Below are 115,343 nucleotides of genomic sequence, written 5' to 3' on the forward strand. Positions count from 1 at the left end.
TGGTAGACACAAGGGATTTAAAATCCCTCGGCGTTCGCGCTGTGCCGGTTCAAGTCCGGCCCGGGGCACCATCTATTAAAGTCTACGTCTTAACGGATGTAGCAAATGCGATACTAGCTCAGTTGGTAGAGCGCAACCTTGCCAAGGTTGAGGTCATCGGTTCGAACCCGATGTATCGCTCCAAATTAAAAAGCCCGAACAGAAATGTTCGGGCTTTTTGGTTTCTGCCGTTCAGCTTTTTCTGGTCTCACATTTTTCCTATTTGATTCCCCTAGTTAGACGGTGGGTAACATATTGAAATTCTCAAACCTTTAACTTCGTTTTAAAAGCAAGATTCCCTATGAACTCGTTCCTCGTACTAGGGAATGACGAAAGGGTGCTGAGATCTCAAAGCCACACTAGCAACGTTTGTATACCCGCGTCGTCATCCTCGGGCGTGAGGAACGAGCGAACCGGGGATCTACTTATCGTCTGCTGATTAACTTGTGTTTAACCTATTGCACCAGATAGTTTCTGAATAAAGCAATACAGCGACATGTTGTAAGGACTCCCTATGAACTCATTCTTCACGCTACGGAATGACGGAATGACGGAAAGGCGCCACAGCCTCAAAGCCATCACTAACACCGCCTGTATACCCACGTCGTCATCCTCAGGCATGAGGAACGAATGAACTGGGGATCTCCTTACCTAAAAAATAAGTTGACGATATTTTCGGCAATTTTTGAATCACTGCTGCTATTTACCAAGCTATTATTGAAAACTATTGATCGTTCATTTCACTTTATGTTACTTTCTCGCGCAATCTCGGAATGATCAATGTTCAAAAAGAGCATTGATTGCTTCTGGGGGATACGCGTAGTGACCATTCTTGCTGATTGGGACATTACGTAGGGTAGGTATCAGCTAGCCTTTAGCTGATAGACGGGATACTTATGGCGCAATTCGCCATGCTAATGGGAAACCCAACATTGAACACACTAATAACAACATTGCTAATCAGCTCTGCATTTCCAAAAGGGCCAGTTCTTCATAGCTGTCCGATACTGCAAAAATGTCCAATTCTTCAAAACAGTAGCATTACTGAACCTTGAGCTCGCGCTAACTATTTTTTGCTGTCCTAAGACGGCCTAATTTCGTATTCGTCATTTGACTTATGCGAGCGTACAGCTATATCTCATTTCTAGACAATACGCGTGTTTCACTATGAATTCTCTCTAAATCAATAGAGGGACGGTGTGCAATTGCGTCTGATGGAGGTGAGTATGAACACATTCAAGGGGATTTTTATGACTACCGCCTTTGAAGTCGATATTAATAATATCGCAAATTCATTTTCAACTATGGTTCCTATCGTTGAGGGAACTTACGACCTAACACCTGACGCTATTTTGCTTGAGCAAGAACAGCATGAGTCGGATGTACGCTCTTACCCAAGACGCCTGCCTATTGCTATTAAACGAGCATGCGGTGTTTTAGTTGAAGATACTCGTGGCCAACTCTTTCTCGATTGCTTAGCCGGTGCTGGTACACTTTCTTTGGGTTACAACCACCCTGAAATCAACCAAGCACTTAAAGATCAACTCGATTCTGGTTTGCCATACCAAACACTTGATATTACGACTCAAGCAAAAGAGACGTTTATCAAGCGAGTTAAAGCTTTTCTCCCTCAAGACTTTTCAACTAACTCTGTTCTTCAATTCTGTGGTCCATCTGGCGCTGATGCTGTGGAAGCGGCTATCAAGCTAGCCAAGCAAACAACAGGTCGTAACACCATGTTTGCTTTCCGTGGTGCTTACCATGGCATGACTAACGGCACCATGGGCATGATGGGTAACCTCGGAACTAAAGAGCGTCGTAGCGGCTTGATGTCTGACGTACATTTCATGCCTTTCCCATACAACCTTCGCTGCCCGTTTGGCATTGGTGGCGAAGCGGGTGCTAACGCGAGCATTCGTTATATCGAACGTATGTTGAATGACGACGAATCCGGCATCATGAAACCGGCTGCCATGATCGTTGAGCCTGTACAAGGTGAGGGTGGCGTGATTCCAGCTCCGGCATCTTGGCTGCAAGGTTTACGTCGCATCTGTGATGAGCACGGCATCCTACTGATCTTTGATGAAATTCAATGTGGTGTGGGTAAAACCGGCCATCGCTTTGCGTTTGAAGAATCTGGTGTTAATCCTGATATCTTGTGCCTGTCGAAGGCGATTGGTGGCGGACTGCCTATGTCGCTGCTTGTATTCGATAAGAGCATTGATACTTGGAAAGCGGGTGAGCACACCGGCACATTCCGTGGTAATCAGTTGGCAATGGTATCTGGCGCTAAGGCGTTGGAAATCATCGAACGTGATGGTTTGGTTGAGCACGCGAACATCGCAGGCCAATATTTACGTCATGGGCTTGAGAAGATTCAATCGCGTGTGAACTGTATTGCTGAAGTTCGTGGTAAAGGCCTGATGCTTGGCGCTGAGATCAAGCAACCGAATGGCGAGCTTAATAAATTTGGTGAGCCTCAATCAGACGGCGAACTGACTCTAGCGATTCAACGAGCGGCGTTAGAGCGTGGCTTGATGGTCGAAAAGGGTGGTCGTGATGGTTCGGTTATTCGTTTCCTTCCACCAATGATTATCTCTTTCGAACAAATCGACTTTGCATTGCTAGTGATGGAAGAAGCCATCATCGCAGCGGGTGGTGGTTTAAAACAAGACCAAACACAAAGCGAAGAATCAAATCAAGAATGGAACAAGCATTTCATCCAGACGGGTTTAGGCGGTAGCAACGAATTTGCTAACGTGATGAACCAAACTACTCAAGCGATGAAAGCGGTTTTTGAACAGGTTGAAGCCCCTTACTCAGGTTTAGACCCTAAAGTGCTAGAAGCAGCCATCAAAGCTGTTGACCTCGATAACAACCAACACGCGTTGGTTGATGTTGTGGATAGCACGGCTGACTTAGTTGCAGCGAACTCTATCTTTGTGCAACACCCAGACTGTATTGCACACCTTCACACGCCTCCTCTTATGGCTTCTGTTGCTGCGGAATCCATTATCGCGGCGTTGAATCAATCAATGGATTCATGGGACCAAGCATCTGCAGCGACTTATGTTGAACAACGAGTCGTGGATTGGATGTGTGAGAAATACCAACTTGGCGATCAAGCTGATGGTGTTTTTACAAGCGGCGGCACGCAAAGTAACCTAATGGGTTTATTGCTAGCGAGAGACTGGGTTGCCGATAAGCACGATGGCCACTCAATCCAAAAGTTAGGTTTGCCAGAGTACGCGAGCAAACTGCGTATCTTATGTTCAAAGAAATCTCACTTCACGGTTCAAAAATCCGCATCTTTAATGGGATTAGGCGAAGCGGCAGTGTGCTGTGTTGATACCAATGCAAACGGCACCATCAAAGCTGATTTGTTAGACGCAGAAGTGAAAGCACTTAAAGCTCAAGGGTTGATTCCTTTTGCTGTGGTTGGCACGGCGGGTACAACCGATCACGGTGCTATCGATGACCTGGAAGCGATTGCAGACATCGCAAGCCAACAAGATCTTTGGTTCCATGTCGACAGTGCTTACGGTGGCGCACTTATTTTAAGTAGCCATAAAGCTCGCCTGAAAGGCATCGAGAAAGCGGATTCAGTGAGCGTTGATTTCCACAAGTTGTTCTTCCAAACCATCAGCTGTGGCGCAGTGCTTCTCAAAGACAAAGCGAACTTTAAGTACCTACTGCATCATGCAGACTATTTGAATCGCGAGCACGATGAACTGCCGAATCTAGTCGATAAGTCTATTGCGACCACCAAGCGTTTCGATGCACTGAAAGTGTTCATGACGATGCAAAGCGTTGGACCAAAGCAACTGGGTGATATGTACGACCATCTTCTAGAGCAGACGCTTGAAGTTGCTGATCTGATTCAGGAGCATGACGATTTCGAGTTGCTTGCTGAGCCGTCACTGTCGACTGTGCTGTTCCGTTCGGTTCCTAGTAATGGGCAATCAGCAAACAGCGCTATGGATTTGGACAAACTGAATCAAACGTTAAGACTGGAAGCGCTGACTCGTGGTGTTGCCGTGCTTGGCGAAACGGTCGTTGATGGTAAAAGTGCGCTGAAATTCACTATCTTGAATCCGTGCTTAACGACATCAGATTTCAAATCTCTAATTAACAAAATTCAAACTTTAGCTATTGAGCTAGCAGAACAACAAGGGTAATTAAAACTATGGCTATTCTACAAATTGGTGCAGGCGGCGTCGGTTGGGTTGTTGCACATAAAGCAGCACAAAATAACGAAGTACTGGGTGATATCACGATCGCTTCTCGCACAATCGCGAAGTGTGAAAAAATCATCGAATCTATCAAGGGCAAAAACAACCTTAAAGATTCAACTAAGAAACTAGAAGCACGTTCAGTAGACGCTGACGATGTTGATGCGCTTGTTGCTTTGATTAAAGAAGTTAAGCCGGATCTAGTGATCAATGCTGGTCCTCCTTGGGTAAACATGGCGATCATGGAAGCGTGTTACCAATCTAAAGTCTCTTACCTAGATACATCGGTAGCGGTTGACCTATGTTCTGAAGGTCAACAAGTACCACAAGCCTACGATTGGCAATGGGGTTACCGTGAGAAGTTCGCTGAAGCGGGCATCACAGGTATTCTTGGCGCTGGTTTTGATCCAGGTGTGGTATCAATCTTTGCGGCGTACGCGGTTAAGCACTTGTTCGATGAGATTGACTCAATTGACGTGATGGACGTGAATGCTGGCGATCACGGCAAGAAGTTTGCGACAAACTTTGACCCAGAAACCAACATGCTTGAGATCCAAGGCGATTCTTTCTACTGGGAAAATGAAGAGTGGAAACAAGTACCTTGTCACTCTCGTATGCTTGAGTTTGAATTCCCTAACTGTGGCTCTCATAAAGTGTACTCAATGGCACACGATGAAGTGCGTTCAATGAAAGAGTTCATCCCAGCTAAGCGTATCGAATTCTGGATGGGCTTCGGCGATGCATACCTGAACTACTTCAACTGCATGCGTGATATCGGCCTTCTTAGCCCAGATCCGCTAACACTGCACGATGGCACTGTGGTTCAGCCTCTACATGTTCTTAAAGCACTGCTACCAGATCCAACATCTTTGGCCCCGGGTTACACAGGTTTAACGTGTATCGGTACTTGGGTTCAAGGTAAGAAAGACGGTAAAGAGCGCAGCGTATTCATCTACAATAACGCAGACCACGAAGTGGCTTACGAAGACGTAGAGCACCAAGCGATCTCTTACACAACAGGTGTTCCAGCAATTACCGCTGCACTTCAGTTCTTCCGTGGCGAATGGGCTGATAAAGGCGTGTTCAACATGGAACAGTTAAACCCAGACCCGTTCCTAGCAACCATGCCTGAAATCGGTCTAGATTGGCACGTTCAAGAGCTAGAGCCTACAGCCGGTCTACCTCTAATCCATACTTTGAAGTAATTTCTGGCTCTTTGCCCTTGTCGCGTAGTCCATCGTGCTCATTTACGTTCGTAAACTCCGCGCGATGTCCTAGCGACAAGGTCAAAGCTCTGCGAATTCCATTCAAAGTCATATGATTGACGAGAACGTATAATTACAAGCCGATGCTGTTGCGTCGGCTTTGTTCGATTATCATGTGCCTTCGTGAACTCGAGGGCCGCAAGGTATTAACATGCAAAACAACGAACTAAAAACGCCTTATTTCATGATCAACGAAGAAAAGTTGATTGCGAATTTAGAGATAGCTAAGCAGCTGAAAGAGATTTCAGGTGTGAAGTTGGTATTGGCACTCAAGTGTTTCTCGACATGGGGTGTGTTTGACATCATCAAACCTTACCTCGATGGCACGACAAGCTCTGGTCCATACGAAGTGAAACTAGGCCATGAAACTTTCGGTGGTGAAACGCACGCTTACAGTGTGGGTTACAGCGAAGATGACGTGAGAGAAGTTGCCGATATCTGCGACAAGATGATCTTCAACTCACAAAGCCAGTTCGCAGCGTACCGTCATATCGTTGAAGGTAAGGCTTCGCTGGGTTTACGTTTAAATCCAGGAGTGAGCTACGCAGGGCAAGACTTGGCAAACCCTGCGCGTCAATTCTCGCGTTTGGGTGTGCAAGCTGATCACATCAAGCCGGAAATCTTCGATGAGATTAATGGTGTAATGTTCCACATGAACTGTGAGAACAAAGACGTTGATGCGTTTATCGGCCTACTTGATTCAATCTCAGAACAGTTTGGTGAGCATTTAGATAAATTGGACTGGGTGAGCATGGGCGGTGGTGTGTTCTTCACATGGCCGGGCTATGACATTGAAAAGCTTGGTCTTGCGCTAAAAGCCTTCTCTGAAAAGCACGGCGTGCAGATGTACCTTGAGCCGGGTGAAGCCATCATCACTAAAACAACTGACTTGGTTGTGACAGTGGTTGATATCGTAGAGAACGTGAAGAAAACCGCTATTGTGGATTCAGCTACCGAGGCACACCGCCTTGATACGCTTATCTATAATGAACCAGCATCGGTATTAGAAGCGTCTGAAAATGGTAGTCATGACTATGTGATTGGCTCATGTTCATGCTTGGCTGGCGACCAGTTCTGCGAAGCGAGTTTTGATGAGCCGCTGAAAATTGGTCAAAAGCTGCATCTGTTGGACAGTGCGGGTTACACCATGGTGAAACTGAACTGGTTCAACGGCCTTAAAATGCCTTCAATCTACTGTGAGCGCAGCAGTGGCGAAGTTCAGAAATTGAATGAATTCGGCTATGAAGACTTCAAGCGTTCTCTGTCACAGTGGTCAGTTAAGTAACTGAGTCATAAGCTTCAGAACAATAAAAGAGCAGCCGGTGAGCTGCTCATTTTGATTTTGGACTCTTACTTGATGAAAGAATGTTTTACTCGTTCAATTCTTTTACTAAGCGGATAAGGGTCATCCCACTTGAATTTGTGGTTACTTCTTGTGCTTCTGTGAAGTCAATTATCAATCCGTCGTGATTAGTATTGATACCATTATTGTCCGGAGTATTTGTCCAATAAGGTGCATTTATTGTTGTTGGGAAGTAACTCAGATTAATAGCTGGCTGAGTACAGCGGTAATCAACAATGGAACCAAGCTCTTTGATATTTGGTAGCCTAAAACTATTTTGAGATCCAATTGTTGTTAATGTTGTATCAGCCGCCGCGGCCAAAGCATCTTGAAAAGTGATGTAGTTCGTAGGGAACCCGCTACAAAGATTACTTTCTATATCATAGGCTTCCCCGAGACTGCATTTGGCCCATAACAGGTTGGTGTGTGTATCTAAAATCGTTCCATCTTGGCGGTCGATGAATTGACCATCAGTTTGGGAAGCGGGTTGATTGTCAACACAGGTTTGAGCGGAGCTTAAACTCGGAGCAAATAGGGTTGCTAAAACATAATATTTAAGTTTCATTATTCGATTACTCCACTTACTGCGATAACACCTTGATAAGTGCCTTTGTTACAAAGTTTCATTTGCCCGCTTGATGTATTCATACACCATGCACTGCTGCTGGCTCCAACAGAAGTGGACTGCGTAAAAATAGTATCAACAGAGCTTACGTTCTTGATGTATGGGAAGTAATCAACAGTCGTTGGGTCAATAGTGCCCACATTATAGTTAATAAATGAACGAGCTTCTGCAGGAGAAGGCAAACGCCAGTTATTGACGCCACATGCACCAAAGCTATTTAGGTTGGCTAAGTAACCTTCGGCATCACAACGTCTATTACCTGAAGAATTGGTCGAGTAAGCACACGCAGAAGAAATTGGTCCGTCAGCCAGAAGTTCATCATTTTTATGACCGGCAGAACCGCCATTCGTTGTGGAAACTGAATCATACCATGTGTATTGGTAGGCAGCGCTGCGCCAGTAGGCCGATTTTGTCGAATATGGGTACGGGTTTGCATCAGGGGCATTGGCGTAATCTTCTAACCATTGATCGATTGCGCTTTGATTTGGTAAGTCGATTGGTTGCTGTTTGGCTTCAATATACATACCTGTTCGTTCATCTCGAACGCAAGACCAATCCGTGGCGCTATTTGGAAGAATGTTGCCACTGTAATCTAATTTAGTGAATTTAAAGCCGTATTGACCGTCTGAGTGGTCTGTACCGTTAGTACTATCCAAACCATAACTGGCATCTTGCCCGGGGTAATTAGCTGGCGCTGATATTAAATCGTGGGTTGCACCATCAGAGTAGGTAGCAAAACCCGTATCGTTAATCTGTCTATCACCGGGTATATAAAATGACAGTGAGTTGTGATCGCTATCGATCGAGGTATTTCCGCTACTGGACATGGCGAATATAACCGATTCCCCGCCTTCACTTAGCCTATCTTGTTTGGCTGTTACTTTTATTGCGTGCGTTAAACTTTCGGCGGGAATCGTAATAGTCATGCTACTAAGATTACTGGTGTAATCATCATTTGAAGCTGTCCCACTTTTTTCTAGCGTAACGGTAATATCTTGGTAGGAATAGTGGCTTAACTCAATGTTACTGCTGTCACTATCCCCTTCTAAGACCACTTTGCTGGTGTCGCTATAGCGAATACTTGGTTCAGAATCACTATCGGATAACGTCACATTTGTTTGAGCATTGTCGATCTTATATAGATCGCTACCATCTGCGCTAATAGAGTAATGAAGTGTTTTACTTCCTTCATACAGATTATTGTGCACAAGGTTTAATGGCAGAGCTGCGTTTGTTGCTCCTGCCGCAATCTTGACGTTTTGGCTAGAGATAACATCGTAGTTCTTGAACGCACCACTGGAACGTGTCGTCACGTCACTGGTTGAGATCGTCAAGGTTAGATCTTGGCTTAAGGCTTCGGAAAGAGAAACGGTGATCGACTCTGTTTTTGACCCTGATTGTGGTTCAGACAATGAAACACTATTAGGGAGGCTAACAGTAACCGGGGAAGAGGATGAACCAGTACTGGTTCCTGTCGTTGTTGTTCCACTGTCATTATTTTCATGGCCGCTTTTACAGCCGCTAAATAGTGTTGTGAGAAGGATTACTGAGATGGCATTGAGTTGCCAACTCGACCTTTTTCTTTCCATGTATCAACCTAAGCTACTAAATTATATAAGATATCTATGGTAACAATAAATCCATATAAATGCTTGGTTTCATATGTATAGGTTATGTGTTTCTATCCTTTTTATTTGTATTTTTGTGATTTATGTAAGTGAAGTGTGTTTCTCATTAGTTAACCTCCCAACAACGAATCCATTGTCGGGAGGGTAGGTAACTTAGCTCTCAATCATCACTCTAGTATCTTCGCTGAGTGTTTCTAGTTCATTCACTACGTCATCAATCAAAACTTCGATTGGTAGCTTAACGGCAATCTTGGAAGTAAATAAGCTTGAGCTAACACCACCGCCGCCAGCGATGAAAACTCGGTGGCAATCCATATCAAGAATGCTGATCCCTTGTCTGTCCAATACATGTGTCACTTCGTTGACGATACCCGCTCTGTCGTTAGAGTCGAGTCTTAGGTGATGGATTGTGTCTTGAGCATTGTGCGTATGATCTGAATCGACAAACTGTACGATGAGATCTGGATTGGCGCTGAAAGCTTCTTTGACAATCGATTCGTTGATGGCTGGAAGTTGAACCTTAAGTACGCCTGCGACTTGGTCTTCAATAAAGTTCACTTTACTGATGAGCCATTTGCCGTCGTTTTCGTGAGTAACCGCAGCAAGTTGTTTGATTGTTGCTGGTGATGCTTTTCCGATAAAGTTTACGATAAATGTACTGTTCATATCAGCCCCCAAAGTTTCAATGATTCGTTGCTAATTAAATGTTTGATATCACGCGATAAAGTTCTTTAATTTCAGTGTAGAAGTTTACATCGAACAATGTTTGACCTATGTCAATTTTTGAAACTAAGCTGTGATGTAAAAAAAGAGAATGAAGAGTAGGGCACAAAAAAAGCGGCTAGAGAGCCGCTTTTTACAAGAGTTGTCGCTTTTATTAGGAATGCAGTAACTTGAAATTCATAGACTGAAAGACGATTTAGAACGTTACTTTAAAGTTCATACCAACAAATTGAGAATCGTATCGTGCGCCAGCATCGTAGGCGAATCGAGCGGCGTCTTGGTTATCCCACCAAGGGTTAGTATTCAGATTAACTTCTGCGTCACCACCCCATGCATCACTTACCCAGTAGTGGATATGGCCAACAGGGTTAAGGAAGAATAACGAAACATCACCCATGGTTTGAGAACCCATCACTTCGCCACCAGAAGCAACGATATCTTGCTCGGTTTCTAGCATTATTTCACCCACAACCGCACCGAAGAAAGGTGTGATGAAGAGATCTTGCCATGACGGTACTTCAGCAAACGCTTCTACGCCATATTCCCAGAAGAAGGTCGACATTGTCCAAGAGTATAAGAAAGACTCAAACTCGTCGTAACCAGCATGTCGAGCTGCGGTGTAGTAAACACCACCGAAATAAGGGTGCATCACGTAGTTTAGGAAGTGTTCGTCACGGTCCCATACTGGGCCTTCGGAAACGTTATCTTTCCATTTTTTACCCAGTGCGCTGATATCACGTTGGTCATCATCCCACTTAGTGATACTTTCAGGTAAAAGAGTCATTAGACCAACGGTTGCGACACTTAGGCCAAGAATTGTGTAGGTTTGACCCATTAAGTAATCCCAATCTTTGCCATCGCTGACAGTAAGGTAGATTGGTTGCTTATCGATCGTTAGATCGTACTGATCACTTGATTCGCTTAGTGCATAGTTCTTGCTAGGCTTGTAGGTGTACAAGCTTTCATTAACACAGTAATCTTGAGCACATTCATCCGAGTAAGAAAGGTTGATTGGCTGGTCGAAGTCGTATTGGCTTGCAACCGAGTTAACTGACATTAGCATTGAAAATGCAGCAGTAACCTTCGTTAGTAACGGTGATTTGGCCACAAGGGTCTCCATGAGAAGTTAAGAATTGATCAGAGTCACAATTATCTATTAAATGCCTGATTTAGGGAACTAATAATTTATTGCTTTTCCTAAGAAAACCTTAGATTTAACATTATTAATATTTGTGAAAAGATGAAATGTCTCAAACTCAACCATAGACCAGTTTGTAAATAATGCAGTGTCTTTTTATGACTACAAAGGATAGAAATATGACGAAAATCGCAATGTTAAGCACTGGTGAAGAAGTTCTTCATGGGGACATTGTAGACACAAACGCAGCTTGGATGTCTGCTGAGTTTTATCAGCACGGTTTTGCCCTAGCGAAACGTTCGACTGTGGGTGACCAAATGAATGCTCTAGTTGAAGAACTGCTGATGCTGAGTTTTAACTATGATGTGGTTATCGTTAATGGTGGATTAGGACCGACAACTGATGATATGAGTGCTGCAGCTGCTGCAACGGCTTCAGAGCAGAAACTCGTCATGTTCCCTGAATGGCTGACTCGTATGGAAGAGATGTTTTCTGGACGCGGTATGCCGATGCCGGATAGCAACCTTAAACAAGCATTGCTGCCAGCGAGTTCAGAGATTGTCGATAACCCTGTGGGGACGGCTTGCGGCTTCAAACTGAAAATCAATGATGCGACTTTCTATTTCACTCCGGGTGTACCGAGTGAATTCAAACGCATGGTGACGTTTGAGATTATTCCTGATTTGTCGCGTACTTACCCTCAAGTGGTTGCCTCTGAATGCAGTCGACTGTTTACGTTTGGTTTGTCTGAATCCGGTATCTCCGATGTTTTGGACCAATTAAAGCTGCCAGAAGGTTATGAGTTGGGTTATCGCTCTTATCTGCCGTTCATTGAGGTGAAACTGTTTGGTCCTAAGGCAGACTTAGAAACTCGCGTTAAGTTGCTGCAAATGGTTTACAAGTTGCTAGAAAGTAATGTCGTCAGTGTTGATGAGCCTATGATTGATCATATTGGACACATCATGGCTGAGAAAAAGAAGACGTTATCTGTCTCTGAAGTGTCGACCAAAGGCGCATTGTCAGCGTGGCTGCAATTGAATGAGCAGGTTGAAGATTGCTTCGGGCATTCGTGGGTGATGGCTGAGCCAAAAGAGAGTGAACTTGAGAAGAGCGATCCATTAGCGGCAACCTTTGCTCTGGCTGGAGCAACAAGAGAGAAGTGCGGTACTGAGCTAGCTTTGGTGACTGGCAAGTTAGAAGGCAACACATTCAGCGTTGCATTGTCGACCGAAGCGGGAGAGTGGGGCCAGGTGCTTGAATTTTATCGTCAATACTCACGCGAAGACCAACGTAACGTGATTAAGACCGTTGCTGCCGATATGCTGAGAAGGCATTTAGACAACAAACCGATGTTTGGTACTTACTCTTCGGTTAAGCGATTGAAAGACATGTTTATTCCAGCGGCTATTATTAAGTAAGTATTTAGGCGAGCTAACCAAGTCTGTACTAAAAACGCGAGAAAAAACGAAATAAAAAGGCCCAACATCTAAATAGGTGTTGGGCCTTTAGTTTATCTAGCCTTCTAGATAACCAAACAAGCAGCTATGTTTACACGTAACTCATGTCTGTAAGAACTTGATTACAAACCGCTTGTCATATGTAGACTATAGAACAAACCACGGCCGATTAACTCTGAAGCCAAGAACAGTACCAATGCTAAGCCTAGGTTTACTGGGTTCACTTTTGCTTTGTTCAGCATAGGTAGAATCCAAATCAACAAGCTTGCCATCAACAATGCAACTTGAAGAATCACATAGTTGCCTAAACCGTCAACCAACTCAGATGCTTTTGCCGCTGAAGTTTGGATGTCACCGATTAGGTTCAGTTTTCCTACGGTCACAAGCAAGCTGATAGCAACTGCGATAACAGCCAGCATGGTGATGTTACGGTCAACCGTAAAGCGGCTGTCTTTTGCGAATACAATCACAAACTGAGACAGCAGCAAGCCTCCCACAACCATCGTCATGATGAAGCTCAGTGGTGTGTAGATGTTGTCCCACGTCGGTACAGTGTTGATCATGTATACGTTGATCATTGCGTACATGAAGATAACACCCAACACCATCGCGCTAACCATCAGTGCTTTCTGGATAGCAACGCCACCTTTCTTAAGCACAGACAATAGCCATTGCAGGCCACCGACAGCGAAGAATGCCGCACCGAAGAACACTTCGTTAGACAACCAAGCAGAGCCTAGTTGGTTAAAGGCATTAAACGCGCGCAGTGGAGAACCAAGGTGCGTTGTCGAGAACATGAAGCCAAGACCCATTAGTGCCCACAGAATGAACATTGGAACCTTGTAGCTGTTCAGCTTCTCTTCGTCATGACCAAGTACCAGTGCACGTGCGCCAATCAGTAAGTAACCACCAACCGCAGTTTGCGCCAGCACAGTAAAGAAGATTAAAGACCACTCATGAAAAATCATCTTACACCTCCTTCGGGTTTGCTAGGTGACCACTGGTATCGCCAGTCGGCTTCGCGTTTTTGTTCAGCTTAATCACGATGTTCGGTAGCGTTTCTGTTGAAGATGGCAGTGGAGCCACATCCGCACCAGAGCCGTACTTCTCGCGAAGTGTATTGATTTCGCCAAACTCCAACGCGCGAAGTGGGCAAGACTCAACACAGATAGGCTGTTTGCCTTCAGAAACACGTTGGTAACAACCATCGCATTTAGTCATGTGACCTTTCTTAGCATTGTATTGTGGTGCGCCGTAAGGACAGGCATTGCTACAGTGCTGACAACCAATACATACGCTCTCATCAACCACAACCAAACCGTCTTCATCACGCTTGTGCATCGCGCCCGAAGGACACACTTTCACACACGCTGGGTTACTACAGTGGTTACAAGCGATAGATAGGTAGTAAGAAAAGACATCTTTCTGAACCCAGGTATCGCCATCTTGAGTGAAGCCACCACCTGCGTATTCGTATACGCGACGGTAGTTCGTTTTGATGTCTAGATCGTTATAATCTTTACAAGCAAGCTGACAGGTTTTACAACCCGTGCATTTACTTGAATCAATGTAAAAGCCGTATTGTTTCATTCCAACCTACCTTATGCTTTGTTTAGCGCTTTGATTTGAACTAGGTTTGTATGCTGAGGGTTACCCTTAGCAAGTGGGCTCGGGCGCTGAGTCGTCAGCACGTTGATAGAGCCTGCATGGTCGATCTTCTGACCATCTGGTGCGTACCATGCACCTTCGCCTAGTGCGACAACTCGAGGAAGAATCCTTGGTGTCACTTTCGCTGGAATATGAACTTCGCCACGGTCGTTGAAAATACTCACCATGTCGCCATTTTTAATACCGCGCTCTTGAGCATCAATCGGGTTGATCCACAATTCTTGCGGTGCTGCTGCTTTGATTTCAGCAACGTTGCCGTAAGTCGAGTGAGTACGAGCCTTGTAGTGGAAACCGGTTAGCTGAAGTGGGTATTTCTCTGCTAGTGGGTCGTTATGACCTTCGAAAGAGTCCGCGTAAATCGGAAGTGGGTGAATCACTTCGTCTTCTTTCAGCTTCCAAGTCTTCGCGATATCAGCCAGTTGCTCTGAGTAGATCTCGATCTTGCCACTTGGTGTGGTCAGTGGATTCGCTTCTGGATCTTTGCGGAAGTCTTCGTAAGCAATGTAGTGGTGGTCGTAGCTACGTTTGTAGATACCTAGATCTTTCATCTCTTCGAAGGTTGGCAGTGTTGGATCGTTCTTACGAGTTTCAGCGTAAAGATGCTCAATCCATTGCTCTTGAGTTCGGCCTTCTGTGAACTCTTTTTCGACGCTCATACGCTTAGCTAACTGAGAGCACATTTCATAGATAGATTTCGCTTCGAATTGAGGTTCGATTGCTTTCTGCGCGTAGATGAAGTAAGGCATATTCGCTGCTTTACCATCCATACACCAGTCGTCTTGCTCAGACGTTGTTAAGTCTGGCAGGATGATATCGGCGTATTTCGCTGAAGAAGTCATATGGTTATCAACCACAACAATCATTTCACACGCACTTTCATCTTGAAGAATCGCGTGAGTCTTGTTGATGTCTGAGTGTTGGTTGATGATGCAGTTACCTGCGTAGTTCCAGATCATCTTGATTGGGTTCTTAAGGCGCTCTGCACCGCGAACACCGTCAGTGATGTCGGTCATTTCATGGTGACGGTAAATTGCATCTGTCCACATGAACATTGAAATAGACGTTTCAACTGGGTTTGGCACAGTAGGGAAGCGAACAAACGGAATGTTGATGTCACTTTCACGAGCACCTGTTGAACCGCCAGACACACCCACAGAACCGGTGAGTAATGACAGCATTGCGATTGCACGACACGCTAGCTCACCGTTCGCAGTACGTTGCAGGCCCCAGCCTTGGTGGATTGCGCACGGTTTTGCTGTGCCCATCTCACGACCAAGCTTAACGATAGTATCAACGGGAATACCGGTGATCTTAGAAGCCCATTCTGGTGTCTTCTCTACGCCATCTTCACCTAAACCTAGGATGTAAGATTTGTAGTCGCTGTTTTTAGGCGCCGATGCCGGCAGTGTCTTCTCGTCGTAACCTACGCAGTATTTATCTAGGAACGGTTGGTCGACAAGGTCTTCAGTGATCATCACGTGCGCAAGACCAGCAACCAATGCAGCATCTGTAGAAGGACGGATTGGGATCCATTGATCTTCACGGCCACCGGCAGTATCGGTGTAGCGAGGGTCGATGATGATCGTTCTTGCGTTCGATTTGTTTTTGCTTTCTACGTAATGGTGAATCAGACCGCCGCCAGACATACGAGTCTCAGCAGGGTTGTTACCAAATTGGATGTTAAGCTTGGTGTTCTCTAGGTCAGAGAAAGAGTTGTTGTTTGCCCAACCACCGTAGGTGTAGCTCAAGCCTTTCGCGATTTGCGCCGTTGAGTAGTCACCGTAATGGTTTAGGTAACCACCACTTAAGTTCATTAGACGAGCAATCAGCGTTTGAGCTGGTGGCCAAGACTTAGTTACCGTACCGCCCAGCGTACCAGTACCGTAGTTTAGGTAGATGGTGTCGTTACCGTAGTCTTTGATAAGACGTTGCATGGTGCCAGCGACTTCATCGTAAGCCTCTTCCCAGCTAATACGCTTGAACTTACCTTCACCACGTTTACCCACGCGTTTCATTGGGTATTTCAGGCGATCTGGGTTGTAAACACGGCGACGCATAGAGCGACCACGTAGACAAGCACGAACTTGGTGATGACCGTATTCGTCAGTACCTGTGTTGTCTGTTTCTACGTATTTGATTTCACCGTTTTGTACATGCATCCGTAATGGGCAGCGAGAGCCACAGTTTACTGTACATGCACTCCATACGATTTTCTCATCCACATTCTCAGCAACCGCAGCCGCTACGGGTTTGGATTTGAAAGGTAACGCAATACCGCCTGCGAGTGCAGCTGCGCTGCCTACTGCAGAAGAAGCCTTCATGAAGCCTCTTCGAGTAAGATTCATTACCCCAGATTCTTTCTTATTCGTCATTCTAAGATGCCTATTGTTATTGATGACTAGCACTTTATAGGTAGTTTTGTTTTTGTCTTTTAATTTTTAAATATTGATTGATTGGCATCAAATAAGAGCGAAATTTAAATGTTATGAATCGAATGTATAAAATGGATCAAAGAATTAAATGTATTTATTAATATAATTATCTTTAAACCTATAACGGTATAAATAATAATGATTATCGATACGCATAAATTATTGGGTTCGCTATTTTATCAAGCGACAAGTAAAGAACAGTTGATCACCATTGTCGAAGCTTTGGTGGAGAGTGAAGTGCTCTCCGAAGAATGCTTGCTCGCATTGATAAGTGAAGACGAAGATGCACTCTCAGCGGAGTTTAGCCGCCTGTTTGAAGGCGTTGGCGACATGCCAGCTCCGCCTTGGGGATCTGTTTACCTAGATAAAGACCGCATTGTGTTCGGTGCTTCTACTGTAAAGTATCGACAGTTTTTAGAATTGAATCAGATTGAATTAGACACGGGCTTAAGAGAACCGGAAGATCAATTTGGTTTAATGTTATTCGCCCATGCGTATTTGTTAGAGAATAATAATATTGATTCAGCGCGTGAATTATTAGAGATCCATTTATTAACTTGGTCTCGTGTTTATTTGGAAAAATTAAATACAGCATCAGAACTATCTTTTTATAAGAAGTTATCAACTGATGTAATAGATTGGCTTAAATACCTAACATCTGAATATAAAATAAACGTTGCTGCCAAAAAGTTATATATCGACTAATGTCTGAACAAATAAATTCAAATAGACGCGGTTTCTTAACTCGACTTTCTAAACCGGTTAAAGCCGCCGCGAATTATGAAGAGAAGTCACAACGCTCGCATGCAAGGCCGCCAAGAGCGGTCGATGAGGTGCTGTTTGAGCGTCTTTGCGACGGTTGTGGGTTGTGTGAGCAAGCGTGTCCGAATAGCGTTATTGAGATGCTAGAGGGCAGTGCGCTGCTGAATTTGGATTACAACAGTTGTTCTATGTGTAACAAATGCACTGAAGTGTGTCCGACTGGCGCGCTTCATCCAACGGTCACACCTTATATCGACCTCAAGCCTAGCTTTGCTGATAGCTGTAATAACTACATGCAAATGGAATGTTCAGCATGCCAAGCTGCTTGTTCAGCAAGTGCGATTCAAATCGAAGCAGGGGAGTTGCCTACGGTGGACAAAGATAAGTGTAACGGCTGCGGAGAGTGCCGAAGCGCTTGTTACATTGGCTCAGTGACTTTGAACCTTATTCAGTAGTAAACGTCTGGTTTGGCTTTGTGGCAGCAAGTTAGCAGAAAGGCTTTGGTTGAGTGAGAGGCGAGTCGTCTCAGATACCTAAAGACATAAATAGAAAAGGGTCCGCATTCCTAGAGGAAGCGGACCCTTTTTAGTTCTTATTGAAGTTATTCGAGCAAAGCGACCTAAAGCCAGTTGGCTTATGCGCGTTTTTGCTTGCTTCTATGAATAACGTTACTCAGCGATAGCTCAGTTTTTGCTTTGCAGATGCATGGCAAAATTTCATTGGCTTGTGTGTAAGCCATAGCAAAACCAACGTACTCGACTTCACCAGAATCCAACGTACAGCGGCAAGCGCCACAGTGGCCATCTCGGCAGTTGTATTCCGGCTCTAACCCCGCTTGTTCCATTGTTTCCAACAGAGTATTTGAAGGGTTAGATTCAATAGAAGTCAGCTTGTTGATTTTGATTGTTGGCATTACAGCTCAAACCCTTCAAAGTCGTCAGCTTTTACTTCGTTGTCGATTTGGCCAACTAGGTAAGAACTGATTTCAGCTTCTTGTGGAGCAACTTGAACGTTATCTGAAGACAACCAAGCGTTGATCCATGGAATTGGGTTCGACGTTGCTTCTGGGTAAGCGGTACCTAGACCAACAGCCTGCATACGGATGTTAGTGATGTACTCAACGTATTGGCAAAGAATATCTTTGTTTAGACCAATCATAGAACCATCTTTGAATAGGTATTCTGCCCACTCTTTTTCTTGCTCAGCCGCTTCTTTGAATAGGTCGAAACACTCTTGCTTACACTCTTCAGCGATCTGCATGAATTCGAAGTCATCTTGGCCATTACGTAGCAAGTTGATCATGTGCTGTGTACCAGTAAGGTGAAGTGCTTCATCACGAGCGATTAGCTTGATGATCTTCGCGTTACCTTCCATTAGCTCACGCTCTGCGAATGCAAATGAACATGCAAAGCTTACGTAGAAACGAATCGCTTCCAGTGCATTTACAGACATTAGGCATACGTAAAGCTTCTTCTTCAGATCATGAAGTGAAATCTTAACGTCTTCGCCGTTGATGTTGTGGTTGCCTTCACCGTAGCGGTGGTAGTCAGCCGTCAGCTTGATCAAATCATCGTAGTAAAACGCGATGTCTTTCGCACGTTTCAGGATCTCTTCGTTCTCAACGATATCGTCGAATACTACGCCTGGATCATTCACGATGTTACGGATGATGTGCGTGTATGAACGAGAGTGAATCGTTTCAGAGAATGACCAAGTCTCAATCCAAGTTTCAACTTCTGGCAGTGATACCAAAGGAAGTAGGGCAACGTTAGGGCTGCGGCCTTGGATTGAATCTAGAAGTGTTTGGTACTTCAGGTTAGAGATGAAGATGTGCTTTTCATGCTCAGGAAGCTTGTTGTAGTCGATACGGTCGCTAGACACGTCTACTTCTTCTGGACGCCAGAAGAAAGAAAGCTGCTTTTCGATCAACTTTTCGAAGATTTCGAATTTCTGTTGGTCGTAACGTGCAACGTTTACCGACTGACCCAAGAACATTGGTTCTTTTAGTTGGTCATTTTTTTGTTGAGAAAAAGTACTGTAAGCCATAAATGCCTCAAATCCTTTAAAGACCCGCAATAAAACGGACCCTGTTAATGCTTTAAACCCAGAGAAGATAACTTCTCTGGGGTCTTAATGTTTATTGCGGTTTAGATCTTACAACCGCCGCCTTCACAATCTTCTTCCGGCACTTGAACTGCATCGCCTTGGTCGTCTTTAGCACCATCACGAGTGTTATGGTAGTAAAGCGTCTTAACACCGTACTTGTACGCTGTTAGCAAGTCTTTAAGCAGCTGCTTCATTGGTACCTTACCGCTGTCGTAAACACTTGGATCATAGTTAGTGTTTGCAGAGATAGCTTGGTCAACGAATTTTTGCATGATACCCACTAAGTGCAGGTAACCGTCGTTAGTACCAATGTTCCAAAGTAGCTCGTAGTTGTCTTTAAGATTTAAGAAATCAGGAACAACTTGCTTCAGGATGCCGTCTTTCGACGCTTTAACTGATACATAACCACGTGGTGGCTCGATACCGTTAGTCGCGTTCGAGATTTGAGACGAAGTCTCAGAAGGCATAAGCGCTGTTAGCGTAGAGTTACGCAGACCGTGCTCCATGATCTCTTCACGTAGCGTGTCCCAATCGTAGTGCAGCGGCTCTTCACATACTAAGTCGATATCTTTTTTGTAAGTATCGATTGGCAGTAGGCCTTTCGCGTAGTTAGTCTCGTGGAAAGATGGGCAACGGCCTTGCTCTTTCGCTAGTTCAACAGACGCTTTTAGCAAGTGGTATTGAATTGCTTCAAAAGTACGGTGAGTCAGGCCATTTGCACTGCCATCAGAGTACTTAACACCATTCTTCGCTAGGTAATATGCGTAGTTGATTACACCCACACCTAGAGTACGACGGTTCATTGTCGACTTACGTGCTGCTGGAAGCGGGTAATCTTGGTAATCCAGTAGTGCATCTAGAGCACGAACAACCAATTCAGAAAGTTCAGCCAGATCGTCTAGCTCGTTGATTGCGCCTAGGTTAAACGCCGAAAGCGTACATAGTGCAATTTCACCTTCGTCATCTTCTACGTTAGAAAGCGGCTTAGTTGGTAGCGCGATTTCTAAACATAGGTTCGATTGACGAACAGGTGCTACTTCAGAATCAAACGGGCTGTGTGTATTACAGTGGTCAACGTTCTGAATGTAGATACGACCAGTAGAAGCACGCTCTTGCATTAGCAGAGAGAAAAGCTCAACGGCTTTAACCGTTTCACGCTTCACTGAAGGATCGTTTTCGTACTTCACGTAAAGTGCTTCAAAACGCTCTTGGTTTTCGAAGAACGCGTCGTAAAGGCCAGGTACGTCAGAAGGTGAGAACAGGCTGATGTTGCCACCTTGAACAAGACGAGAGTACATAAGCTTGTTCAGCTGTACGCCGTAGTCCATGTGACGAACACGGTTCTCTTCAACGCCGCGGTTGTTTTTCAGTACTAATAGAGACTGAACTTCACCGTGCCATAGTGGGTAGAACACCGTTGCTGCGCCGCCACGAACACCACCTTGAGAACAACATTTAACAGCTGTTTGGAAGTATTTGTAGAAAGGGATACAGCCAGTGTGGAACGCTTCACCATTACGGATTTCAGAACCAAGCGCACGGATACGACCTGCGTTGATACCAATACCAGCACGTTGAGATACGTAACGAACAATAGAGCTTGCTGTTGCGTTGATTGAATCAAGGCTGTCACCACACTCAATCAGTACACATGAACTGAATTGACGAGTAGGCGTACGTACACCAGACATGATCGGTGTAGGTAGAGAAATCTTAAACGTAGACGAGGCGTCGTAAAAACGTTTGATGTAGTCAAGACGAGTTGATTTCGGGTATTTACCGAATAAACACGCAGCAACTAGGATGTAAAGGAACTGAGCACTCTCGTAGATTTCTTTTGTTACACGGTTCTGCACGAAGTATTTACCTTCAAGCTGCTTAACCGCCGCGTAAGAAAAGTTCAAGTCACGCTTGTGGTCGATGTACGCGTCAAGCTCTTCGAATTCAGCTTTCGTGTAGTCTTCCATTAAGTGGCTATCGTATTTACCCATATCAACCAGTTTTGCAACGTGGTCATAAAGTGCAGGCGGCTCGTATTCACCGTACGCTTTTTTACGTAGGTGGAACACTGACAGACGTGCTGCTAGATATTGGTAATCAGGAGTCTCTTCAGAGATTAAATCCGCTGCTGACTTGATGATTGTCTCATGAATGTCAGTCGTGGTAATGCCATCGTAAAACTGAATGTGAGCTTTCAATTCTACTTGTGATACAGAAACATTGTGCAAGCCTTCAGCTGCCCATGTGATCACTCGATGGATTTTCTCTAAATCGATCGTTTCTTTGCGCCCGTTACGCTTGGTAACAGTAAGTTGTTGGTTCATTCTGCTTAATTTCCCTAACAAAACTGAACAAGGCCGTGTTTTTGTGTATTTCTGTGTAATTTTTGTAAATTACGTTTCGGCTTTGTGATCTTGGTCTACCCATATATTGTAGTTCAAACACAACATATAGGGGTCATTTGTTTGTTGGGTTACAAGATAGTGCTACAACTGATATTTTTCAAGGTAAAGAAATGGGGTTGCTTGTGGATAAGTGGTGGATTGAAAAAAAACTGTAAGTGACCACTAACTGATGACGTTAGACGAGACTTGATTGTACAAAATTCGCCTTTTAAGGATGCTTTATTTTTGCACGCCCATAAAAAAAAATCCCTTGATCTTTGGGCAAAATAGGCAGTGGATTTTGGACGATTAAATTTGAATCGAGGTGGTCAAAATGGAAGCTAGCGCACGAAATTTAGACTGAAAAAAGTCGCAAACTTATGGTAATTGCAACTCTTTTCATTCGTCTTTTTTACAAAATATTTTACGGTAGGGCTACCGATATTTTTTAGCCCAAGTTTTGAGTGTGAACGATGTAGTTCACATCGACTTTTTGGCCTAAACGGTAGGTGTTCGTTAACGGGTTATAGTGCAGCCCTGTAATCCCTAGCTCTTGAAGCGGGGTGTTATCAACCATTTTGATAAGCTCAGCAGGGCGAATGAATTTTTCGTGGTCGTGAGTACCTTCTGGCACTATCTTAAGTAACTTCTCTGCACCAACAATCGCGAATAGGTAAGACTTAAAGTTACGGTTCAATGTTGAGAAGAACACATGGCCGCCCGGTTTCACTAATTTTGAACAAGCCGAGATAACTGATTGTGGGTCAGGAACGTGCTCTAGCATTTCCATGCACGTCACCACATCGTAAGTGTGTGGGTTTTGCTCTGCATGGTCTTCAATGGTGCTTTGGATGTAATCGAGCTTGGTGCCGGTTTCTAATGCGTGCAGACGAGCGACTTCTAGCGGTTCTTTACCCATATCTAGTCCGGTGACTACCGCACCCTCTACAGCCATGCTTTCAGCCAGAATACCGCCGCCGCAGCCAACATCGAGAACTTTCTTACCAAAAAGGCCTTCGGTTTTCTCTAGCACGTAATTTAAGCGCAACGGATTGATTTGATGTAGTGGCTTAAACTCGCCTTCTAGATCCCACCAGCGCGACGCCATGTCTTCGAATTTTTTGATTTCTGCTGGGTCTACGTTCTGTGATTTAGTCATAATCGGCATTTCCAAGTTAAATAATGCATCCATGAAATTGCAGGCATTATAACTTGCCTTTTCCTGCTGACCAGAAGATCTACAATTTTGCTAGTTTATTGGGTGTAAAGTGACCATGTTTCAGCAAGATATGACGCTGAGGTGCAATTTCTCATCAATAGATTGGCTACAAGGGTCACAAGATGGTAAAAGGAGAGGGAAAGTGATGCCTCCGTAGGTAAATTTGTGTTATATTTTTCGGTCTTATACGTATTCAAAAATACGATCTGACTATAGAGGGAAAATGGCTCTATGAGCGATCTAGCGAAAGAGATCACGCCCGTAAATATTGAAGATGAGCTTAGAGGTTCATACCTAGACTACGCGATGTCCGTCATCGTTGGTCGTGCCCTTCCAGATGTGCGTGATGGCCTAAAACCAGTACACCGCCGCGTTTTGTTCGCGATGAATGTACTAGGTAATGATTGGAACAAAGCATATAAAAAGTCTGCTCGTGTAGTAGGCGATGTAATCGGTAAATATCACCCACACGGTGATAGTGCGGTATACGAGTCAATTGTTCGTATGGCTCAGCCGTTTTCACTACGCTATATGTTAGTCGATGGCCAAGGTAACTTTGGTTCGGTTGACGGCGATTCAGCTGCGGCAATGCGTTATACCGAAGTTCGTATGTCAAAAATAGCTGGTGAGCTATTAACGGATCTTGATAAAGATACGGTTGACTTCGTTCCTAACTATGATGGAACCGAGCAAATACCAGCAGTTTTACCAACAAAAATACCAAACCTATTGGTTAACGGTGCTTCTGGTATCGCAGTAGGTATGGCTACCAACATCCCGCCACATAACCTTGGCGAAGTTGTTGATGGCTGTTTAGCATTTATCAATAATGAAGACATCACTATTGATGAGCTAATGGACTACATCCCGGGTCCAGACTTCCCGACAGCAGCATTAATCAGTGGCCGTAAGGGTATTGTTGATGCATATAAGACTGGTCGTGGCAAAGTTTACATGCGCTCGCGCGCGAACATTGAAATGGAAAAGAACGGTAAAGAAACAATTATCGTTACTGAAATTCCATATCAAGTGAACAAAGCTCGTCTGATCGAGAAGATTGCAGAACTTGTAAAAGACAAGAAAGTTGAAGGCATCAGTGCACTGCGTGACGAATCTGATAAAGATGGTATGCGTATTGTTATTGAATGTAAGCGTGATGCTGTCGGTGAAGTTGTACTAAACAACCTTTACTCACAGACTCAACTGCAAACGACTTTCGGCATCAACATGGTTGCTCTGAACAATGGCCAACCACAACTTTTCAACATTAAAGATATGTTGAAGTGTTTTGTTGATCACCGTCGTGAAGTTGTGACTCGTCGTACTATCTTCGAATTGAAGAAAGCGCGCGACCGTGCACATATCTTGGAAGCTCTATCTTTAGCGCTTGCAAACATTGATGAAATCATTGAACTGATCAAGAACGCACCAACACCAGCAGAAGCTAAAGTTGGTCTAGTATCTCGTGGTTGGGATCTTGGTAACGTTGCATCAATGCTTGAACGTGCTGGTACTGATGCAGCTCGTCCAGATTGGCTTGAAGACCAATACGGTATCCGTGATGGTCAATACTTCCTAACGGAAACTCAAGCGCAAGCTATTCTAGAACTTCGTCTTCACCGCCTAACTGGCCTTGAGCACGAGAAGATTCTAGACGAATACAAAGCACTTCTAGAAGAGATCGCTGAGCTAATGCATATCCTTGCAAGCACTGAGCGTTTGATGGAAGTTATCCGTGAAGAACTTGAAGCGGTACGTGATATCTATGGCGACGAACGTCGTACAGAGATCACAGCAGCGGTTCATGATATCGACATGGAAGAGCTAATTGCTCAAGAAGACGTTGTAGTAACGCTTTCTAACGCAGGTTACGTTAAGTACCAAATCCTAAGCGACTACGAAGCTCAGCGTCGTGGTGGTAAAGGTAAGAGTGCAACTAAGATGAAAGATGAGGATTACATTGAGCGTCTGCTTGTTGCTAATACTCACGATAACATCTTATGTTTCTCTACTCGTGGTAAAACGTACCGCTTGAAAGTTTATCAACTGCCTCAAGCAAGCCGCACCGCTCGTGGTAAGCCTATCGTTAACATTCTTCCTTTAGAAGAAGGTGAGCGTATTACGGCTATCCTGCCTGTTTCTGAATTCTCAAACGAGAAATTCATCTTCATGGCAACAGGCGACGGTACAGTTAAGAAGACATCACTGGATCAATTCGCAAACGTACGTGCTAACGGCCTAATCGCAGTTAACCTACGTGACGATGATTCACTGATTGGCGTTGATATTACTGATGGTAATAGCGACATCATGCTGTTCTCTAAATCGGGCAAAGTTGTTCGCTTTAACGAGGACAAAGTACGTCCAATGGGTCGTACTGCCTCTGGTGTTCGTGGTATGAAGCTCCCAGAAGACGATCAAGTGGTTTCACTGATTGTTCCTTCAAACGAAGGCGATATCCTAACTGTGACTCAAAACGGTTACGGTAAGCGTACTGAGCTGGCTGAATACCCAACGAAAGGCCGTGCAACGCAAGGTGTAGTATCTATCAAAGTCTCTGATCGTAATGGCCCAGTAGTTGGTGCTGTTCAGGTTGAAGAAGGCGATGAAATGATGATGATCACCGACGCAGGTACACTAGTACGTACTCGCGTAGCGGAAGTAAGTCAAGTTGGTCGTAACACTCAAGGTGTGACACTGATTCGTACTGCTGAAGACGAGAATGTTGTAGGTCTACAACGTATCGACGAAGTAGAAGAAGCTGAGATTGTTGAAGGCGAAGAAACTGAAGAAGCAAATGCTGACGCAGTAAACGCAGAAACAGTTAATGCAGAAGGAACGGTCGTTTCTGAATCAAGTGAAGAGCAAGCATCAGATGCTTCTGACTCTGAAAGTGATAGCGAGCAAGACACTGAGTAATCTCGATTACGTTAAGTAATTTAGCTTACCAATGAAAAAACCGAGCCTAAGTGCTCGGTTTTTTATTGCCTGCTATGTGTGGATCTTGCTCTGACTTTATCGTTGAACTGTGATCGTCAAAATATCGATAGCTAAACCTTGATCAATATAGCGAGGAGATGAAAACGATAGAGTAGAGGGGAATAAAAGAGGAGTGTGAAATGGATATCTGGTTGTTGGTCGCTTTGATACTAATGAGCCTGTTTTTGATTGTGATCGTTATTGCCGCGAACAACAATGGCAGTCATCTAAAAGGCAATGTGGTGATTTCTCTTACTGCAGTGGCTTTGAGCGTGCTGGTCTGGTCTCAACTGAAACAAGAGTTACCTCAACTTCCTTTGGATGATAGCAATAACTACACGGCAACAGATTTCGAAGATGAGCTTCAGCAAAGCCTCAAACAAGACCCGAATCAATCCGACTTGTGGTTTAAGCTTGGTGGTGTGTACATGCAGAGAGGGGAGTTTGATGCAGCGTTCACCTGCTACGACTACGCGATTCGATTAGATCCTCAAGCACCTTCTGGCCTCTATGCAGCCAAAGCAACGGCACTTTACTATCTTAGTTCTCAAGCGATGAGCGATGACGTGAATGCGTTATTGGATCACTCCATGCAGCTTGATCCCAATGATCGTACGGCATTGATGCTGATTGCGACCGATCACTTCATTAGTATGCGCTATCAACAAGCGATTGATGCGTGGACTCAAATCTTAGATTCCAATCAAAAGGGCATTGATCGTGTCTCTATTATCCATTCGATCAACCAAGCCAAACAGATGATCCGCTAGGCTGCTCTTCCTGATTAGCCTCTAAAGTCATTAATCTCTCAAGCTATTGGCTTTCTTGCATTTCGATTAATCCACCTGCGTTATGGATTTGAGTAAATCCTTGAGCACGCAAGAACTGATAAGCTTGCCCTGAACGATTGCCACTGCGGCAATACAACACGATGGGTTGGTCTTTATCTATCTTAGCAAAGTGAGTAGCCACTTCAGAAAGAGGGTAGTTGATGGCGTTATCTAGATGCCCTTGTTCGAACTCTGCAGGTGTTCTGACATCAACGACTAATGCACCTTTCTCTATTAATTCCCACCCTGTCTCAGCACGCTCAGATGCGTGAACGCCTGAACTGAGTAGTGCAATACATAATGCCGAAAGCGAAAGTAAGATTTTCATTGTTTATTCCTTGAATTGGCAAGTGGATTGGGGGTTCGATATTGATGTGTATTCCCCCAAAACCTAAAAAAACCAGCCACACAACAATAGTGTGACTGGTTTTTACTTAATGGTCTAATTGAAGAAACTAGTATTCGTAGTTGGCTTCACGCTTTTCAGCTTGCTCTTCCCATTTAGGAACAACCGTGTCTAAGAAGTGTTGTTTCTCAGCGTTCATCTTATCCATGTCCATTCCAAGCGCTTTTTGAGCCGCTTCTTTTGTCGAGATATCTGGAATCTCGATTGGATCGGTGATGCCTTTCTTCGCCAGTAGACGAACAATCTTAGTTCGAGCATCCGCTGCGCGGTCAACGGCAGTACCTAGCACTTCTAGAGCGATTTCAGGTGCATGCATATGAATGCCGTGAGACGCAATAGCGTAGTCCCAACGCCATTGAGCGTGACGGATATCCAGTAGGATAGGCTCCATCTCTTGCTCTGTCGCACCCGCTTCCCATGCCGCGCCTGCTTCAAAGTGAGCGGCTACGATTTGTTTCTCAGCAGTCAGCTTCATGTTCAGAACTTGCGCTTTACGGCTTGAAACGATGTTACGCATGGTTTCTTTCGATTGAGTATGACAGTTTGCACACGTATCTTCGAAGCGGTCGAATGGGTTACCCACTTTATGGTCGGTATAAACAGTGCCATCTTCTTTGGTGACTTTCGGCATATGACAGTCAGCACAAACGACTTTGTTCTTGCCGTGGATGCCTTCGCGCCATGTTTCAAAACCTGGGTGCTGTGCTTTCAGCATGGGTGCTTTCGATACTTTATGCGTCCAATCTTTAAAGTTGATTGCATCATAGTAGCGTTCCATGTCGCCAACGGTTGTACCTTGGTCCCAAGGGAATTTCACACCTTTGGTTGGCCCTGTGAAGTAGTATTCCACGTGGCACTGAGCACAAACAGAAGCTTGCTGGTCTAAGCGGCTTTGTTCATCAAACTTTTTACCAATCGTTTCAAATGCACGTTCAACGTAAGGACGAGTCACCTTAAGTGCTGGTTCACCATTTTTAAAGCCTTCGCTTTTGGTATCGTGACAGTCTGAACAGCCAATAGGGTTAATGATCTCGTTGCCAAGACGTGCCCACTTACCTTCGAAGTAACCATCTTCGCCACGTTCTTCAATAACACGTGCTACGTCTGGGCTCTTACAGCTCCAACATGCCATTGGCATTGGGCCTGAGCTTTCGTCTGTTGGGCCGCCAGTACGAAGCGTTTGTCGTACATCGTCAATCGCATAAAAGTGACCACGTGCCTTGTTGTAATCTTTTGCGAAGCCGTAGCCAGCCCACATGATAACCATGTTGGGATCTTCTTTTAGTGCATCTTCTATGGTTTCGCTTTCTGAAGTCTGTCTCCATGAATGATATTGATCTGGGTGGTTTTGCTCGAACTGGTCGTTACGAGGATCGCCAATTTCTTTTTGTTCAGACGCAGCAAAACTGGTCGCGCTTGCTAGTGATGCGCTAACCATTAATAGTGCTGTGACCGAATTACGTATCCAATGCTTTTTCACAGTGATATCTCCAATATACTGATTCTTATACCAAGCGTTGTGAGTTTGCTATTCAAATTAAGAACTGGAGAATTCCTGTTTATATTAATTCATAAACAAACACATTTTGTTACGTGTTGGGGATAGCTTGTCTTAGATCAATTAATGGTAGTGACTTCAATCACGTTGAAGTTTATATACCCCTAAAGGGGTATTGGTTGGCAGTATTATTAAAATTTAATTGAGAATTATTATCATATATAACAATCAATTACCTAAATTGACCATGGTATAAATAGGGTGATTGCGTTCACAGATTAACCCATCCAAATTTCGTATTACCCAATTAGAGGTATATTCTAACTATAGAAAGCGTTGTGGCTTATCCAAAATAAGAATTGATATCATTTAAGCGGTAATAATATCGTTTAAGGGTACTTTTGTTTAACCGGAATATTATTTAGTTGAGAGTTAAATAATGCCGGTATAAGGAAAGGATAAAATGGGCAATATTAAATTGGCCATAGTCATAATGCTTAAATCCCTTCTAGCATTCTGCCTCTATGGTTATTCCATTCATGCTGTTGCTGAGCCTGCTGTTACGCCAGTAGGAGAATCAACAAGACATGAAGTCGAATTAATCCGCGACAAAGACTACAAGTGTGTTCAATGCCATAAAGATTCAAAAGAAACGGTATTGGGTTCACATGGTGAAAGTGCACACGCTTTGCTTGGCCGCGAAGTAAATTGTACCGACTGTCATAGTTCTATTAGCCCCGATCACCGTGAAGGTGCGCCTGAAGTGGTGAAGTATCGCGAGGCTCAATCACAACCGGGAACTGAAAAGGTTTTCCTAGACCCTAGCTTAATTTTAGATGCCAATAGCCAATGTATCGATTGTCACAAGCCTGATGATCTGCGTGAAGCGAGTTGGACTCACGATGTTCACGCGCAAAACTTAACGTGTTCAAACTGCCATGATGTTCATGCGACTGAAGCAAAGGTGTTGGGCTTAGATAAGAAGCAAACCATCAAGCTGTGTGTGGATTGCCATTCAGACTTCAACCAGAAGAAAGAAGAGGAGTAATCTATGAGCTGCTCAAGAAGAAACTTTTTAGCAGGCGCTGGTGCCGTTATTTTTACCACAGGTGTAGCGGGAACTGCGGCAGTAACAAGTCGCAAGACGCTAGCCAATGTTCAAGAAGATGGCACTAAACGTTATGGAATGATTCATGACGAAACCGCTTGTATTGGTTGTACCGCCTGTACCGAAGCATGTCGTGAAGTAAACAAAGTACCGGAAGGTGTATCGCGCTTAGAAATTATTAAGAGTGAGCCCCAAGGCGAATATCCCAATGTTGATTACCGTTTTACTCGTAACTCTTGCCAGCATTGTGATAACGCACCTTGTGTGATGGTTTGCCCAACAGGCGCGGCCTACAAAGATGAAAAAACCGGCATTGTCGACGTTCATCAAGAGAAGTGTGTCGGTTGTGGTTATTGTCTATTGGCTTGCCCATATCAAGTGCGCTTTTTCCATCCTGAGAACAAATCCGCAGATAAATGTAACTTCTGTCGTGATACCAATCTTGCACAAGGGAAGTTGCCTGCTTGTGTCGAATCTTGCCCGACCAATGCGCTGGTCTTTGGCGATCTAAATGACCCTGAGAGTGAGATAAACCAGGTGCTTCAATCTGAGGTGGTTTACAGAGATAAAGCTTATCTAGGTACTCAGCCAAAACTCTATAAAGTGCCACACCAAAAAGGGGAGATTTGATTATGAGTGCATGGGACGCAGCTTTTCAGTCTGGTACCGTGGTATGGGACTGGATTATAGCAATCTATCTATTTCTCGCGGGGATGTCGGCGGGTGCCGTAATGATCTCCATTTACCTAAAACGTAAGGTCATTGAAGGCGATCCTGCTCATAATGGTGTGCTAAAGGCCACGGCTTTTCTTGCGCCATTTGGGATCATTTCAGGTCTGCTTATCTTGGTTTTCCACCTGACAAAACCGTTATCCTTTTGGAAGATCATGATCTTCTATAATCCAACGTCTGTGATGTCGATGGGTGTGATCTTATTTCAAGTATATATGGTGATCTTATTCCTTTGGATCGGCATTATATTTAGAGATCAAATAGTCGTGTTCTTGAATGATCAAGCATGGCTAAAAGGGCGACTTGATTTTGTCGGCAATTGGATTGGCAAATTAGAAGTGTTTGAGAATGCTCTGGAAATATTCTTAGCTGTTCTTGCTCTGATGCTTGCCGCTTATACAGGATTCTTGCTGTCAGCTTTAAATACCTTCCCACTATTGAATAACCCTGTACTGCCGATTTTATTTTTATTCTCGAGTTTATCTTCGGGCGCGGCGGCGTGTATTTTATTTGGTGTGCTGGTCTTTAAAGAATCACCTCATAGCCTGACTATTTCATGGATTCACGGATTCGAACGTCCAGTCGTGATGTTTGAATTGTTTGTTCTAATTACTTTCTTTACTGGGCTGATTTTCGCTGGTGGTCAAAGTGAACAAGCAGTATGGAATGCAATTGGCAGTGGTTTCTGGGCGAGTTGGTTCTGGTATGGCGTCATCGGTGTTGGCATGGTTTTACCGTTGTTGCTGAATGCCGTTACACCAACCTCAATCCGCCATAGCTCGGTGTATATTTTCTCCGTGACTTCGCTAAGCCTAATGGGCGTATTAATGCTGCGAACTTTTGTCCTTTATGCAGGGCAGTTAACGATAGCTTAATTTTGCTCAAGTTTATTAGTGAGCAGATGTTAGATACTGAATATCTGCTTATTAATGAACATGCTTTAAATAAACATGAGATGCGTGTTCAGATTGGCTCTGCTCAAGCGGAGCCTTATTGAGGTGATATGGTCGGTTCTTTGGGGCTGTTTAGTTTAGTGTTGGTTGCTGTACTCAGTAGCATTATTGGTGTGCATTCGTTTTATCAAATGCTAAACAAACGGACGCAAAATATAGGTTTAATCCGCAGTTTCTCTCTTTCAAGTGCATTGTTTTCTCTCACTTCTGTCGTATTGCTTGGCTATGCCTTTGTCAGTGATGACTTCTCTATCCTCTATGTCGCTGAACATTCAAATACTCAATTACCCTCATTTTTTAAGCTTGCAGCCGTATGGGCAGGCCATGAAGGTTCCTTGTTGTTTTGGGTACTGACGATCAGCGTCTGGTCTGGCGTGATTGCCTTACAAAAACACTATTCGAATGAATACCAAAGCCGAGTGCTGTGGGTGATGAACCTACTGCTCGCGATATTTGCTTGGTTCACCTTATTCGCATCCAACCCATTTGAAATGAATTCGATCTTGCCGCTGGAAGGGCGTGACCTTAACCCAATGTTGCAAGATGTCGGCCTGATCTTTCACCCTCCATTACTTTACCTTGGCTATGTCGGCTTTTCTGTGGTGCTGGCATTTGCAGTTGCCGCTTTGCTGGTTGATTCTATTGAGTTTGATTGGGTTGCCCATTGTCGCAGTTGGTGTCTAGTCGCTTGGATCTTTTTAACTGCAGGGATCATTCTTGGCTCTTGGTGGGCATATTACGAATTAGGCTGGGGCGGCTGGTGGTTCTGGGATCCTGTTGAAAATGCCAGCTTGTTGCCGTGGCTTACTTCAACAGCTTTACTGCACAGCTTAGGCGTTGCTAAGGGCAAACAACAGCTTCTGAAGTGGTCACTCAGCCTTGCTTTCATTACGTTTTGTTTGAGTATCTTAGGCACCTTTATTGTTCGTTCTGGCGTATTAACGTCGGTGCATGCTTTTGCTGTTGACCCAACCAAAGGTATCGCACTGCTACTTATATTAGTGTTGGTACTGGTGAGCTCATTTTCTCTGCTTATCATCAGAGGAGAGTCTTTTGAATCTAACCCGATTACTAGCTTCGCGAGTAAGAGCTTTTTAAGCCTAGTTGCAGTGCTCATTTTTGTCCTGGCGACCGCTGTTGTGGTGTTTGGTACGTTTTATCCAATGGTCTTTGAACTGCTTGGGTTGGGGAACATATCGGTAGGTGCGCCTTACTTTAATCTGTTGATTGCTCCTTTGGCTTTGCTTGCGTTAGCCGTCGTCGGCTTAGCCCCTTTGCTGAGTATTAAACCTCAAGCGACTAAAGGTGTTATTACGCTGATCGCTCTAGTATCTATTGGTCTAGGGTTCGCCTGTTACGCTTTGCAAGTCGAGCAGACCCAAATGATGGCACTGCTGACTTGGGGCCTCGCATTCTGGGTGTTACTGACGCATATTTACGGCTTAGTGGTTACCCGAAGTTCTAAGTTCCAACGCAAAGTCTGGGTGATGACCTTTGCTCATGTCGGGGTTGCAGTACTCGCTGTAGGTGCTGCAATGAATAGCTATCACTCATTTGAGCGCAGCTATAAACTAAGCCCAGGCGCACAAGTCGAGTTCATGGATTGGACGCTTTCTCATCGTGATACTGAGCTTTATGTCGCCTCAAATTTTACCGCAGAGAAGGCGATACTAAACTTAGATACTGGTGAGAAAAGCTTTACCATCGCGCCAGAAAGAAGACACTACCAAGTTCGAGTCATGAACATGAGTGAGCCTGCAATGAAGTGGTTCTGGCATGGCGATGTTTATATCACCATGGGCGAGAAAGTAGATTCCACCGCTTATGCATTTCGAGTGCAATACAAGGCGTATGCACGCTGGATCTGGTTTGGTGGGTTGTTCTCCATTCTTGGCGCTTTACTCTCATTGACTCATCGTAAAAAGAAAACCGTTAAGGCGTCACAGTATGCATACCAGCGTTCGTAACAAGCTCATCACGTTAATTATCTTGGCATTAATGGTGGTGTTGGGTTTTGCCTTTGCGCTCAATAATAAGCAGCAATCGACGATTGTGTCGGAGCAAAAAAGGGCATTTCCAGAATTCATATCTACCGCGTTAGCGAATAGTGAAGGCATCAGTAGTAAACAGGAAATTACGTTGGCTGATGTCACTCAGCATCCTTATCAACTGGTTAATGTATGGGCTTCGTGGTGCGGTATATGTAAAACTGAGCACGCTTTTTTGCTCAAACTTCATGATAAAGGTATTCCAATTGTTGGGCTCAATTATCGAGATAACTCCGGGGCAGCGATCAATGTGTTATCGAGCGATGGCAATCCGTACTCAACGGTGATCAGTGATCCTCAAGGTAAGCTAGCGTTAGAACTCGGCGTAATCGGTACTCCTGAAACGTATCTGGTCGACGCTGACGGCCAAATCATTAAGAAGTTACTGGGCGTGATCAACGAATCAGTGTGGCAAGAAGAACTTGCGATGTATTTTGATGGTGCGAATGGATGATGAAGCCTTTAATACAAGCACTCGTTGTGCTGTCTACGCTTATGGTTATTAGTTTTCCGACTTTGGCAGAAGATCTGTTTACAGCCAGTAATAAGGACACGAGTATTCAAGTTGAACTGTTTGAGTTTGAAAACCCAGAACAGCAGCAGCGCGCTATTACATTGGCAAAAACCCTACGTTGCCCGCAATGCCAGAATCAAAATCTGATTGAGTCGAACTCTCCAATTGCAAAAGACTTACGCCTCGTTGTATTCAATATGGTGAAAGCAGGGAAGAGTAATAATGAAATTACTCAATATATGACGGAAAGGTTCGGTGAATTTGTGCTCTATAAACCAGCAATGAGTGTTTCAAACTTATTACTTTGGCTACTTCCGAGCGTATTATTTCTCTTATTTATGTATTTATCAGTAAAAAGTGTTAGAAAGAGCTCATAAAAATTGTGTATTACTGTTTACCAATTGACCTGTATTTTGTAACATTAAAGGATTATAAAGGCTAAGCACTGTTATATAAGGATGTATCTGTGGATAACGTAATCTCAAATTTAAAGAAAGAGTTCCATACTCATGTCCGATCTGACAAATGGGCAGAAAAATACAGTGCAAAGTCGAGCATTTCTACGCTTACTCAAGAAGAGTTAACCGAATTAGAGAACGCTTGGGTTCAGCTTGTCATCTGGAAGCAAACTCAAATAAGTTAATCGTTCTGTAAAAAATAGTAGCCTTAGCCGCAACTGATTAATTTATAACCCCATGTTGGTCATCCCAATGTGGGGTTTTTTGTTACCTGAAAAATTATTGTTATAATATAACAATTAGTGCATGGTCGACCTTGAAAAAAATTGTTAACAGCCTCATAGTGTCTATCATTAGATAGTTAGCTACAAAATATTGCCTAGACATATAATGTAGTGTTGTTAAATACATCGAATTTTCAAGTGAGTATAGCTATGGCGGAAGTGCGTGCCAGAATAGATTTCAAAGTAGGGGTAACAAGCAGTATTGATGCTGAACTTCTGTCTTTTCATGGATTGAAAACAGATAAAGAGCATGTTGCTGTGATATTTAAATCAGCAGACAAGACACAAGACATACCTCTTGTTCGTATGCACTCTGAGTGCCTGACTGGTGATGTTTTCCATTCCTCTCGCTGTGACTGTGGCGAGCAGCTAGACGAAACCATTAGAATTATGGGTGAGACGGGTGGAGTGATTCTTTACTTACGCCAAGAAGGTCGTGGTATTGGTTTATACAATAAAATCGATGCATACCGTCTGCAAAGTGAAGGTATGAACACTTACGAAGCCAATAACCATCTAGGTTTCGGTGATGATTTGCGTGATTTTACTGAAGCGGCAGAAATGCTTCGTGCTTTAGGAACCACAAAAATTCGCCTAGTCACTAACAACCCCAAGAAAATCAATGAGCTGAAATCTTTTGGTATTGAGATTGAAGAAGTGGTGAACACCTCTGCTCATGTTAAGTCGGGTAATGAAAGCTACCTGAAGGCAAAAGTCTCACACGGTAAGCATAATCTGGATATCTGATTAGCCTCTTTGTTGCGCTTAACATAAAAATGTTTAAAGACCTCACATATGTGAGGTTTTTTTGTATTTATCTTGCAATAAAATTGTAAGTTTGTATTATTCCAATCCGTAGTGCAAATGATAATGGTTTGCACTATTACTACGAATAATAATTTAAAGCTCAACAAGGATGCTTCATGACTATTAAATCTTTAGTGACAAAAGCCGTAACTTCGTCACTCCTTTTTGCCTCTGCTTCTTCTTTCGCAGCAGTAACTCAAGATCAAGTTGTAGAACATTACGCAGATATTGCTCATGCCGTGTTTGCAGATTCAGTAATTACAGCAAAAGCGTTGAACTCTTCTATTGATACCTTCTTAGCTTCTCCTTCTGCTGGCAATTTCGAACAAGTAAAACAAGCTTGGCTTGAGTCTCGCGTACCTTACCAACAGTCAGAAGTATTCCGCTTTGGTAACGTTGTTGTTGACGATTGGGAAGGCCAATTGAACGCATGGCCACTTGATGAAGGCCTAATCGATTACGTTTCGACTGATTACCAATATGAGCTTGGTAACGAAGGCGCTAGCGCAAACATCGTTGCTAATAAAACTTTCCAAATTGGTCAGACAACGGTAGACGCAACCAACATTACTCCAGAACTAATTGCAGATCTCAACGAGATCGGTGGCTCTGAAGCAAACGTAGCGTCTGGCTACCACGCGATTGAATTCCTACTTTGGGGTCAAGATTTAAACGGCACAAACAGCGGTGCAGGTGAGCGTGCTTACACTGACTTCGTTGTTGGCGCTGAGTGTACTAATGGTAACTGTGACCGTCGTGGCGCATACTTAAAAGCATCAGCTGAACTTCTTATCCAAGATCTAGAATGGATGGAAAAACAGTGGGCTGAAGGCGAGAAAGGTAACTACCGTCAAGAGCTTCTTTCTGAATCTAGTGACAACGGCCTACGTAAAATGCTATTTGGCATGGGTTCACTGTCTCTAGGTGAACTAGCGGGTGAGCGTATGAAGGTTGCACTAGAAGCAAACTCTACTGAAGACGAGCACGATTGTTTCTCTGATAACACGCACAACTCTCACTACTACAACGAGCAAGGCATCTACAACGTTTACACGGGTCTATATAAGCGTGAAGACGGCACTCTGCTTTCAGGTCCAAGCCTGTTTGACCTAGTAGAGCAAAAAGATGAGCAAGCTGCGAAAGAGATCCAAAAGCAGTTTGACCTAGCACGTGCACAAGTTGGTCAACTAGTAACGTCTGCTGAGAAAAACAACCAACACTTTGATCAGCTAATTGCTGCTGACAACGCTGCGGGTAACGCACTAGTAAACAAAACGATTGTTGCGCTAGTGTCTCAAACGGCTGCGATTGAGCGTGCCGCTGGTGTTATTGGTATTGATAGCCTTAACCCAGACACGGCTGATCACGAGTTCTAAGAACCCGAGACGAAAACAATTAAGGGCTCTCATTGAGCCCTTAATTGTTTGTTATTCAAAAAAGTTACTCCCACATAAAAACTAAAATCAAAAACACCGCAAGGCAATGTATGAAGTCGTATCTATCAGCCTCACTATTAACCGCACTGTTTTTCTTATCGCCATTACATGCCCATGAAACTTACTCTGGTGGTAAAACGACTGTGAAGAAAGAGGGAGCGAATGCTTTTTCTCTTCCTGCAGCCAATCTACCAATGAGCAAACGCTTGGATTTCAGTGTTGGTAACAGTTTCTTCAGAAACCCTTGGGTACCTGCACCCTCATCAACCGATGCGCGTGATGGGTTAGGCCCACTATTCAACACCAACGGTTGTCAAAACTGCCATATTAAAGATGGTCGTGGTCATGCGCCTGAAAAAGGCGATGAGAACGCGGTTTCAATGTTAGTTCGCTTAAGTATTCCAGCCGAAACGCCAGAGCAGAGACAAGCCTTCATTCGTGATGGTGGTATTCCAGAACCGACTTACGGCGGCCAGTTACAAGATTTCGCGCTTCAAGGTGTGAAACCAGAGGGTAAAGTGAACATCAGCTACACAGATGTTCCCGTTGAATTCAAAGACGGCACAGTCGTGACTCTGCGTAAACCAACCCTAAAGATTACTGATCTTGCTTTTGGCGAGATGCACCCTAAAACAGAGTTTTCTGCGCGCGTTGCGCCGCCAATGATTGGCCTTGGTCTGCTGGAGAGCATTTCAAAAGAAACGATTCTTGGATTTGCTGATCAGCAATTGGCCGACAAGCAAGGTATTTCAGGTAAAGCTAACTATGTTCTCGATGTTCAAACCAACGAAATGGCTCTAGGTCGTTTTGGTTGGAAAGCTGGACAGCCAAACCTAATGCAGCAAAATGCGGCGGCGTTTAACGGTGATTTGGGCTTAACGAGTCGCTTATTCCCGAATGAAAACTGCACATCAGCGCAATCCACTTGTGATGATTTTCCAAATGGTGGCAAACCAGAAGTAAGCGACAACATCTTAGATTTTGTTGAGTTCTATTCGCAGCATCTAGCGGTACCTATTCGTCGTAATGTCGACAATCCAGTCGTTGTTCAGGGTAAAAAGCTGTTTAAAGACGCTGGTTGTCAAAGTTGTCACCAAGCTGAATTCCGCACGGCAGAGCGTGAAGGCTTACCGGCACTGTCTAAGCAGTTAATTAGCCCATATACCGATATGTTGCTGCACGATATGGGTGAAGGCTTAGCGGATAACCGTCCTGAGTATCTTGCGAATGGCCAAGAATGGCGCACAACACCTTTATGGGGATTAGGCTATACCAAAGAAGTGAATGGTCACACGTTCTTACTTCATGATGGTCGTGCGAGAAATGTTATGGAAGCTGTGCTTTGGCATGGCGGTGAAGCAGAAATGGCGAAACAAAACGTTTTAGCTCTTAGTAGCAGCGAGCGTGAAGCGTTATTGGCGTTCTTAAACTCGTTATAGGCTGAGTTGAATTCAGTTTAGTTAACGGCTAATGACTTAAGAAAGCCGCGATCAAACCACTTAGCACCGCTGAACTTGTAGGAATACGAGGCCAGCGGTCGTTTCGTATTTAATGAACTCATATAATTAAAAGAAAAATTAGGAAGTAAGGTAACAGCATGACACATAAATTTTTGTTAATGCCTTTGTCGGTATTAATCATGGCAGGCTGCCAATCATCGGGTGAGCAAGCCGCTTCATCTGAGGTTAACGGTGTGTCTTATCAAGCAGACACGACCGACCACATCAGTCGCAGTGTCTATCAACAAGAGTTTGATTCTGCAGTCCTATTCGCCAAGCAAGCCAACGAGCTAGAAGTCTTGATGCAGGGTTATTGCCAAACCAACAATGTAGAACTAGATGCGTTGAAAAATCAGTGGCAGCTCACCATGAACAGCTGGATGGCACTACAAGGCCAAGAAAGAGGCCCGACAGCAGCGCTTGAAGAGAGCTGGAATGTTCAATTCTGGCCAGACAAAAAGAACACGACGGGTCTAAAGATGCGTCAATTAACTCAGCAGAACAAAGCTTGGACTCAAGACGAAATCGCGCAGCAGAGTGTGACAGTTCAAGGGCTAGGTGCGTTGGAATGGTCGCTTTATGACGAGCAATCGCCACTGCTTCAAGACAAAGCGCTAGGTTGCCAATCATCACAAGCGATTACTGAAAACTTGGCGATTAAGTCATCTTCGATTGCACAGGCATGGCAGGTTAACCCTTGGTTAGCGCTAGACGAGACTCGCTGGGAGTCTGAATACATCGCTTTATTGACCAACCAACTTGATTACAGCATGAAAAAACTGAGTCGCCCGATGGCGAAAATTGGTCATCCGCGTCCTTACTTCTCAGAATCATGGCGTGCACAAACCTCGATGACTCAACTAAAAGCGAATGTAGTAGCACTTCAGAATTTGTACCTTGCCGATGGCAATGGCCTAGACGGCTTGTTGAGAGAGAAGGGCTTAAACGACCTAGCTGATCGCGTTGCTGACCAGTTCACATTGACGCTAGATACTTGGCCTACAGACTCAAGCTTGTTTGAGTTATTGCAGAGCAAAGAGGGCTATCGAGATGTGCTGACGCAATACAACAAACTAGAACGTTTGAAGTACCTCATTCATGAAGAAGTGGCGATAGAGCTTGGTGTCGTAATAGGATTTAATGCTACCGATGGTGACTGATACTACGCGAAGAACGCTACTCAAGGCTGCACTGGGTTGTGCAGCTGTTCCAATGCTTCCGTTTGGCTGCGCTAGTCGCTCTGGTGCTGTGAGCTCATCTAGTGAGCCTCAATTAATCGGTTGTGCGCTGAATGGGCGAGGCCAATATTCAGCGGTTGTGGCTGACGAATATGGAATGCCATTGAGTCAGCTGCCGATCCCAGATCGTGGTCATGGCGTCGCGATTTGCCCAACTTCATCACATGCGGTGGTGTTTGCTCGTCGCCCTGGTGACTATTTTATGGTGTTTGACTATAAAAACGGTCAGCAGATCAAAATGGTCGTGAAAGGTAAGAACCGTCACTTCTATGGTCATGGCGTTTACTCATTAGATGGCAAGTTACTGTATGCCACTGAAGGGAAAACGGACAGCAGCCAAGGTGTGATTGGCGTTTACGATGTCGCGCAAGGCTATCGTAAGGTCGAAGAGTTCAGCGGTTTTGGTATTGGGCCTCATGAAGTGATCATCATGCCGGATGGTAATCTCGCGATCGGCGTTGGTGGCGTTCATACTGATGGTAGAACACCGAAAAACCTCGACTCGATGCAGCCGAGCTTGAGTTATGTTTCTCCTGAAGGTGTGTTACTTGATCAGGTTGAATTGTTGGATAAGAAGCTGAGCATTCGACACTTAGCCCATGATGGTGCTGAAACCGTGCTTTGTGGCCAGCAATATCGTGGCGAACCAGATGAGTATCCTTCGCTATTGGCGATGCATACTAAAGGAGGCCAGTTTGAATCACTGAACGCAGAGCCAGATCAATGGGCAAGGTTCAATCACTATATCGCCAGTATTGCGGCGTCAGACGATTGGATTATTGCGACTTCGCCAAGAGGCAATTGCTACGGTATTTGGTCTAAAGAAACCAAAGAATTAGTAGAACTCTCTGCGCTATCTGATGCTTCTGGTGCTGTGCTGCTTGATGGTGAGTTTCGATTAAGCTCTGGGGCAGGAAGTGTGGTAAGCCAGAGCAAGCCTTATGAGAAATCAACTCAGCAATCATCGGTCCAGTGGGATAACCATTGGAGTTCAATCTGATTTATAAAGCTTCTTAAAAATAACATGCTTACTCCTATTTCTTTGCCATACTTATGAGATGGTTGGTGATGGAGTTAAGCATGTTCGCAAAATACTTCTGTGGATTATTAGTTCTAGTTTCTGTGCACGCATGGAGCTATACGAGTTCTGACGAGAGTCGATTTATTCCGGCTGATTCAGAGCTCTCTTTTATGCTGATTTATCCAGAGCTTACCCAGAGTATTTATCAAGACTCATCTCTGCCTATTCTTTGGGATTCACCTGAACTTGTTAAGGCGTTTGAATTTCAATTGTCGCTTCTCGAACAAGCTCAAATGGCACCACTCTTCGAGCGACAACTCAATCAAATCCGTCACTATCAATCCCATGCTCAATGGCAAGAGTTGGACATATTACTCACCGATACCTTCATCTACTACCTGAGCTACGTTGAAAATGCGCCGCTTGCCGGTAAAGAGTGGTACTTCTCGGGCAAGCTGCATTCCAAATTACCTGCGCCTTCTCCGCATATTCTGATGAGATTAAAAAGCAGCGTTGCCAATGATTACTTATTGGAGATGGTGTTGTCTTACGCGCCGCCTGTTGGGGATTTTGACCAATTCAAAGCGACCTATTCGGTGTTAGAAACCGCCTCTGAACTCAATATTGAACGATATAGACAGAAAGGTTTGAAGCGCTTGGGTGACGAGCTTTCAGACAAAGCGGTTCTTGTTGAGCGCATTGCTTTGGTTGGTGTTGATACCTCGATGATCGCGGTCGATTTTCCCGAGTTCGATCGAGATCTGCAAACGGCGATTAAATCTTTTCAGCGCATGCACGGCCTTACAGACGATGGGATCGTCGGGCCAGACACGATCAAATGGATCAACATGAGCTTTGATGATCGATTGACTTCATTGGCTCTGAATGCCGAACGTGTTCGTTTGTGGCCTAGAGACAGAGACTCTCTCATCGTCGTCAATGTCCCTAGTTTTGATATGAAGTATTGGGAAGGCGGCGAAGAGGTCTTTGAGTCCAAAGTTGTGGTGGGAAGAAAGTCGCGAAAAACGCCGCTTTTAGAGATAAACCTCGATTCGGTCATCCTAAACCCGACTTGGAATGTGCCATGGAAAATCATGGTCAAAGACATCTTGCCTAAGGTGAAAGCGGACGAAAGCTATCTAGATACACACAACTTCCAAGTGATTGACGGTTGGCGCACTATGGAGACGGTCGACACCACTGAGATCGATTGGCAGAACATCAATTTCAATTCTTTCCCATATCGAATGCGTCAGCAGGCAGGCTCGCGTAATGCATTAGGTTTGTACAAGTTCAACACACCTAACAAGCGAGCTATCTATCTGCACGATACGCCAAGTAAAGGTCTGTTTAATGACGACTTCCGTGCTTATAGCTCCGGCTGCATACGTGTTGAACATGCAGAGGAATTGGCTGAGTTGTTGTTTGCTACCAAGGTAAGGAAAGTACCGAACCAAAATGATGACCTTGCTCCGAATACTAAGGTGCGACTCAAGAAGCGAATCCCCGTACATATCATTTATCAAACCGTATTGTTTGAAGAAGGGGGCATACAATATCGTGGTGACATCTATCAATATGATAAAGAGGGTGGTTAATTATCACTGAAGCCAATAAGGGTGATCTTGACCAAAAAATGACAACCAAGCTTCTATTGATAAAATTATAATGTGGATCAATAACTAACCGTGCAAAGGTTACAAATACTAACCTTTTGGGCGGTTTTTGTACGTTGACGCAGCAATTACCATTATGTATCGTGCATTTTTCGTTCGATCTAATTGGTTTTTTTGCTGTATGTCTCAAAGTTTATTTTCACGCCGTCAGTTTCTGACTTACGCTGGTGGTACCGCTGTTGTCGCCTCAATTACTCCTTCTATCGCTTTTGCTTCATACCCTGATCAACCAAGAACGATTAGCATGAACAATCTTCACACTGGTGAACGATTAGAGACCTGTTATTTCGATGGCACTAACTATGTTGGTGACGAGATGGCACGCCTCAGCAAGCTATGTCGCGATTTCCGCCGTAATGAAATTCATCCAATGGATAAGAACCTGTTTGATCAGATCACTCAGATTCAAAATGTCTTAGGTATTCAAAAAGAAGTTCAAATCATCTCTGGTTACCGTTCTCCTGCGACCAATGAAGCATTGCGCTCTAAGTCGAGTGGCGTAGCCAAGAAGAGCTACCACATGTTGGGTAAAGCGATTGATTTCCGTATTGATGGCGTCAACCTAAAAGAATTAAGAGACGTAGCCAAAAGCCTGAATGCGGGTGGTGTCGGTTATTATGCACGTAGCAACTTTATCCATATCGATACTGGCCCAGTTCGCAGCTGGTAGCGCTAGGCTTAGATTGCGAGCAAAACGGTAGGGACTTGTCAAAGTAGACATCCAATGTCATAGTTTGCCCAAATTTCAGTTTGCCCTTTAAGGTTTGTATATGTCTCTCAAGTATCAAGTTGTCCCTGTTACCTCTTTCTCTCAAAACTGCTCAATTGTGTGGTGTGATGAGACAATGGAAGGCATCGTTGTCGATCCGGGCGGTGACGTTCAACAGCTGGCTGCGATCATTGAAGAGCTAGGTGTTAAAGTGGTGAACTTGGTCCTGACGCACGGTCACTTAGACCATGTGGGTGGCACTGTACCGCTTGCTGAGATCTTGAACGTGAACATTGTTGGCCCGCATAAAGCCGATAACTTTTGGCTTCAAGGCTTAGAGAACCAAAGCCAGATGTTTGGTTTCCCACTGTGCAAAGCCTTTGAACCAAACACATGGTTGGAAGAGGGCGACAAAGTGACTTTTGGTAACCAAGTGATTGATGTGATTCATACTCCGGGTCATACGCCAGGTCACGTTGTACTGTTCAGCGAGCAAGCGCGCATGGCGTTTGTTGGTGATGTTTTATTTAACGGTGCTATTGGTCGTACGGATTTCCCTCAAGGTGATTTCAACACGCTGATTGCTTCAATCAAGACTAAGCTTTGGCCACTAGGCAGCGACGTAACATTCGTTCCGGGTCATGGCCCTGAGTCTACATTTGGCCGTGAGCGCGCATCAAACCCATTCGTAGCGGATGAAATGCCTCTGTACTAGGTCTCTGATTTAATAGAAGAACGATTGAAAATGAAGCTTAGCTTTTCCTATGAAAGCTAAGCTTTTTTATTGCGTGCGAGTTTATTTTTAAACCTGTTTAATTTTAATCAGAAAGACGCTCGGCAGCTGCCAAGTAGCGTCGAGCAAGTCCAATAAACTCTTCTCCACTCATATTCAAATCTTGAGTTGATATGAAAATATCGTAACCGTGGAAACCTCTCTGATATTTCATCCTGTTCGCAAGCATCGCCTGCAATCCTGAATAGTCTTTAATCACTGCGTTTTTCGCATTCGATTTATGGGATTTCGATTCATGGGATGAATCTGGGCTAGTCTGTGTTTGGCTATCGTTGAAGATAACCTCGTCAGTATTTTGTGACTCTTTATATCTGTTCAGTTCCACACAACCGCTCTCAGTGCAGCGCGCATGGTAATGCGATGAGTCGAGAACCATATCTTCAAAGTTTGACTCTTTACCTGCTTGCTTGGCGCCCAGATACAAAAGTGCTCGCTGGCTCAGCAATAACTCGCAAGTGATTTTAGGGCAAATTGAATCGAGGTAGGGCGAGTAATCTTTAACCTTGATACCAACCCAAGGAAGAGGTTGATGCCACCCCTCTTGCTCGTAGGTACATAGGCCAATCTTTTCAATATTGCTCCACTTTAAAACCCACCCACCTTTATAAAAATGCTGCTGAAAATGAGTCGGTGTGAGAGTGAACATCACTCTGCTGCGCAACATTAAATAATAGCCAGTTCCGAGTAGGGCAATAATGCAAAATGCACCCACGATCAGTAACTTTGGATTGTCACTGTACAGAGCAACGATCAAGCAAACGAAGCCTAAAACAACGGCCAGAATACGGTACGAACGTGTGAACGAAGGCAAAGAGAAATTTGTAAGGTGACGAGTGTCCATAGGCAACACCAAGTTTTCATATTTTTGTCTGGATGGATAACCAGTGTATATGACCCTGAATTGATAAGTCGATGATTAAATAATAGACGCTAGTAGACAATATCGGTATTTTTCGTCGACTTTCGGCGCTTCACTCTACAAATAGCTCCTGTTTTTTGGTATAAATCGCGCTTCAAATTTTCACCACTGCGAAAAGAGCAGTGAACTGGAGAAATATTCAATGAGACTTGCTCATAAGCGTAAGGTGCAGGCTAAACTGCAGAAACGCACTAAAGCGGCTGTAGTTAAAGCAGTGGCAACGCCGAAAAAAGCGAAGCCTGTCGCAGAGAAAGTTGTAGCAGAAAAAACTGTAGCAGCAAAACCAGCGGTAGAGAAAGCAGTAGCAGCAACTAAAGAAGTTGCAGTAGCACTGACTCCTAAGCAACAACAAGTTCTAGACATCGTTGTTAGCAATGCTGAAGGCATTAACCCTAAAGGTATCGGCCTAGCAGCTGGTCAAGAAGACGCGAAAGCAGCTTCATGGGCAACAGGCGCATTGAAAAAACTTCTTGAAGAAAACCTAGTAGCGAAAGAGCAACTTGCAGGTAACAAGGTTATCTACAAAGCTATCTAATCCTGTGGGATTACATTCGCTTCGTTAAGTTTTTAAGCCTCGATTTTCGAGGCTTTTTTGTATCTGGCGGATCATGTTAATCCCAAAACCCAAAACCCAAAACCCAAAACCCAAAACCCAATCCCAAACCCAAACTCAAACCCCTAAACCCCTAAACCCATACTTATATTCAAACCTAGCCCAAGAAGCCTTATATCCAATCGGCTGATCTCTTCCGTTATTCATCTGTCTGTCGCGTGTCCCATGTTTCGAATCAGTAAGCACCAAAGTAGGGCGTCTGGTTCTCTGAAACCTTGATTCTCATGGATTGATTGCATTTAGGTGCGTATTTGATCTGTGGTGTGAATAGAGCCTCATCACGAAATGGCAATCAATTGTTAACGGTATTTAATTATTAATACTTAGGTATTTATCAATAAGTATTCCCCTAATGAATAGAGTAAGTCCTTTAAAATCGACCTAACTCAATTATCTCCTACGTAGTTCTACGTAATCCTTTGGTCTAATACGCAGTTTGTGTGAGCCGGTCGTGCGTGCTCTCCCTGATATCTAGTTGCCTCATCAAGGTGCACTCTTATGTTGAACCATAAAAAATACTCACAGAAAGAGTGTTAATCCAACAAAAGGACGTGAACATGAGTCTCATTTCTAACTCCCTCACACGAGTTTTTAAAAACGTTGCGGTTACTGCAGCGGCTTGTTTAGCTTTGGTCGCAACTGGCGCCACAGCTGCTGATAAGGTTTATCGCTTGAAGCTTGCTGAAACATGGGGACCAAACTTCCCTGTCTTCGGTGATGCAACCAAAAACATGGCTGCGATGGCTGAGAAAATGTCGAATGGTCGACTGCAAATCAGAATCGATTCAGCAAACAAACACAAAGCACCGCTTGGCGTTTTTGACATGGTTAAGTCTGGTCAATACGACATGGGTCACTCAGGCTCTTACTACTGGAAAGGTAAAGTTCCAAACACTCTTTACTTCACTTCTATGCCTTTCGGTATGACGCCAGCAGAACAATACGCGTGGTTCTATCACGGTGGCGGTATGGAGTTGATGGAGCAGGTTTACTCTCCACACAACCTAATGTCGTTCCCAGGTGGTAACACGGATATTCAGATGGGTGGTTGGTTTCAAAAAGAGATCAACAGCGTTGAAGATCTAAAAGGTCTGAAAATGCGAATCCCAGGCTTTGCTGGTGAGATCCTTGCGGAGCTAGGTGCTAAGCCGACTAACATTGCCCCTGGTGAGCTTTACACGTCTTTAGAGCGTCGCACAATCGATGCACTAGAGTGGGTGGGTCCATCACTTGATCTGCGTATGGGTTTCCACAAAATCGCGCCGTACTACTACACAGGTTGGCATGAGCCGGGTTCAGAGCTTCAATTCCTAGTGAATAAGCGTACATGGAACAAGCTTCCTGAAGACCTACAAGAAATCTTGCGTGTTGCAATGCGTACAGCGGCTTACGACATGTACACACAAGCAACGCACGAAAGTGGCAAGAACTGGGTTTCAATGAAAACAGAATACCCAGACGTACAAGTTAAAGATTTCCCGCCAGAAGTCATGTCGGCACTGAAAGAAGCGAACGATCGCCTACTTGCTGCACATGCTGAGAAAGATGAGCTGGCGAAAGAGATCCAAGCTTCACAAGCAAGCTACCTAGAGCAAGTGCGCTCATGGACGGATATTTCACACAGAGCTTATTTAAATAGCCAAGCGAAATAATCGACAGTTGTTGAACTGAAGCTAAATGAACCCAAAGCAAACGTACTGTTACATAGCTTAAGTCTAAGGGCTTAAGTACCTAAGCAGATAAGCGGCGGGTTCATTTTAACCATAATAATTAAGCAGGATAAATCCTGTAACAAGATCCCAAGAACCCTTTCTACGTCGTGCATCTTGTTAGCGCTACTTGTTTTAGTTGCCCTAACTCTAATACACGATGTCTTTTCAAATTCCATGGAGTCGGGAATGCGAAGTCTAATTTATATTGAACGCCTATTTAATCGTATCGGTGATGCACTGGGATGGCTTTCCAGTATGTTGTTTATCCTTCTTGTTGCGAACGTTGTGTATGACGTTGTGATGCGGTACGCCTTTAACGATGTGTCTATCGCCTTCCAAGAGATGGAATGGCACCTTTTCTCAGCCGTTTTTCTATTAGGTGTTCCTTATGCCATCAAAGCGGGTGGCCACGTACGAGTGGATGTTTTTTACGAACAACTCAGCTTCAAGGCACAAGCGATTATTGACCTAATAGGCACCGTTGTCTTCCTGCTTCCTTTTTGTTTGCTGGTGGCTTGGTTTGGTATCGATGTTGCCAAAGAGAGTTATAACCTGGGTGAAACGTCGGGCGATCCCGGTGGTTTGCCGTATCGTTGGATCATTAAAGCGATGATCCCACTGTCGTTTTTCTTGATGGCAGTCAGTGGTGTTGGTTTGATTCTGCATTCACTGAACAAGATTTTTAATCCGCACCTTATCCATGCAAATAACACGCATGCAAACAATACTCACACAAAGAATAAGTAGAGGCTGAACATGATTGGAATAGTAATGTTTTTCGTAGCCTTGTTTGCACTTTTACTTGGCTTCCCGGTAGCGTTCACCTTTGGTGGTATCGCGTTAATCTTTGGTGTTTGGGCTGAAGGCATCGAAATGTTCGCCTTCATGCCATATCGAATTCAATCGATCATGGAAAATACGGTGCTGATGGCCGTTCCATTGTTCGTTTTCATGGGGCTTGTTCTGCAAAAGACCAAGCTTGCTGAGCAGTTGCTAGAGTCAATGGGACGACTGTTTGGTGGTGTTCGTGGTGGTATTGCTATCTCGACGGTACTTGTGGGTTCACTGCTTGCGGCTTCAACGGGCGTAGTAGGTGCTTCTGTGGTTGCCATGGGTCTTATCTCGTTGCCAGTTATGCTCAAGTACAACTACGACAAAGGCTTAGCCTGCGGCACTATTTGTGCGTCTGGCACGTTAGGGCAAATCATTCCGCCTTCTATCGTACTGATCTTATTAGGTGATGTACTCGGTGTGCCAGTAGGGGACCTGTTCCAAGCGGCGATTTGGCCGGGCGTAATGTTGGTGGGCGCGTATATCGTTTATATCTTGATATACGCCAAGCTTAACCCAGAAGCGGCTCAACCAATTGAACGTGATGACTCAATTAGTCGTAAACAAGAAGTCATCAATGCACTGAAAGCTATCGTACCGCCACTTGCGCTGATCATTGTCGTATTGGGCTCTATCTTCGCGGGTGTTGCCACGCCGACAGAGTCAGCTGCATTAGGTGGCGCGGGTGCCTTGGTACTTGCTTTGCTGTACGGTCAATTCAGTTGGTCGATGGTGTATGAAGCGTCCAAAGAAACGGTGAAAGTCACGGCAATGGTCTTTGCTATCTTGCTTGGTGCGACGGCATTCTCGATGGCGTTTACCTATACTGGCGGTGACTATCTAGTTGAAGAGTGGATGCTGCAGTTGCCGGGTGAAAAATGGGGCTTCTTGATCATTACCATGTTGGTGATTTTGATTCTTGGTTTCTTCATCGACTTCGTAGAAATCTGTTTCATCATCGTGCCGATCATTGCGCCTGTTGCTGAACTGATGGGCATCAACATGACTTGGTTCGCTATCCTTATCGCGATGAACCTACAAACCTCCTTCTTAACGCCGCCATTTGGTTTTAGTTTGTTCTATTTGAAAGGGGTTGCACCGAAAGGTGTCACCACAAAAGACATCTACCGAGGCGTGATGCCGTTCATTCTGATTCAAATCCTCGTACTTGGATCACTTCTCGCTTTCCCTTCTTTCTATGGAATGTGAGTGAAGCCAAGAATGTGAATGATATGTTTCAACGGCTATCTATAAATTGCTAAAGTAAAACGGCTTATTGATATTCAGTAAGCCGTTTTTTGTGAGGGAAAGGAATGCCTCTAAAAGCTAAGCTGATTTTGCTGACGCTACTCCCGTTGCTACTGGTCACGGCGAGCATAAGTTGGATCTCGTTACACCAAACCAAGACGTTGGGTGCGAAAGAGGTTGAGATCTTCAGGGACAGCCTAATCAAGTCGCGTGAAAACGCCCTCAAAGACACGGTCGACCTCGCATTCGATGCGATCGAACATATCTACAACGACCCCGATATCAAAGAAGCGCAAGCCAAAAAAGAAGTTCGAACCATATTGTCTAAACTTAGATATGGCTCTGATGGTTATTTCTTCGCATATGATCGCCACGGAACCAATTTGGTTCATCCAATACAGCCGGAATTGATTGGGAAAAATCTGCTTCAATTGCAAGATGAAGATGGCGACTTTCTGATAGAAGCTCTGCTAAGAGAGGCTCAAACCGGAGGAGGATTCCACCAGTATTTGTGGCAAAAGCCCTCGACAGGGGAAGTGGTCTCTAAGCTGAGTTACGCCGCTTGGTTAGAGCGTTGGGATTGGATGATTGGCACGGGTTTGTATATTGAAGACGTGCACCAAGAAGTGGCTTCGATGCAGGCTGCGATCAACAAAAATATTGAAACCACGTTCTTCTCGATTGTGGTGATTCTCAGTGTAACAGTGGCGGTTATTATCGTGCTGACGTTGGCCATTAACATGCATGAACATCGAATCGCGGATAATAATTTAAAAGAGCTCGCCCATAAAACGGTGATGTTCCAAGAAGACGAGAAAAAGCATTTAGCGCGAGAGCTACATGACGGTATTAATCAATTATTAGTATCAAGTCGTTGCCACTTAGAACTACTGGGTAATAAGTTACAAAATGAAGACCTCAAAGCGCATTTGAATAAGTCGCAGCATTCATTGATGCGAGCGATCGAAGAGGTGAGGCACATCTCGCATCAACTTCGCCCAAGTTCTTTGGATGATATCGGCTTAGAAGCGGCGCTGTCTTCGTTGTTATTAGATTTTCAGGCGCACTCGGGCATTGAGGTTGAAACCTTGTTTAGTACTCAGCCCGGAAAATTGAAATCAGAGGCCGCGACGACCTTATATCGAGTGGTGCAAGAGTCCCTAAATAATATAGAGAAACACGCACAAGCGACCAAAGTAACTGTTATCGCACAGCAAATTGGCAACGTGTTACAACTTCTAATCCAAGACAACGGTGTCGGTTTCAACACCTATAAAGCGATGGAAAAACGAGGGATCGGTCTGCGTAACATGAGAGAGCGAGTGGAATTCATCGGTGGTGATTTTGAATTGATGAGTGAGATTGGCCTTGGAACGGAAATTACAGTGTTACTGACACTAGAGGGATTAATGAATGAGTGAAGTTATTCGAGTTGTGATCGCTGACGATCACCAAGTGGTATTGGATGGCTTTATGGCGAGATTGGAACTTGAGCCAGATATTAGCGTGATAGGTACGGCCAGTAATGGATTAGAAGCGGTTGAGGTCGTTAAGTCTCTGCGCCCTGATGTGGTGTTGATGGATATCAGCATGCCTATCATGAACGGCATTGATGCGACCCATCTGATTAAAGAGGAAGACCCAGAAGCGAAGGTGTTGATGCTGACCATGCATAACAATCGTGAATACATCATGAAGGTGATGCAATCGGGTGCAGTCGGCTATATGTTGAAAGAGATTTCGGCTGAAAAAATGGTGCAAGCGATCAAAACGGTCAATCAAGGCTCGACCTATTTTTGTGAAAAAGTGACGCAGAATTTGTTTACTCAGCCGATTACTCCCACGCAATCTGTGAAGAATCCATTGAGCAGGCGTGAAGAAGCGGTATTGAAATTAGTCGCAAAAGGGGAGAGCAGTAAAGAGATCGCGAAGGGTTTGAATATCAGTTACAGAACGGTTGAAACCCACAGACAAAACATCAAGCATAAACTGGATATTCACTCTACGGCAGAGCTTGCCAAGTACGCTGTCAATTCGGGGCTTGTGGAGTAATCGTACGCTAAATGACACTAAATGTGTAATTTAATTACTAAATGTGTAATTAAGCCCTGCTTTTTGGAGGTTTTTTTAGTATTTTTGCGACAGGTTGATATTCTTCTTTTCGAAATTTAGGTGCAGAATGCAATGTTGCAAACTGTGCGCTACCAATTAGAGAGGAAGCATGGAGCCTGTAAAAGATAGGTATAGTATTGAAAATACCGATTATACAGTAGGACAAGATAACGTTCAGAAATGGGGTTTTGATGTTCACAACCCGGTATTTGGAATCAGTGCAGGAGCGATCATTGTCTTCTTGGTTGCACTTCTAGTCGCAGATCCAGAAACCGCAAAAGCGGCACTGGATGGAATCAAATGGAAAGTCATCGGTAACTTCGATGGTTTCTTCATGTGGGCAGCTAACATCTTCGTTATCTTCTGTTTTGCCCTCATTGTCTCCCCGTATGGCAAGATACGTATTGGTGGCAATGATGCCAAAGCAGAGCACTCTAACCTGTCTTGGATGTCGATGTTATTCGCCGCAGGAATGGGTATTGGCCTGATGTTCTGGGGTGTAGCTGAACCCGTCGCTTACTTCACAGGTTGGTATGAAACACCGCTCGGTGTTGAAGCTTATTCTCCTGAAGCAGCTAAGTTGGCATTAGGTGCAACCATCTACAACTGGGGTCTTCACGGTTGGTCGATTTACGCTGTTGTTGCTCTAGCCCTCGCTTTCTTCACATTCAATAAAGGCTTACCGCTTTCTATTCGCTCAATCTTCTACCCACTATTAGGTGATAGAACTTGGGGTTGGTTTGGTCATATTGTTGATATCGTTGCGGTATTGGCAACACTATTTGGCCTTGCAACATCATTGGGCCTAGGCGCACAACAAGCGACCAGTGGTATTAACCATGTGTTTGGTACCGATGGTGGTATTGGCATGCAGTTAGTTGTTATCGCAGTGGTTACTTTCTTAGCAACAATGTCAGTCATTCGCGGCATTAACGGTGGTGTAAAGGTTCTGAGTAACATCAATATGTTGGTTGCTTTGGGTTTACTTATCTTTGTGACGATTGCTGGTGGTATGGCGGGTATTAAAGCAATCCCAACCGCGCTAATGGGTTACATTGAAAACTTTATTCCTCTAAGTAATCCTCATGGTCGTGACGATGAAACCTGGATGCAGGGTTGGACGGTATTCTACTGGGCATGGTGGATGTCATGGTCACCATTCGTAGGCATGTTCATCGCTCGTATCTCTAAAGGTCGTACTATTCGTGAATTCATCGTCGCTGTATTGTTCATCCCAACGACAGTAATCATCATCTGGATGGCTATTTTCGGGGGTATCGCGATTGATCAAGTGGCGAACAAGGTGGGTGAGATAGGCGTGAATGGTTTGCAAGATATTACGCTTTCTCTATTCCACACTTATGATGCGCTGCCAATGAGTTCTATGCTTTCTGTAGTATCGATTGGTTTGATTATGGTGTTCTTCATCACCTCGTCAGATTCAGGCTCATTAGTTATCGACAGCATTACTTCTGGCGGTAAAGTGGATGCTCCTGTTCCTCAACGTGTATTTTGGGCGTTGATGGGCGGTGCGATTGCAGCCGTTCTATTGTGGGTTGGCGGTACGGAATCCATTCAAGCACTGCAAGCTGGAACGGTATCAATGGCGCTACCATTTGCGTTCATATTATTGCTTATGTGCCTAAGCTTATTGTTAGGTTTACGAACTGAAAATCAATTAGTTAACCAGCAAAATGCTTTGAGCTAAAAGTATTTTCTGAATAAAGGTCGACAGGGTCGGCCTTTTTTTCGTCATATACTTAAGTGATTTCGTGAATTTTGTTGGAAAATTAATCGAACCGATTCTGGTTTACTGAAAACAATAAGTTAACCTGCTAAACTTCAGACATCCAAGTATTTGAATTATTGTGACAACAGCTTGTACTACTTGGATTGTATGTTCGAGTTTGTGATTAAGTCGCAGGTAAGTAAGGAATACGAGGTCAATAGACCCTATTAGTATTCCGTAGAGAGGGATAATGACTAAAGGTATAGATAAATACAGTATCGACAGTACGGATTACACTGTCGGTCAAGATAACGTCCAAAAATGGGGTTTTGATGTTCATAACCCAGTATTTGGTATCAGTGCAGGACTTATTGCTTTGTTCCTGATCGGTATTCTGATTACAGATACCGCTTCAGCAAAGGCAGCACTAGATGGCGTTAAAGGCCAGATCATCAATTCGTTTGATTGGCTTTTCATTTGGTCGGGTAACGTTTTCGTTGTTTTCTGCTTAGGCTTAATTGTTTCTCCGTATGGTAAAATCCGCCTTGGTGGTGTTGATGCGACGGCAGATTACTCATTCTTCTCTTGGCTATCGATGCTGTTTGCCGCAGGTATGGGTATCGGCTTGATGTTCTGGAGTGTGGCTGAGCCAGCGGCTTACTTCACGGGTTGGTTTGAAACTCCGTTAGGTGTTGAACCAAATACACCAGAAGCTGCTAAGTTAGCGCTAGGTGCAACCATGTATCACTGGGGTCTACACCCTTGGGCGATTTATGGCGTAGTAGCACTGTCACTTGCGTTTTTCTCTTACAACAAGGGATTGCCTCTTTCTATTCGTTCTATTTTCTACCCAATCTTGGGTGATAGAGCATGGGGTTGGGCTGGTCACATTGTTGATATTCTGGCGGTTCTTGCAACGCTGTTTGGTTTGGCGACGTCGCTGGGCTTAGGTGCACAACAAGCAGCAAGTGGTATTCAACATGTCTTCGGAATCGAGGCTGGCTTAGGGTTACAAGTTGTTGTTATAACCGTAGTAACGTTATTAGCGGTCGTGTCAGTGCTTCGCGGTATTGATGGCGGCGTTAAAGTTATCAGTAACATCAACATGTTGGTTGCTTTCCTACTGCTTATCTTAGTGGCTCTAATCGGCTATGCGGTGAGTTTAGGTTCTATCCCAACAACCTTTATGGCATACGTTGAAAACATCATTCCTTTGAGTAACCCTCATGGTCGTGAAGATGAAGCGTGGATGCACGGTTGGACGGTATTCTACTGGGCTTGGTGGATTTCATGGTCACCATTCGTAGGTATGTTTATCGCGCGTGTTTCTAAAGGTCGTACGGTTCGTGAGTTCATCACAGCGGTTCTGATTGTTCCAACGACTGTTACTATCATTTGGATGTCAGTATTTGGTGGCATGGCGATTGACCAAATAGTGAATAACGTTGGTATCCTTGGTCAAGATGGTTTGACTGATGTATCACTAGCGATGTTCCAAATGTTTGATGCTCTACCGTTCGGTACGCTGCTATCAATCATTGCGGTTATCTTAGTTCTAGTATTCTTCATTACATCGTCTGACTCAGGCTCTCTAGTAATCGACAGCATCACCGCAGGTGGTAAAGTTGATACGCCAGTGCCTCAGCGTGTGTTCTGGGCGTTCCTTGAAGGTGCAATTGCAGTAGCTCTATTGTGGGTTGGCGGTACTGAAGCAGTACAAGCTCTACAAGCGGGCGCAATCTCTACGGCATTGCCATTCACCATCATTCTATTACTGATGTGTGTTAGCTTGCTAATGGGTATGCGCACCGAGAAGCGATAGACTGATCGTTAATCGACTTTCCATTTGGTTGAAGTCGAATATAAAGTAAAAAGAAAGGCAGAAGAGGAAACTCTCCTGCCTTTTTTGTATCTATTTTACAGTCTAGAGAACAGTATATTTCGATGAAATTACCTTCAAAATAACGTCTTAAATTTGGCGATTAGCCAAGTAATTGACATTCGATAAGCCAATGGTTTGCTTAAAATTATATTACGTTATTAAATTATAAAATCGCTCGAATTTAATACTGATATTGGGTAGTATGCGCGAGATTTCCCACTACTCGTGAAACTTTGACATGAAACTAACACTTAAGCAGAAGTTAATAGGTGCTAGCCTATCTGCTGTTGTCGTTATGGCAACAGCGTTAACTTGGTTATCAGCAAACCAATTATTTGAACAGACTCGTAACGGCGTATACCTGCGAGCTGAAAGCGTATCAGAAGCAGCATCTGAAGGTATTAAAAACTGGATTGATATCCGTACCGATATCGCATCTGCATTTAATGACTTTTCACGAGAGGATGATGTTGTTCCTTTCCTTAAGCAAGCTCGTGTAGCGGGTGGCTTTGACGATATCTTTTTAGGTACTCCAGAAGGCGGAATGTACCGTTCACACCCTGAACGTAATCGCGCTGGTTACGATCCTCGTCAACGTCCTTGGTACCAAGAAGCAAACGCTGCAGGTAAGCAAATCATAACAACGGCTTACCAAGATGCGATCACCAAAGCATTGCTAGTAACGATTGCAGAACCTGTGCGTCATAACGGCAAACTTGTTGGTGTAGTGGGTGCAGACGTACTTATCGACCAATTGGTTAACGATGTAATCAGCCTTGATGTTGGTGACAACGCTTACGCAATGCTAATTGATGCCTCTGACGGCACATTCCTAGCACACCCAGATTCTGCACTGAGCCTGAAGCCGGTAAGCCAGCTTTCAAACGACATCTCTATGCCTATCATCGAAAACGCAGTGCGTACGGGTAGCATCGAGATCATCAAAGAACGTGGCGCTGAGAAGCTGCTTTACTTCACGAAGGTGCCTAACACTAACTGGATCTTCGCGGTTCAGATGGACAAAGCAACAGAAGAAGCGAACCACTCAACACTACTTACTCAGTTGATCACAACGGCGGTCATTATTACGTTAATCGTAATCGTATTAGTGTCTTGGTTAGTGAGCTTCCTATTCCGTGATTTGAACCGTGTTTCAGCGGCACTTGAAGAAATTGCTTCAGGTGAGGGCGACCTTACTCAACGTCTTGAGCCTAAGAGCGATGACGAGATTGGTAAGCTTGCTGAAAACTTCAACCGTTTTGTAGGCAACATGCACACTATGGTGATCAAGCTAAGCGAAGTATCTGCTGCGCTAGGTAACCAAGCACGTCAGACGGCTTCTCAAGCTGAAGAACGTAGTGCTCGTATCCAAATGCAACAAGACGAGATCAACATGGTAGCAACAGCCGTTAACGAAATGGCTGCAGCAACACAAGAGATCGCGGGTAACGCTGACCACACTGCACAGAACTCATCTGAAGCGGTTGGCGCGTGTGAGCATGGTACTGGTCAAGTGACACAGACTCAAAGCTCTATCCAAAACCTTGCTCAAGAAGTTCAAATCGCAACTAACGTGATCCTAGAACTTGAAGAGCACGGCAACAGCATCAACGCTATCTTGTCTAACATTCAAGGTATTGCAGAACAAACGAACTTACTTGCACTTAACGCCGCTATTGAAGCAGCACGTGCCGGTGAACAAGGTCGTGGTTTCGCGGTTGTAGCGGATGAAGTTCGAGTTCTGAGCCAACGAACACACGGTTCAACGCAAGAGATTCAGCAAACTATTGAGTTGCTACAAGGTACAACAGGCAAAGCGGTTAGCATCATGAACGATAGCCGTAGTCTTGCTGAAACCAGTGTTGATGACGCGAACTCAGCGGCTGCAAGCCTAACGCAAATCCACGCTGCTGTTGAACGCATTAGCGACATGGCAACACAGATTGCTTCTGCTGCAGAAGAGCAAGCGTCAGTAACGTCTGAGATTACTCGTAACACTGAGGGAATCCGTGACGTATCTAACGAGCTAGCAGACGAAGCGCACCAAGCTGCAGAGCAAGCTGCTCAGCTGTCTGAACTGTCTCACGAGCTAGAAAGCGAAATCAGCCGCTTCAAGCTGTAATCGAAGCCAATATAACAAAGCCCCGACCTAGGTTGGGGCTTTTTAAAATTAGTCATTAAAACGCGCAGCAATTAAACCCAGGGGAGGTAAGTTTCCCTGTCGCAGGGTTAAACTTTTTTCCGTATTTAACGGAATGCTCTAATACGAAATCACCATAAGCTACTTTAGGTTCTGAGACTAAAACACCAAATAGTACTCTAGCATCACCACCCGTAACTGATTCAAACTCCCCCAACAATCGCCTTTCAAAGCAACCTCATCGGCTATCATAGTCACTCTAAATTCTTTTGATACTTGCCTAAATGAATCAATAATAAAAACGTGGTCGCCAATATGGATATCTTTGTAGTGCTCCCAACCTAATTGGGTAGGTGAACAATCAAATATGGCATGTTTAGACAGAGGACTATAAATAGTCTTATGGTCTCTATCTCCAATATTGTTAAGTAAGAATCGATTCATAATACACTAGCAGTTAACAGCTTGGTGTATTGTATAATCTTGTTCGCTGGTATGAAATGAAAATCCGAGCAAAGGCCCGGATTTTCTTTGAATGTCGAGTTATTTAAACTCAAACTTGCCCTTCATGATTGCCCAGTGGCCCGGGAATGAACATAGGAAAGAGTAATCGCCACCGGCTGTCATTTTCTCTGTGCTGAAAGTGATTGAGGTTGACTCGCCACCACCTATAACACGAGTGAAGGCGTAAACGCGGCTGTCGTCAGGTTTTACGTAGTTATTGTCGATACCTGCCGACATACCATCGATACCCACTGCTTGTAGCGACGCAGTGTCTGTTATAACGACGTTGTGACCCATTGATTGGGCTGGCATAGAGCCAGTATGGTTTAGCGTCAGCTTCACTTCTTTACAGCTCGCTGGAACGCTTAATGTGTCAGTTGAAAATTTCATTTGATCACTAGCATCAATCGATACTTCACATTCCGAGCTCGCTTGAGCGGTAAAGCTAGCACCTACAAGCGCTATCGTTGTTGCGATTAATCGTAAAGACATACACTGTTCTCCATTATTGTAGGGGGAGGTTATTCCATGAGGTTGATCGATACGTATTATCCTAGAAAGATGATCATAGTAATGTGCTACGACTTGAATTATGCGCAACTCGTTGCTTTATAAATGGTAAGTTTTTGTAGGAAAGGGTAAAACTAATCAGCACATGAACAACTGTTTAGGGGGAATGGTTGCTCGATACTAGAATCACAGACACAAAAAAGCCCGAGTATAAACTCGGGCTTTGAATGGTTTTCTTTATAACTTATGAGGAGCTAGATTGCCTGACGAAGTTGGAAATAACGTCCTGCTTCGTTTAACAGCGATTCATGAGAACCGTGCTCAACAATCTCGCCTTGTTCAATCAGAACGATAGAATCCATCGACTCTAGACCAATCAAACGGTGTGTAATGAAGATAACCGTCTTCCCTTCAAAGTGCTTCTCGAACAGTGTCATGATGCTGTGTTCTGTTTGCTTATCTAAGCCTTCTGTTGGCTCATCGAGAAGCAGGATAGGAGCATCATGAAGAATCGCGCGTGCGATGCCAATACGGCGCTTCTCACCACCAGACAGTTGACGACCACCATCACCTAACCAGCTATCAAGCGCGTTATTCTCAAGCAGCTTTTCTAGACCAACGTCTTTTAGGATATTAGCTAAGTGATCATCGGTAGCTTCTGGTCTTGCAATCAACAAGTTGTCACGCAAAGTACCATTTAGAATGTCGACACGTTGGCTTACTACACTGATTGATTCACGAAGCTGAGATTCATTCCACTGCGTCAGTTCAATACCCGCGATTGAGATGTAGCCCTTTTGAGGATCCCAGTAGCGAGTCAGTAGTTGAATCAGAGTAGATTTGCCAGAACCCGTTTGACCAACAATCGCAACCTTGTGCGTGGCAGGGATCGTTAGGTCAACAGCGTTCAGAACACTACGCTCAGAATCAGGGTAGTTGAACGTCACGTTTGAGAACGTAATATCAAGCGGCTTGTTGATGTCGAGCTTCTCTTCAGCGAACTGAACTTCAGGCTCCGACAAAATAACTTCGTTCAAGCGACGAGCAGAAGACAGAGTTTGACCTAAATGCTGGAACGCGCCCGCAATAGGCATCAGCAGTTCAAAACTTGCCATGGTTGCGAATGCCATTAGCGCGATGAACGGGTCTGGTGCATTACCACCTACACCGTCAGCAGCAAGCCAAAGCATAAGAACAAGCGTCAAACCGTTGAACAGCATTAGCGCAGCTGACGCCATACCGGTTAGGTTAGCGTTTACAAACTGATTCGCCATCAGCTTGCGTTGCGTTTCTAGAATTGCATTACGGTAACGCTCTTCAGCACCGAACAGAGTTAGCTCGCTGTAGCCTTCAATCCAATCTAGCGTAGTCACACGAAGATCCGCTTTGTTCTGTGTCAGCTCACCACCGTTACGCTTGCCCAATTTGTAGAACAAGATTGGCCAAACCAACAGCATGATCAGAAGGATAGAACCTAAGATTAAACCTAGTGAGCTATCGAACCACATTAAGAACAGAGTCAGGAAGAAAATCCCGAACACACCAACCGTCACTGGGCTTACTAAACGTAAGTACACGTGATCCATGGCGTCAACATCAGCAACCAAACGGTTCAGTAAGTCTGCGTCACGAAGGTTTGAGATACGACCTGGGATCAGCGGAGCCAGCTTCTTGAAGAAGAAGATACGTAAATCAGTTAACAGTTTGAATGTTGCATTGTGGCTGACAACACGTTCACCCCAACGACCCGCAGTACGGCTCATTGCCAAACCACGTACACCGCCGCCCGGCAGCATGTAGTTGAAGGTTTCACGTGCAATCGTAAGGCCTGCAACCGCAGAAGCTGAAATGAACCAGCCTGATAGCGTTAACAAGCCGATAGAAGCCGACAGAGTAGCGAAAGCCAATAGCATGCCTAGCGATAGGCCAAACCAATGCTTTTTATAGAGTTTCAGGTAAGGCAGTAAATCACGCATCTAAATTACCCTTATTATCTTGTTGAGCTAAGTTCGCGTTCAGCATCTCTTCGAACAAACCACCCGCAGTTGAAAGCTGAGAGTAATGACCTTGTTCAACCAGACCACCATCGCGCATCACCAGAATATTATCGACCGATTTAAGAGGAGCGAGTTGGTGCGTCACAAGTAGGGCAGTGCGGCTTTCAATGTTGCTATTGATGCCTTTCATCACTAACTGTTCGCTACGAGTATCTAGGCTGGCTGTTGGTTCATCTAATAACCAGAACTGACCGTCTTGAATCATTGCGCGAGCCAGAGCCAAACGTTGAGATTGGCCAACAGACAGGCCGCCAGAGCGATCAGAAATCATGTAATCCAAGCCGTGCTCGTTTACAAATTCGCTAGCAAATGATTGCTCAAGTGCATTCTCGACAACTTGGTCAGCGATATCGTGCTTACCGAGAGTGACGTTGTCACGAATGCTGCCGTGCAACAACAATGGGTTTTGACCAACCCAGCTAATGGTTTTACGCCAAGAGGCTAAGTCGAGGTCACGCAATTCAATACCATTGATTTTCAAGCTTCCTTCATAAGGCATGAAACCAAGAATAGCGTTGATCAAACTCGTTTTACCCGCACCACTTGGGCCAACTAACGCAGTCGATTGGCGAGTGTTCAGTGCGAACGAGATAGGACCAACTAATTGAACACCTTCAGGGCTTAACACTTTTAGGTCGGTAGCTTCAATATTGATGCCTTGAGCTGAATCGAGTTGAGTGTTGCCTGATTTAACCTTAGTGATGTCGGTTTCTAGGAACTCGACAATACTTTCGGCTGCGCCAACCGCTTGTTGCTTCGCGTGGTAGAAAGTACCTAAGTCACGTAGAGGTTGGTAAAACTCTGGCGCTAAGATAAGGATAAACAAACCAGCGAATAGCGTAATGCCTGCACCGTAGTGACCAAAGTTCAGCTCACCGATGTAGGTGAAACCAAAGTAAACCGCGGTCATCGCGATAGAGATCGACGTGAAGAACTCAAGTACCGCAGAAGACAAGAAAGCGATTTTCAACACATCCATGGTGCGCGTTCTGAACACTTCAGATGCACCTTTCAATACTTCTGTTTCAGCGTTGGTGCGGTCAAATAGACGAATGGTCGTCATTGACTGCAAACGGTCGTAAAAGTGACCTGAAAGACGCTGCAGCGCTTTGAAGTTTTTACGGTTCGCATCGGCGGCTTTCATACCCACAAGTGCCATGAACATCGGTACCAGTGGAGCCGTAATCAAGAAGATCAGTCCTGCTGCCCAGTTGACTGGGAACACCACAACCAAAATAATGAATGGAATCATTACCGATAAAGACATCTGAGGTAAGTAACGAGAGAAGAAGTCTTGCATGTCTTCTACTTGTTCTAGCAACAGCGTTGCCCACGTACCGGCAGGTTTACCTTTAATGTAAGCAGGGCCTAACTCACGTAATTTATCTAGGATGAGTTGCCTTATGTAGACACGGATCTGTTCACCACAGCGATAACCTGCGATTTCACGTCCCCATGTACAGCCAGCACGGCCAACGACCGATAATGCCAAGCCTGCGAAATGACCAACCAGTTCAGATTTATCGACATTCTCGATGATCAGCTGGTGAAGAATAGAGGCGAGAAGAGCTGCTTGAGCAATTAAGAACACGCTTGAAAGTACGCCAAGGCTAATCGCAATCATAAGCCAGCGTTTCGCTAACTTACTCTGTTGCTTAAGCCACTTGTTCAAGCTGCGTTGTTTTTTCTTATCCATTATGAAGGCTTAATGATAATTATTATTTGTTGAGGGCGGCTAGTATACAAAAGAAAGCCCAGTGGATATACCACTGGGCTCTAGGGATTTACAACAAAATGTGATGACGCCCTGCATCTACTGAGGTGAGGGCTTCGATATTTAAATCTGCAATCTCAGATTTACTTATCGTTAAGGCCATCTAGGAAGCGTTCAGCATCCAGTGCAGCCATACAACCTGTACCAGCAGAAGTGATTGCTTGGCGGTAGTTGTGGTCCATTACGTCACCCGCAGCGAATACGCCAGGGATGCTTGTCTGTGTCGCGTTACCTTCAAGACCAGACTGAACGATGATGTAGTCATCTTTCATATCAACTTGGCCTTTGAAGATTTCAGTGTTTGGTTGGTGACCGATAGCAATGAATGCGCCCATTACTTCGATGTCTTCCGTTTTATCAGACTGAGTATCTTTAATGCGAACGCCCGTTACGCCCATGTCGTCGCCTAGAACTTCGTCTAGCGTGCGATCAGTGTGAAGAACAATGTTGCCGTTCTCTACTTTGTCCATTAAACGCTTCACTAGGATCTTTTCAGCGCGGAACGTGTCACGGCGGTGAACTAGATGAACTTCAGATGCGATGTTAGATAGGTAAAGTGCTTCTTCAACAGCCGTGTTACCACCACCGACAACCGCTACTTTCTGGTTGCGGTAGAAGAAACCGTCACACGTTGCACAAGCAGAAACGCCGCGGCCTTTGAATGCTTCTTCAGAATCTAAACCTAAGTACTTAGCCGATGCACCCGTAGAGATGATCAATGCATCACACGTGTACTCGCCTGAATCGCCTTTAAGACGGAAAGGGCGGTTTGAAAGGTCGACTTCGTTAATATGGTCGAACAGGATCTCTGTTTCAAAGCGCTCTGCGTGCTCTTTCATGCGATCCATCAGTGCTGGACCCGTTAAACCTTCAGCATCACCCGGCCAGTTTTCTACTTCAGTTGTGGTTGTAAGCTGACCACCTTGCTGCATACCGGTAACCAGTACTGGGTTTAGGTTTGCACGAGCAGCGTAAACTGCAGCTGTATAGCCAGCAGGGCCAGAACCAAGAATCAATAAATTACAGTGCTTTACGTCGCTCATGAGGACTCCGAAATTGAAATTGTTTTTATTTATAATCGCTTAGGATTGTATGGAAAATATGGAGGCAATAAAAGTGTAAACAAGGGCTGAAGTGTAATTAATCGTTATAGGTTAGAACATAAGCTATTTTTAGGAACTTAGAGACATCAAGGGGAGGGGAGTTATTAATGGGTTAAGTGATCCCCAATATTATATATACATATAATGATTCATTTCGGTGATAGTGGCCGAAATCAAAAAAGTTTAGAATGTAAGGGTGTAAGACTATACTTTGTTGTCGAGTTACTTGTGTTGGCATGGTCTAAAGCAGACTGCTAGATTGAAAAAGCCTCGCATTTGCGAGGCTTTTATCGAACGGCCTGTTATCAATAGTAATTAAAGCTCAGCGATCAATTCTATTTCTACTAGAGCATCTAATGGTAAACGAGCAACCTCTACGCATGAACGAGCTGGTTTATGTTCGCCAAAAAACTCAGAGTAAGCGGCATTGAACTCTGCAAAATTATTCATATCAGACAAGAACACCGTTGTTTTAACAATGCTCTCTTTTTCGCAGCCAGCTTCCGCAATAACGGAACTAATATTACGGAAAATTTGCTCAGCTTGCCCCGTCACGTTACTAGCAGAAAACTTCATTGTTTCTGGGTCTAGAGGTAGCTGACCAGAAAGGTAAAGCATACCGTTAGACTTGATAGCCTGAGAAAAAGGGCCAACTGCTGCAGGTGCTTGTGTCGAGAATACAATTTCCATGAAAACTCCAAAATATCATCGTGTGATGATGTGAAAAATAATTAATAAATGCGCGTGAAGCCGTTTTCTAGATCTTCAATAAGATCGGATACGTTTTCGAGACCTACATGGATTCGTACTAAAGTACCTTCAAAATCAACAGGGTTTGCAGGGCGAATAGCATTCAGCTCTTCAGGTTGATTAGCAAGAATCAACGACTCGTAACCGCCCCATGAATATGCCATTGAGAAATGCTTAAAATTGTCTAAATATTCTTCAAGTTCTTCTTGGCTGAGTCTCTTATTTAGGACGAAGCTGAATAGACCATTACAGCCTTTGAAATCGCGAACGTAGAATTCATGACCTTTACAGCTTGGTAGTGCAGGATGGTTAACTGTTGCAACTTCTGGGCGCTCCGTTAACCATTTAGCCACTTCGATACTAGCTTTCTCGTGTTGAGCTAAACGAATTCCCATAGTACGTAAACCACGTGAAGCGGTGTAAGCTGTGTCTGCATCAACCATCTGACCCATTAGGTAAGAACGCTCACGTAAACGATCCCAACAACGCTCGTTGCTTACGGCCGTACCCAGCATTGCGTCTGAGTGGCCAACGATGTATTTAGTGCCAGCTTGAATTGAGATATCGATACCGAATTCCAGTGCAGGAAATAGAATGCCTGCAGCCCAAGTGTTGTCGATCATAATAATGACATCTTCAGATACAGCGCGAACCGCTTTGACAATAGCTGGAATGTCTTGAACTTCCATGGTTACTGAACTAGGTGACTCTAAGAAAACTACTTTTGTATTAGGTTTTACTAAATCAGCAATTTCAGAACCAATTGTTGGGTCGTAGTATGTTGTTTCTACAGCCATGTCTTTAAGAATGATATTGCAGAAATCTTGAGTTGGCTCATAAGCGGCACCTGTCATAAGAACGTGATCGCCCGAGGCGACGAATGACAATATAGAATTTGTTACGGCAGCTGCACCACATGGGTATAGCGCGCAACCCGCACCATTTTCTAGCTCGCACATAGCATCCTGTAGAGAAAAGTGAGTCAGAGTGCCGCGACGTCCATAGAATAATTCACCTTTTGCACGGTTTGCTGTTGCGTCTTTCTTCTCTTTAACACTGTTAAAAACAAGTGAAGACGCACGTTGAACGACAGCGTTTACAGAACCTTGTTGAAAACGAGGTTTGCGACCTGCGGTAACTAATTTTGTTTCGATATGTTTACTAGTCATTTTTTTATCCTATGCCAATTGTTCAGCAGGTTGTGATAGTTCTTGAGGTTGTTTTTCTTTACCCATGAAGCGTTCTACGATTTGTGTTGCGTTAATGTCGTGCACAACGTTGAGTACTGTTGCAGGCGCATCACATATAGTGCCGATTACTACGAGTACTGGAATTACTTCAAGTGGAAGGCCGAGCGTAGTGACAATGAAAATCTCACCTAAGAAAGCGCCGCCCGGAACACCACCGATGATGATTGCCGATAGCACAGCAATAACCATGGTCATAACGAATACATCAAAACTAAATGGAAGCCCTAAAACTGCGTAGATAAAGACCACTTTGATTGCAGCAGTAATAGCAACGCCTGATTTATTAAGGTTTACGAAGAGTGGGATACAGATATCGTATATTTCTTTTTTGATACCCATGCTGTCAGCCGCTTTGATAGTGACTGGTAGAGTGCCAAGAGAAGAACATGTGCCTAGCGCTGTAATTGATGGGGCAGCTGCGTATTTCCAGAACTGCTTAACGCCATTAGTGCCACCACCGATGTATGAGTAGATAGTTGCGCCAACTGCGTAATAAATGACCATATATCCGCAGAGTAGGCCGATAACTGTAGCAAGAGGAGCTAAGATTGAACTGTCTTGAGATGCCATTGTTGCAGCAAAGAATGCGCCAAGGCCGACAGGAGCGAGTTTCATAATAAGGCCAACGATGTTCATCACTATAGCGTTAGCTGCATCAACTAACTCAGCAATTTTCTTACCTTGCTCACCGGCTTGGCTAATCGCAATTCCCGCCAGTACAGACATGATAATAAGCGCAAGAATGTTCGATTTAGATAATAAGCCCACAAAGTCATTGGTCGTAAACATGCTGACAAAATCCATGCCACCAGCACTGCCTGTAAATTCTTGGCTTAAGTCGATGGTCACACCTTGAGATAGGTCAAATAGCTGAGCGATACCAACAATTCCCAGTGATGGGAAAAATGCCATTGCAATTGAAATCGTCAGTACTAAGCCTAGAATCTTGCCAAGTTTCTTTAAATCAGTCATGCCCGCAATTGAAGACATTACACTAAGTGAAACTAAAGGAACGATGACCATGAATAGAAGGTTAAGAAAAATTTGACCGATTGGTTTTACCTTAAGTGCAAGTTCTGGTGCGGTTATTCCAAAGATTGCGCCAATAATAAGCGCCAATAGTAAGACTATTGATGAGCGGTAAGGCTCTAGCTTTTTTAACATAATGTTTCACTCTTGTTAGTAATTGTGATTAATAATTAATTATACAAACACTTGAATTTGGAGTGATTATGGAGAAAAAATTATACCAAAACAGTGATTATGATCTCTAAAGTGGTATTAATGGATAATTTTTTATAATTTAATGTATTGGATCAATTTTTGTGATAATTTTTTATTAAATGAAGAAATGGAGCGATTTAATGAACTACTTAGTCCCGTATGAACCGATTGTTGATATGCTTGCTGACTTTTTGGGAGAAAATGTCGAAGTAGTGTTACACGATCTTAGAGATATGGAGTCATCCATATACAAGCTTAGAAATGGACATATAAGCGGTAGGGTGGTTGGAGATCCTGTGACCAACCTTGTAGTCAAATCAATCGCTACAGATAATTCGGTTGATTATGAATACAACTATGTAGGTCTTTCGAAAGACGGAAAAAAGTTAAAATGCGCAACTCTTTATATTCGTGACGAGAATAAGAGAATTGTTGGTGCTTTGTGTATCAACATGGTTGTAGAGCAGTTTTTAAATGCTAAGAAATTTATTGACTCGTTTCTTGCTGGTTATGTGCCAAATGAGGAAGACAATAGTGTTGATGAGCATATTGGAGTTAGTATCCCTGAGATGGTTGATATTCGTATCGATAAAGTGATTGAAGCTTACCCTGTGATGCTAGCTGAACTATCGAAGGAAGACAAAATTGCTATTGTTACGGATCTAAATAATGAAGGGATATTTTTGTTAAAGGGAGCTGTTGGAAAAATAGCGAATAAATTAAACATCTCTGAGCCTACTGCTTATAAATACTTGCAACAGCTTAAGTAATGACCATTTACCTCTAACTGCAATATGACGGTTAAAGTTAATTGCAATGTCTAGTAAGTAATGTGTATAGCTCATTGGTTTTATAAATATAAAAACCAATGAGCAATTCTAGATTAGAACTTAATGAAGACAAACGTTTTCGTGGCTGAAAGATCGGTGAAACTACCGTCTTCTTTAAGGATTGCTTCTGCCGCATTTTAGATTTCGAACCGCCATATCAAAATATGATCAAATAACTGTATATAAAAACAGTATTTGATTATAAGATTGCACGCACGTTTGATAGGCAACGTTAGAAAGATGAGGAACGAGCAATGAACTTACTCCCAACAGGCACACAGCTAGGTAAATTGGAACTACTGGAAGTGTATCAAGACGTCTTAGGGCCGAAGTGCTTCACGGTTAAGAATGAAAACACCCAAAGGTTTATGGTGTATTGGAGTGGGGATTACGACAACGGCCAGTGCATTAAGTGGGCTTACATTCCGGTCACCAAGCCATTGCTAGCCAGCTTGTTAAATAAAGATGTGAGTTTTCACGATGCGTTCCAACGTTCAGACAAGCTGTACTTAGCGACTATCTACACAAGCGAAGTAGGGAAGCCCGCGAAAGTCGAACTGCTAAACACAACGAACAAGCATTTAGTCAACCTACCGCCCGTTGATTTTGACATCGATCTTGAAGAAGCTTGTGTGTTTTAGTTTGCACAAGACATGCAGGCTTTGAAGACCACCATCGGACGTGTCGGAGTTATCGACAAAAGCAAAAAATCCTGCTTGAAAGCAGGATTTTACAAAAGACTCTCTTTAAGTTATTTCACTTAGTTCGAATTTACCGTCATATTCCTTCATTGCTGCTAAGGTTTCTTCCACACTAACAAAGAAGAACTCCTTACGGCCATTAACAAGATTTACTCGTTTTTCGGCAAACTGGTTATGAAGGAACTTTTCAAACCTTGGTGCGTCTTCAGTAAACGCAAATGCATGGACATCAAACAATTCTGGCACTGATGCATCTCCGAGTTCTTTAACTCGGTCATTGGGGTCTGCGCGGCGTGTCATTCCTATCTTGATCATCTCATCCCCAAATGAGGTCTTATTTGAAATAACGTACACGTAACCTGCTCTTGTTTGCTGTGCAAGTGACACCGCTCTTTTCTCTTTGTCACGTAACTTTTCAAGCTCTTGTTTATGCAACGAATATAGCTCTTTTTGCTCTTGCGTAGCCGTCTCTAACTTACTTAGTTCTGCCGCAACTAAACGCTCCATCAATTCACGTTCTTTTACTGCTTTCTCAGCGGCTGCTTCTATTCTCTTTTTTTCACGCTCAGCTTCCCGTTCGAGACGCAACTCTTCACGTTCTTCTTCTTTAATTTGCTGCTTTAAGAGTGTGTGCTCATATCCTAATCTGAGCTCTTCTACTTTTAAATTAAGATACTTCTTCTGCAATTGAGTCTTAATTAACTGACCATTTGCATTAATTTCATCGAAAGCAGCCTGCGCTCTATCTATCAATCGATTGATGTTGTTCCAATCTACAATTGCTGCCGCAGCTTTAAATTCATTATCCAGACAACGTAAACGGAGTTTGATTTCGCGGTTAAACAGTTTTTTAGCTTCTGACTTTTTGCCATTAACTGCCACGTCACTTCCCATCGAACAAATACAAGCTTCTTTATCGCTTACTAACGACTTTAGCTTAGCTTTAGTATTTTCAAGGCACTCTGCTATGTCTTCCAAATTTCGTGTATTAGTCAAATTGGTATACGACACCGAATCACTGGTACCGACTCCCAGATTGTACTGAGAAATTCGCATCTCTTGAGCTTGTAGCTTCGTTAGACCTGCTTTATAACGTTGCTGGAGACTTGTATATTGTTCTTTAATTGTTGAAAACTCAGCTTCCTTTTCGGAAGCTGGCGCATACAATTTTTCAATCTCAGCATGTTTTTTCTCAAGCACTGCTACGTCCGAGCGATAACGGAATAGAAGCACTGTCGCCAACACGACTAACGCGACTAAGATAAATGCTATTTGCATAAGGTTGTCTCCTAAATTGATAGCGGCAGTTGTGTGGAAACTTGTACGGCTTTAACTGTCTCTTTTTTCAGAGCTTCCCTGAATAACAAACTTTCTCGATACTCCTTTGCTTCTACATCGAAGTACCAATCAGACTCAATACCAAGCTCTTCCATCGCTTCCTCTACTTGCTCTGGAGATACCTTAAAGAACTCTTTTCGGTGGTTTTCACTATTCACTCTGTATTTGGTAAATCGCCTATGCAATTCTTTTTCAACAGTTGGCGCATCATCAACGAAAGCGAGCGTGTGTACGTCAAACTTGAAAGGAACGCTTGCATCACCAAGTTCAACAACACGGTCCATTGGCTCTAAACGGCGGGTCATACCTATTTTTATGACTTCCTCTCCAAAACTACCGATGTTTGAAATGACATAAATGTATCCAGAACGAGTGAGTTGGGCTTGAGATGTAGCACGCTCAAACTTGGCCTCGAGCTTTTCAATCTCTTTTTGCATGGTTGCCATTTTTTGCTCCATATCCAGTGCGCTGCCACCATGGAGTTCCTTTGCAATTTTCTGAGCTTTTAAGAGATCGGATTTACGATAGTAAATATCGTCTTCCAATTCTTCAGTATCATTGTTACCCGATTGTTTGTTTTGCTCTCTAAGCAATGCTTGTTGTTTCTTTTTGGCGATTTTTTGCTCTTCTTTGTGCATTTGTTCATCATGCCAAACTTTAAGTTCATCTTGCTTTAGTGTCATATACTGGTAAGAGATGCTCACGCGAGCAGTTTCCCCCAATTTAGCAAGTTGCTGTTCTAACCGATCAAGCTTATTTGAAGCTGTGTCGTAACTAGAGTGACGCATCTTTTTCCTAATCATGTCGAACTCTGAGTTAAACGCCCTAAGTAGAAGAGCCTGATATGCTCTTACCATTTTATTACCTTCAGAACGACTTCCCATCCATGTCCAATCCGAATAGGACTCTGTTGCGTTACCTGCCTTGATAACTTGATACTGACTCTCAACGCACTCAGCAATCTTCTCTTTTAACGCTTCGCTGTCATCGAACTTATAAGTTGGTGGTAACAGGCCTACCTTGATGTACTTGTATCTCTCATCACTCTTTTGGATTTCTTCTGTCAGCATGGAATACACTGGCTGACCATCGTTAAATTTAGTTCTCACAGCATCAATGTTTGACTGCAGATCCGAGATTATTTCCTCGATAGGCTTGTCAGCAAGCATTGACTCTTTTCTTGTAACCTCACTTTCTAGGTATTTTCGTTTCTTAGATGTTGAGTACAGCCTATACATAACCATTAGCAAAATTAGAGATAGACTAAGACTGACGTATTGAAAAGTTTCAGGGTTCTCAGGCACTTTTACCTCTCTTTAAATTATCGTTTGATTCTAGAGCGTTTGAATTCAGCATTGAGGATTGTAGTGCATTGATTTATTGAACTATTTGACTTTGCTCTTACAAATTGGCACTTTCCACAAAAATATGTTCCCACAGAAGTAAAAAGAGAAGCTCATTTTGGCTTATCTTTTTTCTAGACACTTATCAGCCCAAGGTAAACTAAGGCCTTAAATAGATACTTTATGGTGTGAGTAAAGTTAAGGAAAACAAGAGGGTACTTTCAATTGGGTTAAATTGATCCAGTTACGTTTTGGAGCACTAAAGTATTAGCTAAAGATCGTAAAATCAATGTGCTTACTAAGCGATTAAGCCTTGCTCTAACTACACAGCAATTATCACCCCACCGATTATCTTGAAGTTATCTCCATTATTCTGACCTATTTAAAACACTTCACATAAACCACATCATCAATTTGGATTAGATGCACTCCATTTGAAACTGAGCATTGGCGCCAATCAGTTGTGTTATTGACCAAACGATAGGCATTTTCTGCTGGAACTTAATAGAGACAGACGTTTTCGTGACTGAAAGAACAGTGGAACCGCTGTGTGAAAGGAAGCAAATTGATTTGGGGCGGCCGAGTTCCCCCCGAACTCGACCTGTTCCAGACGCGCAAGCAAAGGCGTTTGGTTTCTGGCTTACTTATAAATTAACCAATTTCAGTTTGTTGTGTAAATAATCAATAGCTTGGCAACTGATAGGTAGGTCGTATTTCGCTGTGCAAAAGCATAGAAATGAATGATGGCGAGCGTGGTGCCTGAGTTCATGCAAGGAGGCTGGCGTATTGAAGCGAAAGGGCTGACACAATATGAAACATAGCTTGCTAGTTTATAATATCGTTATATTTAAATTTATAGGGATTTATAACTAGCTAGTGGAGTGTGCTAGTTTTAAGAGTTGGTCATCTTTTATTCTGGTGTTATACACTGCTTTTTGATTTCGGGTTGGATTTAGTGTCTGAATTATTAAATCTGACGGGATAAATGATTGTTTAATGTTGATTTGACAAGATCTTCAAGTATCCTTTATGTAAACAAAACGTTAAATATCGAAAGTAAATTAACAATCATTAAGGAGTCGATGATGTTACATGCTCACGAAAATACCCTACATATTACCCACCTCAGTAACCATGCGGTTGAGGAGTTGTCACCATCATTCTCTAAGCTACCAAGCACAGAGCATGCGGATGGCCAGTTTCGATTGAGAAGATACTCGGTGGTTCAATTCAGTAATGGACAAGTCGTTGAGCAAGACAAACATAACTTTGTTCAGTCTGAAAACATTAATCACTTTCAAGGTGACGTTGTTCGTCAGTTCGAGCCGATTGAAGCGAATATTTTAGGCAGTGAAGGCATGCAAGAAATGTGTGAACTGTTTATTGAAACCAACGGGCTTGAAGACGGGCAAGAAATCGAAATCCATCAGATCCGCATTGCCGCTATTTTTGAAGAGACACAAGTTGCTCCAGAAGGGGTTCACCAAGATGGTTTTGACCATATCGCTTTGATCGGTGTGAACCGTCACAACATTGTGGGTGGTGAAATCATGTTGTATCAAGATTCACATGAAGCGCCATTCTTTAGAAAGGTGTTAGGCGATGGCGAGGTTGCGATGTTGGCAGACAGTAAGCTTTGGCACAATGCACAACCGATTCGCACCATAGACCACGATGAGATGGGCTATATGGATGTGTTTGTTCTAACAGCTAAGGATGCGCGCAATGTCCTTCACTCTTAATGATGTGCGCCAACAGTTTAGTGCTTTAGGCCAATATCATAACGGCAAGCCTGTGACCTTTTTTGATGGTCCGGGTGGATCTCAGGTGCCTGAGAATGTTTTAGCTTCAATGACCGAATACCTAGGGCATTTCAATTCAAACCTAGGTGGCCACTATTTTTCTAGCCAAAAGACCACAAGCTTAATGCAGCAAGTGCGAGAAGCGGCGCAAGCACTGCTTAATGCGGAGTCTTCTGGCAATGTTGTGTTCGGTGCGAACATGACATCTCTGACCTTCCAACTTAGCCGAGCGATCAGCCGCGATTGGAAAGAGGGCGATGAAGTTATCGTCACGGCGTTAGATCATTACTCAAATGTATCGAGCTGGCAGCAAGCGGCAGACGACAAAGGCGCGATTGTTCGCCAAGTTCGTGTAGACGAGTCGGATTGCAGTTTGGATATGGCGCATTTTGAATCGCTGCTTAACGAGAAAACCAAGCTTGTCGCGGTGACGTTTGCTTCGAACACGACAGGCTCGATTGTCGACATGGCGAAAGTTATCGAGCTTGCACATCAGCATGGTGCGCAGGTTTATGTCGATGCCGTGCATTACGCACCTCATCACTTGATTGATGTTCAGCAACTGAATTGTGATTTCTTAGCGTGTTCAGCGTATAAGTTCTTCGGCCCGCATGTGGGCATTGCTTATGTTGCGCCTCAATGGCTACACACGTTAAAGCCTTACAAGGTTGAGCCTGCAACCAATATCGGCCCAGGTCGATTTGAGACAGGTACGCAAAGCTTCGAAGGCCTTGCCGGTGTGATTGCAGCGGTAGATTACTTGGCGCAGTTAGGCGATCCCGCCGATTCATTGCGTTCTCGTTTAGAGCAAAGCTATGCGCTTTATAATAAGCATGAAAGCCAACTCAGTGAGTACTTCCTTAAACGCTTGTCTGATCTAGAAGGGGCAAAGCTTTACGGGAAAAACGAATTTGATTCGAACCTAAGAACGCCAACGTTTGCGATTACCTTTGATAATCACTCTCCAGAGTTCATCGCCAAGAAGTTGGGTGAACATAATATCTGTGTGTGGAACGGACATTTCTACGCATTAGGTTTGGTGAAACAGTTGGGTATTGAAGAGCAGGGCGTGGTGCGTATTGGTTGTATGCATTACAACTCGATTGAAGAGATCGACTTGTTGTTCAATGTGCTTGAAGGGATCTTGCGAAGTAACTAGCAAGAAGTAACTAACACCTTAGTGGTTACAAAATTAGAAAAGAGCATACTTCTCTCAATAATATTGAGTAGGAAGTATGCTCTTTTTGTTTGATTGAGCTTATTTGATCAACGCCAGTTATTCGAATAAGCCCTTGATTTAACTAAGAAAGATGCTTAACCAGAGCTGCACCTACTGCGTGCGCACTGGTTGGGTTCTGACCGGTAATCACTCGCTCATCAACAATCACAAGCTCTTGCCAAGGTTGAACCTTGTTGAAACGCGCTGCGCTGCGAGCAAGAGACTCTTCCAGTAGGAATGGAATGTCGTTGATGGTGCCAAAGTCGATCTCTTCTTCACGAGTAAAGCCAGTCACCGATTTAGAGCTTAATAGCTTCTCGCCGTTGCTCAAAACAATCGGAAGCAGTGCAGCTGGGCCGTGACATACAGATGCGATCACGCCGCCATCTTCATAGTGCTTAGCCGCAATAGCTGCGAATTGCTCGTCGGTTGCTAAGTCAGAAAGCAAACCGAAACCACCTGGGTAGAAGATAGCATCGTAGCTTTCTGCATTAATTTGGCTTACTGGAATCGTATTGTTGATACGGTTCTGGAAGTCATCATCAGCCAAGATCTCGGCGTTTACTGAATCCCCTTCAATATCGGTTCCGTACAATGGGCCTTTGCCACCTTTGATAGAAGCGATGTCGTACTCAAAACCCGCAGCAATGATCTCTTTCAGTGCATGAGTAAGTTCAGGCGCGTAAGTACCGTTCGCTTGATCTGTATTGCCTAGTGTTGCGTGGTTAGTTACAGGTATTAGTATTTTTTTCATGATTCGTCCCTTTGAGCACGTTTGTTTGGTTTCAGCGTCGTTGTTTAGTCATCCGCGTTTTTAAGACAGACATCAGTGTTTTTAATAGAGATACCGCTGTTTCGTTACCTGTAATACTAGTAGTAAACCATTTGAGTGATAATATGCCGAATAGGCAAAACATTATTGCTATATAGCAATAGTCGGATGTGCATTAGTCGAATGTGAATTCGTTAGACGTAAATAGGTGAAGTATGGATAGCTTTGAAGGTATTAATGAGTTTGTGGCGGTAGCCGAATGTCACGGCTTTTCTGCAGCAGCAAAACAACTGGGTTGCAGTACCAGTCATGTAAGTCGCCAAGTTTCAAGGTTAGAAGAGAGAGTGGGTGTGGCACTGCTTGCACGCTCTACACGAATGGTGAGCCTGACCGAATCGGGTCATACCTATTATCAGCAGTGTAGAGATTTGGTCATTGGGCTTCAGCAAGCGAACGAGCAAGTGACTTCTCAGCAGGCTCAGCTTAGCGGTACTTTGCGTGTGAGTGCCGCAGGCGCGTTTGCAGAAAACCATGTCGCGGCGGCGCTGATGGCATTTGCTAAAGATCATCCTGAGCTCACCATAGAAATGAATTTCAATACCAAGATGGTTAACTTCATCGAAGATGGCATCGATTTCGCGATTCGTTATGGCCGATTGGATGATTCAGGATTGGTGGCAAGAAAGCTCGTCGATCGCCCGATGGCGGCAGCAGCCAGTAAAGACTACATAGAGCAATTTGGTACGCCGACTCATCCAGAGCAGTTAAAAATGCACAGCTGTATTATCGCCAACAGTGATCAGTGGCTATTTGAGAAAGAGGGCAAGCCGTTGAATGCAGTGCGAGTGCATGGGCGCTGGCGCAGCAACAATTCGAGTGCAGTACTGAAAGCATGTGAAGAGGGGCTTGGTGTTGTCTACCTACCTAAGAGCAGCTTCAATGGTGGCCTTAGTAATGGAAAGCTTGTCCCGGTGCTAGAAGAGTATTGGGGAGCGGGAACCAGCAGTTGGGTCGTATATCAAAACCGCCGTTTTTTACCCCAGAGAGCAAGATTAGCGATCGACTTCTTAGTCGCTTACTTTTCGGATTGGAATGAATAACCGACAAGGTTTCAAGCTAACAGCCAACAAGATAGAAGTGAATAATAAAAGGATTTCAAAAGAGTCGTGATTAGCTCTAGCTATCGATTTTAGAGCGGAAAACAGAAAAGCTAATGCTTACATAGATATACGTTATCTTTTTTTGTTTTTTGACGCGAGTAATAGGATTGAGATACTTGTCTACTTTTAGTGACTCGTGTTAGCGATAGAATTGTAGAGAAGCCCGTAGCAGTACGATATACTAGATACCATATTAATGCCCCTAACGCGTGAAAGATTGTGTGGAAGCGTTGGCAGGATGTGTTGTTATGCTCCAGTTTGTGGAGTATAGCGAGAGTGCGGAGTTGGCAATGTCTTCAATAAATTTCGAATCCACGTACGGTGTAATAACTATTCAAGATATGAATGTAGTTAGTGTTGACGCTAATTATGCTCGCATCTATGGATACCCATCACCCGAAGAACTACTTACTAATATAGATAGCTTCCTAGATCTAATCTCAGAAGAATACCATGTTTTAGCCTATCAAAATTACCTTGAAACGATCAGTGGTCAACGCGATCCGCAGGTCCACACCTATGTTAATGTTGATCGCAATGGTCGAGAGTTCACAGTGTTCTCTATTGACCATGTGACAGAGTGGCAAGGTCGGCCAGCACTGCAAGTCACGGTGATCGACCTTTCCCCTGCGATCCAGCTACAAAATGCGGTGCGTGAACAAGATAAGATGTATCACGATATGATCATGCAATCAGGGCAGGGCATCTTGGTTCACCGAGAGTTCAAACCGCTGATGGTCAATCAATCGTGGGTTAAAATGCAGGGTGGTTCTTCCATAGAAGAAGTTTTAAAGCTGGACTCTATCCTTACATTGGTGCCAAAGCAGAATACGGATGGCATCAGTAAGCACTATCAAGCGATCGTGTCGGGTGAATTGTCGGGAACCAGCACTGTGGTTGAAAACATTGGGTTCGATGGCATTCATCGATTCTTCAATATTTACGATAATGCGATTACTTGGCAAGGTCAGCCGGCCGTTCAGGTTGTGCTCGAAGATGTGACTCAAAAGGTGATGTTGGAAAAGCAATTGGTTCATCAAGCGAATTACGATGAAATGACTGACTTACTCAATCGCAGAGCGATTTATGAGTGGTTAAGGGAACATATTGCCTCTGATACTCATGTCGTTAGTATGCTGCTTGATATCGATGACTTTAAATCGATCAATGATACTTACGGCCATATGGTGGGCGATGAGGTTATTTGCGCATTGGCCAACATTACTAAACGTAATGTTGAGAGAGTGGGTGGTGTGGCAGGCCGCTGGGGTGGAGAAGAGTTTATTCTCTTTATTCCCAATGCGTCACCTAACGTTTCGCGAGAAGTTTCTGATCAGATCCGACAGCAATTTAATCAGGTCGAGTTCAAAGTGGGCGAACAGATTCGTTTTAATGTGAGTGTGAGTATCGGAGTGAGTGATAGTCGCTCTTGCGAAGAGAAAGTGTCCATCGATGCACTCGTCAACCTCACAGACCAATCTTTGTATCGAGCCAAAGCGAATGGAAAGAACTGCGTGTGCGGAGAAGTGTTTGCCAGCGATATAAGCCAAGCATTACCGCACTAAACGACTTCAATCTATTGAGTAAACTCGATCAATTTAGAAGCATAAGTAATAAATCTAGAAGCACAAGCAATCAATTTAGAAGTATAAGCAATAAATCTAGCAACATAAGTAATAAATCTAGAAGCTTAAGCTATAAATCTAGAAGCATAAAAATAAAGCTAACTAGGGTGTCACCCCGTTATAATGTTTGGTCATGATACAAAAATGCCCTCAAGCAATTGCTGAGGGCATTTTAGTTTTAGCTCATCAAAGCCGTTTAGCTTTCACCGATCAAAACCGTTTAGCTTTGGTTTATCAAAATAGCGAACATCTCAAAACCGTTGGCTTACTAAGCAGAAACTTCTACTTCGTAAGAGCCAAATTTACGGATGTTAATCACACCAGTATCCAAGATAAGGTATTGGCCTTTAATACCTTGCAGCACGCCAGATACTTCAGGGTTCTTATCAAAGTTATGAGAAACAATCTTCACTGGGTGTTGCTCAACTGGGTAGCTCAGTGAAGTGATGTTTTCGCTCAGAATCTCGATTGCATCGTCGCCAAACTTCGCTCTGATCTCTTGAATCTTATCTTCTACTAGTGGCAATAGTTCTTTGGCTTTTTCTACCAACTCCATATCGTCACCGTCGCCTTTTAGCAACGTGCGCCAGTTGGTTTTGTCGGCAATGTGTTTGGCTAACTCAACTTCAATCAGGCCAGAAATCTGACGAGTTTTCACTTTCAAGATTGGTAGGCCTTGAGTAGCACCTTGGTCAATCCAGCGAGTCGGGATTTGAGTATGACGAGTGATACCCACTTTAAGGCTTGATGTGTTCGATAGGTAAACGAAGTGATCAACCATGCAGTTCGCTTCGCCCCATTCAGGCTCACGACAAGTACCTTCATCGTAGTGGCAAGTTTCTGGCTTCATGATGCACATGTCGCAGCTTGCTAGCTTTCTCATGCACACAAAGCAGTGGCCTTGAGAGTAGCTTTTCTTGGTTTTCTTGCCACACGAGCAGCAAAAAATATTACCGGTGTGAGTGAGGTTGATGGTTTTACCAATCAGAGGGTTTAGCTCTACAAACTCTTCACCGATAGGTAAACGGTAGGTAACCGCACCATCGAGCGAAGCACTCATTTTCTTGAGTGTTCCTTTTGCTAATAAAGACATGACATTACTCGTTGTATTTTGATTATTATTTCGTCGACTCGGACGCTCTGTAAGCAGGCGCTACGGTTAACGATGATTATGCGATGAGTATAACAAATAGAGTCCGTTTTAATACGCAATATTACTTGATTATTGCGATGGATAATTGATGAGTAAACGCTCGCTCAAAATTATGGTATGACATTTTGTTCAGGCGTGATATAACGTTTTTTAGTAAATTATTGGTATTAAGATCACTAATTTACCTAACTTATTTTTTATCGTGAAATCCCAACTATAGGGACCTTAAGCCGGAAGCTTAGACGTGAAGTGGATCCATAAAATAGTCATCTTTTTAGTTATCACGACGCTGGCGATTGTCCAGTATTACCGTGTGAGCGGAAATCGTGTGATAACGGCAATTACGCCGGATAAATATGAGTTTATCGCGACCAGCGATCAAGTGGATAGAGGCGTCAGTACGTCCCAATTATCTTATCAAAATGGCCAGTATATTCTCGACTGTGAGCTTAAAAAGTCTGAGTATCCGTGGCCTTATTGCGGCCTATCGATTCGTATCAACCCAGACATTACCACTGGCCTTGACCTTTCTCAGTACCACACCTTTAGAGTCAATATTGATTACCATGCGGAGGCCGATTCTAGCGGTCGTTTGCGAACTTACCTGCGTAATTACAATCCTGCTTATTCGGTTCCTGATGACGAGTACACGCATAAGTACAACGGAATGGAGTTTTCTCCTGGCGTGGATGGTGGTGTGATTGAGATTCCGATCAAAAACCTGCAAGTAATGACATGGTGGTTAGCGGATAACGAGATTGCGCTAGAGCATTCAGCGCCTGAGTATTCGAATGTGAATATGGTCGAGTTTGCTACCGCGTCTGGTGCGAAACTGGGTCACCACAGAATAGTCATCCGCAGTATTGAGTTCGAGGGATCTTATATTTCAGGCGAAAGCTTGTTCCTTATCTTACTGTTTGTTTGGGTTGGCACGGGCACCGTATTCTTATTGTCTGAGTTAAACCGTTCAAGAAAACGTATGGTGCTTGCAGAGAAAAGACATCATCACTTAAAGAACGTCAATCGAGCACTGAGAGAGCAAAACTTTGAGTTTTCAGAAAAGGCTCATCGTGATGAACTGACTGGGATTCTCAACCGACACGCGATTCGTGATTGGCTAAAAATGCAGTCTCAGCAGGTAAAGCAGGGGCATGGAAAGCTGAGTATGTTGTATCTCGACATTGACTACTTCAAGAGCGTCAACGATAAATACGGACACCAAATGGGTGATCATATTTTACGAGAATTCAGCATGGTGGTCGGCAGTTCGATCAGCGCGACAGATAAATTGGTGCGCTGGGGTGGTGAAGAGTTCATTGTTTTTTGCCCGGAGACTGATCTTGGCGAAGCACAAAGAAAGGCCGAGAAAATCCGACTTTTAGTCAGCCAGCACCTTTGGGTTCATGGCGATCCACTCACTTGCAGTATCGGTATTGCTGAGATGAAACAAGAGCGGGTGACAGAGACCATTGCTCGCGCTGATGAAGCTCTATATCAAGCGAAGCATTCAGGCCGAAATCAGGTGATCTTGAGTCACTAATCTGAAAATTGTTCTGGTTAGTTTATAAGCCACACGTGCATATGCGACGTGTGGCATTTTTATGGGCGCTATATGAGTTTACCCTCTAGAGCCTTTGTTGATTTGCTTGGACAACGTATAAAAAATGATTTCACTGTTCTTTAAATGTTTGCTTGGTGCGGCGGCTGTTCTGTTGATTGCGCTGCTGTCGAAAAGTAAGAGCTTTTACATCGCAGGCTTAGTGCCGTTGTTTCCAACCTTTGCTCTGATTGCTCACTACATTGTTGGCACGGAACAAACCATGGTGGAGTTACGTACCACGGCACTCTTTGGCTTGTTCTCGCTTGTGCCATACGCGGCTTATCTTGGCGCGGTTTATGTGTTCAGTTATCGCTACAATTTGGTATCGACGCTTTCTTTAGCCACTGTCGTTTGGGTTATGTGTGCTTCTATGCTGCTGTTAGGTTGGACGCGTTTGGTGCCAAGTGTGGCGTGAGAGCCAGATTTTAGAACGGTAATGAGTGCTTGGTAGTTGATACAGAAAAGGTGACAAGCTGACACAAAAAAGGTGGCGCGGGGCCACAAAAAGGGAAAAGCGTTTCTTGTTTTTAGATGCCCGTTTAGCTGGTTTTGTTAGTTAAACTGGTCTTGTTAGTTAAACTGATCTTGCTAGCTGAGCGGGCATTTTTGTACTGGTTGAGCCGGGGGAAGCTGCAACCAGATGTTTTTGAGTGTGGGGGGGGGGCATTCCTATAAGCTCTTGTCTATAAACATAAGTCTATAGGGCGTTAGTGCTTACCAGAAGATCCACGCGAACAGTGTTAGTACTAGGATACAAACTAGGTTCAGCACCATACCGACTCGCATCATTTCTTTTTGTTTGATGTGACCAGAGCCAAATACAATCGCATTAGGTGGTGTCGCGACTGGTAGCATGAAGGCACAAGATGCGGCAATCGCAATCAGTGCAGATAAGATAACAGGTGACATACCCAGCGCTTCAGCAATGGTTGCAAATACAGGGACAAGCAATGCCGCACTCGCTGTGTTACTCGCAAACTCCGTTAGGAATACCACGAACGCTACTACGGCTAGAATCGTAAGAAGTACACCTGCTGTTTCTAAAAATCCGCTTAGTGAGTGTGCTAGGAATACGCTGGTTCCAGTCGCTTTAAGAATGTTACTTAAACAGATACCGCCACCGAACAGGATAAGCACACCCCAATCCGTTGTCTTCTCAACGTCTTTCCATTCAACCGCTCTAGAAGCGCCAAGCAGTACAATGGCACCAATCGCTACCAAGCTATCAAACTTAGAGAATCCGCCAATCATTGCGTTGATTGGTTTTCCGAATATCCAAAGCGTTACGGTTAAAAGGAAGATAGACAGTGTGATTTTTTTGCTGTTTGTCCACTCTACAGGAGCGTGGTCTAGCTCAAATTTATGGTCGAGCTTTGGCTTAGTCATCACGTACAGGACAACCATTGTGATTGGCAATAAGATCATTGAGATAGGCAGACCTAGCGCCATCCATTCTGTGAAACTTAAACCAACTTCTGCGGCAGCAATTGCGTTTGGTGGGCTACCCACTAAGGTTGCGATACCACCGATTGAAGCACAGTAAGCGATACCCAATAGTACGAACACGTAGGTGTTACGGTCTTCACTTTGGTCAACTTTGTTCATGATGCCTAGAACAAGAGGAAGCATCATTGCTGTGGTGGCTGTGTTTGAGATCCACATTGATAGACCCGCACTCACACCGAACAGCATGAACACGGCGACTGACATTCTGCCTTTTGCAATCAACAGTACTTTGTCAGCAATCGCTTTATCTAACTCTTGCTTGTTCAGCGCGGCTGCCAATGCGAAGCCACCCATGAACAAGAAGATGATTGGGTTCGAAAAGTTAGCCAGCGCAGCGGGCGTGTTGAATACACCAAACAAGACAGCCAATAGGGGAACGAGCAAAGCGGTGATACTGACGTGAATCGCTTCTGTTAACCATAAAATGGCAACGAACACGAGAATACTCAAACCCGTATTCACTTGTGATTCGAAAGGAAGATTATTGAGCAAAAGTGCAAATAACGTGAAATTACCAATTAATATCATGCTGTTGCGGGTAAACAACCAGTGTTTCAGTGTAGTAACAAGTGCCGTCATAAGACGCTCCTTTTGTTATCCTCGTTTTATTGGTGCACGACTTCATTGAGTCGTGCTTATTATTTTCGAGGTATATAGCTTGATGTAGGGTCAGACTTTGTTGGAAGAATGTTACTCAAGTTAATAAAGGAGTGTTGGTGTGTTTTTGCTTAACAATGGGGAAGTGTGAGGCAACAAATTCAAAATGTGTAGTTTTCTACACATCGGTCTCTGCTGGTTCTAAAATAGGGCTTGCTGTAGGGTCTACAACAGGGTTTACAGTGGGGTCAGTAATAGGGTTTGGAATCGGAAATGATTCCGGTTTTGGACTCGGTTGAATCGGCTCTTTAGGTCCAAGGAACTTTGGCGTTGTCCCCATAATATACAGATCAAGGAATGCTTTGGTGCGCGCAAACACTTCACGTAAACGTATTGAGGTTCCCGAATGGTGGGTTGGCCCTGAAACTGCCAAACACTGCGCATGAATATCGTAAGAATTAGCGATGAATAGCGCTCTTTCACAGTGGAATTTCTGAGTGATGATCAGAAAATTATCAGTATCGAATATCTTTTTAGCGCGAACAATCGAGTCCAAGGTTCTAAACCCCGCGTAATCTAGATTGATGCGTTCATCGGGGACACCCGCTTTCAACAAGTCGCGTTTCATCGTCCACGGCTCATTGTAAGAGCGATGAGCGTTATCGCCACTCAGTAGAAATTGGTCAACTTTTTCACGATCGAACAGCTCAATCGCGGCTTCGATTCGGTGTTTATAATAGTCGTTGAGTGTTCTACCCAAATATTTGCTCGTGCCAAGCACAACCGCGACCTCAAGCTCGGGCACGTCATCAATATCGTAGATGATGCGATCTTCCGCTTGCCATGAAACCCAATAATCGATCGCAATAACCGCAGCGCTGCCAACTAAGAACACGAGGAAAGCGCCAAACAGAAAACCTTGCAGTTTTTTGTAAGCTTTTAATAAGTAGCTACGGAAAATGTGAGAATCAAATTTCACTCTCGGTATGGTCCTTTGACTGAGCATTAATTTTTGAGTGCTCGATAATACCAAATAAAAATGAGAAAAATCAGTTAAAAAGACAAGACAGTGTAAAGAAAAAAGCCCCTGCAGTTGCAGAGGCTCTTGTAAGAGTAGTTAACGCTCTCTATTCCAAGCGCAGCACGCTTTATTAGAATGCAGTACGCTTGTAGCGACGGTAAACCGGCTGCCAGAAGTGCTGGTCAATCGCTTGTTGAAGAGCTTCTTCAGTGATCTCTAGTGCAACACCTTGCTCAATCGCTTTCTTACCAACGGCAAGAGCAATCTTCTTAGATACGGTGTGGATCTCTTCCAATGGTGGAAGTAGCGCACCTGAACCATTGATAGCAAGTGGAGAGCACGTAGCAAGCGCACGGCTTGATTCCATCAACATTTCATCAGTGATACGTGAAGCATTCACAGCCAATACACCAAGGCCAATGCCTGGGAAGATGTAGCTGTTGTTACACTGAGCGATTGGGTAAGTGGTGCCGTTATGAGTTACTGGCTCAAATGGGCTACCTGTCGCAACCAGTGCTTGGCCATCAGTCCAACGAATAATGTCGTTTGGAGTTGCTTCAACACGGCTTGTTGGGTTCGACAGTGGAAACACGATAGGGCGTTCACAGTGTAGGTTCATCTCTTTGATGACTTCTTTGCTGAACAGACCTGGAGCACCAGATACACCAACTAATACTGTTGGTTTCGCGTGGCGAACAACGTCTAGTAGAGAGAAGCCAGTGCCGTCGCTTTCCCAGTCTTTGGTGTTTTCGTTGGTTTGAACGAGACGCTGTTGGAAATCAAGCAGGTTTTGCATGCCTTCCTGTAGCAGACCCCAACGGTCGACCATGTAAACTTGAGAGCGTGCTTGTGCATCGCTGATACCTTCAGACACCATTTGAGCAATGATAGCTTCAGCAATACCACAACCTGCAGAACCCGCACCTAAGAAGGTGATGCGTTGATCTGAAAGTTTGCTGTTTGCTGCTTTACATGCTGCAAGTAGAGAACCAACCGTTACGGCTGCTGTGCCTTGGATGTCATCGTTGAAACAACAGAGGCGATCTTTGTAACGCTCAAGCAGTGGCATTGCGTTCTTTTGTGCGAAATCTTCGAACTGAACTAATGCATCAGGCCAACGGCGTTGAACAGCTTGGATGAACTCTTCAACGAATGCATCGTAGTCAGCACCTGTGATACGAGGGTGACGCCAGCCCATGTACATTGGGTCTGCAAGACGTTGAGGGTTGTTTGTACCCACATCGAGCACTATAGGTAGCATGTAAGCTGGGCTGATACCGCCACAAGCTGTGTACAGTGCTAGCTTACCAATTGGAATACCCATGCCACCGATACCTTGGTCTCCCAAACCAAGAATACGCTCACCATCCGTAACCACGATAACTTTAACGTTGTGGTTTGTCGCATTGTTCAGTAGGTCATCGATACGATCGCGGTTCGGGTATGAGATAAACAGACCACGGCCACGACGGTAAATATTTGAGAAGTTCTCACATGCTGCGCCAACCGTTGGCGTGTAAATGATAGGCATCATTTCAGAAATGTGGTTTTGAACTAAACGATAAAAAAGCGTTTCATTAGTGTCTTGGATGTTACGAAGGTAGATATGCTTATCCATATCACTTTCGAAGTTACAATATTGCTTGTATGCACGTCCTACTTGCTCTTGGATTGTTTCGGTCGTTTCCGGTAACAAGCCTTCAAGGTTGAAAGAACTGCGCTCTTCAGCAGAGAATGCGCTGCCTTTGTTTAGAAGAGGGGTACTTAGTAGAGCAGGACCAGCATAAGGGATATATAGAGGGCGTTTATCGTTGTTCATTGGATGCCTAATATGGGAGAAAGGGTAACCGAAAAATGATAACGGTTTAGTTATTCAATTGTAAATAGTTTCCCTCCGATCTTTGCAAACAAAATGATATTCTTACCTATGTCCCACACTTATCGAATTCTAGCGCCATAATTCGTTATACTTCGCTCACACTTTTTCGCGACTCCTCCTTTTTATGTCATTACTTCCTATCGATTCTTATCAAAACGTATTCCACGAAAAAATCGCCAATTCTCACCTTGTAGTCGAAGCTGAAACCGGATCGGGTAAATCAACGCGCTTGCCACTTTGGGCTTCTCAGCATGGACGAGTGCTGGTGGTGGAACCAAGACGTATCGCGTGTACGTCATTGGCTAAATACCTCGCACAGCAATCGGGTGAGAAGCTTGGTAGCAAGGTTGGCTATGCGATTAAGCTTGAGTCTGAATATAACGAGCAGACTAACGTTGTTTTTGTGACGCCCGGTATCGCGCTGCGTTGGTTATCAGAAGACGGATTAGCCAGTTTTGATGTGATTGTGGTGGATGAGTTTCACGAGAGGCGCTGGGACATTGATCTGCTGATGGCGATTCTGAAGCAAAAAGAGAGCCATCGCTTGGTGATCACTTCAGCAACTATTGAAGGGGAGCGTCTTGCTCATTACTTGGATGCGAATCGAATTAGCTGTGAAGGCCGAACTTATCAAGTTGCTATTGAACACAAGGCGAATGAATCCAGAGCATTGCCCGATATTCGACATCTAGAGCAACGCATTGCTGAAGAAGTGAATCATCAACTGATCGCTTCACATGGCGATATCTTGGTTTTCCTACCGGGTAAAAAAGAGATCGTGCAATGTGAACAAGCCTTGGCAAAGAATCCAGACATCCAAGTAGTGAAATTGCATGCGTCAGTCAGTGAAAAAGAACGAGATCTAGCGTTATCGGGTCGTAATATCAATACTGAAGGTAATAGCCTGAGAAAGGTCATTTTGGCGACCAACGTTGCTGAAACCTCCCTCACCATACCTGATATTGGTGTGGTGTTAGATTCAGGATTAGAAAGACGCACCGTTCAACGAAACGGAAGAACCACACCGATGCTTAAATCCATATCACGAGCGAGTGCCAAACAACGAGCTGGCCGCGCGGGTAGGGTGATGGATGGCATTTGTGTGCGTCTATATGGCGAGCATGCGGCGTTAGAGTTAGTCACACCACCTGAATTGCAGCGTGAAGAGCTGACAGAGCCTATGTTGGCCGCGGCATGTTGTGGTGCTCCGTTTGAGAGCTTGTCCTTCCTTGATCCTATTCCTGAGAAGTCATTAAACAGCGCGACTCAAACCTTGCTGACGATGGAGGCGATTAATAGCGACCATCAAATTACCGAGCATGGCAAAAAGCTGTATCCGCTGCCGATTGATGCTTTGTATGCCGATATTGTTACTCGAATCAAAACCAAAGCCTTAAAAGAAGCGATGGTCGATCTCACAGCGGCGTTGTCCGTTCCTGCTCGCTTGTACCAATTACCAAACAATGCAGAACATTTGGAAGCGCTGGCTCAGCAAGAGAAAGAAGGGTGTGACTTAAGCCTGTTAATTCAGATTGTTCGTGGTTGCGATTATCCGCATTTAGAAATCGACCAACAGGCACTGAATGAAGCGCAAGGGCTGGCAAAGCAAATGCGTGAGGTGTTTGAACTTCCTCAGTTAGAAGTCGCGTCACGTTTCCAGCGTATTGAACTGCTTAAGACTATTGTGAATTTGCATCCTGAGCTGGTGTTTGTGCGCCGACTGAAGAGGAAAGAAGCCTTTGCCAATGGAGTGTTAGAGGTAGTACTTGGCCGTCAGAATCGTTTCCCGGACAATGCACAAGCGATGTTGGTGCTTGATACCCATAGTTTGCCGGGAAGAGGTGTTAAGCAAACACTGACCTTAGCGACGGTCACGGCACCTATTCCTCTTGAGCTTATCATTGAAGCTGAACTCGGAGAGTGGGAGCAAGGTGAAACAAGAGTAAATGACGATGGTGTTTTTACCGAGATGGCTTTGGTGTACGCAGGCCGTACAATTACGACTAAGCTCGTCGCGGCTGAAGGGCAACTATCATTAAAGCCTATTGTCGATCTTGTGTTAAAAGGCGTCCAACTTCCCGGTTTTGCAAAGGTTCGCACTCAAGAAATCAAACACTGGCAGCTGTATGTGAAACTCGGTCTCGATGAACAAACTCAATACACACCAGAAATTGAGAACATTAACTTTGAGCTATGGTTGATAGAGCAGCTTGAGGTGCTAGGTGTCACAGATGTGAGCGAATTGGAAATGTTCGACCATGCAGACATACCTTTCGATGGGATTCCAAGTTGGTTCTATTCAGAGTTCTCTGAAAAATACCCGTTTGCACTGAGCCTTGCCGACTTGCAACTCGATGTAGAATACTTGCCCGCACGAAAGCTGATTTACGTTCACTATCAATCGGGTAGCCGAAAGTTATCACCAAAACGCTGGGAGCTGCCAACATGGTCTGGCTGGCGTATTCAATACAAAAAAGCGAGCCGGATAATTGATATAAAATAGATAGATAAGTTTTATCTCTAAAATATTAATCAAATAGGTGCATATATGATTATTCAGTGCTTATTTTGTTACAAAATTGATTTTTATATGCCTTTTTAACCAATCAAAAGGTCATAAAAGACTATTCTTCTATATCCTATTGCTATAAAGAAAGAGTTGATAGATATTGAGTATATTGTGTTGTCAAAGTGTCGGGGGACATCATGGAAAAACAGATAGAGACGCGTGTAGAGTTCGATTACACAACCTTTCTTGGCGCCTCATGCAGTAAAAAATGGACTTTTCTGGAAGCACTAACCACAATTGCGCCAGTATTCAGTACCGTCTGGCGAGATAGCATTAAAGAGCTAGCAAGCCCTGAAGATCGTTTATGGCAGATGGCATTAAAATCAATGTCGACGCGTAAAAGTGATGAGTCGAACATTGTTACCTTACTTAAGCTAGCTAGGCTAGAAGGGATCAATGAGCTCAAAGTTGTTATGCCATATTCTCTTGAAGAAGAGCAGATAGAGTACATCGAGACGCGCAGTCATTTGGTGATCGCCGAGAATACTGGAGAAGAGTTTACTATCAAGCTGTAATCTCTCAGTATTGCTTAGAGCTTAGAGCTTAGAGCTTAGAGCTTAGAGCTTAGAGCTTAGAGCTTAGAGCTTAGAGCTTAGAGCTTAGAGCTTAGAGCTTAGAGCTTAGAGCTTAGAGCTTATTACTTAGAGCCTAGAGCCTAGAGCCTAGAGCATACAGCTTAGAAGCTAGCTCAAAGAATATTAAAAATCGCACACGTAAAAAGGGCCTCAATAATGATGAGGCCCTTTTAGTATCAGGAACTTGTGTTTACGAGCTTACTCGCTTTCTAGAATGCAATCAGTCAACTAGACCATAGTGAGCACGCAGTACATCGATGATTTCTTGCTTAGGATTCTCGCTCAGTACGATCTCTGCACCTGTGATTTTCGCTGCGATATCAAGATAAGTACGAGACAGAGACATCAGTGAATCAAGAGGCAGTTCATTGTCACGAGCTAATGCTTCACGCTCTGGCATGCGTTCTTTGTTCAAAAGGATGTCTGCATCAGGGAAGTAGTTAAGCAAGAACTGACGGAAACCCTCTTTAGAGTTTTCAACGATGTTGCCTTTGTTGTATTCCTGAGTATCCCAAATGCGAGATGAATCTGGAGTACCCACTTCGTCCATGTAGATCAGCTTTTCTTTACCTTGAGCATCGTTGACGTAGCCAAACTCAAACTTGGTATCGACAAAGGTTTGGTCGACGTTTGCGAGTGCTTGGCTGATAACGTTGAAGCCTTCTTTTAGCAACTTCTCGTAGTGCGCGATATCGCTTGCTTGAGTAAAGTTGAACGCTGCGAAGTTATCTTCGATGTTGTTACGCGAGATGTTCACATCGTCAGCTTCTGGTACACCAGGGATACCTTTCAAAATCCCTTTTGTTGAAGGCGTGATCAGTAGCTCAGGTAGCTTCTTGTCTTTCTCGAGGCCTTCAGGCATCTCGATACCACAGAATTCACGTTCGCCGTTTGCGTATGCACGCCACATTGAACCAGTAATGTATTGACGACAAATTGCTTCGATCATGACTGGGCGAGCTTTTTGTACAATCCATACAAACGGGTGAGGGATATCAAGAATATGACTGTCAGCAAGTCCGTTGTCTTTAAACAATTTGAACCAGTGGTTAGAGATAGCATTCAGAGCCGCTCCCTTACCTGGAACACCTTTAAGATTCCCTTCACCACGCCAGATACAATCAAATGCAGAGATACGGTCACTGATCACCATGATGGCTAAAGGCGCATCTGGTGCTACATCGTAGCCTTTCTCTTTGATTAGTCGTTGACTATCTTCTTCAGTTAACCAGTAGACTGAGCGAACTTTGCCACTGTGGACAGGTTTGTCAGTACGGATTGGCAGGTCATCATTTACGGCAAGAACTTGATCAGCAAGGCTCATTTAGACATTCCTATCTTTTATCAAACGTCATACAGAGAAGTGCGGTGTGCACATGATTAGACGGGCATTATACTCAATCTACTATTTCCTTCCAGATAAAAAGCAAACGATTGCTAAATCTATTGTTTAAATAAAAACCCCCGCCTAACAATTCGCCAAAAAATAGGCGAATCGTAGGGCAGGGGAAGGCAGTATATTTGGACTGTGTTTTGGAGCTATGCTGTTAAGTTAACTTAAGTTTGTTAGCTAAAAGAATAAGCTATGTTTGTGGGCTATGTTTTTGAGCCAACAATGTTATTAAGCCAACATGATATTAAGCAAGGTGGCTTAGTGAATACGCTCTGAATTCGCATCCATAAAGAAGACTTCACACTGAAAGCGCATTCCTAATGTTCTTAGGCATTGCTGACTGAATTGATCAATCGATGCACTTGCCACAATCGCACTCGCATTCTTAGAGCGAATGGCTTTCTCGACGGTTTCTACCTCAGTCATTTGATGAGAGGCTTTCATATGAATAACTCGGTCGCAGCAAACATTATGTTGCTTTAGCTGCTTAGCGGATGGTCTCGGTGTTTGAGCGGTAAACAGTAGCCACTGATGTTGGTTGGACAGCAACGCCATTCTTGCGAATAACGCTTCCTCGTTTGAATTTTTGCTTTTACGAGAAACTGATGTAAATGCGCAGTGAACTAGCGGGCTAGAGTGTTGGGCTTTAACGTGTGCTTGAATCATTTTGCTGTCCTTATATACATGCTGTATGTGTATACAGTAGTTTTAGTTGCTTATAAGATCAAGCGTTTTTTGCGGGATTATTGGACGATTTTGTCTGAAGTGACAGGTGTAATGCTGTTAAGTTATTGAAATTATTTGATAAATTAAATTTGAATGAATTTGCTGTTTTGTCTCATAATTTGAAAAAATGTGAGCCTTATACAGGTGCATACAGTGGTTTTGACAGAAAAGTACTGTATACACCTGTATAGAAGAGAGAAGAGAGAAGAGAGAAGAGAGAAGAGAGAAGAGAGAGGAGAGAGGAGAGAGGAGAGAGGAGAGAAGATCTAAAACCACAGACACAAAAAAAGCGCCTTAGGCGCTTTCTTATATTTCAACGGTGTTGCTTATCTCAATGTCGCTTGGGAGAGTTTTGCTCTCATTTCCATTTCACCAATATTGAACTGGCGAACATCAATGGTTGCAATATCATTGCACTCTTTACATGCATGATGACACTTACCATCTAGGTAGTCGTGCTTTTTAACTAGGCTTGGCTTTTTGCACCAATCACAAACGCCTTCTATTGTGAACATATTCTCTCCTCACCTGTTTAAGTCAGGTGTATTTTCGGCGCAAATTATGACACAAGTAAGACCCATTAGTTAATAGTTTGTTACCCGTTTTTGAGAGGGGGATCGATTGCAACACTAATAAAATCGATATCTTTGCGACCTTGCAAATTTAATATGTGTAGTTGTTTACGGTTTTGTAACATTTTGTAAAATGGTTTTTAGCGCATTGTTCAAACGTTTCATTTCTTCGTCACATCCGTGACCATCTGGATGGTAGATCTTTGATAATTGTTTGTATCGTATTTTGATGCTTTTCTGGTCCGGAATTGAGCTAGGCGTGTAGCCAAATAGCGCACAAGCTACCTGAAAATTGTTCAAGCTCTTGTTGTTTTTCTGCTTCTTCAGTTCGTTATAGATAGTCTGAAGTTGGCGCTTTTGCTGCTTAATGGTGAAGTCTTTCGCGCTAAGTTGCGCTTCAAGTGTCTGCTGTTGCTGATTTAACTCACCAGACTTCAGAATCTGTCGCTTTCGCGATACAACCAGAGTCGCGCTGATACTCACTATTGCAATTAAAACGGCCAGTACTGCGCCGATCATATAGTCAGAGTTTGTTAGGTTAGAACGTGTTGCTTGGTCTCTAGCAGTTAGTGCCAAAGGGGAGGTACTTGGTTGATTCGTATTGGCTTCTGCACTGACGTTGTCATTGAGCTGCTCTATCGAAGAGATCTGCTTGGCGCGTTGTTGGTTAAATTGTGCTTCCAGAACGCGATTGTAACCATCTTCTGCATCAGGGTTGTCTTTTAGGGCCGCTTCATACCATAGCTGTGCTGCATCTAATGGTTGGAGTAGATCTTTCTCAAGCGAGGACTCATAGATCTTTGCGACCTCAACTGAGGCGCGTTTGTTACCTTGCAATGCTGATTTGATAAACCATTCTAAAGCTAGCTTGTTGCTTTGCTCTACACCTGTCCCAGATAAATACAATTCAGCCAGCCTAAATTGCGCATTTGCATTGCCGTTATCCGCTGATTGCGAGTACCAATAAAATGCATCGCTGGTGCTCAAAGGGACGTCGACACCCGATTCATAAGCTTGAGCGAGTTGATATTGAGAAATTGGGTCTTGAGGTTGTGATTCTTGAGATTGTGGATCTAATGAAAATTCATCATTGCTTGCTGCGTGCACGAAATGTGTGGTGGACAACGGTATCGTGGAAAATATGAGGGCTAGAAATAGAGGCCTAAGAAATGACGATGACAGAAAGTTGGATAGGATAAGCAAAAGATAAGTCTCGTAAAAAAGCCCAGTGCCGATGTATCAGGATGAATACGCTATGTGGCTGAGTGTTAAGTCGTAGCGCTTAAAATAAGCCATACGAATGACAAGCAACTATATAGTGGTTATTTCAATAGATAAAGGTAACTGGGCTTTAACCGTGCTACTTAAGCGGCAAAATTTGAATTTCTACGCGACGGTTACAAGCACGACCTTGAGAGGTGTTGTTGTCACATAGAGGGTAACGCTCACCGTTACCACGAGCAATGGCACGACCTGCAGCAACGTCTTGAGAGATCAAGAATGCACGAACAGATTCAGCACGACGCTCAGAAAGGATTTGGTTAGACGACTCGCTACCAGTGCTGTCAGTGTGACCGTCGATCACTAGGCTAGTGTCTGGGTATTCTACTAAGATACGAGCAACGCCACGTAGTGTGTTGTGAATACTAGACTCTAAAGCGTAAGAGCCAGAACCAAAACCAATGCCGTTTTCTAGGCGAAGTAGAAGCTGGTTCTCACCAACGCGTTCAACTTGAACACCAGAGTTCATGAGTTCTTCACGAAGTGCAGCTTCTTGTTGGTCGAAGTAGTAACCGATACCACCACCAACGGCGGCGCCACCAGCAGCACCGATGAGTGCACGTTTACGGCGATCTTTAGAATCGTCACCAGTAGCAGCACCAGCAACGGCACCAGCGATTGCACCAATTAGAGCGCCTTGAGTTGCAGAGTTAGTCTCAGATTCGCCTGTTGTAGCATTTTGGCGTTGAGTTGCCTGACAACCCGTTAGAGCGACAGTAAGCGCTAGGGCTAGTGTGATTTTTTTCAACGTATTCTCCATCATGTACTTCTGTCAAACGCATGGATTGCGAATGACAAACATATAGTCCTATAAGTATTATTGATGGTTTTAACAATGTGCTGAGGAAATGTAAAGAGCAAGCATTATGATTTAGCTAAATGGCATGCTCTACGATTTGGTGATTTTTTTAGCCGCTTGAGTTCCGCCAACAGGGCGGTTTACCGAAAGCTTACGACCTTTCTTCAAACCAACTTCATAGTCAGCGGTGAGGTTTTTCATCGCTTCTCTGAGTTGTTGTTTGAAGGTTTCACGGTCAATATTTTCAAATTCTTTATCAATGTAGTTATTGATTTTGTTGTTTGACTCGTCGTCCGGGGTAATGATTGGCAACTTTTCAAGCGCACCTTCTACCCAACCAGAGACGTAAGAATTCACACGACGAGTGACTTCGAGAGTTCCTGTACCAGATCCTGCAAAGCTGTTTCTGAATTGACCCGTATGCTCGTTCAATTCGCGATAAATAATATCGAAAGCAAAGGCAGCAAAGATCGCTCGATCAGCTTCACCAATGAACTCCACACGCTTAAGGCCTTTGTGGTTCAGTAACACGGCTTCTACGCCAAACTTAGTGTTGATACCACGAATAACGCGCAGCAGTGTAGAGCTGATATTTGCAGGTAACAGATGACTGGACTGAGTTTTCCCCATCTTGATAAATTCAATATCGTCTTTCTCGAGACCATATTTCAGCATCAAGTTATGCGCCATTTTTATCGCATTGGCCGCTTCATTGACGTTCGCAGAATTTCCAAGCTCAAGGCACTTGGCAATTTTCTTTAGGGCTTTTTTCTTATCCATCGACTACTTAATCATTACCGCAAATTTTGAAAAGTCCGACATTTTACATGTTTTGGCAGGTAACAGCAAAGTCAAAAGTCATTTGTTATTACGCGGTGAGCCATTATGAAGGATGGAAAAGGCGGCTTCTGGGTAATACAAAAACGCCATCAAGCGTATTGATGGCGTTAGTGACACGATTTTCCGGATTAACTAGAGTATTAGCAAACTAGATACCAAGTTCATCGAGTAGATCGGCTGCAGAATCATTACCTGAACTTTGAGCGGGCTTATTCGCTTCCTGCATTTTTTTCTGAGTAGCCTCAAGAATACTGTCTGGACATTCGTCTTCAGCGATCTCAAATTCTTCCAATTGGATGAATTCTGTCTTATCCATTGCAAGCTCTAGGTAGAAGATGTTGTTGTTTGCAGTCGAGAAGGTCACTCGGCGAGCTTGTGGACGATCTAGGTTAGTATCAACAGAAAGGTTTACTTGCTTGTTCAATGCCAGCATTTTCGGTTGGTTCTGTGTGATGTTGGTTTGCAGTTCTTTACGGATCTTATTGGTGAAATCACCAACTAACTGGTTCATTAACTCGCCCAAAACATCGCCCACTTCGTCTGAAGTGTGCAGTACCGCCAGCTCATCTTCTGGCATGCCCATGTTACGCATGTAATTGGTATAGATCTCTAGCGCGGCTTTAGACGTAAAATTGATGACAACAAGACCAGAAAAGCCACCGTCAAATAAGACGAAACAACCAAAGTCTGGCTTCAGACTTGTCTTGTTGATCTTTTGAACCATAGCTGAATAGGACACCTGAGAAGCCGTCGCTGAAGTGAGTACGCTTGAGACTGATTGGCATAGCTTAAGAAGAATATCTTCAGTTGTGACTGTTTTGTTTTTTTTCATTGTGATGTGCTCATGGAGATGTCTTAAACAAAATGTTATTCAGTATATTGGACTGAATTAAGACGAAAGTGACTATTTCTCCATTCTTGCACTGAGATTCTGATTTGATCACCTTTTTATATGATCTTAATAGTAGTAAAGTGACGAAATTCAAAGAAAATTATTAAAAATCTCAGATAACCCAATGCTGATTGGATCAGCGAAGTAGGGGCAGGAAGCAAATGTTACCAAGACTTCAACTCAATGCTGATGTCGATCCAGTTGTCGTACGCTTTTTAGATGAACTAAAAAGCGCGGGCTTTACTGGCGACATTGAGTCTCAATATTCGAGCCGTTTGGCTGTGGCGACTGATAACAGTGTGTATCAGCAATTGCCGCAGGCGGTCATTCTTCCTAAGACAACGCACGATGTTGTTTTGATCGGTAAAGTGGGTGCTCAGTCCGCTTACGAACGAGTGACTTTTTCACCTCGTGGTGGCGGTACCGGAACCAACGGTCAATCGTTGACGAAAGGTGTCGTGGTTGACATGTCGCGACACATGAATAAGGTTCTTGAGATTAACGAGAAAGAGGGCTGGGTAAGAGTTCAGTCTGGTGTCGTTAAAGACCAATTGAATGATGCGGTACGTCCCTACGGTTATTTTTTCTCTCCAGACCTTTCTACCAGTAACCGAGCAACCTTAGGTGGCATGATCAATACCGATGCTTCGGGCCAAGGGTCGTTGAAGTACGGAAAAACGTCCGACCATGTGTTGTCGCTACAAGCGGTGTTCGCGGATGGTTCGTGTCTAGAGTCTGATTTATCACACGGCTTGCCAGTTGAGGGTGAATTTGCTCACCATGCCCTTGCGGTTACTGAGGCAGTTTGTCGAGACAAGCGCGCTCAAATTCTTAATAAATTCCCACCATTGAACCGCTTCTTAACAGGTTACGACCTAAAGAACGCAATCAACGAACAAGACGACAGCTTTGATCTGACTCGCGTCCTATGTGGTGCTGAAGGTTCTTTAGCATTCATCACGGAAGCAAAGTTAAACCTAACGCCGATTCCGAAAGCGCGAACGCTGGTCAACGTGAAATACAACACGTTCGATTCTGCGCTGCGTAATGCGCCGTTCATGGTAGAAGCGAAAGCACTGTCTGTTGAGACGGTTGATTCAAGAGTATTGAACCTAGCGAAGCAAGACATCGTTTGGCACACCGTGAGCGACCTGCTTATGGATGTTCCCAATAAAGAGATGCTTGGCATCAACATGGTTGAGTTTGCAGGTCAAGACGAAGCAGAAGTTGAACAACAAGTTCAAGCGCTGACTGCACAGCTTGAAAGCATGCTTGAAACCGAAGAAGCCGGTGTGATTGGCTTCCAAGTGTGCAGTGATTTGGCGAGCATTGGCCGAATCTACAACATGCGTAAGAAAGCGGTGGGTCTGTTAGGTGCGGCGAAAGGCCGAGCTAAGCCAGTTGCTTTTGCTGAAGATACCTGTGTACCACCGGAAAACTTGGCGGACTTCATCTCTGAATTTAGAGTGCTGCTCGATTCAAAAGAGCTGAACTACGGCATGTTTGGTCACGTTGATGCGGGCGTATTACACGTTCGTCCGGCACTTGATCTGTGTGACCCGATGCAAGAAGCACTGATGCACGAAGTCTCTGATGAAGTGGTTAAGCTGGTGGCTAAATACGGCGGCTTGATGTGGGGTGAGCACGGTAAAGGTTTCCGTTCTGAGTATGGCCCTGACTTCTTTGGTGAAGAGCTGTTTACTGAGTTAAGACGTGTTAAAGCAGCCTTTGACCCGCACAACAAGATGAACCCAGGCAAGATCTGTACGCCGTTAGAAAGCGACGCTGAATTGGTGAAAGTCACCGATACCAAGCGCGGCTTCTACGACCGCCAGATCGACGTACAAGTTCGTGATAGCTTCAAACAAGCCATGGAATGTAACGGTAACGGCTTGTGCTTCAACTATGATACGAGCTCGCCAATGTGTCCTTCGATGAAAGTCACGGCAGACCGTCGTCATTCACCAAAAGGCCGCGCAGGCTTGGTAAGAGAGTGGCTTCGTCAGTTAACGGAACAAGGCGTGGATATTCTCGATTTAGAGCAAGAAGCGCTGAAGGACAATACTCCGATTAAAACCATGGTTGAGCGTGTTCGTAACACGATGAACAAACGCCATGAATACGATTTCTCGCATGAAGTTCACGAAGCGATGAATGGTTGTCTTGCATGTAAAGCGTGTGCGAGCCAGTGTCCTATTAAAGTCGATGTGCCGAGCTTCCGTTCTCGATTCTTAAACATCTATTACTCGCGCTATCAGCGCCCAGCAAAAGACTATTTAGTTGCCAACATTGAAACCATGCTGCCGCTAATGGCGAAAGCACCAAAGGTTGTTAACGCAGCCTTGGGTCAAAGGTGGATACAAACCGCAACGGCTAAAACGGTTGGTTATGTTGATGCACCACTGATGTCGGTGCCTACGCTAAAAAATCGTCTGGCGAGTAAAGAATTGCAACTCTTCGACTTACAGTACTTAGAAGGCTTGTCTTCTGAGCAGAAGAAACAGCACGTACTTATCGTTCAAGACCCGTTTACTAGCTTTTATGATGCAGAAGTAGTTGAAGACTTCGTTACTCTGGCTCAAAAGCTGGGCAAAACACCGGTACTGCTGCCGTTTAAGCCAAATGGAAAAGCGCTGCACATTAAAGGCTTCTTAAGTCGCTTTGCGCGTGAAGCGAAATCCACATCGGATTTCTTGTCGATGGTGGCGGATATCGGCATTCCTTTGGTCGGTGTTGATCCTGCACTGGTGCTTTGTTACCGCGATGAATACGTCGAGATCTTAGGTGACAAGCGTGGCGACTTTGATGTGCTCACCGTGCATGAATGGTTAATGCCATCGTTAGGTGAGTTCGAAGCGCGCTCATCAAGTGAAGAGATGTGGTACTTGTTTGCTCACTGTACTGAGAAGACCAAAATGCCGAACGCTGAAAAAGAGTGGGGCGCTATCTTCAAACACTTTGGTGCTGCGTTAACCAGCGTTCCTGTCGGCTGTTGTGGTATGGCGGGCACCTTCGGCCATGAAGTGGATAAACTGCAAATGTCGAAAGACATATATGGTTTAAGCTGGAAACCTCAAATGCAAGACTTACCAAAAGATCGTTGTTTGGTGACGGGTTATTCTTGCCGTAGCCAAGTGAAGCGTTTTGAAGGTGAGAAGCTTGCTCACCCATTACAGGCGCTAGCAAAAATTCTTTAATACATTTAGCCCAGCAATTGCTGGGCTTTTTTCTAAACTAACAAAGGAATGTTAATAAGGAAAAGTATGAAATTTCTAGAATTAAAAGTACCACCCGTTGCACTGTTTATTATTGTATTCGCAGCATCATACTTCTGCGCTCTGCAGTTGAGCCAAGGGGCACTGGCATTACCTTATGGAATGGTTGTGCTAGGCATCGGGATCATATTGAGTGGTGTGATTGGAATATCAGGCATATGGGAATTCCGAAAACAGAAAACCACCGTTAACCCGATCAAAGTCGAAACCGCGTCTGCAGTCGTGGACAGTGGAATCTTTGACTACACCCGAAATCCAATGTACCTAGGGCTATTCATCCTACTGTTTTGCTTTGGCTACTTCTTCCAAAACCTATTCAGTGTTTTGCTCAGTTTTGTATTCGTAATCTACATGAACCAGTTCCAAATTAAGCCAGAAGAACGCGCTCTAGAGCAATTATTCGGTGCGGAATATGTTGATTACAAACAAAAGGTTAGGCGCTGGATTTAGTTTTGACTTGAGTGTCTTCATATAGCCGGGTATCGTACTAAAAAAGCCCAGCTTGAGGGTATCAAGTTGGGCTTTATTGATCTTATTCTAGAGCTTATTTACATCGAGATGTGTAAATAAGGATGCTGATTAAGCAGCCGCGGCGAACTGAGCTAGAAACATCTCTTTACGCTCGTTGAAGCGGTTTACTAGGTCGTCGACAGAAGCTTGGTCGTATGGCTTAAGGCCACTTGCTACCATGCGTTTCACGCCTTTACCGACTACTTCGCCGTCTTCTTTGAAATCGAAGTTCAGAGTCACGATGCCACGTTTGCCTTCAACATCAAAAGTCGCGCCAGAGAATTCAACTTCTGGGTGAGACAGGTCTAGGCGAGTAAATTCAACTTCCATGCTCTCGTAAATCACTAGAGGACGCTGGCAGTTGATCATCATTTGTTGTTCTTCCATAAGAGGAACCATGATGTGTGGGAAGTTCATGCCAGAGAACTTAACGTAGTTTGTTACTACGTGCTCGATGAATGCTTGGTCGTGGCTCTTTTCACCTTCACAAGACATGTGTAGGTACTCTTTGCCTTTCTCGTCAATCAGTGAGCTTTCTTTCTCACATTTGTTGTCAACGCTCAGTGCAATACCGTTACCCACCATACCTGAAAAATCAAAACGCATTTTTTGGCTGATGCCTTCTTTTTGCAGAAGTACTGCAAACAAAAGATCGCCAGGCACGCAGAAGCGCTTGTTGTCTTCATCGTGAATTGGGTTGAAGTCAGCGGCTACTTTTTTAGCAAAGTGGCTAGCCTGTTCACGAGTGAATTGAAATTGATTGTCTTCAGTAGAAAAGTAAGGTGTCAGAAACATAGTATCGCTATTAGTCATCAAATCTGGGGTGGATTATAGCTAACTAACTTCGTTCTAATGGTCTATCCAGTTAACTTTGCTTATATATCAGTCTATTAGATAAATACGTTGGATGGTATGTGACGATTTTAAGGGAGATATGGCCTTTGGCTCAATGCAACAAGGGCTAATCGATAGCCCTTGTTTATATGACACTCTAATGGTGTTGTTCAGTATGTTTTTGCTTTAAAAGCTACATAAAGTACCTTCTGGCATTAGGTGATTATGAACGGACAATTTGAGCAATAAGTTCGCTTGTTCAATATCCGGAGCAAAATATCTGTCTTTGTCGTAAAAGCTGACTTTTTCACGCAGAATCTGTTTCGCTTCTTCCACACGAGGAGAAGATAGATTCGGAGCGCGGAAGTCTAGCCCTTGTGCTGCTGCTAAATATTCTACTGCCAATATCCCACGGGTGTTTTCAGCCATGTATCTAAGCCTACGAGCGGCAAAGGTGGCCATTGATACGTGGTCTTCTTGGTTTGCAGAAGTCGGTAGGCTGTCTATTGACGCAGGATGAGCCAATGTTTTGTTCTCACTAGCGAGTGCTGCAGACGTTACTTGAGCAATCATAAAGCCCGAGTTCACGCCGCCGTTATCGACCAAGAAAGGTGGAAGTTTGCTTAGCGCGCTATCAATCAATAACGCCATTCTTCGCTCTGACAAGCTACCGATTTCAGCTATCGCTAGTGCAAGGTTATCGGCTGCCATTGCGACAGGTTCCGCGTGGAAGTTACCGCCCGAAATGATGTCGCCATCGTCAGCGAAAACTAGCGGGTTGTCGGATACGGCATTTGCTTCAATGTTTAAGGTTTCTGCTGAATTACGAATCTGCTGTAAACACGCCCCCATCACTTGAGGCTGGCAACGCAGCGAGTAAGGGTCTTGAACCTTTTCACAACAAGTGTGTGATTCACCAATCTCACTCTTTTGATCAAGCATATGGCGGTAAGCAAGTGCTGCATCCATTTGACCACGATGACCACGAACGCGGTGTATGCGAGGATCAAACGGACGACGACTACCCAGCGCTGCTTCAACAGACATCGCGCCACACACGGTTGCAGACGCAAACAAGTCTTCAGCTGCGAACAGACCTTCTAATGCAAAGGCTGTCGATGCTTGTGTGCCGTTTAACAGAGCTAAGCCTTCTTTCGGAGCAAGTGTGATTGGCTCCAAGCCTGCGATCTGCATTGCTTCTAAGCCCGTGATGATTTTGCCGTTGTGACGTGCTTGGCCTTCACCAAGCAGTACCGTACTCATGTGGGCGAGGGGAGCAAGATCTCCTGAAGCACCCACAGATCCTTTTTGTGGAACACATGGGTAAACCTGTGCGTTCACAAGATCGATAAGAGCATTAATCACTTTGAGGCGGATACCCGAGTAACCGCGAGACAAGCTGTTAATCTTTAACACCATCATCAAGCGCACAGTTTCATCAGACATGAATTTACCAATGCCCGCCGCGTGAGAAAGCACGATACTTTTCTGTAGTACTTCTAAATCTTCAGGGGCTATTTTGGTATTCGCTAATAAGCCAAAACCTGTATTGATGCCATACACGGTGCGATCTTCAGCAATCACTTGCTCGACAACGTGCATGCTCGCTTCAATATCAGGAATGGCTGCAGGATCGAGTGATAAGTTCACAGGGCTACGACTAATTTTGCGAAGTTCAGGCAGGCCTAGAAGTCCTGGTTTAAGTAATAAATTCAACATGTTCTCTCCAGAAATTAAAGGCGACGAAGTTCTTCGTTTAGCATAGGTAAATCAAGCTTCTGCTCTTTAGCACACTGCTTGGCAATATCGTAACCCGCATCAGCATGACGCATAACGCCTGTTGCTGGGTCGTTGTGAAGTACACGAGCAATGCGCTGTGATGCATCTTCACTGCCGTCACAACAAATCACCATTCCGGAGTGTTGTGAGAAGCCCATGCCAACGCCGCCACCGTGGTGCAGAGAAACCCATGTTGCGCCACCTGCCGTATTTAGAAGGGCGTTCAATAGAGGCCAATCTGATACGGCATCTGATCCATCCATCATGCCTTCTGTTTCGCGGTTCGGGCTCGCTACTGAGCCTGAATCTAGGTGGTCACGACCGATAACAACTGGTGCTTTTAGTTCGCCATTTTTAACCATTTCATTGAATGCTTGGCCTAAACGTTCACGATCTTTCAAACCAACCCAACAGATACGAGCGGGTAAGCCTTGGAACTGTATGCGTTCACGCGCCATATCTAGCCAGTTGTGTAGATGTGGGTTATCTGGAATCAGTTCTTTTACTTTTTGGTCTGTTTTGTAGATGTCTTCTGGGTCGCCAGATAGGGCAGCCCAACGGAACGGACCGACGCCCTCGCAAAATAAAGGTCGTATATAGGCTGGAACGAAACCTGGGAAATCAAATGCGTTTTCCACGCCTTCTTCCAGTGCCATTTGGCGAATGTTATTACCGTAATCTACGGTCGCAGCACCACGGTATTGCAGGTCTAGCATAGCTTGAACTTGAATCGCCATGGACTGCTTAGCGGCTTTCACTACTTTAGCTTCATCAATGGTTCGTTCTTGCGCTGCTTTCTCCATCGTCCAACCTTGTGGCAAGTAGCCGTTCAGTGGATCGTGGGCAGAGGTTTGGTCAGTCACTACGTCTGGCGTGATATTGCGTTCAACAAGCTCTGGGAATACGTCTGCTGCGTTACCAAGTAAGCCAACAGAGATAGGTGTGTCTGATTCTTTAATCATTGCCATCGCTTCATCGATGCTGGTGGCTTTTTTGTCGACATAGCCAGTACGCAAGCGGTAGTCGATTCGTGATTCATCACATTCAACCGCGATCATTGAAAAGCCAGCCATAGTCGCTGCGAGAGGTTGAGCACCGCCCATACCGCCAAGACCACCCGTTAGAACCCACTTGCCGTTTGCTTCGCCTTGAAAGTGCTTCTTCGCGATAGCGACAAACGTTTCATAAGTGCCTTGAACGATGCCTTGTGAGCCAATGTAAATCCAGCTACCTGCGGTCATCTGGCCGTACATCATCAAGCCTTCTTTATCGAGCTCGTTGAAGTGTTCCCAGTTCGCCCAGTGTGGAACAAGGTTAGAATTCGCGATCAGTACGCGAGGTGCGTTTTTATGTGTCGGGAACACGCCCACAGGTTTACCTGATTGAACAAGCAACGTTTGGTCGTCTTCTAAACGCTCTAATACTTCAACAATCTTGTCATAACATTTCCAATCACGTGCCGCGCGACCGATACCGCCATACACAACCAGTGCATGTGGATGTTCTGCCACATCAGGGTCTAGGTTATTCATCAGCATACGCAGTGGTGCTTCTGTTAACCAAGATTTAGCGCGCAATGTGGTGCCATGAGGTGCGCGAATTTCGCGAGTCGTGTCGAGACGAGGGTCACTGTTGTGGTGTTCCGTCATTTTGGAATTCCTTCTGTTTCACGTTATATCGTTGTAGTTGTAGTTGTAGTTGTAGTTATCGGTATAGCTGGATTAGGCGCTGGCCATTGCACTGGCTATATCCCAACACAAACGTGCCGCCAATCGAGCCGTTTGGCTATCGATGTCGTAGTCTGGGTTGTATTCCGCAATGTCCGCGATAATGAGTTTTTCACTGTGTTTGAAAATCTGTTCTAGAAAAGGAGCGAGTGCTTCATAGCTCACGCCTCTTGCCGCTGGTGCACTGACGCCCGGCGCTGTCGCTGCTGGAAATACGTCTAGATCGATAGTGAGATAGAGGTAATCACACTCAGCGATGAATTTTTGTAACTTAACCAGTTGAGCGACTTGGTTCACTTGGGTCATGTTGCGGTCGTGTTCATACCAAACGCCCAGTTGGTCAGCTTTATTAAACAGCGCTTTGGTATTACTAGCCGCACTCACACCAAGACAAGCGTAATGAAAAGACCACTGATGTGTATGGCAGTAATCGCTAATCTGGTTGAAAGGCGTACCTGAACTGGGTTTAACATCAGTAATGTCGCTTTCGAATTCACGAAGATCAAAGTGAGCATCAAAGTTGACGATACCAATCTTAGGTTTGCGTTCTGATTGAATTTTATTTAGATGTTCCGCAAGACCTTGAAACGATGCCCAAGCAACCTCGTGACCACCGCCAAGGGTAATCACTTTGTTGGTTGATAACGCATTGGCAATCACAGAAGCACACTGTTTTTGGCTGACTTCTAGTTGGCCATCATTGCATTCGATATCACCAAGGTCCGCGATGTGAGCATCACTGTGCCAAGCCATATTAGCCAACGCTTGGCGAATCAGGTTGGGTGCTTGTTTCGCGCCCACGCGTCCTTTATTCCTTGCAACACCTGCATCGCTGGCAAAGCCAACTAAGGCGATAGCGCTGCTAGTCAGCTCGTCACTTAACTCACTATTTTGCACTTGCTTGGTAATGTGATGAACGCGAGTACCGAGTGCGCCATCTTCAAGATCATTACGCCCTGTCCACACAAAGTTATGCACGGTTGTTGCGTTCTTTTGAATGCCGTTGGAATTAGATTGAGTCATGACACACCTCGCCATTAACAATGCGTTTATGTAGATGAGGAACACCAACTTGATAGCTCAGATCTGCTGGATGCTCGATATTCCAGATAGCCAAATCAGCGGCATAACCAATTTCAATTTTGCCTTTGGTTTGTGAGTCGCCAATGGCAGAAGCTGCGTTACAAGTTACACCGCGCAGCGCTTCTTCAGGCGTTGTACCAAACAGGGTGCAGCTCATGTTCATCATCAGCGTTAAATCAGCAAAGGGAGAAGTGCCGGGGTTTAAGTCGGTCGCTATTGCCATTGGAATGTTGTGTTCACGAAGTAGGGCGATAGGCGGCTGTTGAGTCTCTTTCAGGAAGTAGAAAGCACCGGGTAGCAAGGTGGCAATTGTGCCTGATTCTGCCAGTGCTTTTACTCCGGTTTCATCTAAGTACTCAACATGGTCAACAGAGAGTGCGCCGTATTTTGCTGCAAGTGCGCTACCACCCATATTCGAAAGTTGTTCAGTGTGGCCTTTAATCGCGAGCCCATGTTCTTTGGCTGCTGCAAAGACACGTTCGGTTTGTTCTAGGTTGAAGCCGATAGATTCGCAGAACACGTCAACGGCATCGGCGAGCCCTTGCTCTGCGGCTTTAGGAATGATCTCTTGGCAAACCAGATCGATATAGCTGTCCGGTTGTTCTTTATATTCAGGTGGCACAGCATGCGCTGCAAGGAGAGTGGTGGTGATCTTAATTCGGCGATGATTCTCTAACGCTTTAGCTGCGCGTAACATCTTGAGTTCATCATCAAGTGTTAAACCATAGCCAGATTTTACTTCGATGCTGGTTACGCCACTTCTTAGTAGGCCATCAAGTCTAGGCAGCGCCATTTCAACCAGTTCAGATTCTTGGGCTGCGCGGGTTGCTGTGACTGTCGCGAGAATCCCGCCGCCTTGCTTGGCGATGTCGGTGTAAGAGACACCATTCAAACGCTGCTCAAACTCGTTGGCGCGATTACCCGCAAATACGAGGTGAGTGTGGCAATCAATCAGCCCAGGGGTGACGAGTTTGTTCTTGCAATCATAGGTGATGTAATCCAAAGAACCATCAATACTTACTTGTTCTAACTCAGAAGCAAGTACGCCTTGGTTTGAACAAGAGATGGACACGATTTTACCGCTTTCGATAACGATATCTTGAGGGGAGGAGGGCTGATAACCGTCGACTCCCGAACTCATGGAGACCACTCGTGCGTTTTTGAGGATCAAATTCATAATCACCTAGATCTTTGCTAAACATTAAATGTATATACAAATAAATAGGCTAAACGCTGACCCGAATCAAGTCGATGTTGCAAAAATGTGATCGGCGATCAGGATGATGTTCTTTAATTTAGAAGTATCTTGGAGCTTAATTTGTACTTAGAACCAGGATGGTAGAGCAATGCAAAGCTGATGAGGCGCTCTTTACTCCATGTTCTTCTATTCAAAAGTAGGCAAGGTTCTGATTCAGATAGCTTTAGTGACGTTCTGATTTGAGAGTCAGGAATAATGGCTTCAACCGTGTGCTCGATTGCACTCAACGGGCAGCTTTTTGAAAGGTATTCATTGGGTGTAGAGGTTGAAAAGTCTTGCTCTAGGTATTTTGGTGCGGCTTGCGAGTTCACCCAGCGCGCTTCCAATTGAATCGGTGTGTTGTCAGCAAAGTGGATGATTTCACTATAGAATACTTCGGCATTGATCATCACACCTAACCGTGTCGCGGTGCTTTCATCTGCCTTGATGCTCTTGTGCTTGATAACCTGGCTAGCATACGTTTGACCTCGGTCTTTGATCTCTTGTGCGATGTTGTTGATATCAAGCAGCGGAGATTGCGCTTTTTCGTCTGGTTCACAAACAAAAGTACCTAGCCTTGGCTTCCTGATGAGTTTGCCTTCAGACACCAGATCTCGAATGGCTTTATTGACTGTCATTCTGCTCACTTTGAACTGCTCAGTGAGTTCTAGCTCTGTGGTTATCTGGTAACCCACTGGCCAGTGACCACTGGTGATATTCTCGTCTATGAACTGTTTTATCTGAAGGTAGAGCGGCGCTTTCGACATAATGAAACCTTATTTGACTATACAAATAGAGTAACGGAATTTTTCACGATTTCAACATTTCCTCGGGCAATGTGACCTTATTCAACATAGATGGGGCAAATTGCTTGATTCTGTGAGGCAAGTGTCGCAAATTGTCACGCAATAACTATTCGTAAATCAGATAATTAGAAAGGGAAATAATATGTTTAAGAAATTAAAGGCCTCGTTGGGCATCGGTGCAGCAAAGGTTGATACTGTCTTAGATAATATTGAAGTTTTCCAAGGTGGAGAGTTGTCTGGCAATGTTCACATTGTTGGTGGCGACGTTGAGCAACAAATCGACTTGATTAACTTGGTTCTCAACACAGAAGTAAAAGTAGAAACGGAAGACAGTACCAGCTACGAAACCTTTTCACTGGGTCGTATTCAAGCCGTAGAGCCTTTCGTTATCCAACCGGGTGAAACCAAACTGGTTCCATTCCGTCTTAAGTTAAATGATGAAACGCCAGTCACCGCGTTGAACGCACAAATGAACCAATGCCATGTGTGGGTTGAAACCAACCTAGATATAGGCTTCGCGATTGACCCTAAAGACCGTGACTTTATCTCCGTACACCCACTGCCAACAGTGGCTAAAATCATCCAAGGCGTGGAAGCATCGGGTATGGCAATGGTGAAAGCAGACGTAGAGAAGGGCTTCTTAAAAGGCAACAGCTTTGCTTCTCGTTCGGGCTGTTACCAAGAGATTGAATTTCGCAGCGGCGGCTTCATGAATAATAAAGAGATCGAGCTGTCATTCTTCGTAGAAGGTTCAATGGTTCACTGCCTAGCCGAAATCGACCGCTCAATGAGTTTTCGTGGCGACCAATACATCTCATTCAGCTTACCTGCGAACGCGGCTGACTCAGACATTCGCAACGCTGTATCAAGAATCATGAGTGCGTAGTTGCTATCTCTGTTAGTAGATGCTCTTTCTATTAATAGAGACAAGATAGTACGATTTCTATAGCCGAACTTAACCGTTCGGCTTTTTTAATTCTACTATCTCGACCCTAAATGGACTTACCACTGATGACGATAGGCCAACTGGAAGGTAACATCGGTGGAGTTGTCCATGTTGAAGATGTTTTCGATAATGGATATCTCGATCGCTGAACGTTGCATTAGGTAGCGATATCCAAGCATTATTTCATTTGCGGCTTCTGAAAACTCAGTATCACCGTCTTCGGCGCCTTCATACCAACGATACTCAAGGTGCAACTCATGGTTTTCAAATAGCGTGAGTTGATATCCTCCCATCCATGACCATGTTGTTTTCTTATGTATAAAACTATTTTCCACCTCTCGATTAGACTGATTGGCCAACCCTAAGCTTGTATAGAAGGTATTGATGTCGAGTTGGTATGCATAGTTGAGTTGAGCGCTTTGTTCGGTGCTGTTTCCCTTAAATGCACCGTGGTTGACGTTGTTGTGATAAAGGGAGACACCAAAAGATAGTCCATGGTTTTCAAGATTTATGATTTGGTATTGAGTGTAGAGTGTGAAAGCACTTGTCAGCGTGTCGCCGGAGAAGTCACTGATATTGATGCCATGGCTTGGCGCGTAAACATCAAATTGGTGTCTGTCTTTACGTTCCCGCCCTGCTTGGTCGATGCCAAATAGATCGTGGTAATTGATGATGACCTTATCAAGGTGATTATTGGCGGCGTATAACCAGCGATAGTTGAACTCTATTTGCCATGCTGTTGTTAGTTGCCATTTCAGCCCTGTTTGAAGTTGATTCTGATAATAGTCTAAATGATAGTCGTGAGAGTTAGCCCATATACTCGCGGCGGTTAAAGAAGCAAATACTTCAAGCTTGTTTTCTTCGAGCGGAAAGCCAGAGCGGAGCGTTGGAGTAAGACGAACTGACTGCAATGGTGCTTGGGTATAACTGATTAGCGGGCCGTAATCTTTGTTGGCCCATGCGGTTGGAGTAAAAACAACAGTTGCTATTAGTAATGATAAAGGTGGTATGAACGATATAAAGACAGCCTGTTTTCCCATATGCACCTCATTCGCATTCCGTTGCCTCTATATAGCTTAGTTCTAAATAACTCGTTTGTAAGAGATAAGTTGGAAGGGCGTACTCACAAGAGATAGGACAAATAGTTGAGTTGATACAGCTTGACTGGAAAGAGGAGGGGCAGGGAAGTTACCGGTATTATGATAAAACCTTATGAAACGAAGCGGTTGGAGAGCGGGCTGATTTTCTCTGTCATTGTCATTTCATATAATTTCGTTACAATGTTCGGCTACTCACAAATGGGGCATCTGTATTTGCTTCTATGTGGGTATCTTTATTATGCATATATCTCCGATCAACATACTTGTTGGTTGAAAAACATATATTAAACATTTTCATGTGTTGCTTGGTGTGCAACACCACTGTAAAGGACAAATAATGCCAATTATTACTCTTCCTGACGGTAGTCAGCGTCAATTTGACAACCCTGTATCAACTCTAGATGTTGCCCTATCAATCGGTCCTGGTCTTGCGAAAGCAACCATTGCTGGTCGTGTAGACGGCGAGCGTGTTGATGCTTGTGATCTTATCGAAAACGATGCAAGCCTAGAAATCATCACAGCTAAAGATGAAGTTGATGGCCTTGAGATCGTTCGTCACTCTTGTGCTCACCTTTTAGGTCACGCGATTAAGCAGCTTTTTCCAGAAGCGAAAATGGCGATCGGTCCTACCATCGATAACGGTTTCTACTACGATATCGACCTTGAGCACTCTCTAACGCAAGAAGATCTAGAAAAGATTGAAAAGCGTATGAAAGAGCTAGCGAAGACCAAGTACCAGGTTGTTAAGAAGAAAGTTAGCTGGCAGGAAGCGCGTGACGCATTCGAAGCTCGCGGCGAAACTTACAAAATCGAAATCTTGGATGAGAACGTTTCTAAAGACGATCGTCCAGGCCTGTACCATCATGAAGAATACATCGATATGTGTCGTGGTCCACACGTTCCACATATGGGCTTCTGCCAACACTTCACGCTACTTAACGTAGCGGGTGCTTACTGGCGTGGTAACAGTGACAACAAGATGCTTCAACGTATCTACGGCACTGCATTCCACGACAAGAAAGCGCTTAAGGCTCACCTAGTGCGCCTAGAAGAAGCGGCTAAGCGTGATCACCGTAAAATCGGTAAGCACTTAGATCTATTCCACATGCAGCAAGAAGCACCAGGCATGGTGTTCTGGCATCACAATGGTTGGACTATCTTCCGTGAGCTAGAAGTATTTATTCGTCAGAAGCTGACTGAGTACGATTACCAAGAAGTTAAAGGCCCATTAATGATGGACCGTGTTCTTTGGGAACGTTCTGGTCACTGGGATAAGTACGCTGAAGCGATGTTCACTACTTCTTCAGAGAACCGTGAATACGCGATTAAGCCAATGAACTGTCCTGGTCACGTTCAAATCTTCAACCAAGGTTTGAAATCTTACCGTGATCTACCGCTACGTATGGCTGAGTTCGGCTCATGTCACCGTAACGAGCCGTCTGGCGCACTTCACGGCATTATGCGTGTTCGTGGCTTCACTCAAGATGATGCTCACGTATTCTGTACTGAAGACCAAGTTCAGCAAGAAGTTAAAGCTTGTATTGAAATGGTTTACGATACTTACACAACTTTCGGTTTCGAAAACATTGTTGTTAAGCTATCTACTCGTCCAGAACAGCGCGTAGGTTCAGACGAAATGTGGGACCGTGCAGAGGCCGATCTTAAGCAAGCGCTTGAGGCGATGGAGATTGCATACGAGATTCAAGAAGGCGAGGGTGCGTTCTACGGACCTAAGATTGAATTTACTTTGCATGATTGTTTGGACCGCGCATGGCAATGTGGTACAGTGCAGCTCGATTTTGCATTACCAGAACGTTTAGGTGCAACTTACGTAGGTGAAGATAACGAGCGTCACACGCCAGTTATGATCCACCGCGCGATTTTAGGTTCACTAGAACGCTTCATTGGTATTCTTATTGAAGAATACGCTGGCTTCTTCCCAACGTGGTTGGCGCCAGAACAAGCAATTGTTATGGGCATTACGGACAAACAGTCTGAATATGTACAAGAAATTGCGAAAAAACTGCAAAAAAGTGGATTTAGAGTCAAAGCAGACTTGAGAAATGAGAAGATTGGCTTTAAAATCCGCGAACATACTTTGAAACGTGTACCGTTCATGCTTGTGTGTGGTGACCAAGAAATGGAAGCCGGCGAAATTGCAGTACGTACACGTAAAGGTAAGGACCTTGGTAAATTTAAAGTGGATGACTTTATTTCATACATCCAAGCCGAGGTTTCAAACCGTAAGCTCAATCTGGAGGAATAGCTATTAAAGGCGGAAGACGTGGCCAACAACCGGCCAAACAAAACCAGCACCGTTTAAACGGTGACATTCGTGGCGTTCGTGAAGTGCGTCTAACTGGCGCAGACGGCGAAGCTGTTGGTGTAGTAACAATCGCTGAAGCGATGGAAGCTGCAAATGAAGCTGGTATGGATCTCGTAGAGATCAGCCCTAACGCCGAGCCGCCAGTTTGTCGTGTGATGGACTACGGTAAGTTCCTCTTCGAGAAGAGCAAAGCTGCGAAAGAGCAGAAGAAAAAGCAAAAGCAGGTTCAGATCAAGGAAATTAAATTCCGACCTGGAACTGATATTGGAGACTATCAGGTAAAACTACGCAACCTGACTGGTTTCCTTGAAGACGGCAACAAAGTGAAGGTAACAATTCGCTTCCGTGGCCGCGAAATGGCTCACCAAGAAATCGGTGTTGACGTTCTTAATCGTTTGAAAATCGATACTGAAGAATTTGCAGTTGTCGAATCTTTCCCAACGAGAATTGAAGGTCGCCAGATGATCATGGTGTTGGCCCCTAAAAAGAAGTAATTAACGGCTTTACAAGTAATTAAACCTTGCAGCCATAGGCTGTAGGGTTTTATTCGCCCTAATTACTATGTTATTAACAACTCAACAATGCGGAGTTATTCATCATGCCTAAGATGAAAACCAACAAAGGTGCTGCTAAGCGTTTCCAGAAAACTGCTGGTGGTATTAAGTTTAAGCACGCTGGTAAACGTCACATCCTGACTAAGCGTACTACTAAGAACAAGCGTCAGCTTCGTCCGAACTCAATCCTTCCAAAATGTGAAGTGGCTGCAGTTCTACGTATGATGCCATACGCTTAATTCTTTTTAGTTTATAAATTCGTTTAGTTTAGGAGAAGCATAATGCCTCGCGTAAAACGTGGTGTACAAGCTCGTGCACGTCATAAGAAAGTTCTAAAACAAGCTAAAGGTTACTACGGAGCACGTTCACGTGTTTACCGCGTAGCTTTCCAAGCAGTTACCAAAGCTGGTCAATACGCTTACCGTGACCGTCGCAACAAGAAACGTCAATTCCGTCAACTTTGGATTGCACGTATCAATGCGGCATCTCGTCAAAATGGTCTATCTTACAGCCGTTTCATCAATGGCCTTAAGAAAGCATCTATCGAGATCGACCGTAAGATTCTTGCTGACATCGCAGTATTCGACAAAGCAGCATTTGCTGTTCTAGTTGAAAAAGCGAAAGCATCTCTATAATTTAGAGTTAGCTTAAAGGTTTAAGAAAAGGAGAACTTCGGTTCTCCTTTTTTATTGCCTGTAATTTGGCTCTTTAGAGATTCCCTCCTTCCCTCCATCCATCCTTCCTTCCTTCCTTCGTCAGTCTAGGGAATGACGAGATGAAATTCCGCATCTAATTTTTATTCGCTTGAACAGGCATTCTGGTATATAAACATCTACCTAACCTCTAATGTTAAGCGACCGAGATAAATGACCGCACCTACCACTATGACGTTCTTCGAACGTTTTGAAACTGACATCCTTTCTGGCAAAAAGACCATTACTATTCGCGATGAATCTGAACGCGACTACCAGCCAGGTAGCGTTGTGGAAGTATCTACGCTAGAGCAAGGCCGTGTGTTCTGTAACCTTAAGATCATCAGCGTTGAACCAATCCTGTTTGATGACTTAGGTGAGTTCCATGCGGAGCAAGAGAACATGACGCTGCAAGTACTCAAAGACGTGATTCAAGATATCTATCCGGGTATCTCTCAGCTGTATGTGGTTTCTTACGAGCTTGTGTAACCCGCTTTAAATGAAATTTGTTGATCACTACAGTGTTTAACTGCTGAGCAATAAGAAAGGGAAGTCACAATGAGTGAATTACAGAACGAAACAGTTCAGCAAATTTTGCTTCAACTTTATTGTCGTGAGCAAACTGAGCTACCGTTAATTTCTCGAATTGATCTCGACATTGGTCTTTATGATAATGAAGGCTTTCTAGCGTGGCGTGATACAAAGCGTGACTTTACTGTCAGTGATATCGAGAGTCGAGTGTGGGTGAAGAGTTGCCCCGGCGGCTATATCACTGAAGTGCACTTCAATGCTGACGGTTCTCTAACTGAATACCGTTTGTTCGATCGATTTGAAACAACAGGACAGTGGCAGTTAGCAGACGGTTTGTTACACGTCGAGATTCTGAAGGGTGACAACCGCTACCAGTTTGCTGTTGTGGCTCGTGCTGACCTTAATATTCATTCTGCGGTGGAATATAAAAATGGTGAGCTGCATTCGTATCTGAAATTGGTGCAGGCTGAGCGTTAATCCCTTTTAGCCGACCTTGCTTGTCCATTAGAATAAGTGATATTCCAAGAATAACAAAGCCAACAGTGATGTTGGCTTTGTTGTTTTCAATTCGACCGATTACTTCCAATCAACGCGCTATTAAGCTATTAAGCTATTAAGTTAAGCCATTAAGCTTCGAAGTTCGCCAATCGAGTATAAAGCTCGCTGTCTTGATCTTGCCTTGCACAAACCGTCAGTAGGTCTTCAATAAAGTACTTCAATGCACGTGCTTCAATTCGTCGAATGCCTTGTTGTTGCTCTTCAGTTAGGTAACCGTAGATAGTTGCGGCGCCAAAGTCACCAAAGATCATCTGACCTTGCTCGTTAACCAAAGTGTTGTGTGCATATAGATCACCATGACAAACTTTGTTGGCATGAAGGTGTTCAAACACATCAATCATCTGAGCTGTAATGCTATTGATTTGAGCAATTGAAAGCTCAAAGCCTTCATTGAACGTATCGCGAGTACAGCTTTCAAGAGTAGGGGGCAAACCTAGGTTGTAATAGTTGCTTGGGATAAGCTCCATGACCAACGCTAGGTAGTCTGACTCGTCGACTTGAGCGATAGACTTCACTAGGTTGCTATGTTGGCCGGCTTGAAGACACGCTTCAAGTTCATCGTGTGGGTAACCGTCACTGGTCACTTCGCCTTTGAATACTTTAACCGCCACTTCTTGTGGGAAATCAAAGTCACCGTTTAACCAGTTAGCATGTGAAATTACGCCAGACGCACCCTGACCAAGTACTTGATTCAGTGAGTAGCATTGCGAACTCACGGCAGGCACGCTATCTAAGTTGCTTGGGTGTTTACAAAACGGGTTACCCGCAAACGCTAACCACGCCAGTTTTGGTAGCTTGATTAGGAACTCAGGGAACTCAGTCAGTTGGTTTGCAGACAGACGAACTAGCTCAAGGTTTGATAGGTTTTCCATGCTTTCTGGTAGAACACGAATCTTGTTACCCGCCAATGCGAGCTTTTGTAGTCGTGCTCTTTCACCTAAAGAGTGAGGGAGAACCTCGATCGCATTGTCTGTCAGGATCAACCAACGTAGTTGAGTAGGCAGAGATTGCTCGCAAACGGTATTGATTTGGTTGGTTTTGAAGCCAACCATTTCGAGCTTAGGAAGAGTACCTAGAACATCAGGCAGGTGCGTAAACAGGTTATTCGACGCGAAGATAATTCGCAGGTTAGTCAGCTGCGATAACTCTTCTGGTAAATCTGACAGTTGATTGCCTGAAAGGTCTAGAATCTCAAGAGAATCAGCGAGTTCTAAGATCTCTAATGGAAATTCGGTGAGACCTTCTGACAGTTTTAAGCGCTTAATACCTTTGAGTTGCCCTGATTTTAATTGTTCTAGAGTATGCAAACCTTAGCCTTATGAATAGATGTTCGAGGCGCGTAGTTTACTTGTCTCAATCAAGAAAGGCGAGCACCGGAACGATGCTCGCTTAACTAATCTAAGTGAACGAATCTACGAAGGTTAAAGTCGTATATGGTTTTGGCTAACGCCGACCTCCTCAACAAAATCGCTGTCATGACTCACCAAGATGAACGCACCCTGGTATTCACGTAAAGCGGACGCCAATATTTGCTTTGAGTCGATGTCTAGGTGGTTGTCCGGTTCATCGAGTAATAGAAGCGGGGTGTCTTGCTTATGGCTAACGATCAACATCGCCAGCTTCATTTTTTCACCACCACTTAAATGAGCCACTTTTCGGTATACGGAGTCTCGCCTGAACCCAATTCCAGCGAGCAAGGTTCGTGCGTCACTTTCTGTTAACCCAAAGCTGTGTGTCATCAAGCTATCGAACATCGTATCGTTGGTGTCTAACAGGCCAAAGTGTTGATCCAAGTATACGGTCGCCCCTAAGCGCTTAATGGATCTGATATAGTTCGAGTGTTGGCCATGAATGGCTTTTAACAGTGTCGATTTTCCACACCCGTTAGCCCCGGTTAGATAGCATCGTTCCCCTTGTGATAGAGAGAAGCTAATAGGAGCACCAGAACCAAAATTTAGGCGACACTCTTCAACGGTTAATAGTGAGTGTTTTTTAGTAGCATTCGCTTGTTGTAGGTATAACGCTTGTGGTTTCATCCGCTCTTTCTGTTCTTTAAGCGACTGAAGTTTATGTTGGTTTTGTTCAATGAGGTTCCTTTGACTTGTCGCCGACGCGGCTTGGCTTTGACCTGCTTTATCTTTCATCGCATCCAATAAGATCTTGGGTTGGCTACCTGACTTTCTGAGTCGGTTTCCCTGAGACTCTCGCTGCTGCGCCTTTTCCTTGTTGGTTTGAGCTTGACGCTCGAGTCGTTTCTTTTCGGACTGATGATGCGCAATCTGTTTGTCTAGCGCTTCGCTTTGGCTAGACACTTGTTTGAAGTAATCATCATAATTTCCTTTATAGAAATGTACGCCCAAGCTGTTTAGATGGTAGATCCCGTCCATTTGTCTCAATAAGCTTCGATCATGGCTGACGACAAGTACCTTGCCTTCAAACAACTGGCATTGTTCTAGTAACCAATTGCGTCCATCGTTATCCAAATGGTTCGAAGGCTCATCGAGGATCAGTATGTCGTTATTTGATACGAATAGCCGATGAAGCTGTAACAGGGCAAGTTGCCCACCACTCAAAGAGCAACAAAGCGTGTTTAAATCACTAGTGATCTTTAGTGTACCTAGCAACTGCTGGGTACGTGTCTCTAAATCCCAATCATCTCCAACGATATTGAAGTGCTGCAGTTCGCAGCTACCTTGCTCTATCGCTTTTAATGCATCTAACTTTTCGGTGAGCCCTAAGAAGTCAGCGATGGTGGTGGCGGAATCCAGTAGCGTTGATGGTAACTGAGAGTAAAAGCCGATCGAACCTTGGCGCGAAATACTGCC

Annotated in this window: 95 protein-coding genes and 1 tRNA gene (1 of these 96 running past the window's edge); 52 read left to right on the forward strand and 44 right to left on the reverse strand. The window is 44.3% G+C overall.

Annotated features, from left to right (window positions below; all coding sequences use genetic code 11):
* The first annotated feature begins 107 nt into the window (after positions 1–107).
* From NX845_RS16050 to nspC, 4 genes are all read left to right on the forward strand, one after another.
* Positions 108–183: transfer RNA gene (locus tag NX845_RS16050), tRNA-Gly, on the forward strand.
* A gap of 1,082 nt (positions 184–1,265) precedes the next feature.
* Positions 1,266–4,217, forward strand: a complete 2,952-nt coding sequence (locus NX845_RS16055) for a pyridoxal phosphate-dependent class III aminotransferase (protein ID WP_175400133.1) — start codon at positions 1,266–1,268, stop codon at positions 4,215–4,217.
* Between the two features lie 8 nt (positions 4,218–4,225).
* On the forward strand, positions 4,226–5,476 hold the full coding sequence (locus tag NX845_RS16060; protein WP_004733354.1) for a carboxynorspermidine synthase: 1,251 nt from the start codon (positions 4,226–4,228) through the stop codon (positions 5,474–5,476).
* A gap of 211 nt (positions 5,477–5,687) precedes the next feature.
* On the forward strand, positions 5,688–6,821 hold the full coding sequence (gene nspC, locus NX845_RS16065) for a carboxynorspermidine decarboxylase (RefSeq protein ID WP_065681540.1): 1,134 nt from the start codon (positions 5,688–5,690) through the stop codon (positions 6,819–6,821).
* An 85-nt stretch (positions 6,822–6,906) separates the two neighbouring features.
* On the opposite strand, the gene NX845_RS16070 is transcribed toward nspC, so the two are convergent.
* The 4 genes from NX845_RS16070 to NX845_RS16085 all read right to left on the reverse strand — a co-directional run bounded on the left by NX845_RS16070 (position 6,907) and on the right by NX845_RS16085 (position 10,962).
* Positions 6,907–7,443 carry a DUF1566 domain-containing protein gene (locus tag NX845_RS16070; protein ID WP_065681539.1) on the reverse strand — a complete coding sequence of 179 codons (537 nt, stop codon included), beginning with the start codon at positions 7,441–7,443 and terminating at the stop codon, positions 6,907–6,909.
* Entirely contained in the window at positions 7,443–9,092 is a 1,650-nt protein-coding gene (locus tag NX845_RS16075) for a DUF1566 domain-containing protein (protein WP_237296686.1), read from the reverse strand. Before NX845_RS16075 ends, NX845_RS16070 begins: the two co-directional genes overlap by 1 nt.
* 192 nt (positions 9,093–9,284) lie before the next feature.
* The gene (locus tag NX845_RS16080; RefSeq protein ID WP_004733356.1) at positions 9,285–9,797 is read right to left on the reverse strand and encodes a glycine cleavage system protein R; all 513 of its coding nucleotides are present in this window, start codon (positions 9,795–9,797) and stop codon (positions 9,285–9,287) included.
* Positions 9,798–10,050: 253 nt separating this feature from the next.
* A complete protein-coding gene (locus NX845_RS16085) occupies positions 10,051–10,962 on the reverse strand; it encodes a DUF3943 domain-containing protein (protein WP_065681537.1) in 912 nt (303 codons plus the stop codon).
* A gap of 209 nt (positions 10,963–11,171) precedes the next feature.
* Here NX845_RS16085 and NX845_RS16090 point away from each other — a divergent pair, with 209 nt between their 5' ends.
* Positions 11,172–12,410 (forward strand): CinA family nicotinamide mononucleotide deamidase-related protein, encoded by a 1,239-nt coding sequence (locus NX845_RS16090; protein WP_065681536.1) that lies wholly within the window; start codon positions 11,172–11,174, stop codon positions 12,408–12,410.
* Between the two features lie 161 nt (positions 12,411–12,571).
* On the opposite strand, the gene NX845_RS16095 is transcribed toward NX845_RS16090, so the two are convergent.
* From NX845_RS16095 to NX845_RS16105, 3 genes are read right to left on the reverse strand one after another with little or no spacing between them, the layout of a single operon-like run.
* Complete coding sequence (locus tag NX845_RS16095; protein WP_065681535.1) at positions 12,572–13,417, reverse strand: DmsC/YnfH family molybdoenzyme membrane anchor subunit; 846 nt, start codon at positions 13,415–13,417, stop codon at positions 12,572–12,574.
* A gap of 1 nt (position 13,418) precedes the next feature.
* Entirely contained in the window at positions 13,419–14,039 is a 621-nt protein-coding gene (locus tag NX845_RS16100; protein WP_065681534.1) for a DMSO/selenate family reductase complex B subunit, read from the reverse strand.
* 11 nt (positions 14,040–14,050) lie between these two features.
* Entirely contained in the window at positions 14,051–16,489 is a 2,439-nt protein-coding gene (locus tag NX845_RS16105; protein WP_065681533.1) for a DmsA/YnfE/YnfF family dimethyl sulfoxide reductase, read from the reverse strand.
* 198 nt (positions 16,490–16,687) lie between these two features.
* Here NX845_RS16105 and NX845_RS16110 point away from each other — a divergent pair, with 198 nt between their 5' ends.
* A complete protein-coding gene (locus NX845_RS16110) occupies positions 16,688–17,254 on the forward strand; it encodes a molecular chaperone (protein ID WP_065681532.1) in 567 nt (188 codons plus the stop codon).
* A complete protein-coding gene (napF, locus tag NX845_RS16115) occupies positions 17,254–17,766 on the forward strand; it encodes a ferredoxin-type protein NapF (protein ID WP_065681531.1) in 513 nt (170 codons plus the stop codon). The genes NX845_RS16110 and napF overlap by 1 nt, the downstream gene beginning before the upstream one ends.
* 179 nt (positions 17,767–17,945) lie before the next feature.
* On the opposite strand, the gene yfaE is transcribed toward napF, so the two are convergent.
* The 4 genes from yfaE to ubiG form a co-directional block, all read right to left on the reverse strand.
* Positions 17,946–18,224 (reverse strand): class I ribonucleotide reductase maintenance protein YfaE, encoded by a 279-nt coding sequence (yfaE, locus tag NX845_RS16120; protein ID WP_004733364.1) that lies wholly within the window; start codon positions 18,222–18,224, stop codon positions 17,946–17,948.
* Complete coding sequence (gene nrdB, locus NX845_RS16125) at positions 18,224–19,357, reverse strand: class Ia ribonucleoside-diphosphate reductase subunit beta (RefSeq protein WP_004733365.1); 1,134 nt, start codon at positions 19,355–19,357, stop codon at positions 18,224–18,226. Before nrdB ends, yfaE begins: the two co-directional genes overlap by 1 nt.
* Positions 19,358–19,458: 101 nt before the next feature.
* Positions 19,459–21,741, reverse strand: a complete 2,283-nt coding sequence (nrdA, locus tag NX845_RS16130) for a class 1a ribonucleoside-diphosphate reductase subunit alpha (protein WP_004733366.1) — start codon at positions 21,739–21,741, stop codon at positions 19,459–19,461.
* A 508-nt stretch (positions 21,742–22,249) separates the two neighbouring features.
* Positions 22,250–22,993: a bifunctional 2-polyprenyl-6-hydroxyphenol methylase/3-demethylubiquinol 3-O-methyltransferase UbiG gene (gene ubiG, locus NX845_RS16135; protein ID WP_017078713.1), complete on the reverse strand. Its 744-nt coding sequence runs from the start codon at positions 22,991–22,993 to the stop codon at positions 22,250–22,252.
* A gap of 258 nt (positions 22,994–23,251) precedes the next feature.
* On the opposite strand from ubiG, the gene gyrA reads away from it, so the two are divergent.
* Complete coding sequence (gene gyrA / locus NX845_RS16140) at positions 23,252–25,939, forward strand: DNA topoisomerase (ATP-hydrolyzing) subunit A (RefSeq protein ID WP_004733368.1); 2,688 nt, start codon at positions 23,252–23,254, stop codon at positions 25,937–25,939.
* 200 nt (positions 25,940–26,139) lie between these two features.
* Positions 26,140–26,769, forward strand: coding sequence for a tetratricopeptide repeat protein (locus NX845_RS16145; protein WP_017080982.1), 630 nt, complete (start codon positions 26,140–26,142; stop codon positions 26,767–26,769).
* 43 nt (positions 26,770–26,812) lie between these two features.
* Here NX845_RS16145 and NX845_RS16150 read toward each other — a convergent pair whose 3' ends face one another.
* The gene (locus NX845_RS16150) at positions 26,813–27,157 is read right to left on the reverse strand and encodes a rhodanese-like domain-containing protein (protein WP_004733370.1); all 345 of its coding nucleotides are present in this window, start codon (positions 27,155–27,157) and stop codon (positions 26,813–26,815) included.
* A gap of 127 nt (positions 27,158–27,284) precedes the next feature.
* The gene (nrfA, locus tag NX845_RS16155) at positions 27,285–28,715 is read right to left on the reverse strand and encodes an ammonia-forming nitrite reductase cytochrome c552 subunit (protein WP_017093831.1); all 1,431 of its coding nucleotides are present in this window, start codon (positions 28,713–28,715) and stop codon (positions 27,285–27,287) included.
* Between the two features lie 481 nt (positions 28,716–29,196).
* Here nrfA and nrfB point away from each other — a divergent pair, with 481 nt between their 5' ends.
* From nrfB to NX845_RS16230, 15 genes are all read left to right on the forward strand, one after another.
* The gene (gene nrfB / locus NX845_RS16160; RefSeq protein ID WP_004733372.1) at positions 29,197–29,781 is read left to right on the forward strand and encodes a cytochrome c nitrite reductase pentaheme subunit; all 585 of its coding nucleotides are present in this window, start codon (positions 29,197–29,199) and stop codon (positions 29,779–29,781) included.
* Positions 29,782–29,784: 3 nt separating this feature from the next.
* Entirely contained in the window at positions 29,785–30,471 is a 687-nt protein-coding gene (nrfC, locus tag NX845_RS16165) for a cytochrome c nitrite reductase Fe-S protein (protein ID WP_004733373.1), read from the forward strand.
* A 2-nt stretch (positions 30,472–30,473) separates the two neighbouring features.
* Positions 30,474–31,448, forward strand: a complete 975-nt coding sequence (gene nrfD, locus NX845_RS16170) for a cytochrome c nitrite reductase subunit NrfD (RefSeq protein WP_065681530.1) — start codon at positions 30,474–30,476, stop codon at positions 31,446–31,448.
* Between the two features lie 128 nt (positions 31,449–31,576).
* Complete coding sequence (locus tag NX845_RS16175) at positions 31,577–33,493, forward strand: heme lyase CcmF/NrfE family subunit (protein ID WP_065681529.1); 1,917 nt, start codon at positions 31,577–31,579, stop codon at positions 33,491–33,493.
* Positions 33,474–34,028 carry a DsbE family thiol:disulfide interchange protein gene (locus NX845_RS16180; protein WP_004733376.1) on the forward strand — a complete coding sequence of 185 codons (555 nt, stop codon included), beginning with the start codon at positions 33,474–33,476 and terminating at the stop codon, positions 34,026–34,028. Before NX845_RS16175 ends, NX845_RS16180 begins: the two co-directional genes overlap by 20 nt.
* Entirely contained in the window at positions 34,025–34,465 is a 441-nt protein-coding gene (gene nrfF, locus NX845_RS16185) for a heme lyase NrfEFG subunit NrfF (RefSeq protein ID WP_065681528.1), read from the forward strand. The genes NX845_RS16180 and nrfF overlap by 4 nt, the downstream gene beginning before the upstream one ends.
* An 89-nt stretch (positions 34,466–34,554) precedes the next feature.
* Positions 34,555–34,731, forward strand: a complete 177-nt coding sequence (locus NX845_RS16190; RefSeq protein ID WP_017093829.1) for a hypothetical protein — start codon at positions 34,555–34,557, stop codon at positions 34,729–34,731.
* Positions 34,732–34,980: 249 nt separating this feature from the next.
* The gene (gene ribA / locus NX845_RS16195; RefSeq protein WP_004733379.1) at positions 34,981–35,577 is read left to right on the forward strand and encodes a GTP cyclohydrolase II; all 597 of its coding nucleotides are present in this window, start codon (positions 34,981–34,983) and stop codon (positions 35,575–35,577) included.
* 176 nt (positions 35,578–35,753) lie between these two features.
* On the forward strand, positions 35,754–37,013 hold the full coding sequence (locus tag NX845_RS16200; protein ID WP_017066835.1) for an imelysin family protein: 1,260 nt from the start codon (positions 35,754–35,756) through the stop codon (positions 37,011–37,013).
* A 110-nt stretch (positions 37,014–37,123) separates the two neighbouring features.
* Entirely contained in the window at positions 37,124–38,512 is a 1,389-nt protein-coding gene (locus tag NX845_RS16205; protein WP_029405782.1) for a di-heme oxidoredictase family protein, read from the forward strand.
* Positions 38,513–38,670: 158 nt separating this feature from the next.
* Positions 38,671–39,732, forward strand: coding sequence for an imelysin family protein (locus tag NX845_RS16210; protein WP_017093827.1), 1,062 nt, complete (start codon positions 38,671–38,673; stop codon positions 39,730–39,732).
* Positions 39,722–40,810, forward strand: a complete 1,089-nt coding sequence (locus tag NX845_RS16215; protein WP_260256985.1) for a DUF1513 domain-containing protein — start codon at positions 39,722–39,724, stop codon at positions 40,808–40,810. The genes NX845_RS16210 and NX845_RS16215 overlap by 11 nt, the downstream gene beginning before the upstream one ends.
* Positions 40,811–40,890: 80 nt before the next feature.
* Complete coding sequence (locus tag NX845_RS16220; protein ID WP_065681527.1) at positions 40,891–42,429, forward strand: murein L,D-transpeptidase; 1,539 nt, start codon at positions 40,891–40,893, stop codon at positions 42,427–42,429.
* Positions 42,430–42,628: 199 nt separating this feature from the next.
* Positions 42,629–43,177 carry a YcbK family protein gene (locus NX845_RS16225; RefSeq protein WP_004733385.1) on the forward strand — a complete coding sequence of 183 codons (549 nt, stop codon included), beginning with the start codon at positions 42,629–42,631 and terminating at the stop codon, positions 43,175–43,177.
* Between the two features lie 100 nt (positions 43,178–43,277).
* Positions 43,278–43,931, forward strand: coding sequence for an MBL fold metallo-hydrolase (locus NX845_RS16230; protein WP_004733386.1), 654 nt, complete (start codon positions 43,278–43,280; stop codon positions 43,929–43,931).
* A gap of 103 nt (positions 43,932–44,034) precedes the next feature.
* Here NX845_RS16230 and NX845_RS16235 read toward each other — a convergent pair whose 3' ends face one another.
* Positions 44,035–44,850, reverse strand: a complete 816-nt coding sequence (locus tag NX845_RS16235; protein ID WP_065681526.1) for a DUF2982 domain-containing protein — start codon at positions 44,848–44,850, stop codon at positions 44,035–44,037.
* Positions 44,851–45,070: 220 nt separating this feature from the next.
* Between NX845_RS16235 and NX845_RS16240 the strand changes: the two genes are divergently transcribed.
* From NX845_RS16240 to NX845_RS16280, 9 genes are all read left to right on the forward strand, one after another.
* Complete coding sequence (locus tag NX845_RS16240; protein ID WP_004733388.1) at positions 45,071–45,463, forward strand: hypothetical protein; 393 nt, start codon at positions 45,071–45,073, stop codon at positions 45,461–45,463.
* Positions 45,464–46,098: 635 nt separating this feature from the next.
* Complete coding sequence (locus NX845_RS16245; RefSeq protein WP_017070257.1) at positions 46,099–47,193, forward strand: TRAP transporter substrate-binding protein; 1,095 nt, start codon at positions 46,099–46,101, stop codon at positions 47,191–47,193.
* 234 nt (positions 47,194–47,427) lie between these two features.
* Positions 47,428–48,000 (forward strand): TRAP transporter small permease subunit, encoded by a 573-nt coding sequence (locus tag NX845_RS16250; protein WP_050546411.1) that lies wholly within the window; start codon positions 47,428–47,430, stop codon positions 47,998–48,000.
* Positions 48,001–48,009: 9 nt separating this feature from the next.
* Positions 48,010–49,293: a TRAP transporter large permease subunit gene (locus NX845_RS16255; RefSeq protein WP_017083881.1), complete on the forward strand. Its 1,284-nt coding sequence runs from the start codon at positions 48,010–48,012 to the stop codon at positions 49,291–49,293.
* A 104-nt stretch (positions 49,294–49,397) separates the two neighbouring features.
* Positions 49,398–50,753, forward strand: coding sequence for a cache domain-containing protein (locus NX845_RS16260; RefSeq protein ID WP_017078693.1), 1,356 nt, complete (start codon positions 49,398–49,400; stop codon positions 50,751–50,753).
* Positions 50,746–51,384, forward strand: coding sequence for a response regulator transcription factor (locus NX845_RS16265; protein ID WP_004733393.1), 639 nt, complete (start codon positions 50,746–50,748; stop codon positions 51,382–51,384). Before NX845_RS16260 ends, NX845_RS16265 begins: the two co-directional genes overlap by 8 nt.
* A 169-nt stretch (positions 51,385–51,553) precedes the next feature.
* Positions 51,554–53,152: a BCCT family transporter gene (locus tag NX845_RS16270; RefSeq protein ID WP_004733394.1), complete on the forward strand. Its 1,599-nt coding sequence runs from the start codon at positions 51,554–51,556 to the stop codon at positions 53,150–53,152.
* Positions 53,153–53,423: 271 nt separating this feature from the next.
* A complete protein-coding gene (locus tag NX845_RS16275; protein ID WP_004733395.1) occupies positions 53,424–54,995 on the forward strand; it encodes a BCCT family transporter in 1,572 nt (523 codons plus the stop codon).
* A gap of 298 nt (positions 54,996–55,293) precedes the next feature.
* Entirely contained in the window at positions 55,294–57,177 is a 1,884-nt protein-coding gene (locus NX845_RS16280; protein WP_004733396.1) for a methyl-accepting chemotaxis protein, read from the forward strand.
* A gap of 561 nt (positions 57,178–57,738) precedes the next feature.
* On the opposite strand, the gene azu is transcribed toward NX845_RS16280, so the two are convergent.
* The 7 genes from azu to NX845_RS16315 all read right to left on the reverse strand — a co-directional run bounded on the left by azu (position 57,739) and on the right by NX845_RS16315 (position 66,307).
* The gene (azu, locus tag NX845_RS16285) at positions 57,739–58,191 is read right to left on the reverse strand and encodes an azurin (RefSeq protein ID WP_017063577.1); all 453 of its coding nucleotides are present in this window, start codon (positions 58,189–58,191) and stop codon (positions 57,739–57,741) included.
* Positions 58,192–58,463: 272 nt separating this feature from the next.
* A complete protein-coding gene (locus tag NX845_RS16290; RefSeq protein ID WP_260256986.1) occupies positions 58,464–60,185 on the reverse strand; it encodes a heme ABC transporter ATP-binding protein/permease CydC in 1,722 nt (573 codons plus the stop codon).
* Positions 60,178–61,962 carry a heme ABC transporter permease/ATP-binding protein CydD gene (locus tag NX845_RS16295; protein WP_004733399.1) on the reverse strand — a complete coding sequence of 595 codons (1,785 nt, stop codon included), beginning with the start codon at positions 61,960–61,962 and terminating at the stop codon, positions 60,178–60,180. The genes NX845_RS16290 and NX845_RS16295 overlap by 8 nt, the downstream gene beginning before the upstream one ends.
* Positions 61,963–62,123: 161 nt before the next feature.
* On the reverse strand, positions 62,124–63,083 hold the full coding sequence (gene trxB, locus NX845_RS16300; RefSeq protein ID WP_004733400.1) for a thioredoxin-disulfide reductase: 960 nt from the start codon (positions 63,081–63,083) through the stop codon (positions 62,124–62,126).
* Between the two features lie 375 nt (positions 63,084–63,458).
* Positions 63,459–63,833: a RidA family protein gene (locus NX845_RS16305; RefSeq protein WP_192888905.1), complete on the reverse strand. Its 375-nt coding sequence runs from the start codon at positions 63,831–63,833 to the stop codon at positions 63,459–63,461.
* Between the two features lie 41 nt (positions 63,834–63,874).
* Entirely contained in the window at positions 63,875–65,062 is a 1,188-nt protein-coding gene (metC, locus tag NX845_RS16310; protein ID WP_102447694.1) for a cystathionine beta-lyase, read from the reverse strand.
* A gap of 9 nt (positions 65,063–65,071) precedes the next feature.
* Positions 65,072–66,307 carry a dicarboxylate/amino acid:cation symporter gene (locus tag NX845_RS16315; protein ID WP_260256987.1) on the reverse strand — a complete coding sequence of 412 codons (1,236 nt, stop codon included), beginning with the start codon at positions 66,305–66,307 and terminating at the stop codon, positions 65,072–65,074.
* Between the two features lie 200 nt (positions 66,308–66,507).
* Here NX845_RS16315 and NX845_RS16320 point away from each other — a divergent pair, with 200 nt between their 5' ends.
* Positions 66,508–67,137 carry a transcriptional regulator gene (locus tag NX845_RS16320; protein ID WP_260256988.1) on the forward strand — a complete coding sequence of 210 codons (630 nt, stop codon included), beginning with the start codon at positions 66,508–66,510 and terminating at the stop codon, positions 67,135–67,137.
* 314 nt (positions 67,138–67,451) lie between these two features.
* Complete coding sequence (locus NX845_RS16325; RefSeq protein ID WP_260256989.1) at positions 67,452–67,838, forward strand: DUF6575 domain-containing protein; 387 nt, start codon at positions 67,452–67,454, stop codon at positions 67,836–67,838.
* A 105-nt stretch (positions 67,839–67,943) separates the two neighbouring features.
* Here NX845_RS16325 and NX845_RS16330 read toward each other — a convergent pair whose 3' ends face one another.
* On the reverse strand, positions 67,944–69,176 hold the full coding sequence (locus tag NX845_RS16330) for a DUF4041 domain-containing protein (protein WP_260256990.1): 1,233 nt from the start codon (positions 69,174–69,176) through the stop codon (positions 67,944–67,946).
* An 11-nt stretch (positions 69,177–69,187) separates the two neighbouring features.
* Positions 69,188–70,405, reverse strand: a complete 1,218-nt coding sequence (locus NX845_RS16335) for a DUF4041 domain-containing protein (RefSeq protein ID WP_260256991.1) — start codon at positions 70,403–70,405, stop codon at positions 69,188–69,190.
* 1,259 nt (positions 70,406–71,664) lie between these two features.
* On the opposite strand from NX845_RS16335, the gene NX845_RS16340 reads away from it, so the two are divergent.
* Positions 71,665–72,321 (forward strand): 2OG-Fe dioxygenase family protein, encoded by a 657-nt coding sequence (locus tag NX845_RS16340; protein WP_029223539.1) that lies wholly within the window; start codon positions 71,665–71,667, stop codon positions 72,319–72,321.
* Positions 72,305–73,540, forward strand: a complete 1,236-nt coding sequence (locus NX845_RS16345) for a cysteine desulfurase-like protein (protein WP_260256992.1) — start codon at positions 72,305–72,307, stop codon at positions 73,538–73,540. The genes NX845_RS16340 and NX845_RS16345 overlap by 17 nt, the downstream gene beginning before the upstream one ends.
* A 142-nt stretch (positions 73,541–73,682) precedes the next feature.
* Here NX845_RS16345 and NX845_RS16350 read toward each other — a convergent pair whose 3' ends face one another.
* Positions 73,683–74,354 (reverse strand): type 1 glutamine amidotransferase domain-containing protein, encoded by a 672-nt coding sequence (locus NX845_RS16350; protein WP_260256993.1) that lies wholly within the window; start codon positions 74,352–74,354, stop codon positions 73,683–73,685.
* Between the two features lie 233 nt (positions 74,355–74,587).
* Between NX845_RS16350 and NX845_RS16355 the strand changes: the two genes are divergently transcribed.
* Positions 74,588–75,472 carry a LysR family transcriptional regulator gene (locus NX845_RS16355; RefSeq protein ID WP_121603134.1) on the forward strand — a complete coding sequence of 295 codons (885 nt, stop codon included), beginning with the start codon at positions 74,588–74,590 and terminating at the stop codon, positions 75,470–75,472.
* Positions 75,473–75,873: 401 nt separating this feature from the next.
* On the forward strand, positions 75,874–77,097 hold the full coding sequence (locus tag NX845_RS16360) for a sensor domain-containing diguanylate cyclase (RefSeq protein ID WP_260257006.1): 1,224 nt from the start codon (positions 75,874–75,876) through the stop codon (positions 77,095–77,097).
* 328 nt (positions 77,098–77,425) lie between these two features.
* Here NX845_RS16360 and NX845_RS16365 read toward each other — a convergent pair whose 3' ends face one another.
* A complete protein-coding gene (locus NX845_RS16365; RefSeq protein WP_260256994.1) occupies positions 77,426–78,250 on the reverse strand; it encodes a DUF2797 domain-containing protein in 825 nt (274 codons plus the stop codon).
* A 304-nt stretch (positions 78,251–78,554) separates the two neighbouring features.
* Between NX845_RS16365 and NX845_RS16370 the strand changes: the two genes are divergently transcribed.
* A complete protein-coding gene (locus tag NX845_RS16370; protein WP_019350596.1) occupies positions 78,555–79,850 on the forward strand; it encodes a GGDEF domain-containing protein in 1,296 nt (431 codons plus the stop codon).
* Between the two features lie 124 nt (positions 79,851–79,974).
* Complete coding sequence (locus NX845_RS16375; RefSeq protein ID WP_004733411.1) at positions 79,975–80,325, forward strand: GlpM family protein; 351 nt, start codon at positions 79,975–79,977, stop codon at positions 80,323–80,325.
* Positions 80,326–80,624: 299 nt separating this feature from the next.
* On the opposite strand, the gene NX845_RS16380 is transcribed toward NX845_RS16375, so the two are convergent.
* From NX845_RS16380 to NX845_RS16390, 3 genes are all read right to left on the reverse strand, one after another.
* Positions 80,625–81,995, reverse strand: a complete 1,371-nt coding sequence (locus tag NX845_RS16380) for a DASS family sodium-coupled anion symporter (RefSeq protein ID WP_017082762.1) — start codon at positions 81,993–81,995, stop codon at positions 80,625–80,627.
* Between the two features lie 196 nt (positions 81,996–82,191).
* Positions 82,192–82,992: a vancomycin high temperature exclusion protein gene (locus NX845_RS16385; RefSeq protein WP_004733413.1), complete on the reverse strand. Its 801-nt coding sequence runs from the start codon at positions 82,990–82,992 to the stop codon at positions 82,192–82,194.
* 172 nt (positions 82,993–83,164) lie between these two features.
* The gene (locus NX845_RS16390) at positions 83,165–84,853 is read right to left on the reverse strand and encodes an NAD-dependent malic enzyme (protein WP_004733414.1); all 1,689 of its coding nucleotides are present in this window, start codon (positions 84,851–84,853) and stop codon (positions 83,165–83,167) included.
* A gap of 184 nt (positions 84,854–85,037) precedes the next feature.
* Here NX845_RS16390 and NX845_RS16395 point away from each other — a divergent pair, with 184 nt between their 5' ends.
* Together NX845_RS16395 and NX845_RS16400 are read left to right on the forward strand one after the other, a co-directional pair.
* The gene (locus NX845_RS16395; protein ID WP_260256995.1) at positions 85,038–87,416 is read left to right on the forward strand and encodes a helicase-related protein; all 2,379 of its coding nucleotides are present in this window, start codon (positions 85,038–85,040) and stop codon (positions 87,414–87,416) included.
* 203 nt (positions 87,417–87,619) lie between these two features.
* Positions 87,620–87,997 (forward strand): hypothetical protein, encoded by a 378-nt coding sequence (locus NX845_RS16400; RefSeq protein ID WP_004733416.1) that lies wholly within the window; start codon positions 87,620–87,622, stop codon positions 87,995–87,997.
* A 280-nt stretch (positions 87,998–88,277) separates the two neighbouring features.
* Here NX845_RS16400 and NX845_RS16405 read toward each other — a convergent pair whose 3' ends face one another.
* The 7 genes from NX845_RS16405 to NX845_RS16435 form a co-directional block, all read right to left on the reverse strand.
* On the reverse strand, positions 88,278–89,381 hold the full coding sequence (locus tag NX845_RS16405) for a phosphoribosylaminoimidazolesuccinocarboxamide synthase (RefSeq protein WP_260256996.1): 1,104 nt from the start codon (positions 89,379–89,381) through the stop codon (positions 88,278–88,280).
* A 327-nt stretch (positions 89,382–89,708) separates the two neighbouring features.
* Complete coding sequence (locus NX845_RS16410) at positions 89,709–90,116, reverse strand: SulA-like leucine-rich domain-containing protein (RefSeq protein WP_065681509.1); 408 nt, start codon at positions 90,114–90,116, stop codon at positions 89,709–89,711.
* 386 nt (positions 90,117–90,502) lie between these two features.
* On the reverse strand, positions 90,503–90,691 hold the full coding sequence (locus NX845_RS16415; RefSeq protein WP_004733419.1) for a hypothetical protein: 189 nt from the start codon (positions 90,689–90,691) through the stop codon (positions 90,503–90,505).
* Positions 90,692–90,856: 165 nt separating this feature from the next.
* Entirely contained in the window at positions 90,857–91,951 is a 1,095-nt protein-coding gene (locus NX845_RS16420) for a tetratricopeptide repeat protein (protein WP_260256997.1), read from the reverse strand.
* A 157-nt stretch (positions 91,952–92,108) separates the two neighbouring features.
* Positions 92,109–92,777 (reverse strand): OmpA family protein, encoded by a 669-nt coding sequence (locus tag NX845_RS16425; protein WP_004733421.1) that lies wholly within the window; start codon positions 92,775–92,777, stop codon positions 92,109–92,111.
* A 141-nt stretch (positions 92,778–92,918) separates the two neighbouring features.
* On the reverse strand, positions 92,919–93,608 hold the full coding sequence (locus NX845_RS16430; RefSeq protein ID WP_004733422.1) for a DUF2786 domain-containing protein: 690 nt from the start codon (positions 93,606–93,608) through the stop codon (positions 92,919–92,921).
* Between the two features lie 208 nt (positions 93,609–93,816).
* Positions 93,817–94,500 carry a DUF3334 family protein gene (locus tag NX845_RS16435; protein WP_004733423.1) on the reverse strand — a complete coding sequence of 228 codons (684 nt, stop codon included), beginning with the start codon at positions 94,498–94,500 and terminating at the stop codon, positions 93,817–93,819.
* Positions 94,501–94,721: 221 nt separating this feature from the next.
* Here NX845_RS16435 and NX845_RS16440 point away from each other — a divergent pair, with 221 nt between their 5' ends.
* Both NX845_RS16440 and NX845_RS16445 read left to right on the forward strand, forming a co-directional pair.
* Positions 94,722–97,757, forward strand: a complete 3,036-nt coding sequence (locus tag NX845_RS16440; RefSeq protein WP_260256998.1) for an FAD-binding and (Fe-S)-binding domain-containing protein — start codon at positions 94,722–94,724, stop codon at positions 97,755–97,757.
* Positions 97,758–97,823: 66 nt separating this feature from the next.
* On the forward strand, positions 97,824–98,285 hold the full coding sequence (locus tag NX845_RS16445) for an isoprenylcysteine carboxylmethyltransferase family protein (RefSeq protein WP_017093802.1): 462 nt from the start codon (positions 97,824–97,826) through the stop codon (positions 98,283–98,285).
* A 129-nt stretch (positions 98,286–98,414) separates the two neighbouring features.
* Here NX845_RS16445 and NX845_RS16450 read toward each other — a convergent pair whose 3' ends face one another.
* The 6 genes from NX845_RS16450 to hutC form a co-directional block, all read right to left on the reverse strand.
* Positions 98,415–99,140 (reverse strand): DUF3581 domain-containing protein, encoded by a 726-nt coding sequence (locus tag NX845_RS16450; protein ID WP_017063595.1) that lies wholly within the window; start codon positions 99,138–99,140, stop codon positions 98,415–98,417.
* A gap of 225 nt (positions 99,141–99,365) precedes the next feature.
* Positions 99,366–100,898 carry a histidine ammonia-lyase gene (gene hutH, locus NX845_RS16455; protein ID WP_017085756.1) on the reverse strand — a complete coding sequence of 511 codons (1,533 nt, stop codon included), beginning with the start codon at positions 100,896–100,898 and terminating at the stop codon, positions 99,366–99,368.
* A 14-nt stretch (positions 100,899–100,912) separates the two neighbouring features.
* The gene (gene hutU / locus NX845_RS16460; RefSeq protein WP_017078666.1) at positions 100,913–102,607 is read right to left on the reverse strand and encodes a urocanate hydratase; all 1,695 of its coding nucleotides are present in this window, start codon (positions 102,605–102,607) and stop codon (positions 100,913–100,915) included.
* 72 nt (positions 102,608–102,679) lie between these two features.
* Positions 102,680–103,708, reverse strand: coding sequence for a formimidoylglutamase (hutG, locus tag NX845_RS16465; RefSeq protein WP_102488258.1), 1,029 nt, complete (start codon positions 103,706–103,708; stop codon positions 102,680–102,682).
* Positions 103,695–104,945, reverse strand: coding sequence for an imidazolonepropionase (hutI, locus tag NX845_RS16470; protein ID WP_102488257.1), 1,251 nt, complete (start codon positions 104,943–104,945; stop codon positions 103,695–103,697). Before hutI ends, hutG begins: the two co-directional genes overlap by 14 nt.
* A gap of 113 nt (positions 104,946–105,058) precedes the next feature.
* Positions 105,059–105,772, reverse strand: coding sequence for a histidine utilization repressor (hutC, locus tag NX845_RS16475; RefSeq protein ID WP_102488256.1), 714 nt, complete (start codon positions 105,770–105,772; stop codon positions 105,059–105,061).
* Between the two features lie 181 nt (positions 105,773–105,953).
* Here hutC and NX845_RS16480 point away from each other — a divergent pair, with 181 nt between their 5' ends.
* Positions 105,954–106,697 (forward strand): sporulation protein, encoded by a 744-nt coding sequence (locus NX845_RS16480; RefSeq protein WP_260256999.1) that lies wholly within the window; start codon positions 105,954–105,956, stop codon positions 106,695–106,697.
* 116 nt (positions 106,698–106,813) lie between these two features.
* Here the strand turns inward: NX845_RS16480 and NX845_RS16485 are convergent, their stop codons facing one another.
* Positions 106,814–107,797 (reverse strand): DUF3187 family protein, encoded by a 984-nt coding sequence (locus tag NX845_RS16485; protein WP_260257000.1) that lies wholly within the window; start codon positions 107,795–107,797, stop codon positions 106,814–106,816.
* A gap of 397 nt (positions 107,798–108,194) precedes the next feature.
* On the opposite strand from NX845_RS16485, the gene thrS reads away from it, so the two are divergent.
* The 6 genes from thrS to NX845_RS16515 all read left to right on the forward strand — a co-directional run bounded on the left by thrS (position 108,195) and on the right by NX845_RS16515 (position 112,437).
* Positions 108,195–110,123 (forward strand): threonine--tRNA ligase, encoded by a 1,929-nt coding sequence (gene thrS / locus NX845_RS16490; protein WP_029222173.1) that lies wholly within the window; start codon positions 108,195–108,197, stop codon positions 110,121–110,123.
* Between the two features lie 2 nt (positions 110,124–110,125).
* Positions 110,126–110,677 carry a translation initiation factor IF-3 gene (gene infC, locus NX845_RS16495; RefSeq protein ID WP_076646145.1) on the forward strand — a complete coding sequence of 184 codons (552 nt, stop codon included), beginning with the start codon at positions 110,126–110,128 and terminating at the stop codon, positions 110,675–110,677.
* A gap of 104 nt (positions 110,678–110,781) precedes the next feature.
* Positions 110,782–110,976 carry a 50S ribosomal protein L35 gene (gene rpmI, locus NX845_RS16500; protein ID WP_004733518.1) on the forward strand — a complete coding sequence of 65 codons (195 nt, stop codon included), beginning with the start codon at positions 110,782–110,784 and terminating at the stop codon, positions 110,974–110,976.
* Between the two features lie 42 nt (positions 110,977–111,018).
* Complete coding sequence (gene rplT / locus NX845_RS16505; protein ID WP_004733517.1) at positions 111,019–111,372, forward strand: 50S ribosomal protein L20; 354 nt, start codon at positions 111,019–111,021, stop codon at positions 111,370–111,372.
* A 231-nt stretch (positions 111,373–111,603) separates the two neighbouring features.
* Positions 111,604–111,918 (forward strand): N(4)-acetylcytidine aminohydrolase, encoded by a 315-nt coding sequence (gene yqfB / locus NX845_RS16510; RefSeq protein WP_017091632.1) that lies wholly within the window; start codon positions 111,604–111,606, stop codon positions 111,916–111,918.
* A 69-nt stretch (positions 111,919–111,987) separates the two neighbouring features.
* On the forward strand, positions 111,988–112,437 hold the full coding sequence (locus NX845_RS16515; protein WP_017091633.1) for a hypothetical protein: 450 nt from the start codon (positions 111,988–111,990) through the stop codon (positions 112,435–112,437).
* A gap of 149 nt (positions 112,438–112,586) precedes the next feature.
* On the opposite strand, the gene NX845_RS16520 is transcribed toward NX845_RS16515, so the two are convergent.
* Positions 112,587–113,825 carry a leucine-rich repeat-containing protein kinase family protein gene (locus NX845_RS16520; protein ID WP_260257001.1) on the reverse strand — a complete coding sequence of 413 codons (1,239 nt, stop codon included), beginning with the start codon at positions 113,823–113,825 and terminating at the stop codon, positions 112,587–112,589.
* A gap of 114 nt (positions 113,826–113,939) precedes the next feature.
* Positions 113,940–115,343, reverse strand: partial view of an ABC-F family ATP-binding cassette domain-containing protein gene (locus NX845_RS16525; RefSeq protein WP_260257002.1) — the 3' portion only. 171 nt of this gene lie beyond the right edge of the window; 1,404 of the gene's 1,575 nt are visible here — the last part of the coding sequence; its start codon lies off the right edge, out of view; its stop codon occupies positions 113,940–113,942.

The organism is Vibrio sp. NC2 (genome assembly GCF_025195005.1).
Classification (GTDB): Bacteria; Pseudomonadota; Gammaproteobacteria; order Enterobacterales; family Vibrionaceae; genus Vibrio; species Vibrio splendidus.

Bases quoted from the DNA above. Each gene is read 5' to 3' on its own strand.
- NX845_RS16055 (WP_175400133.1), top strand. From the start codon at position 1,266: ATGAACACATTCAAGGGGATTTTTATGACTACCGCCTTTGAAGTCGAT.
- NX845_RS16060 (WP_004733354.1), top strand. From the start codon at position 4,226: ATGGCTATTCTACAAATTGGTGCAGGCGGCGTCGGTTGGGTTGTTGCA.
- nspC (WP_065681540.1), top strand. From the start codon at position 5,688: ATGCAAAACAACGAACTAAAAACGCCTTATTTCATGATCAACGAAGAA.
- NX845_RS16070 (WP_065681539.1), bottom strand. From the start codon at position 7,443: ATGAAACTTAAATATTATGTTTTAGCAACCCTATTTGCTCCGAGTTTA.
- NX845_RS16075 (WP_237296686.1), bottom strand. From the start codon at position 9,092: ATGGAAAGAAAAAGGTCGAGTTGGCAACTCAATGCCATCTCAGTAATC.
- NX845_RS16080 (WP_004733356.1), bottom strand. From the start codon at position 9,797: ATGAACAGTACATTTATCGTAAACTTTATCGGAAAAGCATCACCAGCA.
- NX845_RS16090 (WP_065681536.1), top strand. From the start codon at position 11,172: ATGACGAAAATCGCAATGTTAAGCACTGGTGAAGAAGTTCTTCATGGG.
- NX845_RS16095 (WP_065681535.1), bottom strand. From the start codon at position 13,417: ATGATTTTTCATGAGTGGTCTTTAATCTTCTTTACTGTGCTGGCGCAA.
- NX845_RS16100 (WP_065681534.1), bottom strand. From the start codon at position 14,039: ATGAAACAATACGGCTTTTACATTGATTCAAGTAAATGCACGGGTTGT.
- NX845_RS16105 (WP_065681533.1), bottom strand. From the start codon at position 16,489: ATGACGAATAAGAAAGAATCTGGGGTAATGAATCTTACTCGAAGAGGC.
- NX845_RS16110 (WP_065681532.1), top strand. From the start codon at position 16,688: ATGATTATCGATACGCATAAATTATTGGGTTCGCTATTTTATCAAGCG.
- napF (WP_065681531.1), top strand. From the start codon at position 17,254: ATGTCTGAACAAATAAATTCAAATAGACGCGGTTTCTTAACTCGACTT.
- yfaE (WP_004733364.1), bottom strand. From the start codon at position 18,224: ATGCCAACAATCAAAATCAACAAGCTGACTTCTATTGAATCTAACCCT.
- nrdB (WP_004733365.1), bottom strand. From the start codon at position 19,357: ATGGCTTACAGTACTTTTTCTCAACAAAAAAATGACCAACTAAAAGAA.
- nrdA (WP_004733366.1), bottom strand. From the start codon at position 21,741: ATGAACCAACAACTTACTGTTACCAAGCGTAACGGGCGCAAAGAAACG.
- ubiG (WP_017078713.1), bottom strand. From the start codon at position 22,993: ATGGATGCATTATTTAACTTGGAAATGCCGATTATGACTAAATCACAG.
- gyrA (WP_004733368.1), top strand. From the start codon at position 23,252: ATGAGCGATCTAGCGAAAGAGATCACGCCCGTAAATATTGAAGATGAG.
- NX845_RS16145 (WP_017080982.1), top strand. From the start codon at position 26,140: ATGGATATCTGGTTGTTGGTCGCTTTGATACTAATGAGCCTGTTTTTG.
- NX845_RS16150 (WP_004733370.1), bottom strand. From the start codon at position 27,157: ATGAAAATCTTACTTTCGCTTTCGGCATTATGTATTGCACTACTCAGT.
- nrfB (WP_004733372.1), top strand. From the start codon at position 29,197: ATGGGCAATATTAAATTGGCCATAGTCATAATGCTTAAATCCCTTCTA.
- nrfC (WP_004733373.1), top strand. From the start codon at position 29,785: ATGAGCTGCTCAAGAAGAAACTTTTTAGCAGGCGCTGGTGCCGTTATT.
- nrfD (WP_065681530.1), top strand. From the start codon at position 30,474: ATGAGTGCATGGGACGCAGCTTTTCAGTCTGGTACCGTGGTATGGGAC.
- NX845_RS16175 (WP_065681529.1), top strand. From the start codon at position 31,577: ATGGTCGGTTCTTTGGGGCTGTTTAGTTTAGTGTTGGTTGCTGTACTC.
- NX845_RS16180 (WP_004733376.1), top strand. From the start codon at position 33,474: ATGCATACCAGCGTTCGTAACAAGCTCATCACGTTAATTATCTTGGCA.
- nrfF (WP_065681528.1), top strand. From the start codon at position 34,025: ATGATGAAGCCTTTAATACAAGCACTCGTTGTGCTGTCTACGCTTATG.
- ribA (WP_004733379.1), top strand. From the start codon at position 34,981: ATGGCGGAAGTGCGTGCCAGAATAGATTTCAAAGTAGGGGTAACAAGC.
- NX845_RS16200 (WP_017066835.1), top strand. From the start codon at position 35,754: ATGACTATTAAATCTTTAGTGACAAAAGCCGTAACTTCGTCACTCCTT.
- NX845_RS16205 (WP_029405782.1), top strand. From the start codon at position 37,124: ATGAAGTCGTATCTATCAGCCTCACTATTAACCGCACTGTTTTTCTTA.
- NX845_RS16210 (WP_017093827.1), top strand. From the start codon at position 38,671: ATGACACATAAATTTTTGTTAATGCCTTTGTCGGTATTAATCATGGCA.
- NX845_RS16215 (WP_260256985.1), top strand. From the start codon at position 39,722: ATGGTGACTGATACTACGCGAAGAACGCTACTCAAGGCTGCACTGGGT.
- NX845_RS16220 (WP_065681527.1), top strand. From the start codon at position 40,891: ATGTTCGCAAAATACTTCTGTGGATTATTAGTTCTAGTTTCTGTGCAC.
- NX845_RS16225 (WP_004733385.1), top strand. From the start codon at position 42,629: ATGTCTCAAAGTTTATTTTCACGCCGTCAGTTTCTGACTTACGCTGGT.
- NX845_RS16230 (WP_004733386.1), top strand. From the start codon at position 43,278: ATGTCTCTCAAGTATCAAGTTGTCCCTGTTACCTCTTTCTCTCAAAAC.
- NX845_RS16235 (WP_065681526.1), bottom strand. From the start codon at position 44,850: ATGGACACTCGTCACCTTACAAATTTCTCTTTGCCTTCGTTCACACGT.
- NX845_RS16240 (WP_004733388.1), top strand. From the start codon at position 45,071: ATGAGACTTGCTCATAAGCGTAAGGTGCAGGCTAAACTGCAGAAACGC.
- NX845_RS16245 (WP_017070257.1), top strand. From the start codon at position 46,099: ATGAGTCTCATTTCTAACTCCCTCACACGAGTTTTTAAAAACGTTGCG.
- NX845_RS16250 (WP_050546411.1), top strand. From the start codon at position 47,428: ATGGAGTCGGGAATGCGAAGTCTAATTTATATTGAACGCCTATTTAAT.
- NX845_RS16255 (WP_017083881.1), top strand. From the start codon at position 48,010: ATGATTGGAATAGTAATGTTTTTCGTAGCCTTGTTTGCACTTTTACTT.
- NX845_RS16260 (WP_017078693.1), top strand. From the start codon at position 49,398: ATGCCTCTAAAAGCTAAGCTGATTTTGCTGACGCTACTCCCGTTGCTA.
- NX845_RS16265 (WP_004733393.1), top strand. From the start codon at position 50,746: ATGAGTGAAGTTATTCGAGTTGTGATCGCTGACGATCACCAAGTGGTA.
- NX845_RS16270 (WP_004733394.1), top strand. From the start codon at position 51,554: ATGGAGCCTGTAAAAGATAGGTATAGTATTGAAAATACCGATTATACA.
- NX845_RS16275 (WP_004733395.1), top strand. From the start codon at position 53,424: ATGACTAAAGGTATAGATAAATACAGTATCGACAGTACGGATTACACT.
- NX845_RS16280 (WP_004733396.1), top strand. From the start codon at position 55,294: ATGAAACTAACACTTAAGCAGAAGTTAATAGGTGCTAGCCTATCTGCT.
- azu (WP_017063577.1), bottom strand. From the start codon at position 58,191: ATGTCTTTACGATTAATCGCAACAACGATAGCGCTTGTAGGTGCTAGC.
- NX845_RS16290 (WP_260256986.1), bottom strand. From the start codon at position 60,185: ATGCGTGATTTACTGCCTTACCTGAAACTCTATAAAAAGCATTGGTTT.
- NX845_RS16295 (WP_004733399.1), bottom strand. From the start codon at position 61,962: ATGGATAAGAAAAAACAACGCAGCTTGAACAAGTGGCTTAAGCAACAG.
- trxB (WP_004733400.1), bottom strand. From the start codon at position 63,083: ATGAGCGACGTAAAGCACTGTAATTTATTGATTCTTGGTTCTGGCCCT.
- NX845_RS16305 (WP_192888905.1), bottom strand. From the start codon at position 63,833: ATGGAAATTGTATTCTCGACACAAGCACCTGCAGCAGTTGGCCCTTTT.
- metC (WP_102447694.1), bottom strand. From the start codon at position 65,062: ATGACTAGTAAACATATCGAAACAAAATTAGTTACCGCAGGTCGCAAA.
- NX845_RS16315 (WP_260256987.1), bottom strand. From the start codon at position 66,307: ATGTTAAAAAAGCTAGAGCCTTACCGCTCATCAATAGTCTTACTATTG.
- NX845_RS16320 (WP_260256988.1), top strand. From the start codon at position 66,508: ATGAACTACTTAGTCCCGTATGAACCGATTGTTGATATGCTTGCTGAC.
- NX845_RS16325 (WP_260256989.1), top strand. From the start codon at position 67,452: ATGAACTTACTCCCAACAGGCACACAGCTAGGTAAATTGGAACTACTG.
- NX845_RS16330 (WP_260256990.1), bottom strand. From the start codon at position 69,176: ATGCAAATAGCATTTATCTTAGTCGCGTTAGTCGTGTTGGCGACAGTG.
- NX845_RS16335 (WP_260256991.1), bottom strand. From the start codon at position 70,405: ATGCTTGCTGACAAGCCTATCGAGGAAATAATCTCGGATCTGCAGTCA.
- NX845_RS16340 (WP_029223539.1), top strand. From the start codon at position 71,665: ATGTTACATGCTCACGAAAATACCCTACATATTACCCACCTCAGTAAC.
- NX845_RS16345 (WP_260256992.1), top strand. From the start codon at position 72,305: ATGTCCTTCACTCTTAATGATGTGCGCCAACAGTTTAGTGCTTTAGGC.
- NX845_RS16350 (WP_260256993.1), bottom strand. From the start codon at position 74,354: ATGAAAAAAATACTAATACCTGTAACTAACCACGCAACACTAGGCAAT.
- NX845_RS16355 (WP_121603134.1), top strand. From the start codon at position 74,588: ATGGATAGCTTTGAAGGTATTAATGAGTTTGTGGCGGTAGCCGAATGT.
- NX845_RS16360 (WP_260257006.1), top strand. From the start codon at position 75,874: ATGAATGTAGTTAGTGTTGACGCTAATTATGCTCGCATCTATGGATAC.
- NX845_RS16365 (WP_260256994.1), bottom strand. From the start codon at position 78,250: ATGTCTTTATTAGCAAAAGGAACACTCAAGAAAATGAGTGCTTCGCTC.
- NX845_RS16375 (WP_004733411.1), top strand. From the start codon at position 79,975: ATGATTTCACTGTTCTTTAAATGTTTGCTTGGTGCGGCGGCTGTTCTG.
- NX845_RS16380 (WP_017082762.1), bottom strand. From the start codon at position 81,995: ATGACGGCACTTGTTACTACACTGAAACACTGGTTGTTTACCCGCAAC.
- NX845_RS16390 (WP_004733414.1), bottom strand. From the start codon at position 84,853: ATGAACAACGATAAACGCCCTCTATATATCCCTTATGCTGGTCCTGCT.
- NX845_RS16395 (WP_260256995.1), top strand. From the start codon at position 85,038: ATGTCATTACTTCCTATCGATTCTTATCAAAACGTATTCCACGAAAAA.
- NX845_RS16400 (WP_004733416.1), top strand. From the start codon at position 87,620: ATGGAAAAACAGATAGAGACGCGTGTAGAGTTCGATTACACAACCTTT.
- NX845_RS16405 (WP_260256996.1), bottom strand. From the start codon at position 89,381: ATGAGCCTTGCTGATCAAGTTCTTGCCGTAAATGATGACCTGCCAATC.
- NX845_RS16410 (WP_065681509.1), bottom strand. From the start codon at position 90,116: ATGATTCAAGCACACGTTAAAGCCCAACACTCTAGCCCGCTAGTTCAC.
- NX845_RS16415 (WP_004733419.1), bottom strand. From the start codon at position 90,691: ATGTTCACAATAGAAGGCGTTTGTGATTGGTGCAAAAAGCCAAGCCTA.
- NX845_RS16430 (WP_004733422.1), bottom strand. From the start codon at position 93,608: ATGGATAAGAAAAAAGCCCTAAAGAAAATTGCCAAGTGCCTTGAGCTT.
- NX845_RS16435 (WP_004733423.1), bottom strand. From the start codon at position 94,500: ATGAAAAAAAACAAAACAGTCACAACTGAAGATATTCTTCTTAAGCTA.
- NX845_RS16440 (WP_260256998.1), top strand. From the start codon at position 94,722: ATGTTACCAAGACTTCAACTCAATGCTGATGTCGATCCAGTTGTCGTA.
- NX845_RS16445 (WP_017093802.1), top strand. From the start codon at position 97,824: ATGAAATTTCTAGAATTAAAAGTACCACCCGTTGCACTGTTTATTATT.
- NX845_RS16450 (WP_017063595.1), bottom strand. From the start codon at position 99,140: ATGTTTCTGACACCTTACTTTTCTACTGAAGACAATCAATTTCAATTC.
- hutH (WP_017085756.1), bottom strand. From the start codon at position 100,898: ATGTTGAATTTATTACTTAAACCAGGACTTCTAGGCCTGCCTGAACTT.
- hutU (WP_017078666.1), bottom strand. From the start codon at position 102,607: ATGACGGAACACCACAACAGTGACCCTCGTCTCGACACGACTCGCGAA.
- hutG (WP_102488258.1), bottom strand. From the start codon at position 103,708: ATGACTCAATCTAATTCCAACGGCATTCAAAAGAACGCAACAACCGTG.
- hutI (WP_102488257.1), bottom strand. From the start codon at position 104,945: ATGAATTTGATCCTCAAAAACGCACGAGTGGTCTCCATGAGTTCGGGA.
- hutC (WP_102488256.1), bottom strand. From the start codon at position 105,772: ATGTCGAAAGCGCCGCTCTACCTTCAGATAAAACAGTTCATAGACGAG.
- NX845_RS16480 (WP_260256999.1), top strand. From the start codon at position 105,954: ATGTTTAAGAAATTAAAGGCCTCGTTGGGCATCGGTGCAGCAAAGGTT.
- NX845_RS16485 (WP_260257000.1), bottom strand. From the start codon at position 107,797: ATGGGAAAACAGGCTGTCTTTATATCGTTCATACCACCTTTATCATTA.
- thrS (WP_029222173.1), top strand. From the start codon at position 108,195: ATGCCAATTATTACTCTTCCTGACGGTAGTCAGCGTCAATTTGACAAC.
- rpmI (WP_004733518.1), top strand. From the start codon at position 110,782: ATGCCTAAGATGAAAACCAACAAAGGTGCTGCTAAGCGTTTCCAGAAA.
- rplT (WP_004733517.1), top strand. From the start codon at position 111,019: ATGCCTCGCGTAAAACGTGGTGTACAAGCTCGTGCACGTCATAAGAAA.
- yqfB (WP_017091632.1), top strand. From the start codon at position 111,604: ATGACCGCACCTACCACTATGACGTTCTTCGAACGTTTTGAAACTGAC.
- NX845_RS16515 (WP_017091633.1), top strand. From the start codon at position 111,988: ATGAGTGAATTACAGAACGAAACAGTTCAGCAAATTTTGCTTCAACTT.